General features: G+C 73.5%; 103 protein-coding genes and 1 tRNA gene (2 of these 104 cut by a window edge). 34 read left to right on the forward strand and 70 right to left on the reverse strand.

All coding sequences use genetic code 11. From position 1 onward, the window contains the following. On the forward strand, positions 1 to 803 hold the 3' portion of the coding sequence (ppk2, locus tag AVL62_RS14755) for a polyphosphate kinase 2 (RefSeq protein ID WP_058892413.1). 88 nt of this gene lie to the left of the window's left edge; the window shows 803 of its 891 coding nt (coding positions 89-891); its start codon lies beyond the left edge, outside the window; the stop codon is at positions 801 to 803. A gap of 6 nt (positions 804 to 809) precedes the next feature. Here ppk2 and trmB read toward each other — a convergent pair whose 3' ends face one another. The 5 genes from trmB to AVL62_RS14780 form a co-directional block, all read right to left on the reverse strand. Continuing rightward, positions 810 to 1,529, reverse strand: a complete 720-nt coding sequence (trmB, locus tag AVL62_RS14760; protein ID WP_058892414.1) for a tRNA (guanosine(46)-N7)-methyltransferase TrmB — start codon at positions 1,527 to 1,529, stop codon at positions 810 to 812. Beyond that, the gene (gene lepA / locus AVL62_RS14765) at positions 1,526 to 3,391 is read right to left on the reverse strand and encodes a translation elongation factor 4 (protein ID WP_058892560.1); all 1,866 of its coding nucleotides are present in this window, start codon (positions 3,389 to 3,391) and stop codon (positions 1,526 to 1,528) included. Before lepA ends, trmB begins: the two co-directional genes overlap by 4 nt. Before the next feature lie 189 nt (positions 3,392 to 3,580). Then, positions 3,581 to 4,288: a fasciclin domain-containing protein gene (locus tag AVL62_RS14770; protein WP_058892561.1), complete on the reverse strand. Its 708-nt coding sequence runs from the start codon at positions 4,286 to 4,288 to the stop codon at positions 3,581 to 3,583. A 31-nt stretch (positions 4,289 to 4,319) separates the two neighbouring features. Next, entirely contained in the window at positions 4,320 to 5,843 is a 1,524-nt protein-coding gene (locus tag AVL62_RS14775; RefSeq protein ID WP_058892415.1) for a molybdopterin-dependent oxidoreductase, read from the reverse strand. Between the two features lie 57 nt (positions 5,844 to 5,900). Beyond that, a complete protein-coding gene (locus tag AVL62_RS14780) occupies positions 5,901 to 6,329 on the reverse strand; it encodes a GNAT family N-acetyltransferase (protein WP_058892416.1) in 429 nt (142 codons plus the stop codon). A gap of 166 nt (positions 6,330 to 6,495) precedes the next feature. Here AVL62_RS14780 and aceB point away from each other — a divergent pair, with 166 nt between their 5' ends. From aceB to AVL62_RS14810, 6 genes are read left to right on the forward strand one after another with little or no spacing between them, the layout of a single operon-like run. Next, entirely contained in the window at positions 6,496 to 8,112 is a 1,617-nt protein-coding gene (gene aceB, locus AVL62_RS14785) for a malate synthase A (RefSeq protein WP_058892417.1), read from the forward strand. A 54-nt stretch (positions 8,113 to 8,166) separates the two neighbouring features. Beyond that, positions 8,167 to 9,642, forward strand: a complete 1,476-nt coding sequence (locus tag AVL62_RS14790) for an FAD-linked oxidase C-terminal domain-containing protein (RefSeq protein ID WP_058892418.1) — start codon at positions 8,167 to 8,169, stop codon at positions 9,640 to 9,642. Continuing rightward, positions 9,642 to 10,955 (forward strand): FAD-binding oxidoreductase, encoded by a 1,314-nt coding sequence (locus AVL62_RS14795; protein WP_058892419.1) that lies wholly within the window; start codon positions 9,642 to 9,644, stop codon positions 10,953 to 10,955. The genes AVL62_RS14790 and AVL62_RS14795 overlap by 1 nt, the downstream gene beginning before the upstream one ends. Beyond that, entirely contained in the window at positions 10,955 to 12,376 is a 1,422-nt protein-coding gene (locus AVL62_RS14800) for a (Fe-S)-binding protein (protein WP_201023289.1), read from the forward strand. The genes AVL62_RS14795 and AVL62_RS14800 overlap by 1 nt, the downstream gene beginning before the upstream one ends. Next, positions 12,373 to 13,122 (forward strand): IclR family transcriptional regulator, encoded by a 750-nt coding sequence (locus AVL62_RS14805; protein WP_058892420.1) that lies wholly within the window; start codon positions 12,373 to 12,375, stop codon positions 13,120 to 13,122. The genes AVL62_RS14800 and AVL62_RS14805 overlap by 4 nt, the downstream gene beginning before the upstream one ends. Beyond that, positions 13,119 to 13,631, forward strand: a complete 513-nt coding sequence (locus AVL62_RS14810; protein WP_058892421.1) for a type II toxin-antitoxin system PemK/MazF family toxin — start codon at positions 13,119 to 13,121, stop codon at positions 13,629 to 13,631. The genes AVL62_RS14805 and AVL62_RS14810 overlap by 4 nt, the downstream gene beginning before the upstream one ends. On the opposite strand, the gene AVL62_RS14815 is transcribed toward AVL62_RS14810, so the two are convergent. The 12 genes from AVL62_RS14815 to AVL62_RS14870 form a co-directional block, all read right to left on the reverse strand. Then, entirely contained in the window at positions 13,616 to 14,860 is a 1,245-nt protein-coding gene (locus AVL62_RS14815; protein ID WP_058892422.1) for an MFS transporter, read from the reverse strand. The two genes, AVL62_RS14810 and AVL62_RS14815, sit on opposite strands and share 16 nt — an antisense overlap. A gap of 60 nt (positions 14,861 to 14,920) precedes the next feature. Then, a tRNA-Ala gene (locus AVL62_RS14820) sits at positions 14,921 to 14,993 on the reverse strand. A gap of 62 nt (positions 14,994 to 15,055) precedes the next feature. Then, positions 15,056 to 15,703: a histidine phosphatase family protein gene (locus AVL62_RS14825; RefSeq protein ID WP_058892423.1), complete on the reverse strand. Its 648-nt coding sequence runs from the start codon at positions 15,701 to 15,703 to the stop codon at positions 15,056 to 15,058. An 8-nt stretch (positions 15,704 to 15,711) separates the two neighbouring features. Continuing rightward, positions 15,712 to 16,095, reverse strand: a complete 384-nt coding sequence (gene rsfS, locus AVL62_RS14830) for a ribosome silencing factor (RefSeq protein WP_058892424.1) — start codon at positions 16,093 to 16,095, stop codon at positions 15,712 to 15,714. Then, entirely contained in the window at positions 16,096 to 16,680 is a 585-nt protein-coding gene (nadD, locus tag AVL62_RS14835) for a nicotinate-nucleotide adenylyltransferase (RefSeq protein WP_268793654.1), read from the reverse strand. After that, positions 16,680 to 16,904, reverse strand: a complete 225-nt coding sequence (locus AVL62_RS17375) for a hypothetical protein (RefSeq protein WP_058892426.1) — start codon at positions 16,902 to 16,904, stop codon at positions 16,680 to 16,682. The genes nadD and AVL62_RS17375 overlap by 1 nt, the downstream gene beginning before the upstream one ends. A 41-nt stretch (positions 16,905 to 16,945) precedes the next feature. After that, positions 16,946 to 18,226 (reverse strand): glutamate-5-semialdehyde dehydrogenase, encoded by a 1,281-nt coding sequence (locus AVL62_RS14845; RefSeq protein ID WP_058892563.1) that lies wholly within the window; start codon positions 18,224 to 18,226, stop codon positions 16,946 to 16,948. 53 nt (positions 18,227 to 18,279) lie between these two features. Next, positions 18,280 to 19,404, reverse strand: a complete 1,125-nt coding sequence (gene proB, locus AVL62_RS14850) for a glutamate 5-kinase (RefSeq protein ID WP_058892427.1) — start codon at positions 19,402 to 19,404, stop codon at positions 18,280 to 18,282. 58 nt (positions 19,405 to 19,462) lie between these two features. Next, positions 19,463 to 20,968 carry a GTPase ObgE gene (gene obgE / locus AVL62_RS14855; RefSeq protein ID WP_058892428.1) on the reverse strand — a complete coding sequence of 502 codons (1,506 nt, stop codon included), beginning with the start codon at positions 20,966 to 20,968 and terminating at the stop codon, positions 19,463 to 19,465. Between the two features lie 122 nt (positions 20,969 to 21,090). Beyond that, positions 21,091 to 21,360 (reverse strand): 50S ribosomal protein L27, encoded by a 270-nt coding sequence (gene rpmA, locus AVL62_RS14860; protein WP_058892429.1) that lies wholly within the window; start codon positions 21,358 to 21,360, stop codon positions 21,091 to 21,093. A gap of 30 nt (positions 21,361 to 21,390) precedes the next feature. Next, positions 21,391 to 21,705, reverse strand: coding sequence for a 50S ribosomal protein L21 (gene rplU / locus AVL62_RS14865; RefSeq protein ID WP_058892430.1), 315 nt, complete (start codon positions 21,703 to 21,705; stop codon positions 21,391 to 21,393). Positions 21,706 to 21,866: 161 nt separating this feature from the next. Further along, positions 21,867 to 24,464 (reverse strand): Rne/Rng family ribonuclease, encoded by a 2,598-nt coding sequence (locus tag AVL62_RS14870; protein WP_083518994.1) that lies wholly within the window; start codon positions 24,462 to 24,464, stop codon positions 21,867 to 21,869. Between the two features lie 406 nt (positions 24,465 to 24,870). Here AVL62_RS14870 and serC point away from each other — a divergent pair, with 406 nt between their 5' ends. The 3 genes from serC (at position 24,871) to AVL62_RS14885 (ending at position 28,532) form a co-directional block, all read left to right on the forward strand. Continuing rightward, the gene (gene serC / locus AVL62_RS14875; protein ID WP_201023290.1) at positions 24,871 to 25,956 is read left to right on the forward strand and encodes a 3-phosphoserine/phosphohydroxythreonine transaminase; all 1,086 of its coding nucleotides are present in this window, start codon (positions 24,871 to 24,873) and stop codon (positions 25,954 to 25,956) included. Between the two features lie 12 nt (positions 25,957 to 25,968). Next, positions 25,969 to 27,159, forward strand: coding sequence for a phosphoglycerate dehydrogenase (locus tag AVL62_RS14880; protein ID WP_058892431.1), 1,191 nt, complete (start codon positions 25,969 to 25,971; stop codon positions 27,157 to 27,159). 173 nt (positions 27,160 to 27,332) lie between these two features. Then, positions 27,333 to 28,532 carry an MFS transporter gene (locus tag AVL62_RS14885; protein ID WP_268793656.1) on the forward strand — a complete coding sequence of 400 codons (1,200 nt, stop codon included), beginning with the start codon at positions 27,333 to 27,335 and terminating at the stop codon, positions 28,530 to 28,532. Between the two features lie 13 nt (positions 28,533 to 28,545). Here the strand turns inward: AVL62_RS14885 and AVL62_RS14890 are convergent, their stop codons facing one another. Further along, the gene (locus AVL62_RS14890) at positions 28,546 to 29,544 is read right to left on the reverse strand and encodes a sugar-binding transcriptional regulator (protein WP_083518996.1); all 999 of its coding nucleotides are present in this window, start codon (positions 29,542 to 29,544) and stop codon (positions 28,546 to 28,548) included. A 123-nt stretch (positions 29,545 to 29,667) separates the two neighbouring features. Between AVL62_RS14890 and AVL62_RS14895 the strand changes: the two genes are divergently transcribed. The 5 genes from AVL62_RS14895 (at position 29,668) to xylB (ending at position 35,827) form a co-directional block, all read left to right on the forward strand. Next, entirely contained in the window at positions 29,668 to 31,044 is a 1,377-nt protein-coding gene (locus AVL62_RS14895) for an ABC transporter substrate-binding protein (protein WP_058892434.1), read from the forward strand. After that, positions 31,041 to 32,015, forward strand: coding sequence for a carbohydrate ABC transporter permease (locus AVL62_RS14900; RefSeq protein ID WP_058892435.1), 975 nt, complete (start codon positions 31,041 to 31,043; stop codon positions 32,013 to 32,015). The genes AVL62_RS14895 and AVL62_RS14900 overlap by 4 nt, the downstream gene beginning before the upstream one ends. Before the next feature lie 101 nt (positions 32,016 to 32,116). Beyond that, positions 32,117 to 32,911, forward strand: a complete 795-nt coding sequence (locus AVL62_RS14905; RefSeq protein WP_058892565.1) for a carbohydrate ABC transporter permease — start codon at positions 32,117 to 32,119, stop codon at positions 32,909 to 32,911. A gap of 17 nt (positions 32,912 to 32,928) precedes the next feature. After that, positions 32,929 to 34,425: a mannitol dehydrogenase family protein gene (locus tag AVL62_RS14910; RefSeq protein ID WP_058892436.1), complete on the forward strand. Its 1,497-nt coding sequence runs from the start codon at positions 32,929 to 32,931 to the stop codon at positions 34,423 to 34,425. Continuing rightward, entirely contained in the window at positions 34,412 to 35,827 is a 1,416-nt protein-coding gene (gene xylB / locus AVL62_RS14915; protein WP_058892437.1) for a xylulokinase, read from the forward strand. Before AVL62_RS14910 ends, xylB begins: the two co-directional genes overlap by 14 nt. A 60-nt stretch (positions 35,828 to 35,887) precedes the next feature. Here the strand turns inward: xylB and AVL62_RS14920 are convergent, their stop codons facing one another. From AVL62_RS14920 to rimP, 9 genes are all read right to left on the reverse strand, one after another. After that, on the reverse strand, positions 35,888 to 37,726 hold the full coding sequence (locus AVL62_RS14920) for an AMP-dependent synthetase/ligase (RefSeq protein WP_058892438.1): 1,839 nt from the start codon (positions 37,724 to 37,726) through the stop codon (positions 35,888 to 35,890). Between the two features lie 33 nt (positions 37,727 to 37,759). Further along, positions 37,760 to 38,896: a rod shape-determining protein RodA gene (rodA, locus tag AVL62_RS14925; protein ID WP_058892439.1), complete on the reverse strand. Its 1,137-nt coding sequence runs from the start codon at positions 38,894 to 38,896 to the stop codon at positions 37,760 to 37,762. 7 nt (positions 38,897 to 38,903) lie between these two features. Beyond that, positions 38,904 to 39,869 carry a bifunctional riboflavin kinase/FAD synthetase gene (locus AVL62_RS14930; RefSeq protein WP_058892566.1) on the reverse strand — a complete coding sequence of 322 codons (966 nt, stop codon included), beginning with the start codon at positions 39,867 to 39,869 and terminating at the stop codon, positions 38,904 to 38,906. 10 nt (positions 39,870 to 39,879) lie between these two features. Further along, positions 39,880 to 40,803 (reverse strand): tRNA pseudouridine(55) synthase TruB, encoded by a 924-nt coding sequence (gene truB / locus AVL62_RS14935; RefSeq protein ID WP_058892440.1) that lies wholly within the window; start codon positions 40,801 to 40,803, stop codon positions 39,880 to 39,882. Beyond that, entirely contained in the window at positions 40,800 to 41,252 is a 453-nt protein-coding gene (gene rbfA, locus AVL62_RS14940; RefSeq protein ID WP_058892441.1) for a 30S ribosome-binding factor RbfA, read from the reverse strand. The genes truB and rbfA overlap by 4 nt, the downstream gene beginning before the upstream one ends. Positions 41,253 to 41,391: 139 nt before the next feature. After that, the gene (gene infB, locus AVL62_RS14945) at positions 41,392 to 44,199 is read right to left on the reverse strand and encodes a translation initiation factor IF-2 (protein ID WP_058892442.1); all 2,808 of its coding nucleotides are present in this window, start codon (positions 44,197 to 44,199) and stop codon (positions 41,392 to 41,394) included. A gap of 194 nt (positions 44,200 to 44,393) precedes the next feature. Then, entirely contained in the window at positions 44,394 to 44,708 is a 315-nt protein-coding gene (locus tag AVL62_RS16740) for a YlxR family protein (protein WP_083518998.1), read from the reverse strand. 1 nt (position 44,709) lies between these two features. After that, positions 44,710 to 45,741 (reverse strand): transcription termination factor NusA, encoded by a 1,032-nt coding sequence (nusA, locus tag AVL62_RS14950; protein WP_058892443.1) that lies wholly within the window; start codon positions 45,739 to 45,741, stop codon positions 44,710 to 44,712. Beyond that, complete coding sequence (gene rimP, locus AVL62_RS14955) at positions 45,741 to 46,256, reverse strand: ribosome maturation factor RimP (protein WP_083518999.1); 516 nt, start codon at positions 46,254 to 46,256, stop codon at positions 45,741 to 45,743. Before rimP ends, nusA begins: the two co-directional genes overlap by 1 nt. A 102-nt stretch (positions 46,257 to 46,358) precedes the next feature. On the opposite strand from rimP, the gene AVL62_RS14960 reads away from it, so the two are divergent. The 3 genes from AVL62_RS14960 (at position 46,359) to AVL62_RS14970 (ending at position 50,495) form a co-directional block, all read left to right on the forward strand. Further along, positions 46,359 to 47,327, forward strand: a complete 969-nt coding sequence (locus AVL62_RS14960; RefSeq protein WP_058892444.1) for a DUF4439 domain-containing protein — start codon at positions 46,359 to 46,361, stop codon at positions 47,325 to 47,327. Positions 47,328 to 47,358: 31 nt separating this feature from the next. Then, positions 47,359 to 49,314, forward strand: a complete 1,956-nt coding sequence (locus AVL62_RS14965) for a thioredoxin domain-containing protein (protein WP_058892445.1) — start codon at positions 47,359 to 47,361, stop codon at positions 49,312 to 49,314. A 62-nt stretch (positions 49,315 to 49,376) separates the two neighbouring features. Next, positions 49,377 to 50,495 (forward strand): LCP family protein, encoded by a 1,119-nt coding sequence (locus tag AVL62_RS14970; protein ID WP_058892446.1) that lies wholly within the window; start codon positions 49,377 to 49,379, stop codon positions 50,493 to 50,495. 18 nt (positions 50,496 to 50,513) lie between these two features. Here the strand turns inward: AVL62_RS14970 and AVL62_RS14975 are convergent, their stop codons facing one another. The 4 genes from AVL62_RS14975 to AVL62_RS14990 all read right to left on the reverse strand — a co-directional run bounded on the left by AVL62_RS14975 (position 50,514) and on the right by AVL62_RS14990 (position 56,390). Then, positions 50,514 to 51,269 (reverse strand): TSUP family transporter, encoded by a 756-nt coding sequence (locus AVL62_RS14975; RefSeq protein WP_058892567.1) that lies wholly within the window; start codon positions 51,267 to 51,269, stop codon positions 50,514 to 50,516. 59 nt (positions 51,270 to 51,328) lie between these two features. Beyond that, complete coding sequence (locus AVL62_RS14980; protein ID WP_058892568.1) at positions 51,329 to 53,116, reverse strand: proline--tRNA ligase; 1,788 nt, start codon at positions 53,114 to 53,116, stop codon at positions 51,329 to 51,331. A 152-nt stretch (positions 53,117 to 53,268) separates the two neighbouring features. Continuing rightward, positions 53,269 to 54,477: a cysteine desulfurase-like protein gene (locus AVL62_RS14985; RefSeq protein WP_058892447.1), complete on the reverse strand. Its 1,209-nt coding sequence runs from the start codon at positions 54,475 to 54,477 to the stop codon at positions 53,269 to 53,271. Between the two features lie 308 nt (positions 54,478 to 54,785). Then, positions 54,786 to 56,390 (reverse strand): M20/M25/M40 family metallo-hydrolase, encoded by a 1,605-nt coding sequence (locus AVL62_RS14990; RefSeq protein ID WP_058892448.1) that lies wholly within the window; start codon positions 56,388 to 56,390, stop codon positions 54,786 to 54,788. Positions 56,391 to 56,519: 129 nt separating this feature from the next. Here AVL62_RS14990 and AVL62_RS14995 point away from each other — a divergent pair, with 129 nt between their 5' ends. Beyond that, on the forward strand, positions 56,520 to 58,586 hold the full coding sequence (locus AVL62_RS14995) for a prolyl oligopeptidase family serine peptidase (RefSeq protein ID WP_058892449.1): 2,067 nt from the start codon (positions 56,520 to 56,522) through the stop codon (positions 58,584 to 58,586). 21 nt (positions 58,587 to 58,607) lie between these two features. Here AVL62_RS14995 and AVL62_RS15000 read toward each other — a convergent pair whose 3' ends face one another. Beyond that, positions 58,608 to 59,462 (reverse strand): DUF4081 domain-containing GNAT family N-acetyltransferase, encoded by an 855-nt coding sequence (locus tag AVL62_RS15000; protein WP_058892450.1) that lies wholly within the window; start codon positions 59,460 to 59,462, stop codon positions 58,608 to 58,610. A gap of 154 nt (positions 59,463 to 59,616) precedes the next feature. Between AVL62_RS15000 and AVL62_RS15005 the strand changes: the two genes are divergently transcribed. From AVL62_RS15005 to AVL62_RS15030, 6 genes are all read left to right on the forward strand, one after another. After that, complete coding sequence (locus AVL62_RS15005; RefSeq protein ID WP_058892451.1) at positions 59,617 to 61,374, forward strand: glycerol-3-phosphate dehydrogenase/oxidase; 1,758 nt, start codon at positions 59,617 to 59,619, stop codon at positions 61,372 to 61,374. Between the two features lie 57 nt (positions 61,375 to 61,431). Beyond that, complete coding sequence (locus AVL62_RS15010; protein WP_083519000.1) at positions 61,432 to 62,166, forward strand: MIP/aquaporin family protein; 735 nt, start codon at positions 61,432 to 61,434, stop codon at positions 62,164 to 62,166. Between the two features lie 37 nt (positions 62,167 to 62,203). After that, complete coding sequence (gene glpK, locus AVL62_RS15015) at positions 62,204 to 63,742, forward strand: glycerol kinase GlpK (RefSeq protein ID WP_058892452.1); 1,539 nt, start codon at positions 62,204 to 62,206, stop codon at positions 63,740 to 63,742. 70 nt (positions 63,743 to 63,812) lie between these two features. After that, positions 63,813 to 64,619, forward strand: coding sequence for a transporter substrate-binding domain-containing protein (locus AVL62_RS15020; protein ID WP_058892453.1), 807 nt, complete (start codon positions 63,813 to 63,815; stop codon positions 64,617 to 64,619). 13 nt (positions 64,620 to 64,632) lie between these two features. Further along, positions 64,633 to 65,439 (forward strand): amino acid ABC transporter permease, encoded by an 807-nt coding sequence (locus AVL62_RS15025; RefSeq protein WP_058892454.1) that lies wholly within the window; start codon positions 64,633 to 64,635, stop codon positions 65,437 to 65,439. Then, on the forward strand, positions 65,439 to 66,209 hold the full coding sequence (locus tag AVL62_RS15030; RefSeq protein ID WP_058892455.1) for an amino acid ABC transporter ATP-binding protein: 771 nt from the start codon (positions 65,439 to 65,441) through the stop codon (positions 66,207 to 66,209). The genes AVL62_RS15025 and AVL62_RS15030 overlap by 1 nt, the downstream gene beginning before the upstream one ends. A gap of 62 nt (positions 66,210 to 66,271) precedes the next feature. Here the strand turns inward: AVL62_RS15030 and AVL62_RS15035 are convergent, their stop codons facing one another. The 10 genes from AVL62_RS15035 to AVL62_RS15080 form a co-directional block, all read right to left on the reverse strand. After that, positions 66,272 to 66,748, reverse strand: coding sequence for an SRPBCC family protein (locus AVL62_RS15035; protein WP_058892456.1), 477 nt, complete (start codon positions 66,746 to 66,748; stop codon positions 66,272 to 66,274). Between the two features lie 14 nt (positions 66,749 to 66,762). Further along, positions 66,763 to 67,470, reverse strand: coding sequence for a hypothetical protein (locus AVL62_RS15040; protein ID WP_083519001.1), 708 nt, complete (start codon positions 67,468 to 67,470; stop codon positions 66,763 to 66,765). Beyond that, entirely contained in the window at positions 67,467 to 68,330 is an 864-nt protein-coding gene (locus AVL62_RS15045; RefSeq protein WP_058892457.1) for a GNAT family N-acetyltransferase, read from the reverse strand. Before AVL62_RS15045 ends, AVL62_RS15040 begins: the two co-directional genes overlap by 4 nt. Positions 68,331 to 68,365: 35 nt before the next feature. Next, positions 68,366 to 69,541 (reverse strand): flavodoxin-dependent (E)-4-hydroxy-3-methylbut-2-enyl-diphosphate synthase, encoded by a 1,176-nt coding sequence (ispG, locus tag AVL62_RS15050; protein ID WP_058892458.1) that lies wholly within the window; start codon positions 69,539 to 69,541, stop codon positions 68,366 to 68,368. Between the two features lie 53 nt (positions 69,542 to 69,594). Then, complete coding sequence (locus AVL62_RS15055) at positions 69,595 to 70,902, reverse strand: M50 family metallopeptidase (RefSeq protein ID WP_058892459.1); 1,308 nt, start codon at positions 70,900 to 70,902, stop codon at positions 69,595 to 69,597. Between the two features lie 12 nt (positions 70,903 to 70,914). Then, the gene (gene dxr / locus AVL62_RS15060; protein ID WP_201023292.1) at positions 70,915 to 72,129 is read right to left on the reverse strand and encodes a 1-deoxy-D-xylulose-5-phosphate reductoisomerase; all 1,215 of its coding nucleotides are present in this window, start codon (positions 72,127 to 72,129) and stop codon (positions 70,915 to 70,917) included. Between the two features lie 26 nt (positions 72,130 to 72,155). Beyond that, positions 72,156 to 73,088: a hypothetical protein gene (locus AVL62_RS17380; protein WP_058892461.1), complete on the reverse strand. Its 933-nt coding sequence runs from the start codon at positions 73,086 to 73,088 to the stop codon at positions 72,156 to 72,158. Next, a complete protein-coding gene (locus tag AVL62_RS15070; RefSeq protein WP_058892462.1) occupies positions 73,085 to 74,398 on the reverse strand; it encodes a hypothetical protein in 1,314 nt (437 codons plus the stop codon). The genes AVL62_RS17380 and AVL62_RS15070 overlap by 4 nt, the downstream gene beginning before the upstream one ends. Beyond that, a complete protein-coding gene (locus AVL62_RS15075; RefSeq protein ID WP_058892463.1) occupies positions 74,395 to 74,715 on the reverse strand; it encodes a hypothetical protein in 321 nt (106 codons plus the stop codon). The genes AVL62_RS15070 and AVL62_RS15075 overlap by 4 nt, the downstream gene beginning before the upstream one ends. Before the next feature lie 105 nt (positions 74,716 to 74,820). Then, positions 74,821 to 76,737 (reverse strand): acetate--CoA ligase, encoded by a 1,917-nt coding sequence (locus AVL62_RS15080; protein WP_058892464.1) that lies wholly within the window; start codon positions 76,735 to 76,737, stop codon positions 74,821 to 74,823. Positions 76,738 to 76,852: 115 nt separating this feature from the next. Between AVL62_RS15080 and AVL62_RS15085 the strand changes: the two genes are divergently transcribed. Beyond that, entirely contained in the window at positions 76,853 to 78,064 is a 1,212-nt protein-coding gene (locus AVL62_RS15085; RefSeq protein ID WP_058892465.1) for an LOG family protein, read from the forward strand. A gap of 9 nt (positions 78,065 to 78,073) precedes the next feature. Here the strand turns inward: AVL62_RS15085 and rlmN are convergent, their stop codons facing one another. From rlmN to rpsB, 7 genes are all read right to left on the reverse strand, one after another. Beyond that, positions 78,074 to 79,249, reverse strand: a complete 1,176-nt coding sequence (gene rlmN / locus AVL62_RS15090; RefSeq protein WP_058892466.1) for a 23S rRNA (adenine(2503)-C(2))-methyltransferase RlmN — start codon at positions 79,247 to 79,249, stop codon at positions 78,074 to 78,076. Positions 79,250 to 79,272: 23 nt separating this feature from the next. Continuing rightward, positions 79,273 to 80,157, reverse strand: a complete 885-nt coding sequence (locus tag AVL62_RS15095) for a phosphatidate cytidylyltransferase (protein ID WP_058892467.1) — start codon at positions 80,155 to 80,157, stop codon at positions 79,273 to 79,275. A 28-nt stretch (positions 80,158 to 80,185) separates the two neighbouring features. Continuing rightward, positions 80,186 to 80,752: a ribosome recycling factor gene (gene frr / locus AVL62_RS15100; protein WP_058892468.1), complete on the reverse strand. Its 567-nt coding sequence runs from the start codon at positions 80,750 to 80,752 to the stop codon at positions 80,186 to 80,188. Positions 80,753 to 80,808: 56 nt separating this feature from the next. Beyond that, entirely contained in the window at positions 80,809 to 81,582 is a 774-nt protein-coding gene (pyrH, locus tag AVL62_RS15105; RefSeq protein ID WP_058892469.1) for a UMP kinase, read from the reverse strand. A 93-nt stretch (positions 81,583 to 81,675) separates the two neighbouring features. Further along, entirely contained in the window at positions 81,676 to 82,638 is a 963-nt protein-coding gene (locus AVL62_RS15110; protein ID WP_235585723.1) for an NUDIX hydrolase, read from the reverse strand. A 96-nt stretch (positions 82,639 to 82,734) separates the two neighbouring features. Beyond that, positions 82,735 to 83,562 carry a translation elongation factor Ts gene (gene tsf / locus AVL62_RS15115; RefSeq protein ID WP_058892470.1) on the reverse strand — a complete coding sequence of 276 codons (828 nt, stop codon included), beginning with the start codon at positions 83,560 to 83,562 and terminating at the stop codon, positions 82,735 to 82,737. Positions 83,563 to 83,595: 33 nt separating this feature from the next. Beyond that, positions 83,596 to 84,564, reverse strand: a complete 969-nt coding sequence (gene rpsB / locus AVL62_RS15120; protein ID WP_058892471.1) for a 30S ribosomal protein S2 — start codon at positions 84,562 to 84,564, stop codon at positions 83,596 to 83,598. A gap of 258 nt (positions 84,565 to 84,822) precedes the next feature. Here rpsB and AVL62_RS15125 point away from each other — a divergent pair, with 258 nt between their 5' ends. From AVL62_RS15125 to AVL62_RS15135, 3 genes are all read left to right on the forward strand, one after another. Next, entirely contained in the window at positions 84,823 to 85,986 is a 1,164-nt protein-coding gene (locus AVL62_RS15125; protein WP_058892472.1) for a pyridoxal phosphate-dependent aminotransferase, read from the forward strand. A gap of 13 nt (positions 85,987 to 85,999) precedes the next feature. Continuing rightward, on the forward strand, positions 86,000 to 86,569 hold the full coding sequence (locus AVL62_RS15130) for an RDD family protein (RefSeq protein ID WP_083519002.1): 570 nt from the start codon (positions 86,000 to 86,002) through the stop codon (positions 86,567 to 86,569). 65 nt (positions 86,570 to 86,634) lie between these two features. Then, positions 86,635 to 87,525, forward strand: coding sequence for a tyrosine recombinase XerC (locus AVL62_RS15135; protein ID WP_058892572.1), 891 nt, complete (start codon positions 86,635 to 86,637; stop codon positions 87,523 to 87,525). A 43-nt stretch (positions 87,526 to 87,568) separates the two neighbouring features. On the opposite strand, the gene AVL62_RS15140 is transcribed toward AVL62_RS15135, so the two are convergent. The 8 genes from AVL62_RS15140 to rplS form a co-directional block, all read right to left on the reverse strand. Further along, on the reverse strand, positions 87,569 to 88,198 hold the full coding sequence (locus AVL62_RS15140; protein ID WP_235585724.1) for a murein hydrolase activator EnvC family protein: 630 nt from the start codon (positions 88,196 to 88,198) through the stop codon (positions 87,569 to 87,571). Positions 88,199 to 88,335: 137 nt separating this feature from the next. After that, positions 88,336 to 89,448 (reverse strand): DNA-processing protein DprA, encoded by a 1,113-nt coding sequence (gene dprA / locus AVL62_RS15145; RefSeq protein ID WP_058892475.1) that lies wholly within the window; start codon positions 89,446 to 89,448, stop codon positions 88,336 to 88,338. Next, complete coding sequence (locus tag AVL62_RS15150; protein WP_058892476.1) at positions 89,445 to 90,974, reverse strand: YifB family Mg chelatase-like AAA ATPase; 1,530 nt, start codon at positions 90,972 to 90,974, stop codon at positions 89,445 to 89,447. Before AVL62_RS15150 ends, dprA begins: the two co-directional genes overlap by 4 nt. Further along, entirely contained in the window at positions 90,974 to 91,372 is a 399-nt protein-coding gene (locus AVL62_RS15155; RefSeq protein ID WP_153011813.1) for a YraN family protein, read from the reverse strand. Before AVL62_RS15155 ends, AVL62_RS15150 begins: the two co-directional genes overlap by 1 nt. 107 nt (positions 91,373 to 91,479) lie before the next feature. Beyond that, positions 91,480 to 91,800, reverse strand: a complete 321-nt coding sequence (locus AVL62_RS15160) for a DUF2469 domain-containing protein (RefSeq protein ID WP_058892477.1) — start codon at positions 91,798 to 91,800, stop codon at positions 91,480 to 91,482. Further along, positions 91,797 to 92,522, reverse strand: coding sequence for a ribonuclease HII (locus AVL62_RS15165; RefSeq protein WP_235585725.1), 726 nt, complete (start codon positions 92,520 to 92,522; stop codon positions 91,797 to 91,799). Before AVL62_RS15165 ends, AVL62_RS15160 begins: the two co-directional genes overlap by 4 nt. Then, entirely contained in the window at positions 92,519 to 93,268 is a 750-nt protein-coding gene (gene lepB, locus AVL62_RS15170; protein WP_058892478.1) for a signal peptidase I, read from the reverse strand. The genes AVL62_RS15165 and lepB overlap by 4 nt, the downstream gene beginning before the upstream one ends. Before the next feature lie 119 nt (positions 93,269 to 93,387). Continuing rightward, positions 93,388 to 93,771: a 50S ribosomal protein L19 gene (gene rplS / locus AVL62_RS15175; RefSeq protein WP_058892575.1), complete on the reverse strand. Its 384-nt coding sequence runs from the start codon at positions 93,769 to 93,771 to the stop codon at positions 93,388 to 93,390. Positions 93,772 to 94,046: 275 nt separating this feature from the next. Here rplS and serB point away from each other — a divergent pair, with 275 nt between their 5' ends. Further along, positions 94,047 to 94,934, forward strand: coding sequence for a phosphoserine phosphatase SerB (gene serB, locus AVL62_RS15180; protein ID WP_058892479.1), 888 nt, complete (start codon positions 94,047 to 94,049; stop codon positions 94,932 to 94,934). A gap of 54 nt (positions 94,935 to 94,988) precedes the next feature. Here serB and trmD read toward each other — a convergent pair whose 3' ends face one another. The 5 genes from trmD to AVL62_RS15205 all read right to left on the reverse strand — a co-directional run bounded on the left by trmD (position 94,989) and on the right by AVL62_RS15205 (position 98,747). Continuing rightward, positions 94,989 to 95,717, reverse strand: coding sequence for a tRNA (guanosine(37)-N1)-methyltransferase TrmD (gene trmD / locus AVL62_RS15185; protein ID WP_058892480.1), 729 nt, complete (start codon positions 95,715 to 95,717; stop codon positions 94,989 to 94,991). 5 nt (positions 95,718 to 95,722) lie between these two features. Next, complete coding sequence (rimM, locus tag AVL62_RS15190) at positions 95,723 to 96,241, reverse strand: ribosome maturation factor RimM (protein WP_058892481.1); 519 nt, start codon at positions 96,239 to 96,241, stop codon at positions 95,723 to 95,725. An 82-nt stretch (positions 96,242 to 96,323) separates the two neighbouring features. Continuing rightward, on the reverse strand, positions 96,324 to 96,566 hold the full coding sequence (locus AVL62_RS15195) for an RNA-binding protein (RefSeq protein ID WP_058892482.1): 243 nt from the start codon (positions 96,564 to 96,566) through the stop codon (positions 96,324 to 96,326). A 2-nt stretch (positions 96,567 to 96,568) separates the two neighbouring features. Beyond that, a complete protein-coding gene (rpsP, locus tag AVL62_RS15200; protein WP_058892483.1) occupies positions 96,569 to 97,072 on the reverse strand; it encodes a 30S ribosomal protein S16 in 504 nt (167 codons plus the stop codon). Between the two features lie 127 nt (positions 97,073 to 97,199). Continuing rightward, entirely contained in the window at positions 97,200 to 98,747 is a 1,548-nt protein-coding gene (locus tag AVL62_RS15205) for a helix-turn-helix domain-containing protein (RefSeq protein WP_058892484.1), read from the reverse strand. 119 nt (positions 98,748 to 98,866) lie between these two features. Between AVL62_RS15205 and aceA the strand changes: the two genes are divergently transcribed. Together aceA and AVL62_RS15215 are read left to right on the forward strand one after the other, a co-directional pair. After that, positions 98,867 to 100,171 carry an isocitrate lyase gene (gene aceA, locus AVL62_RS15210; RefSeq protein WP_153011814.1) on the forward strand — a complete coding sequence of 435 codons (1,305 nt, stop codon included), beginning with the start codon at positions 98,867 to 98,869 and terminating at the stop codon, positions 100,169 to 100,171. Positions 100,172 to 100,248: 77 nt separating this feature from the next. Further along, positions 100,249 to 101,814: a hypothetical protein gene (locus tag AVL62_RS15215; RefSeq protein WP_058892485.1), complete on the forward strand. Its 1,566-nt coding sequence runs from the start codon at positions 100,249 to 100,251 to the stop codon at positions 101,812 to 101,814. 87 nt (positions 101,815 to 101,901) lie between these two features. Here AVL62_RS15215 and AVL62_RS15220 read toward each other — a convergent pair whose 3' ends face one another. Beyond that, positions 101,902 to 102,984 (reverse strand): amidohydrolase family protein, encoded by a 1,083-nt coding sequence (locus tag AVL62_RS15220; protein WP_058892486.1) that lies wholly within the window; start codon positions 102,982 to 102,984, stop codon positions 101,902 to 101,904. 71 nt (positions 102,985 to 103,055) lie between these two features. On the opposite strand from AVL62_RS15220, the gene AVL62_RS15225 reads away from it, so the two are divergent. Then, positions 103,056 to 103,760 carry an N-acetyltransferase gene (locus AVL62_RS15225; RefSeq protein WP_153011815.1) on the forward strand — a complete coding sequence of 235 codons (705 nt, stop codon included), beginning with the start codon at positions 103,056 to 103,058 and terminating at the stop codon, positions 103,758 to 103,760. A 10-nt stretch (positions 103,761 to 103,770) separates the two neighbouring features. Here AVL62_RS15225 and AVL62_RS15230 read toward each other — a convergent pair whose 3' ends face one another. The 3 genes from AVL62_RS15230 to ffh are packed head-to-tail and all read right to left on the reverse strand — an operon-like array spanning position 103,771 to position 107,187. Next, positions 103,771 to 104,352, reverse strand: a complete 582-nt coding sequence (locus AVL62_RS15230; protein ID WP_058892488.1) for a mismatch-specific DNA-glycosylase — start codon at positions 104,350 to 104,352, stop codon at positions 103,771 to 103,773. Continuing rightward, positions 104,352 to 105,497, reverse strand: coding sequence for a M4 family metallopeptidase (locus AVL62_RS15235; protein WP_058892489.1), 1,146 nt, complete (start codon positions 105,495 to 105,497; stop codon positions 104,352 to 104,354). The genes AVL62_RS15230 and AVL62_RS15235 overlap by 1 nt, the downstream gene beginning before the upstream one ends. 49 nt (positions 105,498 to 105,546) lie before the next feature. Continuing rightward, complete coding sequence (gene ffh / locus AVL62_RS15240; protein ID WP_058892490.1) at positions 105,547 to 107,187, reverse strand: signal recognition particle protein; 1,641 nt, start codon at positions 107,185 to 107,187, stop codon at positions 105,547 to 105,549. A 94-nt stretch (positions 107,188 to 107,281) separates the two neighbouring features. Between ffh and AVL62_RS15245 the strand changes: the two genes are divergently transcribed. Continuing rightward, positions 107,282 to 108,223 carry an oxygenase MpaB family protein gene (locus tag AVL62_RS15245; protein ID WP_058892491.1) on the forward strand — a complete coding sequence of 314 codons (942 nt, stop codon included), beginning with the start codon at positions 107,282 to 107,284 and terminating at the stop codon, positions 108,221 to 108,223. 93 nt (positions 108,224 to 108,316) lie between these two features. On the opposite strand, the gene ftsY is transcribed toward AVL62_RS15245, so the two are convergent. The 4 genes from ftsY to smc all read right to left on the reverse strand — a co-directional run. Then, the gene (gene ftsY / locus AVL62_RS15250; RefSeq protein WP_058892577.1) at positions 108,317 to 109,501 is read right to left on the reverse strand and encodes a signal recognition particle-docking protein FtsY; all 1,185 of its coding nucleotides are present in this window, start codon (positions 109,499 to 109,501) and stop codon (positions 108,317 to 108,319) included. A gap of 50 nt (positions 109,502 to 109,551) precedes the next feature. After that, the gene (locus AVL62_RS17580) at positions 109,552 to 109,935 is read right to left on the reverse strand and encodes a hypothetical protein (protein WP_058892492.1); all 384 of its coding nucleotides are present in this window, start codon (positions 109,933 to 109,935) and stop codon (positions 109,552 to 109,554) included. Positions 109,936 to 110,092: 157 nt separating this feature from the next. Then, positions 110,093 to 110,599, reverse strand: coding sequence for a hypothetical protein (locus tag AVL62_RS15260; protein WP_058892493.1), 507 nt, complete (start codon positions 110,597 to 110,599; stop codon positions 110,093 to 110,095). After that, positions 110,596 to 113,507: the 3' portion of a chromosome segregation protein SMC gene (smc, locus tag AVL62_RS15265; RefSeq protein WP_058892494.1), read on the reverse strand. It continues 751 nt past the right edge of the window; the window shows 2,912 of its 3,663 coding nt (coding positions 752-3,663); the start codon falls outside the window, past its right edge — the gene reads right to left on this strand; the stop codon is at positions 110,596 to 110,598. The genes AVL62_RS15260 and smc overlap by 4 nt, the downstream gene beginning before the upstream one ends.

A 113,507-nucleotide genomic window follows, 5' to 3' on the forward strand; every position in this document is an offset into this window, starting at 1 on the left:
TCACGCCCGACGGCAGTGCCGTCGACACCTGGCGCGAGGACTACCCCTACAGCGAGCGGATGACCCGGGACTACTACGAGGTCGAGAAGTGGCTGCTGCAGGTGGAGCTGCTGAAGTTCCAGTACTGGGCCAAGGACAACGGCAGCCGGCACGTCCTCGTCTTCGAGGGTCGCGACGCGGCCGGCAAGGGTGGAGCCATCAAGCGCTTCACCGAGCACCTCAACCCGCGCGGCGCGCGCGTCGTGGCCCTCAACAAGCCCACCGAGGTCGAGGCCGGGCAGTGGTACTTCCAGCGCTACATCCAGCACCTGCCGACCTCCGGGGAGCTGGTCCTCTTCGACCGCTCCTGGTACAACCGCGCCGGGGTGGAGCGGGTCATGGGCTTCTGCTCCCAGGCGGAGTACGACCGGTTCATGATCCAGGCGCCGCTGTTCGAGCAGATGCTCGTGGACGCCGGGGTGTCGATCACCAAGTTCTGGTTCTCGGTGACCCAGACCGAGCAGCGCACCCGCTTCGCCATCCGCCAGCTGGACCCGGTGCGGCAGTGGAAGCTCTCGCCCATGGACCTGGAGAGCCTGGACCGCTGGGAGGACTACACGGCTGCCAAGGAGGAGATGTTCCGACGGACCGACTCGGACTGGGCGCCCTGGGTGACGATCAAGAGCAACGACAAGAAGCGGGCCCGCATCAACGCGATGCGCCACTTCCTGTCCCAGTTCGAGTACGAGGGCAAAGACCACGACGTGGTGCTGCGCCCCGACCCCCGGCTGGTGAAGCGGGCCAAGGACAGCGCCGGCGACTGAGGTGGCTCAGGCGCGGCGGTAGGCCAGGTCCACGATCTCCCGCCCGGCCTCGGTCCCGCGGCGCTCGAACCGCGTCACGGGCCGCAGCGGCGCCCTCCCGGTGGAGGCGAGCTCCCAGGAGGGGTGCGCGTCCAGGACCTGCCGCATGGCGTGGGCGTAGCCGGCCCAGTCGGTGGCCAGCCGCCACAGCCCGCCGGTGGGCACGAGAGCGGCCACCGTGGCGGCGAAGTCCGGGGAGACCAGGCGGCGCTTGTGGTGCCGCTGCTTGGGCCACGGGTCGGGGAAGAAGGTCCACATCTCGTGCACGCCGCCCGGCGGCAGGAGGGTCTGCAGCGCCAGGGCCGCGTCGGCCTCGAGGAAGCGGACGTTGGGCAGCGGCCGGTCCATCTTGGCCATCGCGTGGCCGATCCCGGGTCGCCACACCTCGAGGGCCAGGAAGTCCCAGTCCGGGCGCTGCGTGGCGGCGTGCACCAGGGTGTCCCCCGACCCGGAGCCGATCTCGACCACCAGGGGTGCGCTCCGGCCGAAGACCTGCGAGGGGTCGAGCCGGTGTGCCGGGTCCACCCCGGTCGAGGCGTCAGCGCCACGAGGGCGCGGCACGTCGAGCACGAGCGTCCCGGCGTAGCGCTCCCAGGCGTCCTCGTGCGACTGCTTGAGCATGCGCCCGCCGCGCCGGGTGAACGAGCGCAGGCGGGCCGGGTGCCGGGGGGCGTCGGCCTGGCTCACTTCTTGGACTTCGCGGTCTCGGCGCCGCTCCCGTCCTGGGAGAGCGCGGCGATGAAGGCCTCCTGCGGCACCTCGACGGACCCGACCATCTTCATCCGCTTCTTGCCCTCCTTCTGCTTCTCGAGCAGCTTGCGCTTGCGGCTGATGTCGCCGCCGTAGCACTTGGCGAGCACGTCCTTGCGGATGGCGCGGATGGTCTCGCGGGCGATCACCCGGGAGCCGATCGCGGCCTGCACCGGCACCTCGAACTGCTGCCGCGGGATGAGCTCCTTGAGCTTGCCGGCCATCTGGACGCCGTAGGCGTAGGCCTTGTCCCGGTGCACGATCGCGCTGAACGCGTCGACGGTGTCGCCCTGCAGCAGGATGTCGACCTTGACGAGGTCGGCCTCCTGGTCGCCGGAGGGCTCGTAGTCCAGCGAGGCGTACCCGCGCGTGCGGGACTTGAGCGCGTCGAAGAAGTCGAAGACGATCTCGGCGAGGGGGAGGGTGTAGCGCAGCTCGACCCGCTCCGGGGAGAGGTAGTCCATGCCCAGCAGCGTGCCCCGCCGGCTCTGGCACAGCTCCATGATGGCGCCGATGAACTCGCTGGGGGCCAGGATCGTGCCGCGGACCACCGGCTCGGTGATCGAGGCGATCTTGCCGGCCGGGAACTCGCTGGGGTTGGTCACCTCCATCTCCGAGCCGTCGTCGAGGCGGACGTCGTAGGAGACGTTGGGGAGGGTGGAGATGAGGTCGAGGCCGAACTCCCGCTCCAGCCGCTCACGGACGATCTCCAGGTGGAGCATCCCCAGGAAGCCCACCCGGAAGCCGAACCCGAGCGCCCCCGACGTCTCCGGCTCGTAGACCAGGGCCGCGTCGTTGAGCTTGAGCTTGTCCAGCGCGTCGCGCAGGATCGGGTAGTCCGAGCCGTCGATGGGGTAGAGCCCGGAGAAGACCATCGGGCGGGGGTCGTGGTAGCCGCCCAGCGGCTGGGCGGCCTGCCGCCGCTCCCCCGTGACGGTGTCGCCGACCTTGGACTGGCGCACGTCCTTGACGCCCGTGATGAGGTACCCCACCTCGCCGACCCCGAGACCCTGGGTGGGCGCCGGCTCGGGGCTGATCGCCCCGATCTCCAGGAGCTCGTGGGTGGCCTTGGTGGACATCATGGCGATGCGCTCGCGCGGCGAGAGCGAGCCGTCGACGACCCGCACGTAGGTGATGACGCCGCGGTAGGTGTCGTAGACGGAGTCGAAGATCATCGCCCGGGCCGGGGCGTCCGCCTCCCCGACCGGCGGCGGGATCTCGGCCACGATCCGGTCCAGCAGCTCGGGGACGCCCTCCCCCGTCTTGCCCGAGACCCGCAGCACGTCCGCGGGATCGCAGCCGATGAGACCGGCGATCTCCTCGGCGTACTTCTGCGGCTGGGCCGAGGGCAGGTCGATCTTGTTGAGCACCGGGATGATGGTGAGGTCGTTCTCCATCGCCAGGTAGAGGTTGGCCAGGGTCTGCGCCTCGATGCCCTGCGCGGCGTCGACGAGCAGCACCGCCCCCTCGCAGGCGGCCAGGCTGCGGCTCACCTCGTAGGTGAAGTCCACGTGACCCGGCGTGTCGATCATGTTGAGGATGTACGTGGCGTCCACCGCCCACGGCATCCGCACGGCCTGGCTCTTGATGGTGATGCCGCGCTCGCGCTCGATGTCCATCCGGTCGAGGTACTGCGCGCGCATCTGGCGCTCCCCCACGACCCCCGTGACCTGGAGCATCCGGTCGGCCAGCGTCGACTTGCCGTGGTCGATGTGGGCGATGATGCAGAAGTTGCGGATGACCTCGGGCGGGGTCGAGGCAGGCTGGGGCACCGAGTCGGGTCGGGCGAGCGGAGACAGGGCAGGCACCTCGCAGAGGGGGCAGGGTGGTCGGACGGTGGTCTGAGGGCCAGTGTCCCACGTCGGCCGCGCCGTGACGGCACGCAGGCCACCTGGCACGGACCTGCCCGCGTCCCCCGGAAGGAGGGGCGCGAGCAGGTCCGTGATGGGTCACCCCCCGGTGTCTCGGGCCGGGGGGCGGTCCGCAGGTCAGCCCTGCGGCATCAGCACGCCGTCGATGAGGTAGACGGTGGCGTTGGCGGTCTGGACGCCACCGCAGATCACCGAGGCGTCGTTGACCATGAGCTCGTCACCGGAGCCGGTGACCTCGAGGGTCTCGCCCTGCACCGTGGTCTGCTCGCCCACGACCTCGTCCGGGGTCATCTGGCCCGGCACGACGTGGTAGGTGAGGATCGAGCTCAGCAGCTCGGAGTCCTCCTGCAGCGTGGCCATGGTCTCCTGGTCGATGGCCTCGAAGGCCTCGTCGACCGGCGCGAAGACGGTGAACTCGTCGCCGTTGAGGGTGTCCACGAGGTCGACGTCCGGGTTGACCCCGCCGGAGACCGCAGCGGTCAGCTGGGTGAGCAGCGGGTTGTTGCCCGCGGCCACGGCGACCGGGTCCTGGGCCATGCCCTCGACCGAGCCGTCACCGTCCGGCACCTGCTCGGCGTAGTCGTCGCAGCCCGGGCCCACGAGGTTGGCGGCGGGGTCCATCTCGCCGCCGGCCATGTCCTCCTCGGTCTCCATCTCGTCGTCGGCCATGTCGTCCTCGGACTCCATGTCCTCGGAGGCCATGTCCTCGCTGGACTGCTCGGTGGAGCCGCCCTCGGCGGCCATGTCGTCACCCTCGCCGCCGCAGGCGGACAGGGCGAGCGCGGAGGCCATCGAGACGGCCAGGATTCCCTTGGAGATACGCATCATGCATTCCTTTCTGATGGGGTCGGGCGGCTCAGGAGACGGAGACCGTCACGTTGTGCCACCCGGTGGACCCGTCAGGAGCGATGGGCTCCCGCCGGGAGGTCTGCGTCTGGCCGGCGCGATCGGTCGCGCGGACCTCGAGCCGGTGCGAGCCCGGCTCGGCCGACCAGGTCCAGCGCCAGGCGCGCCAGGTCTGGTCGGAGTCCTCGACGCCGAGCTCGGCGTCCTGCCACTCCCCCTCGTCGGCACGCACCTGCACGCGCTCGATGCCGACGGTCTGCGCCCACGCGACACCGGCCACGGTGACGTCGCCGGCCTCGAGCTGGGCGAAGGACCCGGGTACGTCGATGCGGGAGGAGAGCTTGATGGGGGCCTTCGCGGCATACCCGCGGTCGGTCCAGTAGGCGGTGAAGTCCGCGAACCGGGTGACCTCGAGCTCGGTCAGCCACTTGGTGGCCGACACGTAGCCGTACAGCCCCGGGGTGACCATGCGCAGGGGGTGGCCGTGCTCGGCCGGCAGCGGGCCGCCGTTCATCCCGACGGCGAGCAGCGCCTCGCGCTCGTCGGTGAGCACCTCCAGCGGCGTCCCGGCCGTGTAGCCGTCGACGGAGACCGAGCGCACGGCGTCGGCACCGTCCTGAACCCCTGCCTCCGCGAGCAGCTCGCGCACGGGGATGCCGAGCCAGGTGGCGGTGCCCAGCAGGTCGCCACCGACCTCGTTGCTCACGCAGGTCAGCGTGATCCGACGCTCCACGAGGTCCCGGGCCAGCAGGTCCGCGAGGGACAGCTCCAGCGGACGGTCGACCATGCCGGTGATCCGCAGCACGTGCGACCCGGCGTCCACCGTCGGCACCTGCAGGGCGGTGTCCACCCGGTAGAAGTCCGGGGTCGGCGTGACGTGGGGCGTGAGCCCGTCCACGTCGAAGGTCACCCCGTCGGGCACCGGATCGGCAGCCAGGGCAGGAGCCGGGAGGTCGACCCCGCCGGTCCCCGTCTCGCCGGCGAGCGTGCGGGTGGCGCCCCCTGCCGCCCCGAGGGCCGCGACGCTGGACGTGGCGACCAGGAAGCGGCGGCGATCCAGACCCGACCCCTGCCCAGCCCGCGCCGGCAGCGCGGAGAGCAGCCAGGCCAGTCCACCCACCCCGACCAGCAGCATCCCCGCAACGGACGCCGCGACGGCCAGGGCACCTCCACCCTGCGCCGGGTCGAGCACCATCGCCGCCCCGGCCAGGGAGACCAGGAGGGCGACGCCGACCAGAGCGACCAGGCGACGCCGCACCCCGACCCACCCCAGCGCGAGGAGCAGCACGACCAGCGTCACCAGCACGCCGCCCAGCAGGACGGCCTTGTCGGCCTGACCGAAGGTGCTGATCGCCCACTCCTTGAGCGGGCGGGGGGTAAGGTCGACCGCGCGGTTCCCCACCGCCACCACCGGTCCGGTGACGTCCAGGACCTGCGCCAGCCCCTCCCCGGCGAGCACCCCGGCGCCACCGGCGAGCAGCCCGGAGGCGGCTCCGGCCGCACGCCGGCCTCGCGAAGGGGATGTCGTCGTCATGCCCAGGGTTCGGCCCGGACCCTGCCGTCGGATGGTGTGATCTAGGTCACACCGTCATCACCGTAGCTGCACGAAGGCGCGCAGGCGCCCGTCCTCGTGGTCGCGGATCTCGGTCCAGCCGAGCGACTCGTAGAAGGCCCGCTGGCCGGGCTCGTCCTCAGTGAGCAGGACCTTCTGGCGGCACTGGGAGAAGGGCTCCAGGGCGGCGACCACCAGAGCTCGCCCCACCCCTTCCCGCTGCAGCTCGGGGCGCACCAGGACGTCCTGCAGGTAGGCGATGGTCGCCCCGTCGGAGATGACCCGCGCGAGGCCGAGGAGGTCCTCGCCGTAGCGCGCCGTGACGACCCGCGTCGATCCGGCGACGGCGGCCTCGAGGGTCTCGGGGTCGGTGGTGTAGGACGACCAGCCCACGGCGTCGTAGAGCCCGAGCAGCTCCTCGCGACCCGGGCGGTCATCAGCGCTGATGAGAATCTCGTGGCCGGCCACGCGGCCAGCCTAGCCAGCCCGGCGGGCCCCCGCCATCGCTCGTGCCACCGGCTGCCGCCCGAGGTCGGACCCGCGCCCGGGAGGTGGACGGCGTCGAGAGAGGCGGCTACGATCATTTCATCCAGCGAACTCGTCATTCCATCAAATGGAATACCCGGAGGTGCCCATGACCACCACATCCACCCCCGCCCTGGACCTGCCCGCCGGCGTCGAGGTCACCGGTGCCCTCCGCCCCGGCTACGAGCAGATCCTCAGCCGACCGGCGCTCGAGCTGGTCGCCTCCCTGCACCGGGAGCTGGAGCCGCGTCGGCAGGAGCGGCTGGCCGCCCGTGCAGAGGTCGTGGCGCGGGTCGCCGCCGGGGAGGACCTCGACCTCCTGCCCGAGACCGAGCACGTGCGCGCCGACCCCACCTGGCGGGTCGCGGAGCCTGCGCCGGGCCTGCAGGACCGGCGGGTCGAGATGACCGGGCCGACCGACCGCAAGATGACCATCAACGCGATGAACTCCGGTGCCCGGGTCTGGTTGGCCGACCAGGAGGACGCGAACACCCCGTTGTGGGAGAACGTCGTCGAGGGGCAGATCAACCTGCGCGACGCCGTCCTGGGCACCATCTCGTTCACCTCCCCGGAGGGCAAGGAGTACGCCCTGGCCACCACCGACCACGCCAGCCTGCCGACCATCGTCATGCGACCCCGCGGGTGGCACCTGGGCGAGAAGCACGTCACCGTCGACGGGCAGCGGGTCGCCGGCGGCCTGGTGGACTTCGCGCTGTTCATGTGCGCCAGCGCCCGGGCCCAGCTGGATGCCGGCAAGGGGCCCTACCTCTACCTGCCCAAGATGGAGCACCACCTCGAGGCCCGGCTGTGGAACGACGCCTTCCTCCTGGCGCAGGAGGCCCTGGGACTGCCCCGTGGCACCATCCGCGCCACCTGCCTCATCGAGACCTTCCCGGCGGCCTTCCAGATGGAGGAGATCCTCTGGGAGCTGCGCGAGCACTCCGCCGGGCTCAACGCCGGCCGCTGGGACTACCTCTTCAGCGTCATCAAGACCTACCGCACCCGCGGTGCGGACTTCGTGCTCCCCGACCGGGCCTCCGTGACGATGACGGCGCCGTTCATGCGCGCCTACACCGAGCTGCTGGTGAGCACCTGCCACCGGCGCGGCGCCCACGCCATCGGGGGGATGGCGGCGTTCATCCCGTCCGCGGACGAGGAGGTCAACGCCGCCGCCTTCCAGAAGGTGACCGCCGACAAGCAGCGCGAGGCCGAGGACGGGTTCGACGGGTCGTGGGTGGCGCACCCCGGCATGGTGCCCACCTGCCGCGAGGTCTTCGACCACGTCCTGGGCGAGCGCCCCCACCAACTGGACCGCACCCGGGAGGACGTCCAGGTCCGGCCCGCCGACCTGCTGGACGTCGCCGCGACCCCCGGCGAGGTGACCGAGCGGGGGTTGCGGGCCAACATCGAGGTCGGCATACGGTACCTGTCCGTCTGGCTGACGGGCCGTGGCGCCGTGGGCATCCACCACCTCATGGAGGACGCCGCGACGGCGGAGATCAGCCGCAGCCAGGTGTGGCAGTGGCTCCACCAGGGCGTGACGCTCGCCGACACCGGCGAGCAGGTGACCCGCGAGCTCATCCACCGGCTGACCGACGAGGTGCTCGCCGACCTGCCCGGCGGGGCGTCCGACCACCGCGCGGCCACCGACCTCTTCCTGCAGGTGGCCGTCGCCGACGAGTTCGTCGACTTCCTCACCGTCCCGGCCTACGAGACGATGCCCTGAGCCGGCCGGGTCCGTGACCTACGCTGGGCCGAGGGTGCACCGAGGAGGCAGGCGATGACGCAGACGGACCCACGGGCGGGGGTCGGCGCGGTCCTGCGCGACCTGCGTGAGCGGCTGCCCGAGCACGTGCTCGTCACCGACCCCGCCCAGCGGGAGACGTATGCCTGCGACGGGCTGGCGGCATACCGCGTCCGGCCGGCGCTCGTCGTCCTCGTCGAGAGCGCGGACCAGGTCGCCGAGGTCGTCCGGGCCTGCGCGTGCCACGACGTGCCCTTCGTCGCCCGCGGCTCGGGCACCGGGCTGTCCGGGGGTGCGCTCCCCCACGCCGACGGGGTCCTCGTCGTCACCAGCCGGCTGCGCACGCTGCACGAGGTGCGCCCGGAGGACCAGCGGGCGGTCGTCGACCCCGGCGTGGTCAACCTCGCGGTGAGCAGGGCGGCCGAGCCCGGGGGGTACTACTTCGCCCCCGATCCGAGCAGCCAGCAGATCTGCTCCATCGGCGGCAACGTCGCCGAGAACTCCGGCGGCGCGCACTGCCTCAAGTACGGCTTCACCGCCGGGCACGTGCTGTCCCTCGAGGTCGTCACCCCCGACGGCGCGCAGGTCACCCTCGGCACCGAGGCCCCGGACGCCCCGGGGTACGACCTGCTCGGCGCCTTCGTGGGCAGCGAGGGGACCCTGGGCGTCGCGACCCGGGCCACCCTCCGGCTCACCCGGCTGCCCGAGGACGTCCGCACCTGCCTCGCCGGCTTCGGCGGCACCGACGAGGCCGGCGCGGCGACCAGCGCGATCATCGCCGCCGGGATCGTGCCAGCAGCGATCGAGATCATGGACGCCCTGGCCGTCGAGGCCGCCGAGGCAGCGGTCTCCTGCGGCTACCCCGAAGGTGCGGGAGCGGTCCTCGTCGTGGAGCTGGACGGCCCCGCCGTCGAGGTGGAGCAGGAGCTGGACCGGGTGCGGCGGCTGTGCGCGGAGCACGGCGCGGTCGAGTTCCGGACCGCGGCGGACGCCGCGGAGCGCGCCGAGATCTGGAAGGGGCGCAAGTCGGCCTTCGCCGCGGTCGGGCGGATCTCGCCGGACTACATCGTCCAGGACGGCGTGGTGCCCCGGACCTCCCTCCCGGAGGTGCTGCGGGAGATGGGTCGCATCAGCGCCGAGCGCGGGGTCCGGGTCGCCAACGTCTTCCACGCCGGTGACGGCAACCTGCACCCGCTCGTGCTCTTCGACGCCGCCCAGGAGGGCGCGACCGAGCGCGCCGAGGAGGTGTCGGGGATGATCCTCGACCTGTGCGTCGCGCACGGCGGGTCCATCACCGGGGAGCACGGCGTGGGCGCGGACAAGGCGCGCTACATGCCGCGGATGTTCGAGCCCGCCGACCTCGACACCATGCAGCTGCTGCGCTGCGCCTTCGACCCCGCGGGGCTGGCCAACCCGGGCAAGATCTACCCGACACCGCGGATGTGCGGCGAGCGCCCGCGGGTGGTGCACGCGGCGGACGAGCCGTCCGTCGACGGGGCCGAGGTCTTCTGATGTCGCTCGAGCAGCTCCTGGGGGCGACGTGCGCGGTGCGGCCGGCCGCTGAGGAGGACGGGGTCGACGGCGTCCCCGCCCGGGTGGTGGCGCGACCGGCGTCCGCGCAGGAGACCTCGGAGCTGATGCGCGCCTGCTCGGCCCACGGTCTCGCGGTGGTGGTGCGCGGCCACGGCAGCAAGCTGGAGTGGGGTCGCCCGCCGGAACGCGTCGACGTCGTCCTCGAGACGGGCGGCATGGCCGGGCTGGTCGAGCACGCGCGCGGCGACCTGGTCGCGACGGCCGGAGCCGGTATGCCGCTCACCAGGTTGCGCCACCTGCTGGCCGACGCGGGGCACGAGCTGGTGGTCGACGACCTCGCGGTCGGTCGTGGGGCGGACGCGGCCGGGTCCACCCTGGGCGGTGCCGTGGCGACCAACCTGTCCGGTCCCCGGCGGCTGCGGGCCGGTCCCCTGCGCGACCTCGTGCTCGGGGTGCGCCTCGTGCTCGCCGACGGGACCGTCGCCCGGGCCGGCGGCAGGGTCGTCAAGAACGTCGCCGGCTACGACCTGGGCAAGCTCATGACCGGCTCCTTCGGCACCCTGGCCGTCGTCACCGAGGTCACCGTGCGGTTGCACCCCGAGCCGCAGGAGGTCCGGCAGGTGCACGCCCTCGTGCCCCGCGAGCACCTCGCGCCCGTGCTGGCGCACCTCGTCAGGACCCGGACCGCACCGCACGTCCTCGACGTGCACGCCGTTCCGGGGGCGGACGCCCAGGTGTCGGTCGGCCTGGGCGGGAGCCCCGGGAGCACGCGACGCCGGGCCGCGCAGCTCGCCGCCGAGCTCTCCTCGCCCGGTCTCGTGGGCTCTGCCGAGGCCGTCGTCGCCGTCGACCCGGAGCGCGTCACCGTGGAGGAGATCGCCCACGTCGTCCCGAGCGCCGCCGAGCCCTGGTCCACCGCGGAGGAGGTGGCCAGGCGGCCGACCCTGCTCCGGGTCACGACGCGGCTGAGCGGCACCGCCGAGCTGGTGCAGGTCGCGAACGACCACGGGCTGACGATCACGGGTTCCGCCGGGGTCGGGGTGCTGCGCGCCATCCTCCCCGAGGAGGCGCAGGTCGAGACGGCGCTCGGTGCCGTGATGGCGGTGCGGGCGGCGACGACGCGGCTGGGCGGGTCCACCGTGGTCCTCGACGCCCCGCCCGCCGTCAAGGCGTCGCTCGACGCAGAGGGCACCTGGGGGCCGGTGCCCGGGCTGGAGCTCATGCGCCGGGTGAAGGCGCAGTTCGACCCCGGGCGCACCCTGGCGCCGGGCCGCTTCGTGGGAGGACTGTGATGAGCACGCAGCAGGGACCGACACCGCGCCGCACGCTGCTCGGGATGCCCCGGGTCCGCGGGACCGCCTCGCCGGTCCTGGCCGACCCGGCCTTCGACGCGTCCCGGCCGCCCGACCCGGACCTGCTGGACGACTGCGTGCACTGCGGCTTCTGCCTCACCACCTGTCCGACCTACCAGCTGTGGGGCGAGGAGATGGACAGCCCCCGGGGCCGCATCGACCAGATCCGGTCCGCCTCCGAGGGCGCACCCCTCACCGCCGCGACGGTCGGGCACCTCGACGCCTGCCTCGGCTGCATGGCCTGCGTGACGAGCTGCCCCTCAGGCGTGCGCTACGACCTCCTCCTGGAGCAGACCCGGGCCCAGGTCGAGCGCCGGGTCACCCGGCCCCCTCGCGACCGCGCCCTGCGCGCGCTCGTCTTCGCCCTCTTCCCGCACCCCCGACGGCTGCGGCTGCTCCGGGGGCCGCTGCGCGCCGCGCAGCGCTCCGGCGCCCTCGGCCTGCTGCGCCGCACCGGGCTGGTGGGGCGGGTCAGCCCGGAGCTGGAGGTCATGCAGTCGCTGGCCCCGCCACTCGGCCCCCGGGTGACCGTGGCGCCTCGTACCCCGGCGCAGGGGCCCCGACGTGCGGTGGTGGGGATGCTCACCGGGTGCGTCCAGCGCGAGTTCTTCGGTGAGGTCAACGCCGCGACCGTCCGGGTGCTCGCCGCCGAGGGCTGCGAGGTGGTCGCCCCCGAGACGCAGGGCTGCTGCGGCGCGCTCTCGGTACACACCGGCCGGGAGGAGGAGGGCCGCACCTTCGCCCGCCGCCTCGTCGACACCTTCGAGGCGGCCGGCGTCGAGACGGTCGTGGTCAACTCCGCGGGGTGCGGCTCCACGATGAAGGAGTACGCCCACCTGCTCGCGGACGACCCGGACTACGCCGCGCGCGCCCGGGTGTTCGCCGACCGGGTCCGTGACCTGAGCGAGATCCTCGTCGAGCTGGGGCCGCAGGCTCCACGGCACCCGGTGGCCGCGACCACCGAGCCCCTCACCCTCGCCTACCACGACGCCTGCCACCTCCGGCACGCCCAGGGCGTGGTCAGCGCCCCGCGCCAGCTGCTCGGCGCCATCCCGGGGGTGGACCTGGTCGAGATCCCGGACGGGGAGATCTGCTGCGGGTCCGCCGGCGTCTACAACATCCTGCAGCCGGAGCCGGCGACCGAGCTCGGTGACCGCAAGGCCGCGAGCATCCTGCGCACCGGGGCCGGGCTCGTCGTCACCGCCAACCCGGGGTGCCTCATGCAGATCAGCCGGGCGCTGGAACGCGCCGGGCACCCCCTGCCCTTCGTCCACACCGCGGTCGTGCTGGACGCGTCCATCCGCGGGGTCCCGCTGCCCGGGCTGCCGTCGGAGCCGCGGAGGGAGGGCGCGGTCCGATGAGCCGCGACCAGGAACGCCCCCGCGGCGTGCAGTCCGTCGACCGCGCCCTCGACATCATCGAGCTGCTCGCGGGCACCTCGCCCCTGGGGGTCACCGAGATCGCCCGGGAGGTGGGCCTGGCGCCCGGCACGACGCACCGCCTCGTGGCCGGGCTGGCGGCGCGCGGGTGGGTCCGGCAGGACGCCGACCGGCGGTATGCCGTGGGCCCGGCGGCCCTACGGCTGGGTGACGCGTCCTACCGGGCCCTGGGCACGGCCGCCGCCCCGGCGCTGCGCGAGGCGGTCCTGGAGACCGGGGAGACGGCCAACCTCGCGGTGCTGGAGGGGGACGCCATGGTCTACGTCGCCCAGTCCCCCTCCCCGCACACCCTGAGGATCTTCGCCGAGGTGGGCCGCCGGGTGCCGCTGCACTCCACCGCGGTCGGCAAGGTGGCGCTCGCGGCGCGGCCCCGCGACACGTGGCCCGAGCTCCTGGCGGGCCGCCCTCTCGAGCCGAGGACACCGCATACCCTCACGACCGTGGCGGCGCTCACCAGCGAGCTGGCGGCCGTCCGTGAGCAGGGCTACGCGCTCGACGACGAGGAGCAGGAGCTCGGGGTGCGCTGCGTGGCCGTCCCGGTGCCCGTCGGCGCGCTCGAGGTCGCCCTGTCGGTCAGCGGGCCCACCGAGCGGCTCACCCGGGAGCAGGCCCACGAGGTGGTCCCCGTGCTGCGGCGGATCGCCGCCGGTCTGGGCGACGCGCCGTGAGGGCGCGGGACGTGGGCCGGGTGCTGCGGCGTGCCGCCCGGGTGGCACGCCGCGCGACGACGCAGCGGCAGCCGCCCGGGACGGCCGGACCCCGGCCCGGCGCGGCGGCCGGCCCGGGTCCTGGGGCCCGGCTGGGCTACGCCCCGGTGGCGGACGACCGCGCGGACCCGGGTGAGGTGGTGTGGGCGTGGGTGCCCTACGAGGAGGACGCGAGCCAGGGCAAGGACCGCCCCGTCCTCGTCGTCGGACGGGAGGGTCCCCTGCTGCTGGCTCTGCAGCTGACCAGCCAGGACCACGACCGCGACGCCGCGCAGGAGGCGCGGGCCGGACGGCACTGGGTCGACGTCGGCAGCGGGGGGTGGGACCACCGACGGCGCCCCAGCGAGGCCCGGGTCAACCGGCTGCTGAGGCTGGAACCCCAGGCGGTACGCCGCACCGGGGCCCAGCTGGACCGGCAGGTCTTCGACCGTGTCGTGGCGCAGGTGCGCCGGCACTACCCCGCGCTCTGAGCCACGCCGACGCGGCGTCGTCGGTCGATGCGGCCGACCCGGTGCGCCACCCACCCGGTGCCGAGCAGGCACAGGGACCCCACGACGACGCAGACGGCAGCCAGCGGCGCCACGAGCGAGAGCCCGGACACGAGCAGCGGGCCACCGAGTCCGCCGACGTCTCCCGCGAGCCGGTAGCCACCGAGGTACTGCGCCCGGCCCTGCTCCGGTGCCGTGTCGGCCCCCAGCGTCATGACGATGCCGGACCCGAGGCCGTTGCCGACCGCCATGAGCAGGGCCAGCAGGGTGAAGCCGGTGACGGCGCCCGCCAGCGGCAGCAGCACCACCCCGAGCCCGATGAGCGCGACGACGGGCACGGCCACGACGGTGCGACCGGCCCGGTCCATGGCCCATCCCGCGGGGTAGAAGAGGCAGATCTCCAGCAGGGCCGCGGCCCCGAAGACGAGGGAGGTCGTCGCGGCGGAGATCCCGACGTGGTCGGCCCACAGCGGGAGCAGCACCATCCGCAGGGACCGCGCCCCGGAGATGACCACCACCGCGCTGCCGACTGAGGCGAGGGTGCGCCAGTGGTGCCGGAGCACGGACAGCACGCGGGTGGGGCGGGCGCCGCCCGCCCGGTCGGCACGCTCGTGCCCGGCCGTGAGGTCCGGCGCCAGCTGGACGACGAGGGCGGAGAGCAGGGCCATCGCGGCCGCCAGCCAGAAGACCGAGCGCAGCTCCCCCGTCGCGGCCAGCAGGACGCCGCCCAGGACCGGGCCCAGGAACCCCCCGATGCGGTGCGAGCCGCCCAGCGTCGACATGGCGCGTGCCCGCTGGTGCACAGGTGCGACGACGATGAGGAAGCCCTGCCGGGCCAGCAGGAACACCGCCCAGGTCATGCCGCTGGCGACGACCCCCACGCCCAGCACCGCCAACGAGGGCGCCAGGGCGACGACGCCGAGGGCCAGCGCGTCGGCCACGCCGGCGAGCACCATGGCCCGCCGCTCACCGATCCGGGCGACGAGCGCTCCCGCGGGCAGGGCGCCCAGGAGGCTGCCCACCCCGAGCAGGGCCACGACGAAGGCCGCCTCGCCGACGCTGGCCCCCAGGTCACGTGCGAGCAGCGCCAGGACGGGGGTGATGGCACCCAGGCCGACCGCGTTGACGACCGTGGGCGCGAAGGCGGGCAGCGCGACGTCCCGCAGCCGGAAATCCTGGTCGGCCGCACGTGTGCCACCCCGCCTGGACACGGCATACCTCCCTGCGGCAACGAGAAGGGCCGGGCACCTGGGTGCCCGGCCCTGATTCGGTGGAGCTGAGGGGATTCGAACCCCTGACCCCCTCCATGCCATGGAGGTGCGCTACCAACTGCGCCACAGCCCCGGGTCGCCCCGTGAGGACTCCGCCACTTTACCCAGCGCGTTCGGCAATCGCCAAATCCCTGCTCACGGCACGGGGTGGGCGATCGTGCCGGTCGCGTCGGCGTCCGGGGCGCCGGTGTTCCACTTCTCCAGCCGCCACCCGGTGGGGTGCTCGACGAGGTCGGCCCAGTGGCAGTTGCGCAGTCCCACCAGGGCCTGGGAGGCCTGGGCCACGTCGAGGCCGACCACCGCGCAGACCAGCGCCCGGGTGGCCAGGCCGTGGGTGGCCAGCACCGCGGTCCCGTGCTCGTGCAGCCCGGCGACGACGTCCTCGAAGGCCGCGAGGGTGCGGGCCGCGACGTCGGCCAGCCGCTCCCCCGTCTCCCCCCGGACGACGTCCTCACCCCGCTCGAGGGCCAGCTGGGCCTGCGGGTAGCGGGAGGTCACCTCGGCGTGGGTCAGGCCCTGCCAGCGGCCGACGTGGATCTCGCGCAGCCGCTCGTCGGGCTCGACCTCGAGCCCGGACACCGCAGCGAGCTCGGAGGCGGTCTGGCGGGCGCGCCGGAGGTCGGAGGAGACGAGGCGCTGCGCGCCCCGCCCGGCCAGGACGCGGGCGGCCCGCCGCGCCTGCTCGTGGCCCCGCTCCGAGAGCTCGGTGTCCAGCTGCCCCTGGAACACGCCACCGGCGTTGTGCGCCGTCTCGCCGTGCCGCCAGACGATGACCCGCCGCATACCCCTGCTCAGACCTCGTCGGGGGTGGCCGGCGCCGCGGCGGCGTCCAGCACGTGCGGGCAGTCCTTCCAGAGCCGCTCCAGGTCGTAGAACTCGCGGTCCTCGGCGTGCATGACGTGCACGACGATGTCGCTGAAGTCCAGCAGCACCCACCGTCCCTCGTGCTGGCCCTCGCGGCGCAGCGGCTTGGCGCCCAGCTGCAGCAGCCGCTCCTCGACGGCGTCGACGACGGCACCGACCTGTCGCTCGTTGGGGGCCGAGGCGATGACGAAGACGTCGGTCAGGGCGAGCTGGCCGGACACGTCGAGACCGACGACGTCCTGGGCCAGCTTGTCCTGGGCCGCGGCCGCCGCGGCCTGGGCCAGCTCGACGGCGCGTGGGGTGGCTGCCACTCAGGGGTCCTTCCGGTAGAGGTCGTACTTGCCGATGTACTGGACGACGCCGTCGGGCACGAGGTACCACACCGGCTCGCCCTGCGCGGTGCGCTCACGGCACCCGGTGGAGCTGATGGCCATGGCCGGGACCTCCAGGAGGGTCACCTTGTCCTCCGGCAGACCGGCGTCCGTGAGGACGTGCCCCGGCCGGGTGACCCCGACGAAGTGCGCGAGGTCCCACAGCTGGGAGACGCCCTTCCAGGACAGGATCTGGGCCAGCGCGTCCGCGCCGGTGATGAAGAAGATCTCGTCGTCCGGACGCTCCTCCCGCAGGTCGCGCAGGGTGTCCAGGGTGTAGGTGGGGCCCTCGCGGTCCACGTCCACGCGGCTGACGGTGAAGCTGGGGTTGGACGCGGTCGCGATGACGGTCATGAGGTAGCGGTGCTCCGCGTCGGTCACCTCGCTCGCGTCCTTGCGGTAGGGCTGACCCGTGGGGACGAAGAGCACCTCGTCGAGCCCGAGGAGATGGGCGGCCTCGCTCGCGGCCACGAGGTGACCGTGGTGGATGGGGTCGAAGGTCCCACCCATCACTCCGAGCCGCATCAGTGCTGGTCTCGGCCCACGTCGGGGTTGTGGTGCGCGTCGGCCACCCCGTGCGGGTCGAGCGCCAGCGTGTTGCGGAAGGTCCAGAGGAAGCCCAGCAGCAGGAGGAAGGCGAGCATGGCGAAGACACCGAACATGATCGGCGGGAAGGGGAGCTCGTGGACGACGTGGTGTCCGCCTTCCTCGGCGGCGGCGAGGAGGTGCAGGCTCAGCGCGGGCGACATGGGGACCACTGTACCTGCAGACGCGTGCTCCCCGGGGTGGCTCAGCGGACCTGGCCGTCGCCCTCCACGACCCACTTGGTCGTCGTCAGCTCCGGCAGGGCCATGGGCCCGCGGGCGTGCAGCTTCTGGGTCGAGATCCCGATCTCGGCGCCGAAGCCGAACTCCCCGCCGTCGGTGAACCGGGTGGAGGCGTTGACCAGCACCGCGGCGGCGTCGACCTCGGCGGTGAACCGGCGGGCGGCCGCGCGGTCGGCCGTCACGATGGCCTCGGTGTGCCCGCTGGTGTGCTCCTGGACGTGGGCGATGGCGGCGTCGAGGTCCGCGACGACCCGGGCGGAGATGTCCAGGGAGAGGAACTCGGTGTCGTCGTCCTCGTCGGTGATCGGCTGGAAGGCCGCCCCGGCGGCCTCGGCGTACCGTCGCATCTCCTCGTCGCCGTGCACCGTCACCCCGGCGGCCGCCAGCTGCTCCATGACACCGGGCAGCACCCGCTCGGCGGCGTCGCGGTGGACCAGGAGCGACTCGGCCGCGTTGCACACCGAGGTGCGGTGCGTCTTGGAGTTGGTGACGATCGAGACCGCCATGTCGGGGTCGGCGCTGGCGTCGACGACGACGTGGCAGTTGCCGATGCCGGTCTCGATGACCGGCACCGTCGACTCGGTGACGACCGTCTGGATGAGGCCGGCGCCGCCGCGGGGGATGACGAGGTCGACGAGCCCCCGGGCGGTCATGAGGGCCCGTGCGGCGTCGTGACCGCCCTCCGAGAGCAGGGTGACGGCGTCGGGCGAGATCCCCCGCTCCTCCAGGCCGGCCCGGAGGATGGCGACGAGGGCGGCGTTGGTGGACCCGGCGGCGGACCCGCCGCGCAGGATGACCGCGTTGCCGCTCTTGAGGCCCAGCCCGGCCGCGTCGACCGTGACGTTGGGGCGGGCCTCGTAGATCATGCCGACCACCCCCATGGGGACACGCACCTGACGGATCTGCAGCCCGTTGGCCAGGGTGGAGCCGCGCACCACCTCGCCGACCGGGTCGGGCAGCGAGGCGACCTGGCGCAGGGCGTCCGCGACGGCGCGGGTGCGGTCCGCGTCGAGGGTGAGCCGGTCCAGCAGGTTCTCCGGCAGGCCGGCGGCGCGGCCGCGCTCGAGGTCCTCCTCGTTGGCCTGCACGACCCGGTCCGCGCCGGCGTCGACCGCGTCCGCGAGCGCCAGCAGGGCGGCGTCCTTCTCGGCACGGGTCAGCAGCGCGAGCTGGCGGGCGGCGGTGCGTGCGGCCCGGGCGACCTCGGCGACGTGCTCGACGACCTGGGGGGCGATGGTGCTCATGCTCATGGACCTCCTGATCCGGTGGACCGGTGACGGTATGACGTGCTGGTGGGCTAGAGGATGACGAGGTCGTCGCGGCGGACGACCGGCCGCGGTGCCGGCGCACCGGAGCGCAGCGCTGCGTCACGGACGAGCCGGCGGCCGACGAGCGGACCCAGCTCGGCCGCGTCGTAGCCGACGAGCCCGCGGGCCACGACGCGGCCCCGCTCGTCGCAGAGGTCGACGGTGTCGCCGGCGCTGAAACGACCCTCGACCCGGGTGATGCCCACCGGGAGCAGCGAGGTCCGCCGCCGCACGACCGCCTCCACGGCGCCGTCGTCGAGGACCACCCGGCCGGTCGCGCTGGTCGCGTGCGCCAGCCACCGACGCCGCGCCGGGCTCTTGGTGCCCACCGGGGTGAAGAGGGTGCCGACGTCCTCGCCCCGCAGCGCCTGGTGCACCTGGTCGGTGCTGGTGACGAGGGCGGGGATGCCCTCGGCGACGGCCATCTGCGCGGCGGTGACCTTGGTCTGCATCCCCCCGGTGCCCACGCTTGACCCGGCACTGCTGACGTCGACGGCGGCGAGCGCCTCGGCCCCGGCCACGAGGGGGATGCGGGAGGAGCCCGGACGGGACGGGTGGGCGGTGTAGAGGGCGTCCACGTCGGACAGCAGCACCAGGGCGTCGGCGTCGACGAGGTGGGCGACGAGGGCGGCGAGCCGGTCGTTGTCGCCGAAGCGGATCTCGTCGGTGGCCACCGTGTCGTTCTCGTTGATGATGGGCACCACCTCCAGCTCCAGCAGGCGCTCGAGGGTGCGGGAGGCGTTGACGTAGTGGCTGCGCCGGTGCATGTCGTCCGCCGTCAGCAGCACCTGACCCACCTGGACCCCGTGGAGGGTGAAGGCCTGGGTGTAGGCCGCCATGAGCGCCCCCTGACCGGTGCTCGCGGCGGCCTGCTGGGTCGCGAGGTCCTTGGGCCTGCGCTCCAGGCCCAGCGGCACCATGCCCGCGGCGATCGCGCCCGAGGACACCAGGACGACCTGCGTCCCGGCCAGCGAGACCTTCGCCAGGCTGCTGGCGAGCGCCTGCAGCCGGAAGCCGTCGAGGCCGCCCTGCGGCCCGGTCAGGGAGGAGGAGCCGACCTTGACGACCATGCGGTGCGCGTCGCGGATGACGCTGCGGTCGACGGTCGAGGCCATGGGACGAATACTATTCCACGACCGTGCATACTCATGCATCCGCGTCGGCGTGGACGCCTCAGTCGTCGTCGGTCCAGTGCCCGGCGCGACGCTCGGCCTGCAGCTCCTCGCGGGCCGCGCTGGCGGCGTCCTTGCGGTCGTGGAAGGCCTCGCGCCGCTCCGCCCGGGTCGGCCGGGAGCGGTCGTCCAGGCGCAGGTCCGTGCCCCGGCTGCCCAGCAGCTCGGCGCCGCCGGCCATGGTCGGCTCCCAGTCGAAGACGACGGCGTCGTCCTCGGGTCCGATGAGCACCGTCGAGCCGGACACCGCGCCCGCCTTGAGCAGCTCCTCCTCGACGCCGAGGCGGGCGAGCCGGTCGGCGAGGTAGCCGACGGCCTCGTCGTTGGCGAAGTCGGTCTGCCGCACCCAGCGCGTGGGCCGCTCGCCCAGCACCCGGAAGACCTCCTCCTCGCCCCCGCCCTCGCGACGCACGGTGAAGCCCTGGTCGTCCAGCGCCCGGGGCCGGATGACGACCCGCGCGGGCTCGGTGTCGACCTGCTCGGCCCTGGCCCGGGCCACGTGGCCGGCCAGCGCGAACGTCAGCTCCTTGAGGCCCTGGTGCGCGACCGCGGACACGACGTGCACCTCATACCCCTGCTCCTCCAGGTCCGGGCGCACCATCTCGGCGAGGTCCCGCGCCTCGGGGACGTCCGCCTTGTTGAGGACGACCACGCGCACGCGCTCGGCGAGGGGGATGCCGCCGAGCTCGCCGTGGGGCACGTAGGCCGCGAGCTCGGCCTCGATGACCTCCAGGTCGGTCAGCGGGTCCCGGCCCGGCTCCAGGGTCGCGCAGTCGATGACGTGCACGAGGACGTGACAGCGCTCGACGTGCCGCAGGAACTGCAGCCCCAGACCCCTGCCCTCGCTCGCCCCCGGGATGAGGCCGGGCACGTCGGCCATGGTGAAGCGCTCCCCGCCGGCGGTGACGACGCCGAGGTTGGGCACCAGCGTGGTGAAGGGGTAGTCGGCGATTTTGGGCTTGGCGGCGGACAGCACGCTGACCAGCGAGGACTTGCCGGCCGAGGGGAAGCCGATGAGCGCCACGTCGGCCAGCGTCTTGAGCTCGAGGACGACCTCGGTCTCCTCGCCCGGCTCCCCCAGCAGCGCGAAGCCGGGCGCCTTGCGCCGCGGCGAGGCCAGGGCCTTGTTGCCGAGGCCGCCCCGACCGCCGCGGGCGGCGACGAACTCGGTGCCGTCCCCGACCAGGTCCGCCAGGACCTCTCCCCCGCGGGTGGTGACGACGGTGCCCGAGGGCACGGGCAGCACGAGGTCCTCCCCCTGGGCCCCGTTGCGCTCGTCACCCTCGCCGGGGCGCCCGTTGGGGGCGCTGCGGTGGGGTCCGTGGTGGTAGTCGATGAGCGTCGTGACCTGCGCGTCCACCCGCAGCACGATGTCCCCCCCGCGGCCGCCGTTGCCGCCGTCCGGGCCACCCAGCGGCTTGAACTTCTCCCGGTGGACGGAGGCCACCCCGTGGCCACCCTTGCCGGCCCGCAGGTGCAGCACGACCCGGTCGACGAAGTTGGCCATGGGCAGATCCTCTCAGGTGGTGCAGACACCGCGACGCCGGCGGGTCGTGTCGGACCCACCGGCGTCACCGATGCCGTGCGCCGGGCGGACCCGGCGTCTCGTCAGGTATGTGGTGTCGCGCCTCAGGCGTCGACGGTCGCGCTCTGGCCGACGATGTTGACGGTCTTGCGACCGCGCTTGGCGCCGAACTCGACGACACCGGGGACGAGCGCGAACAGCGTGTCGTCACCGCCGCGGCCGACACCCTCGCCGGGGTGGAAGTGGGTCCCGCGCTGGCGGACGATGATCTCGCCGGCGCCGACGACCTGGCCGCCGAAGCGCTTCACGCCCAGGCGCTGCGCGTTCGAGTCACGACCGTTGCGGGTCGAGGACGCACCCTTCTTGTGTGCCATCTGCTGACTCCTCCTTGGCTCGGGTGACGCTCAGGCGTCGATCGCGGTGATCTTGACCTGGGTGAGCGGCTGGCGGTGGCCCTGCCGCTTCTTGTACCCGGTCTTGTTCTTGTACTTCTGGATGACGATCTTGGGGCCCTTGACGGCACCCACGACCTCGGCGGTCACGGTGGCCTTGCCGAGGGCGTCGGCGTCGGTGGTCACGGCGTCACCGTCGACGAGGAGCACGGGCGCGAGCTCGACGGTGTCGCCGGCCGCAGCGTTGCCGCCGACCTTGTCGATGGTCAGCACGTCGCCGACGGAGACCTTCTCCTGGCGGCCGCCAGCACGGACGATCGCGTACACGTTGAACTCGCTTTCTGCTTCTCTCGCGGTGGGCTCGGACGCGCCCTGCGTGGTGGGACCCGGCCGAGCCGACATACCAGGATGTCGTCTGCGAGACCGGCGCCGCACCGACGGGCGAACCGACGCACCAGACTACCGTGCGCGGCGCCCGGCCTCCAAACTCAGTCGGTCCCCGGACCGGCGGCGTCCTCGCCCGTGGGCGGTCCGGCCGGAGCGACGACCCGTCCGCGGCGGCGTCGCTTGGGGGCAGCCGGGGCCGAGGCGGTCTCGGTCACCGGCGCGGCGGCCGTGACGGCCTCCGAGGCGGACGGCGGGGCCGCGACCACGTCGTCGGCGCCGGGCTCCGGCCCGGTGGTCGCCTCGTCCTGCTGGGGGGACGTCTCCGGGCTCGGGGTGTCGGCCTGGGCCTCGGGCTGGTCCGCCACCTCGTGGGCGGCCGCTCCGGCGGCGGCGTCGGCCGCCTCCGAGCTCGCCCCCGCGCTCAGCGCGGCGGCGTGGGCCGCGGCGGCGATCTGCGCCGGGGTCGGGCCCGCGGGGTTGGGGGTGGGCAGGACGTTCTTGGGCTCGGGACCGCTGCCGCCACCGCTGCCGCCCCGGCCCTTGCCGCGGCGCTTGCCGCCGCCGCCGTTGCCGTTGCCGCCGTTGTCGTCGCCCCCGCTGCGCACGACCGGCTCGGTCTGCACGACCACACCCCGGCCCGAGCAGTGCGTGCAGCTCTCGGAGAAGACCTCGATGAGACCGGACCCGACCCGCTTGCGGGTCATCTGGACCAGGCCGAGCGAGGTCACCTCCGCCACCTGGTGCTTGGTGCGGTCGCGGCCCAGGCACTCCAGCAGCCGCCGGACGACCAGGTCCCGGTTGCTCTCCAGCACCATGTCGATGAAGTCGACGACGATGATGCCGCCGATGTCGCGCAGCCGCAGCTGGCGCACGATCTCCTCGGCCGCCTCGATGTTGTTCATGGTGACCGTCTCCTCGAGGTTGCCGCCGGAGCCGGTGAACTTGCCGGTGTTGACGTCCACGACGGTCATCGCCTCGGTGCGGTCGATGACCAGCGAGCCGCCCGAGGGCAGCCACACCTTGCGGTCCATCGCCTTCGCGATGGCCTCGTGGACGCGGTAGGTCGTGAAGACGTCGGTGGTGCCCGTGTCCTTCTCGACGCGGTCGGCGAGGTCGGGGGCGACCTCGTCGATGTAGCGCTTGACCTCGTTCCACGCCTTGTCGCCGGAGACGACGAGCTTGGCGAAGTCCTCGTTGAAGACGTCCCGGATGACCCGCACGGTCATGTCGGCCTCGCCGTGGAGCAGCGCGGGCGCGTTGGCGCTGCGCGACTTGGCCTCGATCCGCTCCCACATCGCGGTCAGCCGCTCGACGTCCGCGCGCAGCTCGGCCTCCGAGGCGCCCTCGGCGGCGGTGCGCACGATGACGCCGGCGTCACCGGGGACGACCTCCTTGAGGATCTTCTTCAGCCGGGTCCGCTCGGTGTCCGGCAGCTTGCGGGAGATGCCGGTCATCGAGTTGCCCGGCACGTAGACGAGGTAGCGGCCGGGCAGCGAGACCTGAGAGGTGAGCCGCGCCCCCTTGTGGCCGATCGGGTCCTTGGTGACCTGGACGAGGACCGACTCCCCCGACTTGAGGGCGTTCTCGATGCGCTTGGGCTGGTTGCCCTCGAGCCCGGCCGCGTCCCAGTTGACCTCCCCCGCGTAGAGCACCGCGTTGCGGCCCTTGCCGATGTCGACGAAGGCGGCCTCCATGCTGGGCAGGACGTTCTGCACCCGACCCAGGTAGACGTTGCCCACCATGGTGGACTGCGCGGAGCGTGAGACGTAGTGCTCGACCGGCACCCCGTCCTCCAGGACGGCGATCTGGGTGCGGTCCTCGAGTCCGCGGACCACCATGACCCGCTCGACGCTCTCGCGCCGGGCGAGGAACTCGGCCTCGGTGATGATCGTGCGGCGCCGGCCGGCCTCCCGGCCCTCGCGCCGGCGCTGGCGCTTGGCCTCCAGCCGGGTGGACCCCTTGACCGAGGAGACCTCGTCCTTGGCGGACCGCTCGCTGCCGCTGCGCGACCGGCGACGCCGCCGCTTGGTGCCCCCGGACGCGTCGCCCTCGGACTCCTTCGCGTCGGGCTGCTCCTCGCCCTGGCCACCCTGGGCGTCCTCGCCCTTCTGCTCGCCCTGGGTGCTCACGGAGCCCTTGGCCCCGGACCCTCCCCCTCCGCGGCGGCGCCGGGAGGAGCCGGAGGGCTTGTCCGGCGCCGTCGACCCGGCCGCCTCCTCCTCGGGCTGGTCGACGGACTGCTGCTCGGCCGCACCGTCGTCGCCGGTGCGGGAGCGCCGCCCCTTGCCGCCACGGCGGCGACGCCGACGTCCGCGCCCGCCGTTGTCGTCGTCGTCCTCGCCGTCCTGGGCCGCGGGCGCGTCGTCGGGAGTCGGGTCGGGCTCGCTCTCCGGCGCCGGCGCCGGTGCGGTCGAGGCCGAGGTGGCCCGGCGCGAGCGGCGTGGCGGGAGGTCCGTCAGGTCCGGGGCCTGGAAGACCAGGCCGAAGGAGGGCGTGGCGGCCGGAGCCGGCACGTCGTCGTCCTCGGCGCTCTGCGTCTCCTCCTCGCCGTCGGGGCGCGTCTCCTCCTCGCCGTCCGGGTCCTCGGTCACCGGCTGCTCGTGCTCGGTGACCTCGGCCCCGGTGCCCGGGTCCTCGGCGACCTGCTCGGGCGAGGGCTGCTCGTCGGCGGGGCCTGCGGGCGTGCGTTCGTCAGACACGTGGTGTCCTTCCAGGTCGCGCGGCTGCGGTCCACAACCAGGCCCGGGGGGCCTCCCTCCCGCGCGACGCGGGTGCGGTGTCGTCGTGACCGGCCGGCCGCGACGGAAGTCGTCCAGTGTCACCGGCTGCGGCTCGCGCGATCGCGCGGCACCGGTTCCGGCGCGGCACGGGCTCCGGGCGCGGTGCTCGTCATCGCGTCCACGACCTGCGTGCTGACCTGGCGAGGCGCACCACAGGGGCTCGTGCCGGGCCGCACGACGCTGTGGGGCGTCGTCCGACCGCTTGGCAGTATCGCACACCCACCTCCCCGCGCGGCACCGACGGACCGGCGTCCTGCGGATCGCCGGCACCCCGCCACCGGCGTCGCCCCGTGGGCGGGAGAGCCCGAGGTTGACGGTACGGTAGATGCCCGTGCGAGTCTTCAACTTCTCAGCCGGTCCAGCCACCATGCCGCTCGAGGTCCTCGAACGCGCCCAGTCCGAGCTCACCGACTGGCGCGGCTCCGGGATGTCCGTCATGGAGATGTCCCACCGCAGCGGCGAGTTCGTCTCCATCGCCGCGCAGGCCGAGCGCCGGATGCGCGACCTGCTGTCGGTGCCGGACGACTACGCGGTGCTCTTCCTCCAGGGAGGGGCGACCGGTCAGTTCTCCGCCGTGCCGCTCAACCTCGCCTCCCCCGGCGCCCCCGCGGCATACCTGAACACCGGGTCCTGGTCGGCCAAGGCCGTCGCCGAGGGCCGCAAGTACGTGGACGTGCGGGTGCTGGCGGACGAGAAGGAGTCGAACTACTCCACGGTGCCGGAGCAGGGCTCCCTCGAGGTGCCGGCGGACGCCGCCTACCTGCACTACACGATGAACGAGACGATCGGGGGGGTGGAGTTCCCCTACGTCCCGGACGCCGGGGAGGTCCCGGTGGTCACCGACGCCAGCTCGACGATCCTGTCGCGCCCGCTGGACGTCTCCCGCTTCGGGGTCATCTACGCGGGTGCCCAGAAGAACCTCGGACCCGCCGGCATCTGCGTCGTCGTCGTCCGCCGGGACCTGCTGGACCGGGCCCGCCCCGAGGTCCCCGCGGCCCTGGACTGGAAGGCCATGGCCGACGCCGACTCCATGCTGAACACCCCGCCCACCCTGGCGTGGTACCTCGTCGGGCTGGTCCTGGAGTGGGTCGAGCAGCAGGGGGGCGTGGCGGAGATGGCGCGCCGCAACCAGGCCAAGGCCGACCTGCTCTACGGCGCCATCGAGGCCTCGGACTTCTACTCCAACCCCGTCCAGCCGGCGGCCCGTTCCTGGATGAACGTGCCCTTCCTCGTGCCCGACAGCGCCCTCGAGAAGCCCTTCGTGGCGGCCGCCGCCGAGGCCGGGCTCTCCGGGCTCGCGGGGCACCGCAGCGTGGGCGGGATGCGGGCCAGCATCTACAACGCCATGCCGATCGAGGGCGTCCAGGCCCTCGTGGACTTCATGACCGACTTCGAGCAGCAGAACGGCTGAGACACCACACCCATGAGCCAGACCTACGCCATCCAGACCCTCAACGCGATCTCCCCCATCGGCCTGCAGCGGCTCGACCGGGACGTCTTCGACATCGGCACCGACATCGCGCAGCCCCGGGGGATCCTCCTGCGCTCGGCCGACCTGCACTCCGCCGAGATCCCCGAGTCGTTGTACGCCGTCGCCCGCGCCGGCGCCGGCACCAACAACATCCCGGTGGACGCCATGGCGGCGCGCGGCATCCCGGTCTTCAACACCCCGGGCGCCAACGCCAACGCGGTCAAGGAGCTCGTCATCGCGGGCATGCTGCTCGCGGCGCGCAACCTCTACCACGCCGCCGACTACACCCGGGGGCTGGTCGCCGAGCGGTCGCTCACCGGCGCCGACCTGGACCAGCAGGTGGAGGCCGGCAAGAAGCAGTTCGCGGGCTACGAGCTCCCCGGTCGGACGCTGGGCGTCATCGGCCTCGGCGCGATCGGCGTGCTCGTCGCCAACGCGGCGCAGTCACTGGGCCTCAGGGTGCTCGGCTACGACCCCGCCATCACGGTCGAGCGCGCGTGGCAGCTCTCCCCCAACATCGAGCAGGTGACCAGCGTCGAGGAGCTGTTCGCGCGGTCCGACATGATCACCCTGCACGTGCCGCTCATCGAGGCGACCAAGGGTCTGGTCGACGCCGAGCGCATCGCGACGATGCCGGCCGGTGGCGTGGTCCTCAACTTCGCCCGCGGCGGGGTCGTGGACGAGGCGGCCGTGCTCGAGGCCCTGGACTCGGGGCACCTGCACGCCTACGTCAACGACTTCCCGAGCGAGGCCGGGTCGGTGCACCCCAAGGTCATCGCGCTGCCCCACCTCGGCGCCTCCACCGGCGAGGCCGAGGACAACTGCGCGGTCATGGCCGCCGACCAGCTCTCGGACTACCTGCTGCACGGCAACATCCGGAACTCGGTGAACTTCCCCGAGGTCGTCATGGCGCGCACCCCCGGCACCACCCGGCTGGGCATCTTCAACGAGAACAAGCCCAACATGATCGGTCAGATCACCGCCACGCTCGCCGAGGCCGGGCTCAACGTCGCCGAGTTCACCAACAAGTCCAAGGGCGAGGTCGCCTACACCCTGGTCGACGTCGAGGGCGAGGTCCAGGACGACCTCAAGGACTCGATCCTGGCCATCGAGGGCATCATCCGGGCCCGCAAGATCGACTGACCGGCGGCGGCCGGTCCAGCGCTAGGCTGGCCGGCGGCGGCCGGTCCAGCGCTAGGCTGGCCGGTATGTCGCACACCCGGTTCCCGTCCGGCGAGGGTTGAGCCTCGATCTCCGGGCTGGCGGTCGCCTACCGTGCCACGCACGAGGCGATCCCGCTCTTCGGCGTCTACGCCCTGCTCTTCGCCGACCGCGGCCTCGGCACCGCCCAGATCTCGGTGCTGCTCGCCGTCTGGTCGCTGAGCGCCTTCCTGCTGGAGATCCCCTCCGGCGCCTGGGCGGACCTGCTCGACCGGCGTCGCGTGCTCGTGGCCTCGGGCGTCGTCTACGTCGCGGCGTTCGCCACCTGGATGCTGTGGCCGGGGTTCTGGGGCTTCCTCCTCGGGTTCGTCCTGTGGTCGTGCTCGGACGCGCTGCACTCGGGGACCTGGGAGGCCTACCTCTTCGAGCAGCTCTCGGCGCGCCGCCGGAGCGGCCACTACGCGCGGGTCAAGGCCAGGGCGGAGAGCGTCGCCCTGGTGCTCATGGCCGTCGCCGTCGCGGCGGCCGCCCCGCTGCACCAGGTGGGCGGCTACCCCCTGGTGGGCGCGGTCAGCGTCGGCGTCGCGGTCCTCCACGTCGGGGTGACCCTGCTGCTGCCGCCGCCGGTGTGCGGCGCACCCGGTCCCCCGGGGTCGCCCGCACCGGCCCACGAGACCTCCCCGCGGGCCGTCGACCCCGCGCCCGACGCCGACCCGGCGCACCGCACGCCGCACGGCTGGGTGTCCACGCTGCGCGAGGGGGTCGCGCAGGCGCGCAGCGCCGGACCCGTGCGTCGGGTCCTGCTCGGGTATGCCGCCGTCGTCACCCTCGTCGGGTTCGACGAGTACTTCCCCCTGCTGCTCGCCGACGACGGGTCCTCGGTGGGCCGCGTGGCCGTCGTCATGGCCGGCATCGTCCTGCTGGAGGCGGTGGGCACCGCGCTCAGCGACCGGGTCGCCCGGCTGACCGGCGGGCCCCACGCCGCGCTGGTCCTGCTCGCCGGGGCGCTCCTGGCGCTCGGCGCCGCGGGGTCCGGATGGCTGGGAGCAGGGTCGCTGGGCCTGGGGTACGCGCTGGCCAGCAGCCTCTACGTGGCGGGGGACGCGCGTCTGCAGCACGCGATCGGACAGACCAGCCGCGCCCGCTCCACCGTCACCTCGGTGGCGGGCGTCGCCGGCGAGCTCGGCTTCCTCGTGACGCTCGCGACGGTGGGGGTGCTCACCCTGCGTCTCGAGCTCACCCCGGTGGTGGCCGGGGCCGCCCTCGTCCTGGCGGTCCCGGCAGCCCTCGCGGCCCGGCGCATGCCGCCCGGCGCGACGGCGGACCCCGCCGCCGACGACGGCACCAGGGGGTGACCGCCCGCGGGGCTCAGGCCCGGCCCAGCAGGGCCTGAGCCGTGTCGTAGGTGGTGACCAGGCCGTTGATGAGGTCGCCGGTCATCGCGGCGCGCAGGGCCTCGACCTTGCCCTCCCCGTGGGCGACGGCGACCACCCGGTCGATGCCGCGCAGCTGGTCGGGCGACAGCGCGATGAGGCGCTCCGAGAGGCACGTCCGCACCAGCTCGCCCCGCGCGTCGAAGCAGGCGCCCACGGCCTCGCCGACGACGCCGGCCTCGGACACCCGCTGTCGGCAGTCCTCGTCGACGGCGTCGTAGATCGTGGACTGCCCCGGCGCCCACGCGCCCACCCCGACCACGGCGACGGTCACCTGGTCGGCGGCCGCCAGCGTCCCGCTCACCGCCGGGTCCCGCCGCACCGCCTCGGCGGCGGCCGCGTCCGGCATGACGAGCGGGGCGAAGAACATCCGGCGCCCTCCCCCGGACATGCGCCCGGCCCGGCGCACCAGGTCCACCGAGCTGGAGTCCTCGCTGATGCCCACCAGGGCACCGCTGAGCTGCACGATCTCGACGGGCGGCAGTGCCTCCAGCGCGTAGACCATGTCGTGCACCGCGCGGCTCCACGGCAGCCCCAGGACGTCGTCCGGGCGCAGGACCCGGCCGAGCAGGCCGGCCGCGGCCCGGCCCAGCTCGGCCCGGACGTCGGGCGCCGTGGAGGAGATGGGGGCCACCAGCACGTGCTCGAGCGAGAACCGTGCGCGCAGGTCCTCGCTGAGCCTTCCGTCGCGGGCGTCCGGCTCGACGATCTCGATGCGCACGACCCCGGCCTCGTGCGCGAGGTCGAGCAGGCGCGCCACCTTGAAGCGGCTGATGCCGAGCGCCTCGGCGATGTCGGTCTTGGCCTGGTGCTGCTCGTAGTGCCGCCGGGCGACGGCGACGGCCAGCGCCAGGTCACGCTCCTCCCGGACGGCCACGAGGAACCTCCTGCTGGTGTGCGACCCGGGGGTCGGCGGACGGGACGGGAGGACCATTCTCCCGGGTCGGACGCGGGTGGCGCACGTCCTTGACAAGCACGGTGACGAGGGCTTCACTGATTCTACTCATGTGTGCGCGTCCCTGCGCTCGGATGAGCATACTCGACGAGGAGGCGGCCCGTGCCCAGGAAGACCGGACCAGCGAGGACGCTGGTCGTCATCAGCTCGACGTGCGTGGCCCTCGTGGCGACGGGCTGCGCCGGATGGGGAGGGGGTGGCGTGGGCGGCGGCGGCCCGGACTCCATCGACGTCCTCATGGTCAACAACCCGCAGATGGTGGACCTGCAGAACCTCACGGCCGAGCACTTCACGCAGCAGACGGGGATCAGCGTCAACTTCACCGTGCTCCCGGAGAACGACGTGCGTGACAAGATCAGCCAGGAGTTCACCAGCCAGGCCGGCCAGTACGACGTCGCCTCCCTCTCCAACTTCGAGATCCCGATCTACGCCCGGGCCGGCTGGGTGGCTCCGCTGGACGGGTTCATCGCGCAGGACGAGGAGTTCGCCTACGACGACATCCTCGAGCCGATGCGCACCTCCCTGTCGGTGGACGACGTGCCCTACGGCATCCCCTTCTACGGCGAGTCCTCCTTCCTCATGTACCGCCAGGACGTCCTCGAGGCCGAGGGGGTGCAGATGCCCGAGCAGCCCACCTGGCCCGAGGTCGCCGACATCGCGGCGCAGGTCGACGGCGCCGAGCCCGGCATGAGCGGTATCTGCCTGCGGGGCCAGCCCGGCTGGGGCCAGGTCATGGCGCCGCTCACCACGGTCGTCAACACCTTCGGCGGCACCTGGTTCGAGGAGGACATGACCCCCCGGGTCGACGCGCCGGAGTTCACCGAGGCGGTCGACTTCTACGTCGACCTCGTCCGCGAGCACGGCCAGAACGGCGCCCCCGCGTCCGGCTTCGTGGAGTGTCTCAACAACCTGCAGCAGGGCAACTCCGCCATGTGGTACGACGCCACGTCGGCCGCCGGGTCCCTCGAGGCCCCCGGGTCCCCGGTCCAGGGCAAGATCGGCTACGCGCCGGCACCGGTCATGGAGACCGACAGCTCCGGCTGGCTGTATGCCTGGTCCTGGGCGATCCAGGACGCCAGCGAGAAGCAGGACAACGCCTGGGAGTTCGTCTCGTGGGCCTCCGGCACCGAGTACGAGGAGCTCGTCGGCGAGGAGCTCGGCTGGTCGAGGGTCCCGGCGGGCAAGCGCTCGTCGACCTACGACAACGAGGACTACCTCGCCGAGGCCGGGCCGTTCGCCGAGGCGACCCGGGCGGCCATCGAGTCGGCCGATCCGGAGAACCCGGGCGTGCAGCCCCGACCGGCGATCGGGGTGCAGTTCGTCGGCATACCCGAGTTCCCCGACCTGGGCACCCAGGTGAGCCAGGACATCAGCGCGGCCATCGCCGGTCGCATGAGCGTCGACGAGGCGCTCGCCCGCGGCCAGCGGGTCGCCGAGGACATCGCCGAGCGCTACGAGGAGAGGGCGGCCCAGCAATGAGCAGCAGCACCGACACGTCCGAGCGGGGCACCGCGGGTCCGAACCCCGAGCAGGGTCGGGCCGGCGCGACCCCACCGCCGCGACGACGGCAGACCAGGTCCGACTCCTGGCAGCGCCGGATCCCGCTGCTGCCGGCGCTCATCTTCGTCATCGTCATGACCCAGCTGCCGTTCCTGGGCACGATCATCATCTCGTTCATGAACTGGAACGCCTACTACCCCGACGAGCGCGGGTTCGCGGGGTTCTCCAACTTCGCCCGGGTGTTCACCGACGTCAACGCCCGCTCGGCGGTGTTCGTCACCATCCTCATCACCGTGTCGACGGTCCTCATCAGCCTCGTGCTCGGGCTCGCGATCGCGCTGCTCCTGGACCGCAAGTTCCGGGGCCAGGGCATCGTGCGCACGATGATGATCGCGCCCTTCCTCGTGGTCCCGGTCGCGGCCGCCCTGCTGTGGAAGCACGCGCTCTACAACCCCGAGTACGGCCTCTTCAACGGTCTGCTCACGCTCGTGCTCGGAGAGGACGCCCCCCAGCCGGACTGGGTGGGCTCGATGCCGCTGCCGGCGCTCGTCGCGGCGCTGGTCTGGCAGTGGACGCCGTTCATGATGCTCATCCTCCTGGCCGGGCTGCAGAGCCGGCCGCTGGACGTCGTGGAGGCGGCGCGGATCGACGGCGCGTCCGAGTTCCGGATCTTCACGAGCATGACGCTGCCGCACCTGCGGCAGTACATCGAGCTCAGCACGCTGCTGGGGACGATCTACGTCGTCCAGAACTTCGACCACGTCTTCACCATCACCGCGGGCGCGACCGGCACCGCCAACCTCCCCTACTTCATCTACCAGACCTTCTACACCGCCCAGGACTACGGCCGGGCGTCGGCGGCAGGCGTCGTGACGGTGGTCGGCACCCTCGTCGTCGCGATGTTCGCCCTGCGCACGGCGTTCGCGATCTTCAAGGAGGAGGGCCGATGAGCACCACCGCCCCGACCAGGGGGGACAGCACCACCCCCGCGACCACGACCCAGAAGGTGGGGGGACGCACCTTCGTCCAGGCCAGGCCCCCGCGCCGCGGGATGCTGCTCACCGTCCTCGCCTGGGTCGTGGGGATCCTCTTCTTCTTCCCCGTGCTCTGGATGGTTCTGGTGTCCTTCCGCGCCGAGACCGACGCCGCCAGCAATCCCCCGGTGCTGTTCGCGCCGGTCAGCCTGGAGGGCTACCGGACGTTCTTCGCCGCCGGCCCGTGGCCGCCGCTGCTCAACTCGATGACGGCGAGCGTGGTGTCCACGGTCCTGGTCATCCTGCTGGCCTTCCCCGCGGCATACGCGCTGTCGATCCGGCCGGTGAAGAAGTGGACCGACGTGCTCTTCTTCTTCCTCTCCACCAAGATGCTGCCGATCGTGGCCGGCATCCTGCCGATCTACCTGTTCGCGCAGGCCACCAACCTGCTGGACAACATCTGGCTGCTCATCATCCTCTACACCTCCATGAACATGCCGATCGCGGTGTGGATGCTGCAGTCCTTCCTCGCCGAGGTGCCCGTCGAGATGCTCGAGGCGGCCCAGGTCGACGGTGCCGGGCTGCTCACCACCCTGCGCCAGGTCGTGGCCCCGGTCGTCATGCCCGGCATCGCCTCGGCCGCCCTCATCTGCTTCATCTTCAGCTGGAACGAGCTGCTCCTGGCCCGCGTCCTGACGAGCACGGTGGCGAGCACCGCACCGGTCTTCCTCACCGGCTTCGTCACCAGCCAGGGACTCTTCCTCGCCAAGGTCTGCGCCGCGTCCTTCGTCGTCTCGCTGCCGGTCCTCGCGGCCGGTTTCGCGGCCCAGGACAAGCTGGTGCAGGGCCTGTCGATGGGCGCCGTCAAGTGACCGGGAGAATACCGACCATGAAGCTCAGCGAGGAGACCCTGCCGGGGCTGCCCGAGGACGTGGCACGCCCGACCTACGACCGGTCCGCCCTGAAGCCCGGCATCGTGCACTTCGGCGTCGGCGGCTTCCACCGCGCGCACGAGGCGATGTACCTCGACCGGCTGATGAACGAGTCGCCCGAGGAGCACCTGGGCTGGTCGGTCGTCGGGGTCGGCACCATGCCCGGGGACGCCCGGATGCGCGACGCGATGGCGGCCCAGGACTGCCTCTACACCCTCGTGGTCAAGCACCCCGACGGCGCCCTCGAGCCCCGCGTCCTCGGGGCGATGTCGGCCTACCTCTTCGCCCCGGACGACCCCGAGGCGGTCCTCGCCCGGATGACCGACCCGGACGTGCGGATCGTCAGCCTGACCATCACCGAGGGCGGCTACCACGTCAACCAGGTCACCGGCGAGTTCGACCCGGCCGACGAGTCCCTGCAGGCGGACATCGCCGAGCCCCGGCAGGCACCGCGCAGCGCCTTCGGCTTCATCACCGAGGCCCTGCGTCGCCGTAGGGAGGCCGGGGACGAGCCGTTCACCGTCATGTCCTGCGACAACCTGCCCGGCAACGGGGACGTGGCCGGGCAGATGATCACCTCCTTCGCGCGGATGCAGGACGAGCACCGCACCGGTGCGGGGCTCGCCGACTGGATCGACGAGCACGTGTCGTTCCCCAACTCGATGGTCGACCGGATCACCCCGGTCACCAGCCAGGGGGACATCGACGCCCTCGCCGAGCGCTTCGGGGTCGAGGACGCCTGGCCGGTGGTCTGCGAGCCATTCACCCAGTGGGTCCTCGAGGACCACTTCCCGACCGGCCGACCCGCCTTCGAGGAGGTCGGGGTCCAGGTCGTCGACGACGTCGTCCCCTACGAGCTCATGAAGCTGCGGCTGCTCAACGCCAGCCACCAGGCGCTGTGCTACCTCGGCTACCTCGCCGGCTACCGCTACGCCCACGAGGTCGCCCAGGACCCGCTCTTCGAGGAGTTCCTGCTCGGCTACATGGAGCACGAGGGGTCCCCCACCCTCCCGGAGGTGCCGGACGTCGACCTCGCCGACTACCGGCGCACGTTGGTCGAGCGCTTCGCCAACCCCGAGGTGCGCGACACCCTCGCCCGCCTCTGCGCCGAGAGCAGCGACCGCATACCGAAGTGGCTGGTGCCGGTCATCCGGCACAACCTGGAGCACGGCGGGTCCATCGACCGGTCGGCCCTCGTCGTCGCGTCCTGGGCGCGGTATGCCGAGGGCGTGGACGAGCAGGGCGAGCCCATCGAGGTCGTCGACCGGCACCGCGACCGGGTCATGGCCGCGGCCGCCCGGCAGGACGAGGAGCCGCTGGCGTTCCTCGAGGACGAGACCTTCTTCGGCGACCTGCGCCACGACGAGCGGTTCGCTTCGGCCTACCGCCACTTCCTCCAGCGGTTGCACGAGGTGGGTGCACGGACCACCCTGGAGGACCATGACTGGAGCTGACCGCACCCTCGTCGCCGGCGTCGACACCTCGACGCAGTCCTGCAAGGTCGTCGTCTGCGACGCCGACACCGGAGAGGTGGTCCGCGAGGGGCGCGGCTCGCACCCCTCGGGCACGGAGGTCGACCCGCAGCACTGGTGGGACGCCTTCGAGGAGGCCACCGCCGACGGTCTCCTCGACGACGTCGCCGCCCTGTCCGTGGGCGGGCAGCAGCACGGGATGGTCCTGCTCGACGAGGACGACGCCGTCGTGCGGCCGGCCCTGCTGTGGAACGACACCCGCTCGGCGCACGCCGCCCGGTCGCTCGTGGACGAGCTCGGGGGCGCCGAGGCGTGGGCCGACCGGGTGGGCGTCGTGCCCCTCGCGGCCATCACCGTCAGCAAGCTGCGCTGGAGCGCCGAGCAGGAGCCCGACGTGTTCGCCCGGGCCCGCACGTGCGTGCTCCCCCACGACTGGCTCACCGGACAGATCCTGCGCCGCCACGGCGGCCGGGACGAGGGCTGGGTGACCGACCGGGGGGACGCCTCGGGCACGGGGTACTTCGACGCCGCCTCGGGTGACTACGACCGGGACCTGCTGCGGCTGGCGGTCGACCGGGACCTGGAGCTGCCGGAGGTGCTGGGGGCGCACGAGGAGGCGGGGCGGACCGCCTCCGGCATGGTGCTGGGGCCGGGCACGGGCGACAACGCCGCGGCGGCCCTCGGTCTCGGGCTCCGGCCCGGTGACGTCGTCATGTCGCTCGGCACGAGCGGCACCGCCTTCGCCCGGCACGACTCCCCTAGCCACGACGCGACCGGTGAGGTGGCGTCCTACGCCGATGCGACCGGCACCTTCCTGCCCCTGGTGTGCACCCTGAACGCCGCCCGCGTGCTGAGCGCCGGGGCGCACGCCCTGGGCACCGACCTCGCCGGCCTGGAGGACCTCGCCCTCCAGGCGGAGCTGGGCGCCGGTGGGCTCACGCTGCTGCCCTACCTCGACGGTGAGCGGACACCGAACCTGCCCGATGCGACGGGCACCCTGTCCGGCCTCACCCGTGACAACCTCACGCCGGCCAACCTGGCCCGCGCCATGGTCGAGGGCATGGTGCTCGGCGTGGGGGCCGGGGTCGACTCGCTGGCCCGGGAGGGTGTCGCCGTGGAGCGGATCCACCTCATCGGCGGGGCGGTCGCCTCCCGGGCGGTCCGCGAGATCGCGGCAGACCTGCTGGGGGTGCCGGTCGTCGTCCCGGCGGCCGGGGAGTACGTCGCCCTCGGGGCCGCCCGGCAGGCGGCGTGGACCTTGCGGGGCGGGGAGCTGCCGGACTGGCCGGTACCCACGTCGGCACGGCTGGAGGCCAGGCCCTCGGAGCGCGCTACGGAGGTCGTCGGCCGCTACCGCGAGCTGGTCCGGACCGTCCACGGCTGACCGTCCGACCGCCCCCTCAGGGGTCGGCTGCGGCGCCCGGGCCGCGTCCGACGTCCCGGGTCAGCCGGTGTAGAAGGCGTCCAGCTCGTCCTTGTACTTCGCGGTGACCGCACGCCGCTTGAGCTTCATGCTCGGCGTGAGGTCCCCGTCCTCGATGGACAGGTCGTGGTCGAGGATGTGGAACTGCTTGACCTGCTCGTGCCGGGCGAGCTGCTGGTTGAGCTGGTCCACGTGCCGCTGCACCATCTCCCGTGCGGCCGAGGAGGTGACGATCTGCGCGTAGCTGTCCCCGGCCATACCGTTCTTGGCGGCCCAGGCGGTGATGGCGTCGTGGTCGAGCGTGATGAGCGCGGACACGAAGTTGCGGCCGTCGCCCTCGACGATGAGCTGGCTGGCGTAGGGGCAGATGCCCTTGAACAGGGACTCGATGCGTGAGGGGGCGACGTACTTGCCGCCGGAGGTCTTGAACAGGTCCTTCTTGCGGTCGGTGATGCGGACGTAGCCGTCCTCGTCGATCTCCGCGATGTCGCCCGTCGCGAGCCAGCCGTCCTGCAGCGCCTCCGCCGTCGCCTCGTCGTTCTGGTGGTAGCCGGTCATGACACCGGGGCCGCGCATGAGCAGTTCCCCGTCGTCGGCGATCCGCACCTCGGTCCCCGGCAGGGGCCAGCCCACGGTGCCGATCTTGTTGACCCCCGGGCGCGGCCGGTTGACGATCGAGGCGGCGCTGGACTCGGTGAGACCGTAGCCCTCGATGATCGTCAGCCCCATCGCGTCGAACCACCGGGCGATGTCGTGGTTGAGCGCGGCGGAGCCGGAGATGAAGAACCGGATCCGACCGCCGAAGCGCTCCCGGATCTTGGACAGCACGAGCTTGTCGGCGACCGCGTGCTTGGCCTTGAGCAGGCCGGCCGGCTCACCGCCGGAGGCACGGATCTCGGCGACCTCCTGGCCCACCCCGGAGGCCCAGGTGAAGAGCTTCTGCTTCACGCCACCCTCGTCGGCCATCATGGTGGTGATCCGGCCGTAGGCCTTCTCGAAGATGCGCGGGGCGGCGCCCATGAAGGTCGGCCGGACGACGGCGAGGTTCGCCACGATCTGGTCCACCCGGCCGTCCACGGCGGTCGGGAAGCCCATCTGGAGGGGCAGGACCAGCAGGCACTTGCCGAAGACGTGGGCGAGCGGCAACCAGAGGTACTGGAGGTCGTCCGGCCCGAGCAGGTGGACGGCGTCCACCCCGGCACCCTCGTAGGTCCACGCGGAGTGCGGCAGCCGGACTCCCTTCGGCCGCCCGGTGGTCCCGGAGGTGTAGATGATCGTCGCGAGGTGCTCCGGGGTGAGCGCGTCGATGCGCGCGTCGACCACCCCCGGCTCGGACTCCAGCCGGCGCCGACCGAGCTCCTCCAGCTCGGCCAGGGTGATGATGTCGCCGCCGTCACCCGACCCGTCGATGACGACGATCTTGAGCACGGCACCGAGCTCGGCCCGGTGCTCCAGCACCTTGGCCACCTGCTCGTCGTCCTCGGCCACGACCACCCGGCTGCCGGAGTCGGTGATGATGAAGGCGACGTCCTGGGACAGGGTGGTCGGGTAGATGGTCGTCGTGGCCGCCCCCGCGCACATCACCGCCAGGTCGACCAGGACCCACTCGATGCGGGTCGAGCACGACAGGGCCACCCGCTCCTCCGGCTGCACCCCGAGCTCGACGAGACCGGCGGCGAGGGCGTAGGCACGCTCGCCGGCCTGGGCCCAGCTGAGGGTCGGCCACGCATCCCCGTCCGGGTAGAGGAAGGCGTCGGCGTCCGGCGTCGCGGCGACCCGGTCCCGGAAGAGGTGCCCGACGCTCGGGACACGGTTCTCGATCAGGGCGAGATCTGGCTGCTCATCGATGAGACGGGCCACGGCAACTCCTCAGTCGTTTGGTCCTGCGGATGCTCATCTTGGCAGGTTCGACCGGGGCCGCCAAGACGGGCGCGCCGCCCGGTACCGCCCGCTGGCGCAGGCCAGGAGCCCCAGGGCCACCCAGCAGGCCAGCATCGAGGACCCGCCGTAGGACAGGAACGGCAGCGGCAGCCCGGTGACCGGCATGAGCCCGAGGTTCATCCCGACGTTCTCGAAGATCTGGAACCCGAACCACGACGAGACCCCGACCGCGAGCAGTCGTCCGAAGGGCTCCTCGCACCGCAGCGCCACCACCAGCCCTCGGACGACGAGGAAGCCGAGCAGCACCAGCAGGCCGACCGCACCGACGAAGCCCAGCTCCTCCCCGGCCACGGTGAAGATGAAGTCGGTGTACTGGAAGGGGATGAAGCCACCCTGCGTCTGGGGCCCCTCGCCCAGACCGGTGCCCGACCACCCTCCGGAGCCGATCGCGAGCCGGGCCTGCCGCGTCTGGTAGCCGATACCCTCGGGGTCCAGACCCGGGTCGCGGAAGGCCAGCAGACGGTCCACCTGGTAGGGGTCCAGCAGCGGGACGCGGATGGCCGCGACGACCGCGGCACACACCGCCGCGGCGGCGGCCGCGCTCCACCGCCACGAGGCGCCGGAGGTCGCGACCACGACGAGGGTGAGGACCCCCAGCACGAGACCGCTGCCGAGGTCGGGCTGCAGCATGATGAGACCGATCGGCACGGCCGCCAGCACCCAGGCCGGGATCACCTCACGCCACCCCGGTCGACGGTAGGGGTCCCGGCCCTCGGCCAGGATCATCGCCAGCCCGACCACCAGGCCGATCTTGGCGAGCTCGGCGGGCTGGAGGGAGAAGCCACCGGGCAGGAACAACCAGGACCGTGACCCGTTGACTGTCTGCCCCACCGGCGTGAGCACCAGCACGAGACCCGACAGCCCGGCGAGGTAGACCCAGGGCGCCGCGGCGCGCAGCCAGCGCACGTCCAGCGCGACGACCGCCAGGCCCACGACGACGCCGACGACCGTGTTGACCAGGTGACGCACCGCCAGGGCCGTGCCCGCCCACTCGTGGGTCGCCGACCAGATGAGGACGGCACCCACGAGGCTGAGCCCCAGCCCGGCCACGAAGGGGGCCCAGTCCGTGCGGAGGTAGCGCTCCCGCACGGAGGGGTCAGTCCTCCGCGAGCAGGGCGCGGCTCCGGTCCACGTCGTGCGCCATCTGCTCGGTGAGCTCCTCCACGGAGCCGAACCGGACGTTGCCCCGGAGGCGGGCCAGGAAGTCGACGCAGACGAGCTCGCCGTAGAGGTCGAGGTCGGTGCGGTCCAGCACGTAGGCCTCGACCGTGCGCTCCTCGACGTCGTCGAAGGTGGGGTTGGTCCCGACGGAGATCGCTGCCGGCAGGCGGCGGTCGGGGTCGTCGGCGGCGGCACCGGGCCGCTCCAGCCACCCCGCGTAGACGCCGTCCGCCGGCACCATGCCGACCCGGTCGGGGCCCAGGTTGGCCGTGGGGTAGCCGAGCTGACGGCCGCGGTGGTGGCCGTGCACCACCGTCCCGGAGACCCGGTGGAGACGGTCGGTGATCTGGGCGGCCAGGGTCATGTCCCCGTCGGCGATGGCCTGACGCAGCGCGGTCGAGGACCAGGTGCGTCGACCGTCCGCCAGGGCACCGGCGGTGTGCTGCACGACCACCTCGAATCCGTGCACCTCACCCAGCTGCCGCATGGTGGCGACGTCCCCGGAGTTGTGCAGCCCGAACCTCGTGTCCTGGCCCACCACGACCACCTCGGCCCGCAGGCCGTCGACGAAGGTCTCGACGACGAAGTCCTCCGGCAGCAGCCGGGCGTACTCCCGGGTGAACTCGATGACGACCACCCCGTCGAGGCCCGCCTCCTCCAGCAGCTGCAGACGGTGCTCCAGCCCGACGATCTCCCGGGGCGCCCGCTCCGGGTGCAGCACGGCGACCGGGTGCGGGTCGAAGGTCACGGCGACCGACGCCACGCCGCGCTCCCGCGCCAGGTCGGTGACGGTGCGCAGCACGGCCTGGTGGCCGAGGTGGACGCCGTCGAAGTTGCCGAGGGTCGCCACCGTCGGGCCGAGGTCGTCGGGGAGGTCCTCCACGCTGGTCCAGCGATGCACGGGCGTCACTCTAACCGGACCCGGCGGGGGCCAGGACCACGTGCGCCCGCGCCTCGTCCCGCGACTCGTCGAGCACCGCCACCAGGTGCCCGTCGGGCGCGAAGGCCGCCACCGGTTCGCTGCGTCCGGGCTGCTCGGAGGGTATGCGCCGACCGTGGCCGAGGGCTCGGGCCTCGGCGTCGTCGAGCGACCGGGTGGTGAGCGTGGCGCGGGCGGCCTCGGCCAGCGGGACGAGCTGGCGGGCCACCGCCCCGTCCTCGGCCAGGGCCTCCAGCGCACTGGCCGCCTCGACCCGTAGCCCACCCACCCGGGTGCGTCGCAGAGCGGTCAGGTGGCCGCCGACCCCGAGGGCGGCACCGAGGTCGCGGGCGAGGGCACGGACGTAGGTTCCCGAGGAGACCTCGACCTCGACGTCGAGGTCCACGGTCAGGCCCTCCGGGCGGACGTGCATCACCTCGAAGCGGGCGACCCGGACCGGCCGGGCGGCCAGCTGCACGTCCTCGCCGGCCCGCACCCGGGCGTAGGAGCGCTCGCCCCGGACCTTGATGGCGCTGACGGCGCTGGGGACCTGCTGCAGGTCGCCCGTGAGGTCGCGCACCGCGACGGCGATCTGCTCCTGGGACAGGTCCGACGCGTCCGCCGTGGAGACCACCTCGCCCTCGGCGTCGTCGGTGAGGGTGGCCTGCCCGAGCCGCACGGTGGCGGTGTAGGCCTTGTCGCTGCCCACGAGGAAGGTCAGCAGCTTGGTGCCCCGGCCCACCCCCAGGACGAGCACCCCGGTGGCCATCGGGTCCAGCGTGCCGGCGTGGCCGACCCTGCGGGTCCCGCACAGCCGACGGGCCCGGGCGACGACGTCGTGGCTGGTCCACCCGGCGGGCTTGTCCACGACGAGCAGGCCGTCACCCACGAAGGGCGCCCGCGGCGCAGCGCTCATGCTCCGGAGGACCCCTGGTCCTCCTCGACGGCCCGGGGCTTGCGGTAGGGGTCCGCCTCGCCCGCGTAGCCCGACGCCTGACGTCCGGCGGCGAGCTCGGCGTCGCGCCGCGCCACCTGCTGGAGCAGGTCGTCCATGTGCTGGGCGTCCTCGGGCAGCGCGTCGAGGATGAACTCCAGGGTCGGCGTGAGGCGGATGCCCAGCCCCTTGCCGACGAAGCTGCGCAGCCGGCCGCGGTAGGTCTGCAGGATCTCCCCCGCCACCTCCCGGTCCTCGTCGCTGCCCAGCACCGTGTAGAAGACGCTGGCGTGCTGGAGGTCGCCGGTGACCCGGACGTCCGTGATCGTCACGAAGCCGACCCTCTCGTCCTTGACCACCTGCGACAGTCCCTGGGTCACCAGCTGCTTGGTCCGCTCGGCGATCCGCCGCGCGCGTGCCTGGTCTGCCATCTCGTCCTCCTCTGGCTGTCGTGCCTCCCCCGGCCGGGGGGCGGGGGCCGGCCCATCCTACGGAGCCGGTGCGCCGGAGCGACGAGGCCGGTCCTGCGCCCAGGGGCGTGGGACCGGCCTCGTCGTCCGTCAGGTCACCTCAGCTGCGCGGGATCTCCCGCATCTCGTAGGTGGTGATGAGGTCGTCCGGCTGCAGGTCGTTGAACGACCCCAGGTTGACACCGCACTCGAAGCCCTCGCGGACCTCGGTGACGTCGTCCTTGAACCGCCGCAGGCCGGCGATCTGCAGACCCTCGGTGATGACGACCCCGTTGCGGGTGATGCGCGCCTTGGCACCACGGCGCATCTCGCCGCTGCGCACGAGGCAGCCCGCCACGTTGCCGAACTTGGAGCTGCGGAAGATCTCGCGGACCTCCGCGGTCCCGGTCTCGACCTCTTCGTACTCGGGCTTGAGCATGCCCTTGAGGGCGTTCTCGATGTCCTCGATGGCCTGGTAGATCACCGAGTAGTAGCGGATCTCGACGCCTTCCTTGTCGGCGTAGTCGGCGTTCTGACCCTCCGCCCGGACGTTGAAGCCGAGGATGACCGCGTCCGAGGCGACCGCCAGGTTGATGTTGTTCATCGTGATGGCGCCGACGCCTCGGTCGATGATGCGCAGGTCGACCTCGTCACCGACGTCGATCTGGAGCAGCGCGTCCTCCAGGGCCTCCACGGATCCCGACACGTCACCCTTGAGGATGAGGTTGAGGGTCTCGACCTTGCCCTGGGCGAGGGCCTGGTTGAGGTCCTCCAGGCTGATCCGCTTGCGGGACTTGGCCAGTGCGGCCTGCCGGTCGGCAGCCTCACGCTTCTCCGCGATCTGCCGGGCGGTCCGGTCGTCGGGGGCCACCACGAAGGTGGTGCCCGCACGGGCCACCGTGTCCATCCCGAGCACCTGCACCGGACGTGACGGGGTGGCCTCCTCGACGTTGTTGCCGTGCTCGTCGAGCATGGCCCGCACCCGTCCGTGGCTACCGCCGGAGACGATGGCGTCCCCGACCCGCAGCGTGCCCTGCTGGACCAGCACGGTCGCGACCGCTCCGCGGCCCTTGTCGAGGTTGGCCTCGATGGCCACACCGCGCGCGTCCTTGTCCGGGTTGGCCCGCAGGTCGAGCGCCGCGTCGGCCGTCAGCAGCACCGCGTCGAGCAGGTCGTCGATGTTGAGCTGGTTCTTGGCCGACACGTCGACGAACATCGTCTCCCCGCCGTACTCCTCGGCGATGAGGTTGTACTCGGTCAGCTGACCGCGCACCTTGGCCGCGTCCGCGCCGTCGACGTCGATCTTGTTGACGGCGACCACGATCGGCACGTCGGCCGCCTGCGCGTGGTTGAGCGCCTCGATCGTCTGCGGCATGACGCCGTCGTCCGCGGCGACCACGAGGATGGCGATGTCGGTCACCTTCGCACCACGTGCACGCATGGCGGTGAACGCCTCGTGCCCGGGGGTGTCGATGAAGGTGATCGCCCGCTCCTGGCCCTCGTGCTCGGTCCGGACCTGGTAGGCACCGATGTGCTGGGTGATCCCACCGGCCTCGTCGCCGCCCACGTCGGCCTGCCGGATGGCGTCCAGCAGGCGCGTCTTGCCGTGGTCGACGTGACCCATGACCGTGACGACCGGGGGGCGGGCCTCGAGGTCCTCGTCGGACTCGGCGTCCGCCTCGGCCTCGAGATCGATGTTGAAGGAGCTGAGCAGCTCGCGCTCCTCCTCCTCCGGCGAGACGACCCTGATGGTGTAGTCGAGCTCGGCACCGAGCACCCCGAAGGTGTCCTCGTCCAACGACTGGGTGGCCGTGGCCATCTCACCGAGGTGGAAGAGGACGGTCACCAGCGACGCGGGGTCGACGTTGATCTTGTCGGCGAAGTCGGTCAGCGACGCGCCGCGCCGCACCGTGATGGTCGCGCCGTTGCCACGGGGCACGTTGACGCCCCCGATGGCGGGCGCCTGCATCTGCTCGAACTCCTGGCGCTTGGCCCGCTTGGACTTGCGTCCGCGGACCTTCCCGCCGCCTCGACCGAACGCACCCGCCGTGCCACCGCGGCCGCGGGGACCGCCGCCACGACCTCCACCGGGGCCACGGAAACCTCCCGCAGCGCCGGGGCCACCGGGGCCGCCCCCGCCGGGGCGGCCACGGCCGCCACCGCGCGCAGGGCGCTCACCGGGACGGGGCACCGCGGCCTGGGCCGGCATCATGCCCGGGTTCGGACGGGGACCGCCGGGACGAGGACCGGCGGCACCGGTGCCCTGGCGTGCGGCCGGGCGCTCCGAACCTCGGCTGCCGCCGGGCCGGGGCATGCCCTGGCTGGTCGCGAACGGGTTGTTGCCCGGCCGCGGCGAGCCGCCGCGATCACCCTGACCACCGCGGCGGTCACGGGACTGGCCCATCCCCTGGTTGGAGCTGAAGGGGTTGTTGCCCGGTCGCGGTCCCGGCTTGGCACCGGGTCGCGGGGCCTTGGGCGCGGCCTTGGCGGCCGGCGCCTGCGGGGTGGGCGCCTGCGGCGTCGGCTCCGGGGCCGCGGGCTTCTCCCTCGTCGGCTCCTGGGCGGCCGGCTGCTGCTGCACCGGCTCGGCCGGACGCGGCGTCGGCGACGGGGTCGCCTCGGGGGCAGCCGGGGCCGGAGCCTCGGACGTGGTGGCGGCCGTCGGCGCCGGGGACGGCGTCGCGGGCCGAGCGGGACCCGGCTTGGGGGCAGAACCCTTCGAGGCCTTGGCGGTGGACGCCTGGGCCTGGTCGGACCCCTTCGGGCCGGAGCCGGCCGGGGGGTTCTCGCGGATCTTGCGTACGACGGGAGGTTCGATGGTCGACGACGCCGACCTCACGAACTCTCCCTGGTCCTTCAGGTGGGCGAGCAGCTCCTTGCTCTCGACCCCGAGCTCCTTGGCGAGCTCGTAAACCCTGAGCTTTGGCACGGTGTGGTGTCTCCTTGGTGTCTGGCGCCACGACCGAACCCGCTCGGGGAGGTCGCGACTACTGCTGGTGGGTGCTCATCGCTGAGTACTCATCGGGTGCTCATCAGCGTCAAACCCGCTTCCGGTGTCCTCGATGACAGGCCATGGCCCGCCCGTGATGCGTCTCACCGGACCGGTCGGTCCGGCGAGGTCCTTCATCCGTGCTGCTGCACCGAGTGCCGCAGCACCTCCGCGAGATCGACCGGCACCGGCGCCGGGAGGCGCAGGGCACGGACGACGGCGCGGCGAGCCACGGCCGACTCGACACACCCGGTGCGCGGGTGCACGTAGGCACCACGCCCCGGAAGACGTCGGCGTTCGTCCGGGACGACCGTCCACGATCCGGCCTCGTCCCGACGAGCCACCAGCCGCAGCAGCGCGGCTTGCTCGTCCCGTCGCCGACACCCCACGCAGGTGCGGACAGGTGATCCTGCCCGCACCGGGAGGTCAGCTCCGGTCCGACCCTTCACTCTACACGCTGGGGTCGGGCGAGGTGGCCGCTGCTCCGTGCTCGACCTGCTCCTCGGTGTCGGCGCGGATGTCGATCTTCCAGCCGGTCAGCCGGTTGGCGAGGCGGGCGTTCTGGCCCTCGCGCCCGATGGCCAGCGACAGCTGGTAGTCGGGGACCACCACCCGGACCTGCTTGGTGCGGGTGTCGACCACGGCCGCCGACGTCACCCGCGCCGGCGAGAGCGCCGCCGCCACGAAGGACGCCGGGTCGTCGTCGTAGTCGACGATGTCGATCTTCTCGCCCTGCAGCTCGGCCATCACCGCCCGGACCCGCTGACCCATGGGCCCGATGCAGGCGCCCTTGGCGTTGACCCCCGGCACCGGCGAGTGGACCGCGATCTTGGTGCGGTGACCGGCCTCGCGGGCGATGGCGTCGATCTGCACGGTGCCGTCGGCGATCTCGGGGACCTCGAGGGCGAAGAGCCGGCGCACGAGGTTCGGGTGGGTCCGCGACAGCATGACGTGCGGGCCGCGCATGCCTCGCTTGGCGCTCACGACGTAGCAGCGCAGGCGCTGCCCGTGCTCGTAGCTCTCCCCCGGCACCTGCTCGGAGACTGGCAGCTCGCCCTCGATCGTCCCGAAGTCCACGAGCACGCGGCGCGGGTCGTTCGACTGCTGGATGACGCCGGAGACGATGTCCCCCTCGCGTCCGCGGAAGTCCCCGAGGATGGCGTCGTCCTCGAGGTCCCGCATCCGCTGGGTGATGACCTGCCGGGCGGTGGAGGCGGCGACCCTCCCGAAACCTTCCGGGGTGTCGTCGTACTCCGGCCCGGGCTCGCCCCGCGTGCCGTCCTCGAGGACCGGCGGGTCCTCGCGGGCCCACACCGTGACGTGCCCGCTGCTCCGGTCGAGCTCGACGCGGGCGTGGCGGGCATGCCCCTCGATGCGCTGGTAGGCGGAGAGCAGAGCCTGCTCGATCGCCTCGGCGATGACGTCCATGGGGATCTCGCGCTCGCGCTCGAGCAAGCGGAGCGCGGCCATGTCGATGTCCATCATGCGTCCTTTCCGTCGGGGCGGGTGAACTCGATCTGGACCTGGGCCCGCGTCACCTCGGACAGCGGCACCAGGTGGTCCTCCCCCTCCAGCCGCAGCTCCGAGGGCCCGGCGGCGAGCAGCCGCGAGGTCGTCGAGCTGCCGTCGGTGCGCACCACGGAGAGCAGCCGCCCCACGTTGCGCCGGAAGTCGGCGGGCGTGGTGAGCGCCCGGTCGGTGCCCGCCGAGCTCACCTCGAGGGTGTAGGCACGCTCCCCCATGACCGCGCACCCGTCCAGGGCGGAGGACACCGTCGTGGTGGCCTCGGACACCTCGTCGAGGCTCAGCGGCTCCACCGGGGACGTGGTGTCCTCGGCGGGGATGGTGGACACGTCGCGGGCGAGCAGCACGCGGACCAGCCGTCGCCGTCCGGCCTCCTGCACCCTGACGTCGTCGACCACGACGCCCAGGCCGGCGTGCTGCAGGGCCTCGGAGGTGTGCTGCGTGATCGTCGCGGCGGCGGCGCGGGCGTCCATGCGGTTCTCCTCGTCTTCTGCTGTCGGCGGGCCGGGCACGCTCAGGTGCCCGCGGCGTACGGCCCCGGGGTGGACAGCCTACCGTCTGCGAGGATGGCGCCCATGCCCCGTGCCGCCACCTCCCGCCGCACCCTCCTGCGTGCGGGAGCGGGCGTCGCGACAGGGGCCCTGCTCACGGGATGCAGCGGCGAGCGACTGCGCACGCCGTGGTCCCCGGACCCCTCGACCGACCCGCAGGAGGCCCGCGCGACCCCTGACCTGCCCCTGCTCGAGGACGCCCGGTACCGGGTCGCGGGCTACCGAGACCTGCTGGCGGCCACCCGCCCGAGCGGCGACGCCCGCCAGCTGGCGCGCACCCTCGACGACGTGTGGGCGACCCAGGTGGAACGCCTCGACCTGGTCCTGCAGGCGCTCCGCGGCGGCGGGGTGCAGGACGCCGGGGCGGCGACCAGCGGCGCCGGTGACGACGCCGCGGCCACCTCGGTCGTCCCCACGGAGCTGACCGAGGTCGGGCGCAGGGTGCGGGAGGACCTGGCAGCCATGCTCGAGGGTGTCGCGACCTCCACCTCGGTGCACCGCCCCATGCTGCTGTCGCTCGCGGCCCAGCACCTGGCGAGCGCAGAGCGTCTCGGGGCCGCCACGGACTGGCCCCCGCTGGTCGGACCGACCGGCACGGCGGCGGTCCCCGTCCTGGCCCGCACCCGCCCCGCCGTCTTCGCGCTGGAGGTGGTCACGGCGCGCTCCGGAGGGGAGGAGCGGGAGCGCTACGAGGACGTCCTGGCCCCGCTGCGCTCGGTCACCCGCACCCTCGTCACCCTGGCGGGGGACGCGGCTCCGGTCCCACCGCTGGGCTACGACCTCCCCGAGCCGCTCGCCGACGCGGAGCAGCGCCTCACCCTCGCACGGGCCGTGGTGCAGGACGTCGCACCGGCGGTCCTGTCGGTCGCCGACCGGGCCGGGTCGGACGTGGCGCAGGTGGAGTCCTTGCTACGGCTCGTCCTCGAGGCCGACCTCTGGGCGGACCGGCTGGGTGTGCCCGAGCAGCCCTTCCCGGGCATGATCCAGCCCTGAGCCCGCTCGCTCGGCGAGGCAGACTGGGGGCATGCCGAACCGTCTCGCCAGCAGCACCTCGCCCTACCTCCTGCAGCACGCGGACAACCCGGTGGACTGGTGGGAGTGGGGTGAGGACGCCTTCGAGCAGGCCCGGCACCGCGGGGTGCCCGTCCTGCTGTCCGTGGGGTACGCCGCCTGCCACTGGTGCCACGTCATGGCGCACGAGTCCTTCGAGGACGAGGAGGTCGCCCGGGTCCTGCGCGAGGGCTACGTGGCGGTCAAGGTGGACCGGGAGGAGCGACCGGACGTCGACGCCGCCTACATGAGCGCCACCACCGCGCTCACCGGTCATGGCGGGTGGCCCATGACCTGCCTGCTCACGCCCACCGGGGAACCGTTCTGGGCGGGCACGTACCTGCCCAGGGACGACCTGCTCCGGCTGCTGCGGGCCGCCGCAGGGCAGTGGACCTCCGATCGGGACCGCCTCGAGCAGGGGGCCGCCGAGGTGGCCGCGCGGCTGCGGCAGGCCACGGCGCGGGCCGATGCCGCTGCCGCGGACCGGGGCACCCTCGACCTCCAGGGCGCGGTGGCGGCCCTGGCCGGCGAGTACGACCCCCGGTGGGGCGGGTTCGGCGGGGCGCCGAAGTTCCCGCCGGCCATGGTCCTGGCGTTCCTGCTGCGTCACCACGCCCGCACCGGCGACGAGGACGCCCTGTCGATGGTGCGGAGCACCTGCGAGCACCTCGCCCGGTCCGGCACCTACGACCAGGTCGGCGGCGGGTTCGCGAGGTATGCCGTGGACCGGGCCTGGGTCGTCCCGCACTTCGAGAAGATGCTCTACGACAACGCGCTGCTGCTGGGGGTCTACACGGACCTGGCCCGCACCGACGAGACCTCGCGACCCTGGGCAGAGCGCGTCGTGCGGGAGACCGTCGAGTGGCTGGTCCGGGAGCTGTGGACCGAGCAGGCGGCCTTCGCCAGCTCGCTCGACGCCGACACCGACGGGGTGGAGGGCGCGACGTACACGTGGACCCGGGCCGAGCTCGCGGCCGTCCTGGGGCCCGAGGACGGCGAGGCGGCCGCCGACCTGCTCGGGGTCACCGGGACCGGCACCTTCGAGCACGGCCGTTCGACGCTGCAGCTGCGTGCCGACCCCAAGGACCGCGCGTGGTTCGACGGGGTCCGGCAGCGGCTGGACGTCGCCCGGAGCCTGCGACCCCAGCCGGGCCGCGACGACAAGGTCGTGACCGCCTGGAACGGGCTGCTGGTGGGCGCGCTCGCGCACGCCGGCTGGGTGTTCGGGGAGGAGGACTGGGTCGACGTCGCCGCGCGCTGCGCCCGCTTCCTCCTGGACGTCCACGTCGTCGACGGCCGCCTGCGACGCAGCTCGCGGGACGGCGTCGTGGGACGCTCCCTCGGCGTGGCCGAGGACGCCGGCTCCCTCGCCGACGGCCTCCTGGCGCTGCACCGGGCGACCGGGGACCCGCGGTGGCTCGCGGAGGCCGACGATCTCCTCGACAGCGCCCTCGACCTCTTCGGCGAGCCGGACGGCGGTTTCGCCGCCACGGGGCGCGACGGCGAGCAGCTCTTCCTCGCCCCGTCGTCGATGGGTGACAACGCCGAGCCAGGCGGGCTGTCCGCCCTCGCCGTCGCGCTCGTGCGGGCCGGTGCCCAGGGCTCCCGCGCGGACCGGCTGGACCGTGCCCGTCAGGCCCTCGCCCGGGTGGCGGCCACGGCGCAGCAGGCCCCACGCTTCTCCGGGTGGTCCCTGGTGGCGGCCGAGGAGCTGGCCGCCGGGCCGGTCACGGTGCACCTGGGGGCGCGTCCGGGCGCCGAGCTGGCGCGGGCCGCCGGCCGCACCCCGGTGGGCACCCTCGTCGTCTGCCCCGCGACCGGTGGCGGCGACAACACGCCGCAGGTCGGCCCCGGGCTGGCGCTGGTCTGCCGGGGGACGGTGTGCGGCCTGCCCTCCCCCGACCCGGCCGACCTCCCCCGACGACCCTGAGGACGCTGCCACGCCAGGACGGCCCTCCCGCCCGGTGCGCCTCCGTCTGCGAGCATGGAGTCGTGCGATTCTCCCGGGCCCTGGCCACCCTCACCGCCGTGCTGGTGCTGACGTCCTGCAGCGACGGCGGCCCGGCCACCACCCAGGTGGCCCCGACCACCGAGGACCGCGACGCGGTGACGTCGTCGGCAGGCGCACCGGCGACGACCGACAGCACCGCCGGCACCGGGTCCCCCGGCGACGCGGGCGCCACGAGCACCGCACCGGCGGGTGACAGCGCGGCCCGCACCGGGTCCGCGACGGCGTCCTCGACGGCGACGGCGGCGCAGCGGACCTCGGCCGCACCCGAGAGCTCCCCCCTGGGCAGCGGGCCCGTGAACGTCCTGCTGGTCGGGACCGACTCGCGGGACCCCTCCTCGATGACGGGGCAGTCCGACACCATCATGCTGCTGCACCTTCCGGCCGACCGCGAGGACGTCGCGCTCGTCTCGTTCACCCGCGACATGTGGGTGGACATCCCGGGGCTCGGCCAGGGGAAGATCAACTCGGCGTTCGCCCGGGGCGGCACCGACACGCTGCGCGCCACGGTCTCCGACCTGCTCGGTGGCGTGGAGATCGACTACGTCCTGCAGTCCAACTTCCAGGGGTTCATCAACCTCACCCGGTGGCTGGAGGGTTTCGAGGTGGACAACCAGCACGCCTCCTCGGTGGTGGTCGGCTCCACCGGTCGGGAGGTCGTCTTCCCGGAGGGCGAGATCCGGCTGGAGAACACCGACGGGCTCATCTACGCCCGACAGCGCCAGACGCTGCCCCTGGGGGACCTCGACCGCACCGAGCGTCAGCGGGCGGTGATGATCGGGATGATGGAGCGGCTTCAGGAGCGCCTCGAGGACGACCCGCAGGACTTCCCGGAGCTGGTGGCCAACCTGCGGGACAACGTCAAGGTGACCGGGGACCTCGACGTCGCGGACTTCGTCGCGCTCGCCCCGCTGCTCACCGAGCTCGACCCCGAGGACACCATCTCGCTCATGGTGCCCCTCACCGGCTTCGACACGATCCAGGGCCAGTCGGTCAACGTCGTGGACCGGGAGCAGACCGCGGCGCTCGGCGAGGCGATCCGGGAGGACTCGGTCGAGTCCTACGTCGAGCGCTGGGGGACGGGCTACGCCCCCGGAGGGTGACGCGCAGGCCGGGCGACGTCAGCCCGCCAGCTGCACCCAGGTGTCGTAGCCGAGCTTGGCGATGAAGGCGACGAGCACCACCACGAAGAAGACCCGCACGAACCTGCTGCCGCGGGAGACCGCCACCCTGGCTCCGAGATAGCCGCCGACGACGTTCGAGGCGCCCATGAGCAGCCCGACCGACCAGATGACCGCCCCCTGCGGGACGAACACGGCCAGCGCCGCGAGGTTGGTCGCGAGGTTGGCGATCTTGGCCTTCGCGCTCGCCTCGAGGAACCCGTACCCGAGGATGCTCACGAGCGCGAAGACGAAGAACGAGCCCGTCCCCGGACCCAGCGCCCCGTCGTAGGCGCCCACGCCCAGCCCGATGAGGACGGCCCACGCCAGGTGCCGCCGCCGGGAGTGGGAGAAGCGCAGCGCCTGCATCTGCCCCATCGAGGGCTTCACGAGCGTGTAGGCCCCCACCGCCACCAGGACGACGAGGATGAGCGGGGTGAAGGCCGCCTTGGGGATGTGGAAGGCGAGCGCCGCCCCGGCCGCGCTGCCGCAGAGGGCGGCGCCCGCCAGCGGCAGCGCGGTGCGCAGGTCGGGCCGGATACGGCGCAGGTAGGTGAGGGAGCTGGTGGTGGTGCCGCAGATCGAGCCCAGCTTGTTGGTCGCCAGCAGCTGCACCGGGCTCACGCCCGGCAGCGCCAGGAGCAGGGCGGGGAGCTGGACCAGCCCGCCACCGCCGACCACGGCGTCGATGAATCCGGCCGCGAGCCCGGCGAGCATGAGGAGGACCAGGACCCGTGGCTCCAGGTCCAGCGCGGCCAGCACCGACGGGTCGGGGCTCAGCCCGGGGTCGGGGTCGCGCCCCGCACCTCGGCCAGGACCTCGGCGACGCAGGTCTCGACCCGGACCTCGCGTCGGGCACCGGAGCGGCGGTCCTTGACCTCGACGACGCCGTCGGCCAGGCCCTTGCCCACGACGACGATCGTCGGCACGCCGAGCAGCTCGGCGTCCTTGAACTTCACGCCGGGGCTGACCTTGGGCCGGTCGTCGAAGACGACCTCGAGCCCCTGGTCGCAGAGCTCGGCCACGAGTCCCTCGGCGTGCTCGAAGACCGCCTGGTCCTTGCCGGTGGCGACGACGTGCACGTCGGCCGGCGCCAGCTCGCGGGGCCACACCAGCCCGAGGTCGTCGTGCGTCGCCTCGGCCACGGCCGCGACGGCGCGCGAGACCCCGACCCCGTAGGAGCCCATGGTCACCGTCACGAGCTTGCCGTTCTCGTCCAGCACCTTGAGGTCCAGCGCCTCGGCGTACTTGCGGCCGAGCTGGAAGATGTGCCCCATCTCGATCCCGCGGGCGAGCGTGAGCGGGCCGGCACCGTCGGGGCTCGGGTCGCCCTCACGGATCTCCGCGGCCTGGATGGTCCCGTCGGCGGTGAAGTCCCGCCCCAGCACGAGGTCGAAGACGTGCCTGCCGTCCTCGTCGGCACCGGTCACCCAGGCCGACCCCTCGGCGACCGAGGGGTCGAGGAGGTACCGGATCCCCGAGGACCGCTCCTCACCGAGCACGCCGGGGCCGATGTAGCCCTTGGCCAGCATCGGGTAGGCCGCGAAGTCGGCCTCCTCGAACGGACGCCAGGTGGCGGGGGCGACCTGGGCGTCCAGCCGCTTGGCGTCGACCTCCCGGTCGCCCGGCAGGCCGATGGCGAGCGGCTCGGTGCGGCCGTCGGGGTGGGTCAGCAGGACGACGACGTTCTTGAGGGTGTCGGCCGCCGTCCAGGGCCGGCCGTCGGCCCGCGGGTGCAGGGCGTTGCCCTGGTCCACGAGGGTGGCGATGGTGGGGCTGTCGGGGGTGTCCTCGACGTGCGCCGCAGGGGTCGCCGCCACCGTGGCCTCGTCGACGGGCGGCGCCTGGGGCACCACGACCGCCTCGACGTTCGCGGCATACCCGGACTCCGCGCAGCGGACGAAGGTGTCCTCCCCCACCGGGCTGACCGCGAGGAACTCCTCGCTGGCCGAGCCGCCCATGGCCCCGGAGTCGGCGTGCACGACGACGTAGTCGAAGCCGAGCCGGTCGAACATGCGCACGTAGGCCTCACGGTGCCGCGCGTACGCCTGCTCCAGCCCCTCGTCGGTCACGTCGAAGGAGTAGGAGTCCTTCATGACGAACTCGCGGCCGCGCAGCAGCCCGGCACGGGGCCGCGCCTCGTCGCGGTACTTCGTCTGGATCTGGTAGAGGGTGAGCGGCAGCTCCTTGTAGGAGCTGAACATGTCCTTGACCGCGAGGGTGAACATCTCCTCGTGGGTCGGTCCGAGGAGCATGTCGTTGCCCTTGCGGTCCTGCAGCCGGAAGATGAGCGGGCCGTACTCGGTCCACCGGTTGGTCGCCTCGTAGGGCTCGCGCGGCAGCAGCGCGGGAAAGCTCAGCTCCTGGCCGCCGATCGCGTCCATCTCCTCACGGACGATCGCCTCGACCTTGCGCAGCACCTTCAGACCCAGCGGCAGCCAGGAGTAGATGCCCGGGGCCGCCCGCCGGATGTAGCCGGCCCGCACGAGCAGCTTGTGCCCGGGCAGCTCGGCGTCGGCCGGGTCCTCGCGCAGGGTCCGCAGGAACAGGGTCGACAGGCGCATGACCACGTGGGGGCACTCCTCGGGGTGGCAGGGGGATTCGTCGCGGTATGCCGGTGGTGCCGGCGGTACGAGGGTACCTGCCGGCCGAGGAGCACCTCGACGGGATTCCGGCCGGGCCTACGGCGGGCAGCGACGGCGCCGGCCGGCCGGGCTCAGCGCCGGGCGGCCACCTCGGCGACGCCCGCGAGGAGCCGGTCCACGTCCTCGGTGCTGGTGTAGGGCGCCAGGCCCACCCGCACGCCGCCGGTCGACCCCAGACCCAGCCGGTGGGACAGCTCCCAGGCGTAGAAGTGGCTGGCGGGCGCGTTGACGTCGAGCCCCGCCAGGTGCCGGTGCACCTCGCTCGGCGGCACCCCGTCCAGGGTGAACAGGAGCGTCGGGGTGCGGCGGGCCGCCCGCGACCAGAGGGTCAGGCCGTCGATGGCCCGCAGGCCGTCCTCGATGCGCTCCCGCAGCGCCCCCTCGTGCGCCTCCACCGCGGCGAAGGCGCTGGTGAGGCGCTGCGCCCTGGAGGAGCCCTCTCCCCAGCCGGCGATGAGGTCGACGGCGGCGGTGGCACCGGCCAGCAGCTCGTAGGGCAGGGTGCCCAGCTCGAAGCGCTCGGGCACGGCGTCGCTCGAGGGCACCAGCTTGTCCGGGTGGAGCTCCTCCAGCAGACCCGGCCGGGCCACGAGCACCCCCAGGTGCGGCCCGAAGAACTTGTAGGGCGAGCAGGTCAGCAGGTCGGCGCCGAGCGCCTCCCGGTCGATGCGGTCGTGCGCGGCCAGGTGCACGGCGTCCACGTGGACCAGAGCGCCGGCCTCGTGGGCCGCGTCGGCGATGCCCCGGACGTCAGGCCTCGTCCCCAGCAGGTTCGAGGCCCCCGTCACCGCGACCATCCGGGTGCGCCCGGACAGCACCGAGGTGACCGCCTCGACCGGCAGCTCCCCCGTGGCCGGGTCCACCTCGGCCCACCGCACGGTGGCGCCGACCGCCTCGGCGGCCAGGACCCACGGGCGGATGTTGGCGTCGTGGTCCAGCGAGCTCACCACGACCTCGTCGCCGGGGCCCCAGCCCTGGCCGCGCGCGAGAGTGCGCGCGAGGTCCAGGGTCAGCGCCGTCATGCTCCGGCCGAAGACCACGTCCCCGGGGTCGACACCCAGCAGGTCGCCCAGCGCGGACCGCGCCTGGACGACGACCTCGTCGGCGCGCCGCTCGCTGGCGGTCACGACCCCCCTGTTGGAGATGGGGCTGGTGAGCGTGGTGGCCACGGCGCCGGCCACCACCTCGGGCGTCTGCGAACCGCCTGGGCCGTCGAAGAAGGCGACCCCGGAGCGCAGGGAGGGGAACTGGGCACGGACGGCGGCGACGTCGAGCGGCATACCGCCCACCCTAGGCGGGCCCCGGTGCAGCGTCCGGCGCGGCCCGCCCGCCGGTTGAGCCGGCACGCCTGGGCAGAGAAGGGCTCCCGATGCACGGCTGTCTGGCCGCGCATGAACCTGAGCAGAGAAGGGCCGCCCGAGCAGGTGCTGGGACTCCCGCCTCGGCCACCTTTCTCTGCTCAGGCGGCGACCGCTCCCCCGCGCACGCCGCCTGGGGAGAGAGACGTACGCACGACGAGGGTGGGTGAGCGCTCGGCCCACCCACCCTCGGGTGACGTCAGCCCGGGCCGGCAGGCCCGGGCCGCGCGTCACTCGTGCTCGCCCGCCACGTCGTGGTCGTGGCCGTGGTCGTCACCACCCAGCGGGCCGGCGAAGGTGTGCTCCGGTCCGGCCGGCTCGGGAACGGTGAAGCGACCCGGGATCTTCGCGCCCGCGACACCGTTGACCGTCTCGGTGGAGGCGGCGTAGGTGAAGACCGCGAAGGCCACGGCGTCGGAGTTGACCTCCAGCGCGTGCGCGTCGTAGTTGTCGATCGTGTCGCAGGCCTCGTGATAGCAGGGGTCGAACTGGTCGCCCGCGGTGCCACCCCAGATCTCCTCCTGCTCCTCGGTCTTGACCACCTCGGCGCCGGTGAAGAGGCCACCGGAGGGGATGCCGTTGTTGATGAAGGCCTGGTAGTCGCTGCGACCGCTGAAGGCCGAGTCGTCGTAGGGCTCGTCGCGCAGCGTGTAGAACGACTCGAACGTCTTCTCGATGTCCTCCGAGCCCTCCGGCACGACGACGGGCGCCTCGAAGCTCGACTCGTCCGCGTCGTAGACCCCGAAGTAGTAGTTGGGCGAGCCGATCATGTCGAAGTTGAGGTAGAGCGCGATCTCGTCGAGCTCCTCCTCGGTCCGCTGCCCGACCCACTCGGTGGAGCCGATGAGGCCCAGCTCCTCCGCACCCCACCAGGCGAACCGCACGGTGTTCTGGGGCTTGGACTTGCTCATCTGCTGGGCGACCTCGAGCAGCGCGGCCGAGCCGGTGCCGTTGTCGTTGATGCCCGGTCCGGCCTCGACCGAGTCCAGGTGTGCCCCGGCCATGACGACGTTGCCGTCGGTCTTGCCGGCCAGCTCGCCGATGACGTTGTAGGAGGTCGCCTCGAAGAAGTCGACCGTGACCTGGGCGGTGGAGCCCTCCTGCGCCAGCGCCTCACCGGCGGCGAAGTCGGTACCGACGACCGGGATGCTCGCCTCGAACGGCAGCAGCGTCGGGTTGACCGGACCGAACCGGTCGCCCGTGGTCGTGCTGGGGTCACCCTGGTTGAAGATGACGACGGCCTCCGCACCGGCGGCCTGGGCGTTCTGTGCCTTCAGCCCGAAGGCGCACGAGCCGCGCTGCACGAGCACGACGTCGTCCGGTCCGGAGAGGTCGAGCCCGGCGAAGTCCTCCGCCTCGCACCCGCTGCTGTTCGCGCGGTCGCCCGCGAGGTTGATGTCCACGGGGACGACCGCGCCGGTCACGTCGCCCTCGCCGGTGCCCGCGGCGTCGAAGGCGGTGTAGGTGCCGTCGACCGGGGTGAGCTGGCGGAGCACGACATCCGCGGCGTCGTAGGTGAACTCCTCCACCTCGGCGGACCAGCCGGCCGCCTCGAGGACCTCGACGACGTAGTCGACGCTCGCCTCGTAGCCCGGGGTCTGGTCGGCACGGTTCCCGTCGTTGGCGTCGGCGATGGCCTGGAAGGCCTCGAGGTGCTCGACGACCCCGCCGAGACGCACGCACTCGAGCAGCTTGGCGTAGGTGTTGTTGGTGCGGTTCTCGCACCCGCTCTCGGCCGGGGCAGCGCCGGAGGGCGCGGCCACCAGGGCGGATGCGATGAGGGCGCCGGCAGCGGCCGTGCCCAGCGTGCGCCGGTGGCGCAGGCGATGGTTCATGAGGACTCCTTCGTCGCTCGGGTGGACGGGCTCCTGGGACGGGGCCCGCAGGTCAACCTAGCGACGTGGGGGACGCCGCGCGAGCACCGGCGCCACGCCGCGTCGCGCCGCCTGTGATGACATGGGCGTATGACACAGACCTCGTCCGGCACCGACCCGCACCGCTGGCTCGAGGAGGTCGAGTCGCCGCAGGCCCTCGCCTGGGTGCGCGAGCGCTCGGCGGCCAGCGAGGACACGCTGCGCCGCACCGACGTCTTCCCCGCGCTGCACGCCGGCATCCAGGACGCCCTGGAGGCCAGCGACCGCATCCCGCTCGTCCGCCAGGCCGGCGACCACCTCTACGGCTTCTGGACCGACGCCGACCACCCCCGAGGGGTATGGCGCCGCACCACCTGGGCGTCGTACCGCACCGAGGAGCCGGCCTGGGAGGTGCTGGTCGACGTCGACGCGCTCGCGGCCGCGGAGGACGTGCCGTGGGTGTGGCAGGGGGCCGCCCTCCTGCGCCCCGGACACGACCGTGCCCTGGTGCACCTGTCCCGCGGCGGCTCCGACGCGGGCACCACCCGCGAGCTGGACCTGACCACGGGGTTCTTCGTCCCCGCGCCGGAGGGCTTCGCCAAACCCGAGGCCAAGGGCAGCCTGACGTGGCGGGACCGCGACCACGTGTTCCTCACCACCGCCGACGACCCCACCGGCGCGACCCGCTCGGGGTACCCGCGCACGGTCCGGCTGTGGCGCCGCGGCACGCCCGCCTCCGAGGCGGAGGTCGTCCACACGGTTCCCGAGGAGGACCTCGGGGTGTTCGTGCACCACGACCAGGAACGCGACCAGACCGTGCTCACCCGGGTCCCGGCGTTCTACCGCGAGCAGGCGCTCGTCCTCACCACCGACGGGGTGCAGGCGCTGGACCTGCCCGAGACGGCCTCGATCTCGGTGCACGGGGACCAGGTCGCCGTCGAGCTGCGCCACGCCTGGCGTCCGCGACCCGGGCTGGAGTACGCACCCGGCGCCCTGGTGGTGGCCCCGCTGCCGGCCGTCCTGACGGACCCGGCCACGGCACCGTGGACCTGCCTGGTCGCCCCGGACGAGCGCTCCGCCCTCGTCGGCCTCAGCTGGACCGCCCACCAGCTCGTCACGACCACCCTGCAGGAGGTGCGGCACACCGTCCAGGCGCACCGCAGGACCGCGCAGGGATGGGTCACCACCGACCTCACCGACGCACTGGAGGTCGGCCTGCGGACCGTGAGCCTGTCGGCGGTCGACGACCACGAGAGCGACGACCTGTGGGTCGTCACGACCGGCTTCCTCGACCCGATGACCCTCTCGCTGGCCCACCTCGAGGAGGGCCAGGGACAGGACCTGCGGCTCGAGACCCTGCGGCAGGCGCCGCAGCGCTTCGACGCCAGCGGCCTGGAGGTGACCCAGCAGTGGGCCACGTCCGCGGACGGCACCCGCGTGCCCTACTGGCAGGTGGGTCCTGCCGACCTGCCCGGGGACGGCTCGACACCGACGGTGCTGCACGGGTACGGCGGCTTCGAGCACGCCCTCACCCCTGCCTACGACCCCATCGTCGGCCGGGCCTGGCTGGCGCACGGCCACGTGCACGTCGTCGCCGGCATCCGCGGGGGCGGGGAGTTCGGCCCGCGCTGGCACCAGGCGGCCCTCCAGGAACAGCGTCCGCGGGCCTACGAGGACTTCGTCGCGGTCGCCCGCGACCTCGTCGCCCGCGGCGTGACCTCCGTGCCCCGGCTGGGGACGACCGGGCGCAGCAACGGCGGCCTGCTCGTGGGCAACATGCTCACCGGCTACCCGGAGGACTTCGGGGCCGTCGTCTGCCAGGTGCCGCTGCTCGACATGGGGCGCTACCACCACCTGCTGGCCGGGGCCTCGTGGATGGCGGAGTACGGCGACCCGGACGACCCCGAGCAGTGGGAGTGGCTGCAGACCTTCTCCCCCTACCAGCGCTTCGACCCCGAGCGGCCGACCCCGCCGGTCTACCTCGCGACCTCGACCCGCGACGACCGGGTGCACCCCGGCCACGCCCGCAAGATGGCGGCGCTGCTGGAGGAGCACGGGCGCGACGTGACCTACTGGGAGAACACCGAGGGTGGGCACGGGGGCGCCAGCACCGCCGCGCAGTGGGCGACGTGGCACGCCCTCGCGTGGGCCTTCCTGCACGAGCGGCTCACCGGCTGAGGCGGTCCGCCGCGGGACCGCTCAGAGCAGGACCGTGGCGAAGGTGCCCGTCTGCACCATGCCGACCCGGCGGTAGGTCGCCAGGGCCGGGGCGTTGAAGTCGTTGACGTAGAGGGTGACGACCGGGGCGACGTGCCGGATGGTGTGCTCGACCACGGCGGCCATCGCCGGCGCCGCCACCCCCTGGCCGCGCCAGCGCGGGTTCACCCAGACCCCCTGCACCTGGGCCACCCCCAGCGCCACCGAGCCGAGGTCGGCCTTGAAGACGACCTCCCCGTCCTCCACCCGCACCAGCGTGTGCCCCTCGTCGACGAGGCCCGCCACGGCGCGACGGTATGCCGTGGCGTTGCCGCGGTAGGGCGGGTAGCCGATCTCCTCGGTGAACATCGCCGCGGCGGCGGGGAGCACCAGGTCGACCTCCTCCGGCCGGGCCGGCCGCACCTGCGGGTCCAGCGGCACGCCGACCTCGCTCGGCAGGGCCTGCATCGTCATCACCGGCTGGTTGCGGCGCACCTCGCGCGGCTCGCCCCAGTGACGGCGCAGGCGGCCCCACAGGTCCAGCACCTGGTCGGCGGGGCCGAAGACCGAGCTCGCGGTCGCCCGGCGCTTGACCACGGTGCCCGCCAGCGCCCCCAGCGCGCGCGGGCTGGCGCCGACAGGGACCACGTTGGCCGCGCACCAGCACAGGGCGTGCTCACCGCCGGTCTCGTAGCCGTAGAGGGGTCCGCGGGTGCCGACCAGACCGCTCTCCCGGATGCGCGCGGCGACGAAGACATTGCTGACCGGGTCCTCGGCGCACACGTCGAGGGCACGCCGGACGTCCTGCAGACCGTAGGCGCGCACGCTCGACGTCCCGGAGCCGAGGGTGCGCAGCATGCCCCCAGCCTGCCCCACCCTCGGCGCTCGTGCGACACGGGCCCGCGCGAGGCCCTCCACCTGCCCCGACGCCCGGGGCCGTGCCCTTGCGGGACAGGTCAGGTCAGGGCAGGATCGGAGGGCACCACGGGACGTCCACGACCGGAAGGCCACCATGCAGCCTCGCCCACTCGACCCCGCCAGCCGCGAGCAGGCGATCCAGGCCCTCAAGGAGTCGGGTGCCGGCGGCCGGCCGCTCGACGTGCTGGTCATCGGCGGTGGGGTCACCGGGGCGGGGGTGGCGCTCGACGCGGCCACGCGGGGGCTGTCGACGGTCGTCGTCGAGGCGCAGGACTGGGCGTCCGGCACCTCGCAGTGGTCCACCAAGCTCGTGCACGGTGGCCTGCGCTACCTGCAGATGCTCGACTTCAAGCTGGTGCACGAGGCGCTCACCGAGCGCGGTCTGCTGCTCAAGACCCTGGCCCCGCACCTCGTCAAGCCGATGCCCTTCCTCATCCCCCTGGAGCACCGGGTGTGGCAGCGGGCCTACTACGGCGCCGGGGTCACCCTCTACGACGTGCTGGCCAACCTCATGCCCGGGCGGCGCGCCCTGCCCATCCACCAGCACACCACGCGTGGCGGGCTGAGCAAGCAGTTCCCCGACCTGCGCCACGAGACGGCCATCGGCGCGGTCAAGTACTACGACGCCACCGTCGACGACGCCCGGCTCGTCTCCACCCTGGTCCGCACCGCCCACACCTACGGCGCGCGCGCCGCGAGCCGCACCGAGGTCGTCAGCATCGTCAAGGACGAGCACGGCAAGGCCGTCGGCGCCGAGCTGGTCGACCTCGAGACCGGGGAGCGCTTCGAGGCCCGGGCCGAGCACGTCATCAGCTGCACCGGCGTCTGGACCGACGACGTCTCCGGGCTGGCCGACACCGACGGCGGGCTGAACGTGCTGGCCTCCAAGGGCATCCACCTGGTCATCCCCCGCGAGCGCATCCAGGGCACCTCGGGGCTGTTCCTGCAGACCGAGAAGTCGGTGCTGTTCTTCATCCCCTGGTCGCGCTACTGGATCCTGGGCACCACCGACACCCCCTGGGAGCTGGACCGGCAGAACCCGGTGGCCACGGCGGCGGACATCGACTACGTGCTCGAGCACGCCAACGCCGTGCTCAAGACGACCCTCACCCGGGACGACGTCGTCGGCTGGTATGCCGGTCTGCGCCCGCTGCTGCAGCCGGGCACCAAGGAGGGCACGGACTCGGCGAAGGTCAGCCGGGAGCACACCGTCGCCAGCCCCGTGCCCGGGCTCACCGTCATCGGCGGCGGCAAGCTCACGACCTACCGGGTCATGGCCAAGGACGCCGTGGACTTCGCGCTCGGCGGCAAGGCCGACGACCTGCCCTGCGTGACCGACCAGATCCCGCTGCTGGGCGCGGTCGGCGAGGCCGCCATGCGGCACCGGATGCCGGCCCTGCGCGAGCAGCACGGCTGGAGCGAGCAGATGACCGACCACCTGCTCCACCGCTACGGGTCGCTGGTGGAGGAGCTGCTCGAGCTCATCGAGGCCGACCCCTCCCTGGCCCGCACCCTCGAGCACTCCAGCGCCTACCTGCGCGCCGAGGTCGCCCACGCCTGCCGCACCGAGGGGGTCCTGCACCTGGAGGACCTCATGATGCGCCGCACCCGGCTCATCTACGAGGCACCCCGCAAGGGCCTGGACACGGTCCCCGAGATCGCCGACATCGCGGCGGCCGAGCTGGGCTGGGACGAGGAGAAGAAGCAGGCCGAGATCGAGGCCTACACCGCCCGCGCGGAGGCGGAGATCGCGGCCGCCGCCGAGCCGGACGACGAGAGCGCCGCCCGGGTCCGGGACCACCTCGGTGAGGTCGCCCCGCTCCAGGCGATGGGGGCGGGCAAGGACGCCTGACCCCCGGGGGTCCCGGACGCCCGTCCGGGCCCGTGAGCACAGAAAGGATCCTGCGACGTGGGAGAGATCTTCATCTCAGAGGTGCTCGGCACGATGATGCTGCTGCTCTTCGGCTGTGGTGTGGTGGCCAACGCCATCCTCCCCAAGACCAAGGGCACCGGAGGCGGCGCGAGCGCCGCCTGGCTGCTCATCAACTTCGGCTGGGGCCTCGGCGTCTTCGCCGGCGTCTTCACCGCCTACAAGTCCGGGGCGCACATCAACCCGGCCGTCACGGTCGGGCTGCTGGCCAACGGTGCCGAGGAGTTCGCCCCGGGCGTGGCCGCCAGCATCGGCAACGCCGCCATCTACATCCTGGCGCAGCTGCTCGGGGCCTTCCTCGGCGCCGTGCTCTGCTGGGTGGCCTACAAGCAGCACTTCGACGCCGACGGCGACCCCGCCGCCAAGCTCGGGGTCTTCTCGACCGGCCCGGAGATCCGCAACTACGGCTGGAACTTCGCCACCGAGGTCATCGGCACCTTCGTCCTGGTCTTCGTCGTCATCATGTTCGGCAACACCCCCAACGAGCTCGGTCCCCTGGCCGTGGCCCTGCTCGTCGTCGGTATCGGTGCCAGCCTCGGTGGCCCGACCGGGTACGCGATCAACCCGGCCCGTGACCTCGGTCCGCGCATCGCCCACGCCGTCCTGCCCATCCCGGGCAAGGGCACCAGCGACTGGGGCTACTCCTGGGTGCCGATCGCCGGACCGGTCGTCGGCGGCATCCTGGCCGGCCTCGTAGCCGCGCTGTACGGCTGAGACCACCCCATCCACAACGACGTGAAGGAGCGCATCCATGGCTGACTACGTCCTGGCGATCGACCAGGGAACCACCAGCACCCGTGCCATCGTGTTCACCAAGAGCGGTGAAATCCACTCGGTCGGGCAGAAGGAGCACGAGCAGATCTTCCCCAGGGCGGGTTGGGTCGAGCACGACCCGGCCGAGATCTGGCAGAACACCAAGGAGGTCATCGGCATCGCCCTGGGCAAGGGTGGGGTCGGCAACGACGAGCTGGCGGCCATCGGCATCACCAACCAGCGGGAGACCGCGGTCGTGTGGGACAAGAACACCGGTGAGGCCGTCTACAACGCCATCGTCTGGCAGGACACCCGGACCGACAAGGTCGTCGCCGACCTGGCGGGCGAGGAGGGTGCGGACAGGTACAAGCACATCTGCGGGCTCCCGCTCGCGACGTACTTCTCCGGACCCAAGGTCAAGTGGATCCTCGACAACGTCGAGGGCGCCCGGGAGAAGGCCGAGGCCGGTGACCTCCTCTTCGGCAACACCGACAGCTGGACGGTCTGGAACCTCACCGGCGGCACCGAGGGCGGCGTGCACGTCACCGATGTCACCAACGCCTCCCGCACGATGCTCATGGACCTGCAGTCCCTCAGCTGGTCCGAGCAGGTGGCCTCCGACATGGGCATCCCGCTGTCGATGCTGCCGGAGATCAGGTCCTCGGCGGAGGTCTACGGCGAGAGCACGAAGCTGCACGTGCCGATCGCCGGAATCCTCGGCGACCAGCAGGCCGCGACCTTCGGGCAGGCCTGCTTCGAGAAGGGCATGAGCAAGAACACCTACGGCACGGGCAACTTCATGCTGCTCAACACCGGGACCGAGATCGTGCCGAGCGAGAACGGCCTGCTCACGACGGTGTGCTACAAGATCGGCGACCAGGACGCCGTGTATGCCCTGGAGGGCTCGATCGCGGTGACCGGGTCCCTGGTGCAGTGGCTGCGGGACAACATCGGGCTCATCTCGGACGCGCCGGAGATCGAGCGGCTGGCGACCCAGGTCGACGACAACGGCGGCTGCTACATCGTGCCGGCCTTCTCGGGGCTCTTCGCGCCCTACTGGAAGGACGACGCCCGCGGCGCCATCGTGGGTCTGACCCGTTACGTCAACAAGAACCACATCGCCCGGGCGGCGCTGGAGTCCACGGCGTTCCAGACCCGCGAGGTCTCCGACGCGATGAACGCCGACTCCGGTGTCGAGCTGACCGAGCTGCGGGTGGACGGCGGCATGGTGGCCAACGAGACCCTCATGCAGTTCCAGGCCGACATCCTCGGGGTCGACGTGGTCCGCCCCAAGGTGGCGGAGACGACCGCGCTCGGGGCCGCCTACGCGGCCGGCATCGCCGTCGGGTTCTTCAGCGGTGAGCAGGACGTCATCGACAACTGGGAGGAGGGCCAGCGCTGGAGCCCCACGATGAAGGACGCCGAGCGCGACCGGCTCTACCGCCAGTGGAAGAAGGCGGTGACCAAGACCTTCGACTGGGTCGACGAGGACGCCGAGGCCGCGGAAGAGGCTGCCGAGGAGGCCGAGAGCGCCTGACCGGCATCGATTCGGTCACGATCCGGCCCGGGTGAGCGCGTCTCGCCCGGGCCGGACGTAGGGTGCGCCCATGAAGAACTCCTTCCTTCCCGTGATCGGCGCCGCCACCCTGGCGCTCACCCTGGCCGCCTGCGGCTCCGACGACTCCGGCAGCGACTCCGGCGGAGAGGCCGCCGGCGCCGACCTCGACCTCGTGACCGAGGGCACCCTGACCGTCTGCTCCGACGTCCCCTACCCCCCGTTCGAGGACTTCGACGAGTCTTCCGAGACCGGGTTCACCGGATTCGACGTGGACATCGTGAGCGCGGTGGCCGAGGGTCTGGGCCTCGAGCTCGAGATCAAGGACTCCTCCTTCGACGGTCTCCAGTCGGGGCTTGCCCTGAACTCGGGTGACTGCGACCTGGCGGCCTCCGCCATGACGATCACCGAGGACCGCCAGGAGAACCTCGCCTTCTCCGACGGCTACTACGACTCCCAGCAGTCGCTGCTGGTCCCCGCGGACTCCGACATCGCCGGGATCGAGGACCTCGCCGGACGGACCGTCGGGGTGCAGCAGGGCACCACCGGCGAGGCCTACACCAACGAGAACGCACCCGAGGCGACCATCACCGCCTTCCCCAGCGACGCCGAGATGTACCAGGCGCTCCAGGCGGGCCAGGTCGAGGCGCTCCTGCAGGACCTGCCGGTCAACGTGGAGCACGCCAGGGACGGTGACTACGAGATCGTCGAGGAGTACTCCACCGACGAGACCTACGGTCTGGCCATGCAGCTGGACAACACGGCGCTCGTGGAGGCCGTCAACGAGCAGCTGACCGAGCTGCGGGACAGCGGGGAGTACGACGAGATCTACGACACCTACTTCAGCGCCGAGGACTGATCGGCCCCGCCTCATGGGTTCTCTGACCCGTACGCAGCGGCAGCGCGCCGTCCGGCTCGCTCTCTACGCCCTGTTCGTCCTCCTGGTCGTCGTCTTCGCGCTGATCGCGGACTGGGAGGCGATCTCGAGCAACTTCTTCCTGCGCGAAGGGTTCACCGAGACCTGGCAGGACTTCGTCTTCGTCGGTGCCAAGAACACCATCCTCTACACGCTCATCGCCTTCGTCGGCGGATTCGTGCTGGCGATGGTCCTGGTGCTCATGAAGCTCGCCCCGATCGCACCCTTCCGGTGGGTGGCCACCGCCTACATCGAGCTCTTCCGCGGGCTGCCCGCCCTCGTCGTCATCCTCTTCATGGCCTTCGGCGTGCCGATCGCCTTCGGAGGATGGCGCCCACCGGGCGGGACGATCGGCGCCGGGCTCGTCGCCCTCATGCTCGTGGCCGGTGCCTACATGGCCGAGACGCTCCGGGCCGGCATCGAGGCGGTCCCCAAGGGCCAGACCGAGGCGGCCCGGAGCCTGGGGATGAGCGGACCGTGGACCATGGCCACGGTCGTCATGCCCCAGGCGCTGCGCATCGTCATCCCCCCGCTGACCAACGAGCTGGTGATCCTCATCAAGGACACGTCGCTGCTCTTCGTCGTCGGGATGGCCGCCAACCAGAAGGAGCTCACCACGATGGCGCGCGACTTCATGACCAGCGGGCCGTCGGCCGGCACCGCGACGAGTCTCATCTTCGCCTGCCTCATGTACCTCGCCATCACCCTGCCGCTCACCCGCGTGGTGGCGTGGCTCGAGCGCCGACAGAAGAGGTCCCGCTGATGCCGCAGCAGCTGCACCCCACCCAGGAGATCGACCACGGCGCCCCGGCGATCGAGGTCCGTGACCTGCACAAGTCGTTCGGCGACAACCACGTCCTCACCGGCATCGACTTCCACGTCGACAAGGGCCAGGTGGTCTGCGTCATCGGCCCGTCCGGCTCCGGCAAGTCGACGCTGCTGCGTTGCGTCAACCGGCTGGAGGAGCCGACCTCGGGGCAGGTGCTCATCGAGGGCATCGACATCACGGACCCCGAGACCGAGCTCGACGCCGTCCGGTCCCGGATCGGCATGGTGTTCCAGCAGTTCAACCTCTTCAGCCACATGACCGTCCTGCGCAACCTCACCATCGCCCAGCAGCGGGCCAAGAAGCGCAGCCGCAGGGAGGCCGAGGAGATCGCCCGTGCCAACCTCGACCGGGTCGGGCTGTCGGACAAGGTCGACGCCTACCCGGCCCACCTGTCCGGCGGCCAGCAGCAGCGCGTGGCCATCGCCCGGGCGCTGTCGATGGACCCGGACATGATGCTCTTCGACGAGCCCACCTCGGCGCTGGACCCCGAGCTGGTCGGGGACGTGCTGGACGTCATGAAGACGTTGGCGGCCGAGGGCATGACGATGATGGTCGTCACCCACGAGATGGGCTTCGCCCGGGAGGTCGGTGACGAGCTGGTCTTCATGGCCGACGGGGTCATCTGCGAGGAGGGTGACCCCCGAGAGGTGCTCGCGCACCCGCGGGAGACGCGCACCCAGGAGTTCCTCTCCAAGGTCCTCTAGCGACCGGGCGTCGCCTGTGGTGGCCCGTGCGACGACCACGGGCGACACCGGTGCTGAGGGGCTCAGCGCTCGACGAGGTCCTTGAGCCTGGCCAGGCCCCGCTCGAAGTCCTTGCCGACGAGCCGGTCCATCGACAGGACCCGGCCGAGCAGCCGCATCACGCCGGTGTGCTGCCCGGCCATGGTCCAGGTCACCAGGGTCCGGTCCCCGTCGGGCTGCGGGAGCAGGTCGAACCGGATGTCGTTGTCGGTCGGGAACGGCTTCTCGAAGTGCAGGTCGATCTGCACCGAGCGCGGCGCCTGGGCCCCGCTGATCCGCATCGTCCCGGCACCGGCCTTGGTGCTGCCGTCCCAGGCGTACTCCGACCCGACCCCCGACTTGGGCCCGGTGTAGCTGCGGTGCATGCGCGGGTCCAGCGCCTCCCACGGCGACCAGTCCCGCCAGCGCCGGAAGTCGACGAGCTCGGTGAAGATCCGCTCGGGATCCGCCTGCACGAGGATGCTGCGTGAGGCGGCGTAGGGCAGCGGGGCCAGGGCCATGCGGGTCCCTCCTGTCACTGGTCGAACCACTGGGGCTCGTCGGGGTCCGGCCAGACCAGCTCCGGACGCTGCAGGTCGGTGTTGTCGACGATCCACTCCGGCGCCCAGGTGCGGGCCTGGAGCCGGTAGAGGCGCTGGGCCTCAACGTAGCGCGCGTTCGCCGGATGACCCGGCACGGTGTCCCCGGACACGCGGGACCCGGGGAAACGGGCCTTGCCCCGCGGCACCGTCACCGACTCCGGTGCCGTGACCAAGCAGGTGGCGTCCCACTCGCCGCGCAGCTCGGGACGGCGCAGGAAGACCCCCTCCACCAGCAGGACGGCGTCGGGGGTGAGGGCGACCGGGTCGGCGGAGACGGGCTCGTCTCGCTGGACGTCGAAGACAGCGGGCACGATGTCCTCGCCCGCCCGGAACGGCCAGAGCACGGCCCGGCGCAGGGCGTCGTAGTCGTAGGAGTCCTGGTAGCAGGTCGCCCCCGTGCGGCCGTGCGCGTAGCGCTCCTGGCGGGGGTGGTGGAAGCCGTCGACCGAGACCGCGTGCAGCTCCCGTCCGGCCACGTGCGGGGCGAGGGCCACCAGCTCGGCCGCCATCCGCGTCTTCCCCACCCCGTCCGGGCCGTCCAGGGCGATGACCGCGCGCTCCCCCGGGCGGACGGCGAGCATGAGACCCAGCAGGTCGACGAGGACGAGCTGGCGCAGCGGCAGGAATCCGGGAGCGGTCACCTGCTCGAGGGTATGCGGTGGGTGTCGCCCCACTCCATGTAGACGCCGTTCTCGAGCAGCGTGGCGTCCGGTGGCGGCGGCTTCTCGACGAACCCGAAGGTGCGGTAGAGCGAGCGGGCGCGGGTGTTGTCCGCGCTCACGTCGAGCCAGACCCGGCGGACCCGGGGGCCGGCCAGCGCGTGCTCGAGCAGGTGGCGCAGGAGCAGCCGCCCCAGCCCCTGGCCCCGGCCCTCCGGGGCCACGACCATGCGGCGGATCTCCACGACGTCACCACCGCCGACGCCGACGAGGATGCCGAAGGCGATGACCCGGTCGAGCCGGTCGACCAGCACCCAGTGCTCGAGGTCGGGGTCCTGCAGCGCCTGTTCGTGCCAGTCGTGGCCGCCCTGGCCGAGGAAGGGGCTGGTGTCCATCGCCTCCTCGAAGCTCACCACGGCCGCGAGGTCGCTCGGGCGGGTCTGCCGCAGGTGGGACCCGACCACCAGGCCACCACGGTCCCGACCCAGCGGACGGTCCCGCACGTGCGGCGTCCCGCTGGCCCGGGGGGTCGTGACGACGATCATCTCCAGGTCGTCGTCCCCGTCGTTGCGCATGAAGTGCCGGGTGCGTGGCGGCACCTCGATGCCGGACTCGGGAGGCACCTGCACCTCGCGGCGCCCGAGCGTCATCGTGCCGGTGCCGGCGAGGACGTAGAAGAACTGGCGACCCCGGTCGTGGGTGTGCGGCTGGGCCGCGGTGCCGGACGGCATGTGCTCGTGCACGACGGTCAGGTCGGTGCGGTCCACGAGGTGGAACGCACGGCACACCTCGTGCCACGTCGACTGGCGGGCGGTCTGCCGGCTGATGGGGTCCGGTGCCATGACCAGACGTTACCCGGTGCCCTGGTGCCGGCGGGTCACCCGACGGTCACGGTGGCCCCGGCCGACGAGCCGGCGCCGTCCTCCGGCTCGCCCATCTCCTCCGCGATGCGCATGGCCTCGTCCAGCAGGGTCTCGACGATCTGGCTCTCGGGGACGGTCTTGATGACCTCCCCCTTGACGAAGATCTGGCCCTTGCCGTTGCCCGAGGCGACCCCGAGGTCGGCCTCGCGGGCCTCGCCCGGTCCGTTGACGACGCAGCCCATGACGGCCACCCGCAGCGGCACCTCGAGCCCCTCCAGGCCGGCGGTGACCTCCTCGGCGAGCGTGTAGACGTCGACCTGCGCCCGACCGCAGGAGGGGCAGGAGACGATCTCGAGCTTGCGCGGCTTGAGGTTGAGGCTCTGGAGGATCTGGTTGCCCACCTTGACCTCCTCGACCGGCGGCGCGGACAGCGAGACCCGGATGGTGTCGCCGATGCCCTGGGAGAGGAGCGCCCCGAAGGCGACCGAGGACTTGATGGTGCCCTGGAAGGCCGGGCCCGCCTCGGTGACCCCGAGGTGCAGGGGCCAGTCACCCCGCTCCGAGAGCATCTCGTAGGCGCGCACCATGACGACCGGGTCGTTGTGCTTGACCGAGATCTTGAAGTCGTGGAAGTCGTGCTCCTCGAAGAGGCTCGCCTCCCACACCGCGGACTCCACGAGCGCCTCGGCGGTCGGCTTGCCGTACTTGTCCAGCAGCCGCTTGTCCAGCGACCCGGCGTTGACCCCGATGCGGATCGAGACTCCGGCGTCCTTGGCGGCCCGCGCGATCTGCTTCACCTGGTCGTCGAACTTGCGGATGTTGCCCGGGTTGACCCGGACCGCCGCGCACCCGGCGTCGATCGCCGCGTAGACGTACTTGGGCTGGAAGTGGATGTCGGCGATCACCGGGATCTGCGACTTCTTCGCGATCGCCGGGAGGGCGTCGGCGTCGTCCTGGCTGGGGCAGGCCACCCGCACGATGTCGCACCCGGTCGCGGTGAGCTCGGCGATCTGCTGCAGGGTCGCGTTGATGTCGGTCGTCGGCGTGGTCGTCATCGACTGGACCGAGATCGGGGCGTCACCACCCACCTCCACCTTGCCGACCTTGATCTTGCGGGTCGGGCGCCGGGGCGCGAGGACGGGGGGCGGGGCGGAGGGCATACCGAGCGAGATGGGGACACCAGCAGTCATGGGGTCATTGTCGCACCCCGGGCTGGTGTCTCCCTGGGGGACCGCTGGGCGCGTCAGCCGATCTGCACGGGGCGGACGATGTCGGCGTAGATGAGCAGCACGGTCATGCCCAGGAGGCCGAGGGCCACCGCGTAGGCGATCGGCAGGGCGGCAGCCGTGTCCACCGGGCCGGGCGCGGGCCGGCGGAACACCCGCGCCCAGGTCTTCTTCACGCCCTCCCACGACGCCCCGGCGATGTGGCCGCCGTCGAGCGGCAGCAGCGGGATGAGGTTGAAGACGAAGAGGGCCATGTTGAGGGAGGCCAGCAGCGACACCAGCAGCCAGAAGCGGTCCTGGGCGGTCTCCACCAGTCCGTCCAGGCCGTCGTGGGTGACCTCGCCGGCCACGCGTCCGACCCCGACCACCGACATGGGTCCGTTGGGGTCACGGGCCTCGGTGCCGAAGGCGGCCTGGGCCACGTCCACCATCCGCTGCGGGAGGGTGAGCACGATGCCGGCGGTGCCGGTGAACATGTCCGCGGTGGCCGCGACAGGACCGAGCTCGACGACCTCCGGCGAGGCGCCGAGGAACCAGACCTCCCCGGTGACGGGCTCACCGTCCGCGTCCCGGACCGGGGTCCCGTCAGCCTCGACCAGCGTGCGCTCCCGTTGCACCAGGTCGGCCGTGAGCGTCTGCTCGGCGCCGTCACGCTCGATGACGAACTCCGTCGTCCCCCCCGCGTTCTGGATGGCGAACATGGTGTCGGACCAGTCCTGCACCCGCTCCCCACCCACGGACACGATCGTGTCGCCGGCCTGCAGACCGGCGGCGACCGCCGGGGACGGGGGCTGCCCGGCGCAGTCCTCGCTGGTGACGTCCTCGTTGACGCAGGTCGAGACCTGCCCGATGGTCGAGGTCGCCGCGGGGATCCCCGGTCCGAGCACCAGCATCGTCACGAGGCCGAAGCTCAGCGCGAGGTTCATCAGCGGACCGCCGGACATGACGACGATCCGCTTCCAGACCGGCAGGCGGTAGAAGACGCGGTCCTCGTCGCCGGGCCCGACCTCCTCCAGGGACTCCTCCCGGGCCTGCTCGACCATGAGGTGCAGCGGGTTGGAGCTGCTGGCCCGCAGCCGGCCGCCGTCACCGGCGCGGGGCGGGAACATCCCGATCATCCGGATGTAGCCGCCCAACGGGATCGCCTTGACGCCGTACTCGGTCTCCCCCCGGGTGCGTGACCAGAGCGTGGGGCCGAAACCCACCATGTACTGAGTCACCCGGACCTTGAAGAGCTTGGCGGGGACGAGGTGGCCGATCTCGTGCAGGGCGATCGAGACGGCGATGCCCACGAACACCACGAGCACGCCGAGCAGGTAGAGCATGCGACCTCCTCCTCAGCCCCGGCCGAGGGACTGGATCCGGTGGGCGGCGGCGGCCCGCGCCCAGGCGTCGGCGGCCAGCACGTGGTCCACCGAGAGGTCAACACCTGCGGCGGCGGTGGAGTTCCCGGCGTGCTCGCCCACGACCTGTCCGACGACCTCGACGATGCCGGTGAAGGGCAGCGTGCCGGCGTGGAACGCCGCGACGCACACCTCGTTGGCGGCGTTGTAGACCGCCGGGAAGGTGCCGCCCTCCTGGCCGACCTGACGGGCCAGTCGGACCGCGGGGAAGGCCTCGTCGTCCAGCGGCAGGAACTCCCAGCTCGTGGCCCGGCTCCAGTCGCAGGCCGGGGCGACGTCGGCCAACCGGTCCGGCCAGGCCAGACCGAGCGCGATGGGGATGTGCATGGTCGGGGGCGAGGCCTGCGCGATCGTCGAGCCGTCGACGAACTCGACCATGGAGTGGACGACCGACTGCGGGTGGACCACCACGTCGATGGCCTCGAAGGGGACGTCGAAGAGCAGGTGGGCCTCGATGACCTCCAGGCCCTTGTTGACCAGGGTCGCCGAGTTGGTGGTGACCACCTGTCCCATGTCCCAGGTGGGGTGGGCCAGCGCCTGCTGCGGGGTGACCCGCGCCAGCTGGTCCCGGGTCATGCCGCGGAAGGGTCCCCCGCTGGCGGTGAGCACCAGCCGGCGCACCTCCTCGGCCCTGCCCGAGCGCAGCGCCTGCGCGATGGCGCTGTGCTCGGAGTCGACCGGCACGATCTGCCCGGGCGCGGCGGCACCGGTGACGAGGCGGCCGCCGACGATGAGCGACTCCTTGTTGGCCAGGGCGAGGGTGCTGCCCGCGCCCAGCGCGGCGAGGGTCGGGCGCAGGCCGATGCTGCCGGTGACCCCGTTGAGCACGACGTCGGCCCCTGCACCCGAGACCTGCACCACCCCCTCGGCCCCCGTGAGGACCTCGGGCCGGTATGCCGGCCGCCCCGCCGCGCGGGCGGCCTCCGAGAGGGCCTCCTCGAGGTCGGCGCCGGCCGTGCCGTCCTCCCGGGCGACGGCCACCTGCGGGACCTCGAGCTCGACGGCCTGGGCCGCGAGCAGCCGCAGGTCGCTCCCCCCCGCCGCCAGGGCCTGCACCCGGAACCGGTCGGGGTGCGCGCGGACGACGTCGATGGCCTGGGTGCCGATCGAGCCGGTCGAGCCGAGGATGGTCAGGGTGCGTGCGCTCACACCGGTCATTGTGCCTTCCGGCGCCGTCAGCCCGGCGCGTGGCGGGGCAGCGGCACCGGCTCGACCACCCGCGACACCCACTCGCGCACCAGCGCGCGCAGCGCGTCCGGTGACGTCGGGGCGAAGGTCAGCCTCGGCGGTGCGGCGGGGCGGTCGTCCAGGACGCCGGCCGTGGACGGGCCCTCTCGCGGCGTGGCGGGGGCCCAGGCGACGTGGCAGCCCGACTCCCCGACGGCGAGCAGGACGGACTCCTCGGTCCCCGAGCCGGGGCGCGCGAGGGTGAGCTCGGCCAGCAGGCCCGCCCCGAGCGCGGCCGCCGCGGCGTCCGGGTCGTCCGGGTCGAGCACCACCGGCTCACCCCGACCCGCTCGCGCGTCCGGGGGCAGCACCGGGGTGAGGGCCTCCTCGGCCAGCTGTCCCGGGTCTACGAGCAGGTCGAGCCCGTGCCACCCACCCGCGTGCAGGTCCTCGACGACGCCGCCGGCCGCGACGAGGTGCAGCAGGCGCAGGTCGGGCCGCTCCTCGGCGCCGGCGAGCCGTCGCTCCACGACGAGCAGGGCCTCGGCGGCCAGCCGCACGTCGAGCATGACGAGCACGAGGTCGGTGAACGCGGTCCCGGCGGCGAGCGCGCCGTCGGCGTCGAGCAGACCGCGACCCTGCAGCGACAGCAGCGCCTCGGCCCGGTCCGGCCGGGGCCGCTCCTGGGCCGCAGGGGGGCCGGCGCGCGGTGTCGGGCCGGTGACGCGGCCGAGCCGGGCAGCACCCTCGCCGAGGGTGGCGGCGTCGAGGGTGGCGGGGTCGAGGGTGTCGGCGCCGGGGGTGGCGGCGTCGAGCGACCGGTCGTGCGCGTCCTCGAGCAGCTCGAGCTCGACGGCTGTCACCACCAGGACCGGCCCACCCGGGAGGCCGGGACCGGGCGGGGTGGTCCCGGTCTCGGGCCGGCCGTCCAGGTCGCTCACGGGAGCCACCGCCCGAGGCGCACCGGGCCGGGCAGCACGGGCGCGCGGACGACCGGCATGAGCAGCGGGTCGCCCGCCCTGCGCCACCACTCGCGGACCGGCTCGGTCCCGGGCAGGCGACCGACGAGGCGGTCGACCAGCTCGCGGGAGGGCAGCCGCACCCTCCCCCCGGGCAGCCCCACGACCCGGTGGCGGACGCCGGCGGGTCCGAGGAGGCTCTCGCGGACCCCCCGCAGCCGACTCAGGGCCCGCTGCGACGCGACGGCCACCCGTCGACCGGTCCGCTGCAGGAAGGGAGGGCCGTGCCTCCGGGCATACCGGACGAGGGCCGAGCCACCGTCCCACGCCGCGTTGCCCGACGACCAGGCCGCCCACACCGTGAGGAGGCCGACGCCGACGCCACCGACCGCCGGGTGGAGGGCCGTGCCCGGCACGACCATGAACCCCCCGACGATCCCGGCGGCCGCCAGACCCCTCGTCACCTCGCCCCGCCAGCCGGCGTAACCGCCCCCGTCCCGCACGTCGCCCCAGGCCCCGAGCCAGGCCGTGACGAGGCGGTGCGGCCCGGGGACGAGCGCCACCCGGCCGAGGGCCGCCCCTCCGCGGACCCGCACCAGGGCCCGCAGCCGGGACAGCGCCCGCGCGGCCCGACGCAGCGCCTGCCGCCGGAGGTCGGCGGCCCGGGACCAACGGGCCCTCGCCAGCTGGACCGCGAGCTGGGTGGTGCGGACGACCCGCTCACCGGTCCCCCAGGCATACCCGAACGCCTCCACGGCCTTCCGGGGCGCGGTGGCCAGGTCGCGCACCTCCTGGAGGAGGTCCCAGGCCTGCGCCACCCGGCGTGCGGCGGCGCGCTCCTGCTCCCGGAACTCGTCCTCGACGGCCGCGACCCGCCGCCGCGCGAGCGCCTCCTCGTGCTGCAGCTGCTCGATGCGACGCCGCCGGAGCAGCTCGAGCCCCGGCTCGGGCGGCGGTCCCGGCAGCTGCAGCGCCAGGACCTCGGCCCGGGCCCGCTCGGCCCGCCGGGTCCACGTGCTCACCTCCTGGCTCGCCACCCGTGCCGCGGCCGCGCAGTCCAGCACCGCCGTCGCCGCCTCCCGGGGCGCCCCCGCCGCCGCGCGGGTGACCCGGTGCACGGCACGGGTCCGCGCGGACGCCTCCCAGGCGGCGAGCCCCGACCACCCCGGCTGCTGCGGGGCCCCGCCCAGCAGCCGGTCGGCCGCGGCCTCGATCTGCTCCCCGGCCGCGCGCAGCGACCACGCCGCCCGCTCCATCTCCTCCGGCGACGTCCGCAGGACCGACGTGCTCACGGCACCATCCCTGCCCTCGGGCCGCGGGCCCACCCCCCGGCCAGGGACCTCTCCAGCTCGAGGTAGTCCGCCCGCGCCTGGCGCACCGCCCGCGCCAGCGACTCCCCCTGCCCGGCGACCTCGCGCAGCCCTGAGCGCCACCGGCCGGCGGCGTCGGTCGCCGCCCGGCTGAGCGGTCCGCCGCCGGCCGCCGCGGCCACGGTCACCAGGGCGCGGGCGAGCCCGTCGGCGACCTCCTCCAGCGCTCCTCCTGCCGCCTCCAGCTCCCCGGCCGCGGCCTGCAGGTGCTCGGCGTCCACGCGCACGGCATACCCCATCGGTGCTCCCCCTCGATCGTCGACCCGGGCCCGGCAGGCCCGACTGACACCGAGGCTAGGGCAGTCGCCGCCGCCCGGGGAGAGTTGTCCACAGGGGACCGGGGCTCACCCCCGGAGCACGGGCCGCAACCCGTCCAGGACCGCGACGTCCTCGATCGTCGAAGGCACCATCGGGGTGTCGCCGTCCGCGATCTGACGCATCGTCCGGCGCAGGATCTTGCCCGACCGCGTCTTGGGCAGCGCGTCCACGACGTCCACCTGGCGTAGGGAGGCCACCGGGCCGACCTCGGCCCGCACCCGGTCCACGAGCTCCTGCCGCAGACGGGCCTCGCCGGCCTCGTCCGGGTCGATCCCGGACTTGAGCACGACCAGGGCGCGGGGCACCTGCCCCTTGAGGTCGTCGGCGACCCCGATGACGGCGCACTCCGCGACCGCCGGGTGCCCGGCCAGCGCCTCCTCCAGGGCGCCGGTGGACAGCCGGTGCCCCGCGACGTTGAGCACGTCGTCGGTGCGACCCATGACGTAGACGTAGCCGTCCTCGTCGACGTAGCCGCCGTCGCCGGACAGGTAGTAGCCGTCGTAGGCGGAGAGGTAGGAGGAGACGTAGCGCTCGTCGTCCTGCCACAGCGTGGGCAGGGTGCCGGGCGGCAGGGGCAGCCGCAGGCAGATCGCCCCCTCCGTCCCGGCAGGCACCTCCTCGCCCCGCTCGTCGAGGACCCGCACGTCGTAGCCGACGGTCGCCGGACCAGGGCTGCCGGGGCGGATGTCCAGCAGCGCGCCGTCGGGGCCGACCGGGTTGATGGCGATCGGCCAGCCGGTCTCGGTCTGCCACCAGTTGTCGACGACCGGGACGCCGAGGTGGTCGGACGCCCACCGCCAGGTGTCCGGGTCGAGGCGCTCCCCGGCGAGGAACAGCGCACGCAGCGAGGAGAGGTCGTGGGCGGGGACGAGCTCGGCGTGCGGGTCCTGCTTCTTGATGGCCCGGATCGCGGTCGGGGCGGTGAACGCCGCGACCGCGCGGTGCTGGGCGATCATCCGCCAGTAGGCACCGGCGTCCGGGGTGCCGACCGGCTTGCCCTCGAAGAGGATGGTCGTGGCCCCGGTGAGCAGCGGGGCGTAGACGATGTAGGAGTGCCCGACCACCCAGCCGACGTCGGAGCCGCACAGCCACGTCTCCCCCGGCCGGACGCCGTAGAGGTGCGTCATCGACCAGCGCAGGGCCACGGCATACCCCCCGCTGTCGCGGACGATGCCCTTGGGCCGCCCGGTCGTGCCGGAGGTGTAGAGCACGTAGAGCGGGTCCGTCGCCCGCACCGGCACGCAGGCCGCCGGGGCGACGGCGTCGGGGTGCATGAGGCTCGCCCAGTCGAGGTCGCGCTCCCCGAGCTCGCAGGTCAGCTGCTCGCGCTGGAGGATGACGCAGTGCTCCGGCTGGTGCGACGAGCGGGCGATCGCCTCGTCGAGCATCGGCTTGTAGGGCACCACCCGGGTCGGCTCGATGCCGCAGCTCGCGGAGACGACGACCGTGGGTCGCGCGTCCTCGATGCGCGCGGCGAGCTCGGCGGGGGCGAAGCCCCCGAAGACCACGGAGTGCACCGCACCGATGCGGGCGCAGGCCAGCATGGTGATGACCGCCTCCGGGACCATCGGGAGGTAGACGACGACGCGGTCGCCCCGGCCCACCCCGAGGTCGCGCAGCACGCCGGCGAAGCGTGCCACGAGGTCCAGCAGCTCGGCGTAGGTCCAGCTGCGGACGGTGCCCGTCACCGGGCTGTCGTGGACGAGGGCCGTCTGGTCGGCGCGCCCGTGCACCACGTGCCGGTCCAGGGCGTTGTAGCAGACGTTGAGGGTGCCGTCCGGGAACCAGCGGTAGAAGGGCGCGTCCGCGTCGTCCAGGACCTCGCGCGGCCGGTGGATCCAGTCGATGTCGCGCGCCGCCTGCTCCCAGAAGGCCCGGGGGTCGGCGAGGCTGGAGGCGACCTGCGCGCGGTAGGCCTGCTGCGGGGTGGCGTCGCTGCTCATGGGGCCATCACACACCCCCGGGACGGGAGCGCGCCAGCGCCGAGCGCCCGGCGGTCGCCCGCGCGCGACGGGCGGTGCCGGGGGCCGCGGACGTCGGCCGTTAGGGTCCCACGGTATGCAGCAGCGCCAGGGTCCGGTGAGCGATCAGGTCTGCGACCGGCCGGTCGGTGCGGGAGAGACGTCCGAGGTGCGCTACGGGCGCGTCGAGCCGCGCCCGTGCCCGGACGAGCGTGAGGTCGAGGACCCCGGCACCTGGCGGCGCTGGCTCCGGACGGAGGGTCCGCTGCCGCCGCTGCGGGTCCAGGGCCTGGACCTCACCCGCGACCGCGACCTGCTGCTGGCCCGCGACGACCTGGGCGACCTCGTGGTGCTCGGCGGTCGCCTGGACGCCGAGGTCGAGGCGCACCTGCGCCGGGCCGGGGCCCTCGTCTTCCCGGCCGCACCGCACGCGCCGGTCGACCCCTACCGGGCCCACCTCTACACCCCGCAGGAGCTCTACGCCGGGGTGGAGGAGCACGGGTACGACCGCACCCCGGACGCGCGCGCCTACCGCTGGTTCGCGGACGCGACGCTGCGCCACGACGCCTACGTCACCGCGCTGCGCGCGATCCACGACGACGCGATGACCGACGCCCTCGTCGCCGCGCTGGAGGGCCGCCAGGTCGTCGGCGTCATGGGCGGGCACGCCCTGCGGCGAGGGACCGAGGACTTCGCCGCCGCGGCCCTGCTCGGTCACCGTCTGGCAGACTCCGGCGCGGTGGTCCTGACCGGCGGCGGTCCGGGCGCCATGGAGGCCGCCAACCTCGGCGCGTGGGCCGGCGACGAGGAGCTCCTCGACCGGGCCCTGCAGGGTCTGGGGCAGGTGCCCGACTTCGCGCCGGACATCGGGGCCTGGGCGCGGCCGGCGCTCGCGCTGCGCGCCGAGGCCGGCCCGGGTGAGGCAGCGGGCCCCCGCGGGCTGCGCAGCGTCGGCATCCCCACGTGGTACTACGGCCACGAGCCTCCCAACGCGTTCGGCCAGCTCATCGCCAAGTTCTTCTCCAACGCGCTGCGCGAGGACCTGCTCCTCGCGCGGTCCCGGCACGGCCTCGTCGTCCTGCCCGGGGCGGCCGGGACCGTGCAGGAGGTCTTTCAGATGGCGACGCGGCTCTACTACGAGGTGGACGCCGAGGACGGGCTCACGCCGCTGGTCCTGGTCGGCCGGGAGCACTGGACGACCCGGCTGCCGGTGTGGCCGCTGCTGGGCGCCCTCGCCGCCGGGCGACCGATGGCGCGGGCCCTGCACCTGGTCGACACCGTCGAGGAGGCCGCGGACCTGCTCGGCTGAGGCCTGCCGTCAGGAGGGCTGGGCGGTCGCCGCGAGCTGGCCGCAGGCGCCGTCGATGTCCGACCCGCGGGTGTCGCGCACGGTGGTGGGGATGCCGTTGGCCAACAGCCGCTCGACGAACTGCTGCTCGACCCCGCGTCGGGAGGCGGTCCACTTGCTCCCCGGCGTGGGGTTGAGCGGGATGGGGTTGACGTGCACCCACCCGCGCCCGCGGGCGTTGAGCTTCTCGCCGAGCAGGTCGGCCCGCCAGGCCTGGTCGTTGATGTCCCGGATGAGGGCGTACTCGATGGACACCCGCCGCCCCGTCGTCTCGAAGTAGCGGCGGGCGGCGTCCAGGGCCTCGTCGACCTTCCAGCGGGTGTTGATCGGCACCAGCTCGTCGCGCAGCTCGTCGTCCGGGGCGTGCAGGGAGAGGGCCAGCGTCACGGGGATGCCCTCACCGGCCAGCCGGTCGATGGCCGGGGCCAGCCCGACGGTGGACATCGTCACCCCCCGCGCGGACATCCCCAGCCCGTGCGGCGGGGGCTCGACGAGACGGTGGATGGCGCCCAGGGACGCCTTGTAGTTGGCCAGCGCCTCACCCATCCCCATGAAGACGACATTGCTGACCCGCACCTGCTCGGCGGCGTCCCCCTCGCCCTCTCCCCCGGCGAGCTGGCCGTGCCGCAGCGCCCGGGCCGCCGCGACGACCTGCTCGACGATCTCCGCGGTCGACAGGTTGCGGGTGAGACCCGCCTGGCCGGTCGCGCAGAAGGGGCAGTTCATCCCGCACCCGGCCTGGCTGGAGATGCACATGGTCACCCGGCCGGGGTAGCGCATGAGCACCGACTCGACCATGGCGCCGTCGTGCAGCCGGTGCACCTGCTTCAGGGTCGCCCCGTCGTCGGCGGACAGTGCGCGGACCGGGGTGAGCAGCGGGGGCAGCAGTCCCTCGACGAGCTCGCGCCGGCCCGCTTTCGGCAGGTCGGTCATCTGGTCGGGGTCGGTGACCAGCCGCTCGAAGTAGTGGCGGCTCACCTGGTCGGCGCGGAAGCCGGGGATGCCCAGCTCCGTGGCCCACTCCTTGCGCCCGGCGAGGTCGAGGTCGGCGAGGTGCGTCGGGGCCTTGCCGCGGCGGGGAGCCGTGAAGGTGAGCTGGCCGGGGACGGGTCGGTCGGCGGTCGGGGCGGGGAGATCGGTCGTCATGGCCCTCCCAGTGTCTCAGGGACTCAGACCAGCAGGTGCAGCAGCGCCCAGCAGACGGGTGCGGTCACCACGAGGGAGTCCAGACGGTCCATCACGCCGCCGTGCCCGGGCAGGATGCTGCCCATGTCCTTGATGCCGAGGTCACGCTTGATCGCGGACTCGGCCAGGTCGCCGACGGTGGCGAAGGCGGCCGCGCACGCCCCCACCACGAGGCCGGCCCACCAGGCGCCGTCCAGGAGGAGGAGGACGCACACGGACCCCACCACGGCGCTGGTGGCCACCGACCCCGCGAAGCCCTCCCACGACTTCTTGGGCGACAGCGAGGGGGACATGGGGGTGCGTCCGCGCAGGACGCCCACGGCATACCCCCCGGTGTCGGAGGCCACGGTGACGAGGATGAAGGTGATGATCCGGCCGACGCCGTCCGGCTGCGCCAGCATGAGCGAGGCGATGGCGGCGAGCAGGGGGACGTAGGCGACGATGTAGACGCCGCCGGCGACGTCCCGGGCGGCGTCCCGGGGCGAGCCGACGCTGCGCCAGAGCAGGATGAGCGCGGTGGCCGCCGCGAAGCCGACGGCGAGCGCGTCCGCCCCCTGGTAGTAGGCGAGCGGCACCAGGGCGACCGAGGCGAAGACCGGCACCCGGGGCGGGTCGACCCGCCCCGTGCGCAGCGCCTGGTCGAGCTCCCAGACCCCGACCACCGCCGCGGCCGTGACGAGGTAGACGAAGGCGGCCTTCCAGAAGACCAGGCTGGCCAGGATGACGAGCACGAGGCCGACCCCGACCCCGATGGCGGCGGGCAGGTTGCGGCCGGCCCGGGAGGGACGCCCCGAGCGGCGGGCCGACCCGGCGGCCGCCCGCGTGCCGGGGTCCGGCGTCGCGGGGGCCGTGGCGCTCGGGTCGGTCATCGGGTCGTTCCCCCTCGGGCTGAGCTGCTCACACCTCGAGCAGCTCGGCCTCCTTGTGCTTGAGGATGTCGTCGACGACCTCGACGTGCCGCCGGGTGAGGGCCTCGAGCTCCTTCTCGCCCCGGGTGCCGTCGTCCTCACCGATCTCGCCGTCCTTGACGGCCCGGTCGATGACGTCCTTGGCGTGCCGGCGCACGTGGCGCACGGTGACCTTGGCGTCCTCGCCCTTGGCGTGCGCCAGCTTGATGTACTCGCGCCGGCGCTCCTCGGTGAGCTGCGGCATGACGATCCGGATGGCGTTGCCGTCGTTGCTCGGGTTCGCCCCGAGGTCGGCCTCCCGCAGCGCCTTCTCGATGTCCTTCATCGCCGACCTGTCGTAGGGCGTGATGAGCACCGTGCGGGCGTCCTGGATGCTGAAGCTCGCCAGCTGCTGGAGCGGGGTCGGCGCACCGTAGTAGTCGACCTGGAGCTTGGTGAACATGCCGGGGTGGGCGCGGCCGGTGCGGATGGACGCCATGTCCTCGCGGGCCACCTCCAGCGCCTTGTCCATCTTCTCCTCGGCCTCCATGAGGGCCATCTCGACGACCTCGGACATCGTGGGTGCTCCTTGCGTGGTATGTCGTGGTGCGGCTGGTGCGGGCGGCGCGGCGGTCAGCCCGCCGTCACGAGTGTCCCGATCCTCTCACCCTTGATCGCCCGGGTGATGGAGTCCTCGCCGTCCATGCCGAAGACGAGCATGGGCAGCTCGTTGTCCATGCACAGGCTGAACGCCGCGGCGTCGACGACGCGCAGGTTGCCGACGAGGGCGTCGGAGAAGGTCAGCTCCTCCAGCTTGCGGGCCTGGTCGTCGGTGCGCGGGTCCGCGGTGTAGACGCCGTCCACCCCGTGCTTGCTCATGAGCACCTGGTCGCACTTGATCTCCAGGGCCCGCTGGGCCGAGACGGTGTCGGTCGAGAAGTACGGCATACCGGCGCCCGCGCCGAAGATCACGACCCGCCCCTTCTCGAGGTGGCGCATCGCGCGACGGGGGATGTAGGGCTCGGCGACCTGGCCCATGGTGATGGCGGTCTGCACGCGGGTGTCCACCCCCTCCTTCTCCAGGAAGTCCTGGAGGGCGAGGCAGTTCATCACCGTCCCCAGCATGCCCATGTAGTCCGCCCGGGCCCGCTCCATGCCCCGCTGCTGCAGCTCGGCGCCGCGGAAGAAGTTGCCCCCGCCGATGACCACGGCGATCTGCACCCCGGCGCGATGGGCGTCGGCGATCTGGTGGGCGATCCCCTTGACCACGTCCGGGTCGACGCCGACGTGCCCTCCGCCGAAGGCCTCGCCGGAGAGCTTGAGCAGGACCCGGCGCGCCCGACCCGGGTGCCGGGCGGACAGGTCGTGGCTCGATGCGGTCCGGTGCGCGGGCGCGGTCGTGGTCATGGTGGGTCCTCCGGTGATCGAGGCTGGGCGGTCGCTCGATCCTGCCACACGCACCGGGGTGCGGCGATCGCGCCGGGTCAGCGCACCCGCGCCTCAGCGGGGCGTCGGGAGCTTGGTGCCGGCCACCTGCCGCTCGTCCAGGACGGCGCGCCGGAAGCGGTAGAGGCGGGCCGGTCGCCCCCCGGTGTCCGCGGAGATCTCCCCCGTCTCCTCGACGAGCTCCTGCCCGGTCACCAGACGCCGGAAGTTCTGCTTGTGCAGCGCTCGCCCGGCGAGCGCCTCGACGGTGCGCTGGAGCCGGCCCAGGGTGAAGGTCTGGGGCACGAGCTCGAAGACCACGGGCCGGTACTGGATCGTCGCGCGCAACCGGGACAGCGCCGTGGCGAGGATGCGGCGGTGGTCGGACTCCAGGGGCTCCCCCGGCACCAGGGACGCCCCGGCCTCGGGGATGAGGCCCGCCTCCCAGAGCAGCTCGTAGCGCTGCAGGGCCAGCTCGGGAGCCCAGGCGCGCCCGCCCAGCCCGAAGCAGATGTCGGCCCGGTGGCGGCGGGCGCTGCGGGCGCCCACGGGCGCACCCGCCACCCACCCGGTCAGCAGCGGGGCCACGGTCTGCTCGACGAGCCCGGCCCCCGACGTCCGCGGGTCCTCGGTGCCGCGGTGGTCCTCCCAGGGGAAGAAGGCGTACCAGTCGCGCCACTGCGGTCCGGGGACGGCTCTGGTCAGCCCGAGGTAGGAGACCGAGACGGCCCGGCGCGCCCCCGGGTCGCCGTCGGCGAAGGTGTACAGCTGCTCGACGTAGCCCAGCCGGTGCCCCGTCTGCTCCTCGACCCAGGCGCTCAGACCGGCCTGCATCGAGCGGTGCTCCGAGCGCAGCGGTCCGGCCGGCAGCCGGGGGCGCTCCCCCGACGTCAGGACCAGGGGCCGGTCGTCGTCGACCGCGGTCACCACGGCGACCAGCTCGGCACTCAGGTCGGCGGACACCGCCTCATCCTGCCTCCCCCCGGCCTGACGGACCACCTCGACCCCGGTCGGGCGCGCCTCCTGGGGCTGCGGCATACCCTCCGGTCCACCAGCGGCACCGACGCCGGGAGGCCGGACCCGACGATGCGGGCCCGGCCTCCCGGTCGGTGCTGAGCGGCGCTCAGACCGGCGTCAGACGCCGACCTTGAAGCGCGCGAAGCCGGTCACCTCGGCACCGGCTTCCTCGGCGACCTTGGCGATCGTCTTCTTGGTGTCCTTGGCGAACGGCTGGTCCAGGAGGACGTTCTCCTTGAAGAAGCCGTTGACCCGGCCCTCGATGATCTTGGGCAGCGCCTGCTCGGGCTTGCCCTCCTCGCGGGCGGTCTCCTCGGCGATCCGGCGCTCGTTGGCCACCGTGTCGGCGTCGATCTCGTCCCGGGTCAGGACCGAGGGCGAGAACGCCGCGACGTGCATCGCGATGTCGCGGGCCACCTGCTCGTCGCCACCGGAGGTGGCGACCAGGACACCGATCTGCGGGGGCAGGTCGGGCATCGTCTTGTGCAGGTAGGACACGACCTGGTCACCCGCGACGCGGGCCACCCGGCGGACCTCGATCTTCTCGCCGATGGTGGCGTTGGCGTCGTCCAGGACGTCCTTGACGGTCTTGCCGTCCATGTCCGAGGCCAGGAGGGAGTCGACGTCCGCGGCCTGCACGGCCACGGCCTGGGCGAGGACGCGGTCGGCCAGCTCGCCGAACACCGGGCCCTTGGCCACGAAGTCGGTCTCGCAGTTGACCTCGACGAGGGTGCCGACGCCACCGTCGACCTGGGCCCGGACGAGCCCGTTGGTCGCGGAGCGGCCCTCGCGCTTGGTCACGCCCTTGAGGCCCTTGACGCGCAGGATGTCCGTGGCCTTGGCGGTGTCGCCCTCGGCCTCGTCGAGCGCCTTCTTGACGTCCATCATCCCGGCGCCGGTGGACTCGCGCAGCGCCTTGATGTCAGCGGCGGTGTAGTTCGCCATGAGTGCTTGCTAGCTCCTTCGTGAGAAGTGGGATCAGGACTGGGTGGTCTCGGCGGTCGCCTCGGTGGGCTCGCCCGCCTCGGCGGTCTCCGCCGCGGCCTCGGTGGCCTCGGCGGTCTCGGTCGCGGTGTCGGCCGCCTGGGCCTCCTCGGCCTCGGCAGCCGCCGCGGCCGCGTTGGCGTCCTCGGAGGTGGCCTGCTCGGCCCCGACGGTGGGCTCGGACTCCTCGGAGCCGGCGAGCAGCTCGCGCTCCCACTCGGCCATCGGCTCGTTCGCGGCCGCCTCCTCGCCGGAGGCGGCGCTGCTGCCGCCGGAGCGGGAGATGAGACCGTCGGCGACGGCGTCGGCGACCACACGGGTCAGCAGGGTGACGGAGCGGATCGCGTCGTCGTTGCCCGGGATCTTGTAGTCGACCTCGTCCGGGTCGCAGTTGGTGTCGAGGATGGCGATGACCGGAAGGCCGAGCTTGCGGGCCTCGGTGACCGCCAGGTGCTCCTTCTTGGTGTCGACGACCCAGACGGCCGAGGGCACCTTCTGCATGTCCCGGATGCCGCCCAGCGTCTTGGCGAGCTTCTCGTACTCGCGACGCATCATGAGGAGCTCCTTCTTCGTGCGGCCGCTGCCGGCCACGTCGTCGAAGTCGATCTCCTCGAGCTCCTTCATGCGGGTGAGGCGCTTGGAGACGGTCTGGAAGTTGGTGAGCATGCCGCCCAGCCAGCGGTGGTTGACGTAGGGCATCCCGACGCGCGTGGCCTGCTCGGCGATGGACTCCTGGGCCTGCTTCTTGGTGCCGACGAACATGATCGACCCGCCGTGCGCGACGGTCTGCTTGACGAAGTCGTAGGCCTCGTTGAGGTACGTCAGCGACTGCTGCAGGTCGATGATGTAGATGCCGTTGCGCTCGGTCATGATGAAGCGCTTCATCTTGGGGTTCCAGCGACGGGTCTGATGCCCGAAGTGGACGCCGCTCTCCAGGAGCTGGCGCATGGTGACGACGGCCATGCCGTGTCTCGCTTTCTTCTCGATGGCAGTTGTGTCCTGGCCCGGGGACGCTCCCCACCCGCGTCCGTGCTGGCACGGAGGCGGGACCGCGGGGTGCGCCACCGGTGACGAGCCGCCTACCGAGGAGGTATGCGGTGTGCACCGGTCGCGCCCGGGCGCGAATTCGCGCGTCGCACCGGCCCGAGGGCAGGACGAGACGCACGTAGGTCCTAAGGTACGGCAGCGGCCGGTCTGCGGACGAATCGTTACCGTGGCCCGATGAGCGATCCTCTCGTCCAGCGACTCCAGCCGTTCGGCACCAGCGTCTTCGCCGAAATGACCCAGCGTGCCCTGCAGTTCGACGCGGTCAACCTCGGTCAGGGTTTCCCGGACACCGACGGCCCGCAGGAGATGCTCGACCTCGCGGCGCGCGGCCTGCAGGAGGGGCTCAACCAGTACGCCCCGGCCCGCGGCCTGCCCGTGCTGCGCGAGGCGGTGGCCGAGCACCAGGAGCGGTGGTACGGCATACCTCTCGACCCGCAGACGCAGGTCCTCGTCACGGTCGGCGCCACCGAGGCCATCGCCGCCTCCCTCATCGCCCTGGTCGAGCCCGGGGAGGAGGTCCTGGTCATCGAGCCGTCCTACGACTCCTACGGTGCCGCGGTCGCGATGGCGGGCGGGGTGCGCCGCAGCGTGCAGCTGCGCTTCCCGGACCTGTCCCTCGACCTGCAGGAGCTGCGCGCGGCCGTGACGGACCGCACCCGCGTCCTCGTCCTCAACACCCCGCACAACCCCACCGGCAAGGTCTTCACCGCCACCGAGCTGGAGGGGATCGCCGCCGTCGCGCGGGAGCACGACCTCGTGGTCGTCTCCGACGAGGTCTACGAGCACCTGGTGTTCGACGGGCGACGCCACCTCCCCGTCGCCGGGCTGCCGGGCATGTTCGAGCGGACGTTGACCATCTCCTCGGTGGGCAAGACCTTCTCCCTCACCGGGTGGAAGACCGGGTGGGTGAGCGGCCCGCGGGAGCTGGTGGACGCCGTCGCGGCGGTGAAGCAGTTCCTCACCTTCGTCGGGGTGACGCACCTGCAGCCGGCGGTCGCCCACGGTCTGGCCATGCCCGACGCGTTCTTCCACGGGTTCGCCCGCCGGCTGCAGGACAAGCGGGACCTGCTGGTCGAGGCGCTCGGGGAGGTCGGGGTGCCGGTCAGCCCCTGCCAGGGCAGCTACTTCGTCATCGCCGACCTCGCGCCCCACGGCGTCGAGGACGCCGTCGACTTCTGCCGCCGCATGCCCGAGGAGCTGGGGCTGGTCGGCGTGCCGGTCTCGGTGTTCTGCGACGACCCGGCGCCGGTGCGCAGCCTGGTGCGCTTCGCCTTCTGCAAGCAGGACGAGGTTCTGCGGGAGGCGGCGCGCCGCCTGCACCGGCTCGGCAGCGCCTGACAGGCTCGCTGGTATGCCGTCCGCGCCCCCGACGAGAGCGCCCGCGTCCTGGCGTCCCTCGCCGCGGGCCCGGGTGGGGTCCTGGCTCGGGGACTGGGCGGTCGTCGGTGGGTGGCTCGGGGTGCTGACCCTGGCCGGCCTCGTGCTGCGACCGACGCTCGGGGTCTCTGCCACCGTCACCGTCACGCCGGGTTCCCTGCTGGCCTCCGACGTCGCCGTCACGCTGGCCACCGTGGTCCCCTACGTGTGCTACCTCGCGCTCACCGAGTCCTCTGCCCGTCAGGCCACGCTCGGCAAGCGGTGGGCAGGCCTGGTGGTGACGGCGCTCGACGGCACCGCGCCGAGCCGCTCCGCGGTCTGGCTCCGCAACGTCGTCAAGGCCCTCCCGTGGCAGCTGGCACACCTCGGCGCGAGCAGGGGGATCCTGGAGGTGCAGGAGGGCTGGGGCCTGGGTCTGGTGGTGCTCTCGCTCGTGCTGGCGGTGCTGTGCGCCGCACCGGCTCTCGTCGGGGGCCGCGGCATCCACGACCGCGCGGCGGGTACCCGGGTGGCGCGGGTCGCGAGCCGGGGAACGGCCCCGTGAGCGAGCCACGCCGGTCCGGCGGCGGCGGTGAGGGGCGGCCCGGCCGGGCCGTTCTCGGCGAGTCCCTGCTGGCAGAGTTCGCGCAGCACCTGGAGATCGAGAAGGGGCGCTCGTCGCACACCGTCCGCGCCTATCTCGCCGACCTGCGCGCCCTGGACACCTTCCTGGCCCGCCGGGAGGTGTCCGACCCCGCCGCCGTCAGGTTGGGGGACCTGCGCGCGTGGTTGGCCGGGCTGGGCACCGCCGGCGCGGCCCGGTCCAGCGTCTCCCGTCGGGCGGCCAGCGCGAAGACCTTCTTCCGGTGGGCCCAGCGCACCGGACGACTGCCCGCGGATCCCTCGCTGCGGCTGCTCGCCCCGGGCAAGGACGCTCACCTGCCCGGGGTGCTCCGGGCCCCGCAGGCCGCAGCGCTCATGGACCTGGCGGCCGTCGCTGCCGACGACGAGGACCCGCTGCACCTGCGCAACCGCGCCATGCTGGAGCTGCTCTACGCCTCCGGGATGCGCGTGGGTGAGCTGACCGGTCTCGACATGGACGACCTGGACCTGGGGACCGGGACCGCCCGGGTGCTGGGCAAGGGCGACAAGGAGCGCGTGGTGCCCTTCGGTGCCCCGGCGGCGGAGGCGACCACGGCGTGGCTCGACGCGGGACGTCCTCGTCTGGTGACGGCCGAGTCGGGGCCCGCGCTCTTCCTCGGCCGCCGTGGGCGCCGGGTGGACCAGCGGCAGGTCAGGTCCAGCCTGCAGGGTCTCCTCGCCCACCTGCCGGACACCCCGCCCCTGGGGCCGCACGGGCTGCGGCACAGCGCGGCCACCCACCTGCTCGAGGGCGGTGCGGACCTGCGCACCGTCCAGGAGCTCCTGGGGCACGCCAGCCTGGCGACCACCCAGATCTACACGCACGTGTCGGTCGAGCGCCTCCGCTCCGCCTACCAGCAGGCACACCCGCGTGCCTGACCGGACTCCACCTCCTCCGTCCCTGCCGGGCCCACCCACGCGATCACCGGACCTCCTCTCGGGCGTCCTCACCGGCCCCACCGGGTCCGTCCGCCGGTCCGGCACCCGCCCTCCCGGTGGCCCGACCCTCGTGCGGGAGCAGGGTCAGCTCCACGCCGAGCAGCAGCGGCGTCGGGTCGACGTAGCCGTCGCGACCCCGCACGGCCCCGAGGTGCAGGCAGTCGTGGACGGCGCAGTGGCCCCCGGACGTCAACCGCCCGAGGGGGTCCCCGCGAGCCACTCGTGTCCCCTGGGCCACCCGGGCCCCGACCGGCTGGTAGGTGCTGCGCAGACCGCTCGGATGGGTCACGCTCACCACGCCCATCCCGGCGACCTCCCCGCTGAAGCTCACGACACCCCCGTCCACCGCCAGCACCCTCTCGCCGGGCAGACCGGCGAGGTCGACGCCTCGGTGGCCACGCCCCCAACGGTGCTCGGGCGGGTCGAAGCCCTGCAGGATCTCGGGGACGCCGGCGAGGGGCCAGCCCCACAGCGCGGTGCTCTGCCGGTCCCCCGTAGCGGTGTCCACGGTGGGCACGCGCAGACCCAGCAGGACCGAGACCAGCGCGCCCGAGGAGGAGACCACCGGCGCGGCCGCCACCACCGGGGTGGAGGACCCGGCGAGCACCGCCACGGCTGCCAGGGCCGCCCAGGCGGCCTGCCTCGAGCGGCCGACGCGCCCGGCTCGACCGAGGCGGCGCGCGTGGCCGGCGCGGCGCGCGGGGCGGGGGGCGCCAGCGCCGTCCGCCGTCCCGGGTCCCCCGGCCCGGTTCATCGGGCCCCCACAGGTCGCCGTTGCCACCCGTCGAGGAGCTCCTCGGCCAGACCCGCACGCTCCAGCTCGCGCAGCGCCCCGAGCGTCTCCCGCAGCGTCAGGCCCGACCGCGCCATGACGTCGTCGACGGCGCTCGAGGAGCGCGGCCGAAGCCACTGCCACACCCGCCGCAGGTCCTCCGTGAGCCCGTCCGCGGCGCGGCTCTCCCCCTGCTTGACCGGCGCGAGGTCGTCACCGATGCGCCCGACCAGCTCGGCCACCTCGGCGCCGTCCGTGACGAGCTCGGCGCCGAGCCGGATCTCGGCGTGCGTGCCCTGCGACATGAGGCTCTCCACCGAACCCGGGACGGCCATCACCGGCCGCCCCAGCTCTCGGGCGTGCTTGAGCGTCGACCGCGCGCCGGAGCGCAGGCCCGCCTCGACGACCACCGTCCCCCGGGCGACGCCGGCGATGATCCGGTTGCGGGCGAGGAAGCGCATCCGGGCCGGAGCTCCGCCCGGCGGGGTCTCGCTGACGAGGACACCGGTCCGGCGGATGCGGTCGATGAGCCCGGTGTTGGCGCGGGGGTAGGGCACGTCGACGCCTCCGGCCAGCACCGCGACGGTGGACCCCTCCGCCGCGAGCGTGGCGCGGTGGGCCGTGGCGTCGATGCCGAAGGCCGCCCCGGAGACGACCGTGAAGCCTCGGGCCACGAGATCGACGCACAGGCCGGCGGTGACGTGGTCGCCGTAGGCCGTGCTGGCCCGGGCACCGACCACCGCGACGCTGCGGTCGGCCAGCGCGGCGAGGTCACCCGGGCCGGTCGCCCAGAGGCACCACGGCGGGTGCTCGAGCTGGTCGAGGCCGTCGGGCCACTCGGGGTCGCCGGGCACGAGGATGCGGGCCCCCAGCCGGCCGGCGATCCGCTCGTCGTCGACGGCCTCGGCCCGCGCCAGCCGCGCCACGAGCCGCCCGAGGTCCGCCCCACCGGGGGCGCGCCCGTCGCGCACGGCGCAGCCGACGGTCTCCACGACCCCGTGCTCGGCCACCACCTGCTGCACCCGCTCGTCGTAGGGCTCGGCGAGCCGGGACAGCAGGATGCGCGCCCGCCGCTCGTCCTCCCGCCTCATGCCACCTTCACCCCGCTCGGCGTCCGTAGGTCCAGCGCCAGGGTGACGTCGTCGAGCTCGGGGCGCTCGGCACCGCGGAGGTCGGCCAGCGTCCAGGCCACGCGGAGGGCTCGGTCCAGGCCGCGCAGCGTCAGGGCGCCCCGGTCCATGGCCCGCTCGAGCGGTCGTCGCTGGGCCGGGCCCAGGCGCCAGGGCCGCTGCCGCAGCACGGCACCCGGGACCTCGCTGTTGAGCAGCCAGGGAAGGGCGCGCCACCGGTCCCGCTGATGCTCGCGGGCCCGCAGCACCCGGTCCGCCACCACCACGGAGGGTTCGCCCGGCGGGAGGGCGAGATCGCCGCGGGTCACCGCGCTCACGCCGAGCTTGAGGTCGATCCGGTCGAGCAACGGCCCGGAGAGCCGGCCCAGATAGCCGGTCCGGCGGAAGGGTGGGCACGAGCAGGCACCGCCGGCGCCGCCGCAGGGGCACGGGTTGGCCGCGAGCACGAGCTGGAACCGCGCGGGCAGCCGCACGTGCCGGTCGGCCCGGGCGATGAGCACCTCCCCCGACTCCAGGGGCTGTCGGAGACCGTCGAGGACGTCCCGCCGGAACTCCGGCGCCTCGTCGAGGAAGAGGACGCCGCGGTGGGCTCGCGACACGGCACCCGGATGGATGAGGCGGGATCCGCCGCCGATGACCGCGGCCGTGGACGCCGTGTGGTGCGGCGCGACGAAGGGCGGGCGCGTCACCAGCCGGTCGTCCGCCGGCAGGGCGCCGAGGACGGAGTGGATCCCGGTCACCGCCAGCGCGTCGTCGGCGCCCAGCTCGGGCAGGATCCCGGGCAGCCGCTCGGCCAGCATGGTCTTGCCTGCGCCCGGCGGGCCCACGAGGAGCAGGTGGTGGCCCCCGGCCGCGGCGATCTCCAGCGCCTGCCGGGCCACCGCCTGCCCCACGACGTCGCCGAGGTCGGGCACCCGGGCCGGGGGTGAGGGCGAGGCGGGGGGCAGCTCGAGGTGCAGCTCCTCGCCGCCGGACCGGGCGAGGTAGAAGGCACGGACGTCGTCGAGCGTGCGCACCGGGTGCACCCGCACCCCGGCCACCAGGGCCGCCTCACGCCCCGCGTCGGCGGCCACCAGCACCTCCTCGACCCCGTCGGCCGCCGCCGCCAGCGTCATGGGCAGCACCCCGGGCACCGGCCGGACGTCACCCGCCAGACCCACCTCCCCCACGTGGGCGATGCCGCGGACCGCCGCCGCGGGCACGTGACCCTCCGCGGCCATCATCGCCACCGCGATGGCGAGGTCCAACCCGCTGCCGGCCTTGGGGACGCCCGCCGGTGAGAGGTTGATGGTCCACCTCCTCGGGGGGACCGGCATCCCGCAGTTGCGCAGGGCGGGCCGCACCCGGTCCGGCGCCTGCCGGCAGGCACTGTCGGCCAGGCCGGTCATCACCGTCGCGGGCAGCCCGTCGGCCCCCTGGGCCTCCACGGTGACCAGACGACCCTCGACGCCGCTCAGCGTGACGGCGTGCGTCCGGGCGAGCGCCATCAGGCCACTCCCCGCAGGTGGGTGAGCCGGGTCGGCGCGTCCGACGGGCTCAGCAGGCCGAAGACGTCGATCCGGAAGTCGGCCCCCCGGCGCCCGTGGGCGTCCAGCCAGGCCCAGGCCAACCGCCGCAGCCGGTGCGCCTTCTCCCGGCCCACCGCCTCCACCGGCTCACCGAAGCGGGCCGAGCGCCGCGTCTTGACCTCGCAGAAGACCAGCTGGTGCCCGTCGTGGGCCACGACGTCGAGCTCACCCTCCGGGCAACGCCAGTTGCGCTCCAGCACCATCCAGCCCATCGCCCGCACGTGCGCACAGACCAGCTCCTCGCCCCGGTCGCCGATCTCCCGGGCCCTCGCCCACGGCATACCCCCGTCGTCCATCTCCCCCTCCTCACCGACCACCGTCGGCGGTGGTCACCCCCAGCCAACGCACCGCTCGACCCCGTCGCAAGGGTCGGGCGGTCGGCTGTGGACGGGCAGGAGGTCGGCCCGGGGGTGTGGACGGCCGGTCAGCGACCGTCGGTGAGGCCCTTGACGTCGAGGTCGGACTTGGCGAGCTCCTCGACGTTGACGTCCTTGAAGGTGATGACCCGGGCCTTGCGCACGAAGCGGGCCGGTCGGTAGACGTCCCAGACCCAGGCGTCGGTGAGCGTCACCTCGAACCAGGTCTCCCCGTCCCCGGTCCGGACCTGCACGTCGACCTCGTTGGCGAGGTAGAACCGGCGCTCGGTCTCCACCACGTGGGTGAACAGCCCGACGACGTCGCGGTACTCGCGGTAGAGCGCCAGCTCGGCGTCGGTCTCGTACTTCTCCAGGTCCTCCGCGCTCATGGCGCCACTCCTTCCTCGCGCGCCACGGCGGTCGCCGCCGCGGCGATGTTCCAGCTGCGCCGGTGCCAGTCGCTGGGCCCGAGCCGGCGCAGGGCGTCCTGGTGCTCGGGCGCGGCATACCCCTTGTTCTGGTCCCACAGGTACGGGGCGTGCCGCGGCTCGGTCGAGGCCTGGACCATGAGGCCGTCCCGCTCCACCTTCGCCAGGACCGAGGCCGCGGCGACCGAGGAGCAGCGCAGGTCGGCCTTGACCATGGTGCGGACCGGCGGGCGGGGCGGGCCGTCGAGCAGCCCCAGCAGACCGGCGCGGGCCGGGTCGGTCAGCCAGTCGTGGTTCCCGTCGAGCAGCACGAGGTCGGGCCTCGTGGCGTCCAGCCCGGCCAGGGCCCGCTCCCCGGCGAGCCGCAGGGCCGCCATGATGCCGAGGTCGTCGATCTCCTGGGGCCAGGCGTGACCGACCGCGTGCGCGAGCGCCCAGCGTCGGATCCGGGGCACGAGGCGCTCGCGCGCCGCGGCGGTGAGCAGCTTGGAGTCCTTGACACCCTGGGGTGCCGTCCGGCAGGACGCGTCGATGGCGACGACGCCCACGCTCACCGGTCCGGCCAGGGCACCCCGGCCGACCTCGTCCATGCCGACGAGCACGGCATACCCCTCCCGCTGCAGGGTGCGCTCCACCCGCAGGCTGGGTCGCCGCGTGGGGCGTCGGGACGTGGCCGTGCTCACGGCGTGTCCGGCACGTCGGCGAAGGTGTCCGGGACGGTGAACCAGTCGAAGTGGTCGAAGGGGTAGAGCAGCACGACGGCCTGGCCGACGACCGCGTCCAGCGGCACCGAACCCTCCTGGCCGGTGCCGTCGTCGTTGGCCCGCGAGTCGCGCGAGTTCGACCGGTGGTCGCCCATGAGCCAGATGTGGTCCTCGGGCACGGTGACGGAGAAGTCGGTGGTGCTGGGCTCGTCGCCGGGGAAGACGTAGTCCTCGTCGAGCGGCTCGCCGTTGACGACCAGCCGACCCTCGTCGTCGCAGCACTCCACGGTGTCACCGGGCAGCCCGATGACCCGCTTGATGAGGTGGTTGCCCTGGGACGACGGCGCCACCCCCACGAACTCCAGGGTGCGCAGGGCGGCGTTGACCACCGGCCCCCGGTCCACGCGTTGCACCGGCGGGAGCCAGCCGCCCGGGTCCTCGAAGACCACGACGTCCCCCCGGTCGACGGCCAGCGGACCGGCCTGCACCTTGCTCACCATGACCCGGTCCCCGTAGACCAGCGTCTCCTCCATGCTGCCGGAGGGGATCCAGAACGCCTGCGCCACGAAGGTCTTGATGAGGAAGGAGATGACCAGGGCGGTCGCGGCGATCATGACGATCTCCCGCAGGCCGGCCCAGAAGCCACCGGTGGGGGCGGGCCGCTCGACCGGCTGCGGGGTGCCCTCGTGGGAGGAGCTGCCCCTCTCCCGGGTGGGTTCGCTCACCGGATGTCGTCCTGTCCTGTGGTGACTGTGGCCACGCCGACCCTAACCCGGATGGCTGGGAACAGACCGATCCCCCGCCGGGCCGGGCCGGGCGGGGGATCGTCGTCAGCGGGCGAGGCTCAGGCCTGGTCGGCCGGCTTCGCCTTGGCGGCCGGGACGCTGTCGCGGCGCTCGCGGATCTTGGCCGCCTTGCCGCGCAGGTCGCGCAGGTAGTAGAGCTTGGCGCGGCGCACCACGCCACGGCTCGCGACCTCGATCTTCTCGATGTTCGGGGAGTGCAGCGGGAAGGTACGCTCCACGCCGACGCCAAAGGACACCTTGCGGACGGTGTAGGTCTCCCCGAGGCCACCGCCGTGCCGGCGGATGACGACACCCTTGAAGACCTGGACACGGGACCGGTTGCCCTCGATGACCTTGACGTGGACGTTGACGGTGTCGCCGGCCCGGAAGTCGGGGATGTCGCTGCGAAGGCTCGCGGCGTCGAGATCGGCAAGCTTGTGCATGATGCTCTCCTGCTCGTGGGTGCCACAGGTCACCCGCGGCGTGTCGGTCCCGCGCCGGCGCACAGGCTGGCGGGGCACGGTCGTCGTGGTGTGGTCCCCGGTCGGCACCACCCGCACACTTCCCCCTGTGGCAGGGGCACGGGCTGTTCGGCGCGGACGCCGGGACACAAAGGCCTAGTCTGCCAGAGGTCGCGGGAACCCTCCAAGTCCGCCACCGCCCGGCCACCGCCCGGGGTCGGGGCGCCGATCAGGGTCGCGGCCGTCCGCCGCCTAGCATGGTCGCCGTGCCCCTCCTGACGCTCCTCAGCGACCCGAGCGCCCGCGACCTCGCCGTGACGACGCCATACGAGGTGGGCGGGGCGGCCGTGTCCGGCGAGCCGCGCTGGCTGCGCCCCGGCTCCGCCGTGCAGGTGACGGTCGGGCCGCAGCTGCGCCTCGACGAGGACCTGTGGTCGACCTGGCAGGGGCGTGGGGTCGACGTCGTGCTGCAGCCCGACGGCCCGCGCCGGCGGCGGGTGCTGCTCGCCGACATGGACTCGACGATGATCGAGCAGGAGTGCATCGACGAGCTGGCGGCGCACGCCGGGGTCGGGGAGCAGGTCGCCGGCATCACGGCCCGCGCCATGAACGGCGAGCTCGACTTCGCCGGCGCCCTGCACGAGCGGGTGGGCCTGCTGGGCGGGCTCCCGGTCGGCGTGGTCGACAGGGTTCTCGCGGAGCGGATCACCCTGATGCCGGGAGGCCCCGAGCTGCTCGCCACCATGGCGGCGGCGGGAGGGTATGCCGCGCTCGTCTCCGGGGGGTTCACCCTCTTCACCCGGGTGGTCGCCGAGCGGCTCGGCTTCGACGAGCACCGGGCCAACACGCTCGAGGTCGAGGACGGCCGGCTGACCGGTCAGGTCGTGCTGCCGGTCGTCGGCCAGGAGGCCAAGCTGCGGGCGTTGCAGGAGATCAGCGCCCGGCTCGGGCTGGGCCACGAGGACGTCGTGGCGGTCGGGGACGGCGCCAACGACCTGCCCATGCTGCAGGCCGCCGGCCTGGGCGTCGCGCTGCACGCCAAGCCCGCCGTGGCCCGGCAGGTGCCGGTCCGGGTCAACCACGGGGACCTCACCGCCGTGCTCTACCTGCAGGGGTATGCCGAGGACGAGTTCGTGCGCCCCTGAGCTTCTGGACATAGCTTTCTGGGGAACGGGCCCCAGAAAGCTATGTCCAGAAGCTCAGGGGCGGGCCTCGGAGCCGGCCTCGTAGCGGGCCATGAGGTCGGGGCGGCGCTGGGCGGTGCGGGCCAGACGCTGCTCCTGGCGCCAGGCGGCGATCCGGCCGTGGTGGCCCGACAGCAGCACCTCGGGCACCTCGTGGCCGCGCCAGCTGGCGGGCTTGGTGTAGACGGGGTACTCCAGCAGTCCCCCCGTGTGCGACTCCTCCACGAGGGAGGCCTCGTTGCCGACCATCCCGGGCAGCAGGCGCGCCACCGCCTCGGTCATCGCCAGCACCGCGACCTCGCCCCCGTTGAGCACATAGTCGCCCAGGCTCAGGACGCTGAGCGGGTAGCGCGCCGCGAACTCGTCGTAGACCCGCTCGTCGATCCCCTCGTAGCGCCCGCAGACGAAGACCAGCCAGTCCTCCTCCAGGGCCAGGCGGGAGGCGACCTCCTGGCTGAAGACCTCGCCCCCGGGACCGGGCACCACGAGGCGCGGGGTGCGGCCGGGGACCGAGGAGCAGATCTCGTCCAGGGCCTCTCCCCAGGGCTCGGGGCGCATCACCATCCCGGCCCCACCGCCGTAGGGGCTGTCGTCCACGGTGCGGTGCCGGTCGTGGGTCCAGTCCCGCAGGTCGTGGACGTGCACGTCCAGCAGTCCCTCGCGGCGGGCGCGCCCCAGCAGCGACAGGTCCAGCGGTGCGAGGTACTCCGGAAAGATCGTGACGACGTCCAGGCGCAGCGGCATACCGCTCACTCCCCCAGCTCGAGCAGCCCGGGCGGCGGGTCCACGACCACGGTGCGCGTCTCCTCGTCGACCTCCGGCACCAGCTCCTCCACGAAGGGCACGAGGACGAGGGCTCCGGACGGTGCCCGCACCTCGAGCAGGTCCTGGACCGGCCGCAGGTGCAGCGCCGTGACCTCCCCCACCGGGCTCCCGTCGACCCGGACGACCGCGAAGCCCAGCAGATCCTCCTCGCGCCACCCCGCGTCGTCGACCTCCTCGGCGTCGGCGTCGTCGACGAGCAGCCGGGTGCCCCGCAGCGCCTCGGCGGCGGTCCGGTCGGGGTGCCCCTCGAACCCGAGGAGGTAGGTCCCCTGGTGCTGCCGGACCGAGACCAGGGTGAGCGGGCCGCGCTGCTGCGGGTCCGTGGCGAAGCGGGCGCCGGGGGTGAGCCGGCCCTCCGGGTCGTCGGTGTGCACCTGCACGGTGACCTCTCCGCGCAGGCCGTGCGGCTTGCCGACGCGGGCGACGACGAACGTCTGGCTCATGGTCTCCTCCGGTCCGGACGGCACGACCCGCCCGGGCGCTGGTGCGCCGGGGCGGGTCGAGGGGGTGCTGCGGGGTACGGGGTCAGCGCGCCCGGTCGGTGTCGACGATGTCCACGCGGACCTTCTCGCCACCGGCGAGGGCGCCGACCACGGTGCGCAGGGCGCTCGCGGTCCGTCCGCGACGCCCGATGACGCGACCCAGGTCCTCCGGGTGGACCCGGACCTCCAGGATGTCGCCGTGCCGGGCGCTCTTGGTGCGGACGACCACGTCACCGTCGTGGTCGACGATGCCCTTGACCAGGTGCTCCAGCGCTTCCTCGAGCATGCTCAGGCCTCGTCGGTCGGTGCGCCGCTCTCCGCCGCCTCGTCACCGCTGCTGGACGCCGCCGAGCCCTCGCTGTCGGCCGCGGGAGCGGTCTCCTCCGCGCCGGCCGAGGCCTTGGCGGGCTTCTTGCGTCGCTGGGTCGTGGCGCCCGAGGCGTCCTCGCCGTCGGAGGCCGCGAGGGCCGCCTCGTAGAGGGCCTTCTTGTCCGCCTTGGGCTCGCGGACCTTCAGGGTGCCCTCGGCACCGGGCTCACCCTTGAACTTCTGCCAGTCGCCGGTGACCCGGAGCAGCGCCGCGACCTGCTCGGTCGGCTGCGCGCCGACGCCGAGCCAGTACTGCGCACGCTCGGAGTCGATGTCGATGAGCGAAGGCTCCTCGGTGGGGTTGTACTTGCCGATCTCCTCGATCGCCCGGCCGTCGCGCTTGGCGCGCGAGTCCATCACGACGACGCGGTAGAACGGTGCACGGATCTTGCCCATGCGCTTCAGGCGAATCTTGACAGCCACGTGTGCGGTGTCTCCTCATGAGTTGTCTGTGGTGTGCGACCCGGCGCCGCGTGGGGATGAACACGCACGGCACCGCGGCTGCGATGGACACATCAGGGCACGGTGAGAGGGCCGACCACCGATGGGTTCACCGTGATTGTGCCACATCTCCTGCGGGTCCTTGCTCCTCGACCTCCGGGGACGGCGGTGCGTGCTGCGCCACGAAGCGCAGCACCTCGGTGTCGTCGACGCCGGGGAAGACCCCCGGCGGCATGACCGCGAGGAGGTGGGAGTGCGCCCGCGCGCTGGGCCACACCCTCCCCTCCCACGCGCGGGCGAGGTCGGCCGGCGGGCGGGTGCAGCAGCGCGGGTCCGGGCAGCGGGAGAGCCTGCGCTCCCGCGTGTCCCGTCCCCGCATCCACCGCACCTGGTCGAAGGGCACGCCGACGCTGACCGAGAACACGCCGGCCGGCGTGGGCTCGGCGACGGCGGTGCACCAGTAGGTGCCGCGGCCGGTGTCGGTGTACTGGTGGTAGACCTCCCCGAGCGGACGGTCGAAGACGACCCGCGCGGTCCAGGAGCGGCAGACCCGCGCCCCCTCGATCGCCCCCGAGGCGTCCATGGGGAAGCGCACGCCGTCGTTCTCGTAGGCCTTGTAGATCACCCCGTCGGCACTCGTCCGCATGAAGTGGACCTGCAGGTCGAGGTGCTCGGTGGCGAGGTTGCAGAAGCGGTGGGCCGCGGTCTCGTAGGACACCTCGTAGGCGTCCCGCAGGTCCTCCACCGCGATGTCCCGGTCGGCGCGGGCCCGCCGCAGGAGCGGGACCGCGGTGCTCTCCGGCACCAGCGCGGCGGCGGCGAAGTAGTTGATCTCCACCCGCTGGGCGAGGAACTCGGCGTAGTCGCGGGGTGGCTCGTGCTCGAGGACGACGTGCCCGAGCGCCTGCAGCGCGGCAGCCCGGGGGTCGTGCCCACCGCGCGCGGGGAGGTAGATCCGGTGGTGCGCGAGGTCGGTCACGGTCCGGGTCGACGCGGGGACGTCGGGGACGGTGACGATCTCGAACCCCACCCGCCGGGCCACCTGCTCGACGACCGCCCGCGAGACCGGACCCCCGGTATGCCCCGCCTGCGTCACGAGGCCCGCGGCGGCTGCCTCGATGTCCGCGAAGTAGTTGCCGGCCGCGCGCATGCGGGCCCGCAGCTCGGCGTTGGCCAGGCGCGCGAACTCGGGGGTGGCGGCCCGCTGCTGCTGCAGTCCCACGACGCTCTCGTAGAGCCCCACAAGCGCCTCCAGCGCGTCGTCGGGCAGGCCCGGACCCACCCGCACGGCCGGGATGCCGAGGGTCTGGAAGCCCTCGGTCCGCTGGGCCCGCTCCCACCGGACCTCCAGCGCGGCGCGCCGGCTGGGCGGGGCGCCGGAGAGCAGGCTGGTCAGGTCGGTGCCGAGGGCCGTGGCCACCTGTCCCAGGGTGGACGGACGGGCCTCGCGTCGGCCGTTCTCGATGAGGGACAGCGCCGAGGGGGACAGCCCGGTGCGCTCGGCCACCGCGGCCAGGGTGAGGCCGGCCGCCCGGCGGGCGTGCCGCACCCGGCGCCCGACGGAGACCGGGTCCACGGCGGGCCCGGTGCCCGGCTCGGTGCCCTCCAGACGGTCGGACGGACGGAACGGCAGGACGCGACCGGTGGAGGACGGCATACCACCACGATAACGAAAGATCCGCCATTCTTGACAGTGGTGTTCCGGTCCGAGCCCGGCCGGGCGCCGGGACAGTGGTGACACACCCGCAGTCGCCACACCGAGGAGAGGGGTCGACGATGACCATCACCACCCAGCCCACCGGCACCACCCCCGCCGCCGCCCAGGCGCTGGAGATCGAGCAGGACTGGCGGAGCAACCCACGCTGGGCCGGTGTCGAGCGCCGCTACACCGCCCAGGACGTCGTGCGGCTGCGCGGCTCCGTCGTCGAGGAGCACACCCTGGCCCGCCGCGGGGCCGAGCGGCTCTGGGAGGCGCTGGAGACCAGGCCCTTCACCCGCGCACTGGGTGCCCTCACCGGCAACCAGGCCGTCCAGATGGTCAAGGGCGGGCTCGAGGCGATCTACCTCTCCGGGTGGCAGGTCGCCGCGGACGCCAACCTCGCCGGCCAGACCTACCCCGACCAGAGCCTCTACCCGGCCAACTCCGTGCCCGCGGTCGTGCGCCGCATCAACAACGCCCTGCAGCGCGCGGACCAGATCGCCTGGATGGACGGCGACACCAGCACCGACTACCTCGTGCCGATCGTGGCCGACGCGGAGGCGGGCTTCGGCGGCCCGCTCAACGTCTTCGAGCTGATGAAGTCGATGATCGCGGCCGGTGCCGCCGGCGTGCACTGGGAGGACCAGCTCGCCTCGGAGAAGAAGTGCGGCCACCTGGGCGGCAAGGTGCTCGTCCCGACCGGCCAGCACGTGCGCACCCTGAGCTCGGCCCGCCTCGCCGCGGACGTGCTCGGCGTCCCGTCGGTCGTCATCGCGCGCACCGACGCGCTGGCCGCGGACCTGCTGACCAGCGACGTCGACGAGATCGACCAGGAGTTCACCACCGGGGAGCGCACGTCGGAGGGCTTCTTCCGGGTCCGCAACGGGATCGAGCCGGTCCTGGCCCGCGCCAAGGCCTACGCCCCCTACGCCGACCTCATCTGGGTCGAGACCGGCACCCCTGACCTGGGTCTCGCCCGCGAGTTCGCCCAGGAGCTGCACCGGGACTTCCCCGACCAGAAGCTGGCCTACAACTGCAGCCCGTCGTTCAACTGGCGGGCCGCCCTCTCGGACACCGAGATCGCCGCCTTCCAGGACGAGCTGGGCGACCTGGGCTACGCCTTCCAGTTCATCACCCTGGCCGGCTTCCACGCCCTCAACCACTCGATGTTCACCCTGGCCCAGGGGTATGCCCGCAGCGGCATGAGCGCCTACGTCGAGCTGCAGGAGGCGGAGTTCGCGTCCGCGGCGTCCGGCTACACCGCGGTGCGGCACCAGGCCGAGGTCGGCACCGGGTACTTTGACGCGGTGAGCACCGCGGTCAACCCCGAGTCGTCGACGACGGCCCTCTCGGGCTCCACCGAGTCCGAGCAGTTCCACTGATCGACGCGGATGCGTGGCCCGACCACCCGGCCCCCGGGGGCCGGGCCACGCGCCCCTCCCGACGAGACGAGGACGAGATGGACTACCCCGCCGCCCTGCTGGACGAGCCCACTGCCGACCTGCTGCGCCGGCTGGTGACCGAGACCGCGCCGGCCCGCTCCGAGCTGCTGCGGGCCCGCAAGGAGCAGTCGCGCGCGGTCCGGGCCGGCGCCGATCTGGCGCCCTCGCCGCGGACCGCCCACCTGCGGGCGGACGACTCGTGGCGGGTGGCCCCTCCCCCGGACGACCTGACCTACCGCCTCGTCGAGCTCGCGACCCCGGCCACCACCGAGCACGCGACCGCGGCGCTGGCCTCCCGGGCCGACGTGTGGGTGGCCGACCTCGAGGACATGCTGGTGCCGACCTCGGCCCGGCTCGTCGCGGCGCACCGGGCCATCGAGGACGTCGCGGCCACCCGCACCGGGGACGCCGAGCCCGGGGTGCCCACCCTCATGGTGCGCCCGCGGGGCCTGCACCTGCCGGAGGCGCACCTGCAGGTGGACGGCGAGGCCGCCAGCGCCTCGACGGTCGACACCTTCACCTTCCTGGCCCGGTGCGCCCGCACGCTGCTCTCCGGCGGCACCGCGCCCTACCTCTACCTGCCCAAGCTGGAGACCGCGGCGGAGGCGGCGTGGTGGGACGACCTGCTCGGGCGGGCCGAGTCCCTGCTCGGGCTGCCGCACGGCTGCACGAGGGTCAGCGTCCTGGTGGAGACCGTGCAGGCGACCTACGAGCTGGAGGAGATCGCCCACGCGCTGCGCCGGCGGCTCACGGGCCTGGCCGCGGGCCGGTGGGACTACATCTTCTCCTACCTGCGGACCTACGGGACCCGCCCGGACCACCTCCTGCCCGACCGGGACGCGTTCACCATGAACACCCGCTTCCTGCGCAGCTACACCTCGCTCATCGTCGGGGTGTGCCACCGGCGGGGGGTGCAGGCCATCGGCGGGCCGATCGCCCTCGCGCCCAGCGGCCCCTTCGACGAGTCGGTCGCGATGACCCACGCCCGGGTGCACCGGGACAAGGCGCGGGAGGCCAAGCAGGGTTTCGACGGGGCCTGGGTCGTGCACCCCGGCATGGTCCCGGTGGCCCGGGCGCCCTTCGAGGAGCGGGACCGCCTGCGTGAGGAGGGTGCCTGGGAGGAGGCCGACCCGGCAGCGGCCGCCACCCTCGACCCGGTCGCCCTGCGCGACGTGAGCTCCATCCCGGGGGCCTCGACGCTCACCGGGGTGCGGACCGCGCTGCGCTCCTCGCTCAGCTACCTCACCGGGTGGCTCGCCGGGGAGGGCACGGCGGTCATCGCCGGGCACATCGAGGACTTCGGCACCGTCGAGCTCAACCGCATGCAGCTGTGGCAGTGGCTCAGCCACGGCCAGCGCCTCGCGGAGGGCCCCACCATGTCCGAGCTGCTCCTGGACCGGATGCTCGAGGACGAGGTGGCGCTCCTGCGACGCCGGGGCGCCCGCGAGGACCTGCTCGGGCACGCGGTCACGCTGCTGCGCGACGCCGTCGTGGCGGCCGAGCCGCCGGCCTTCCTCTCCCAGCAGGCCTACGAGGTCCTGCTGTCGGTGGACGAGACCGCCCCGGAGACCGAGGTGGCCTGACCCACCGAGCGTCGCGAATGGTTGGCCTCACCCCCACCGAGCGTCGCGAATGGTTGCGCTCACCCCACCGAGCGTCGCGAATGGCTGTCAGTACGCCCGCCCCCGCAGGATGACGTGGGCGGGGTGGGCGAGCACCCGCACGTCCTCGCGCGGGTCGTCGGTGTAGACCACGAGGTCAGCCGACTCCCCCTCGGCGATGCCCGGTCGCCCCAGCCAGTCGCGCGCCGCCCAGGTGGCGGCCCCGAGCGCCTCCAGCGACGTCATACCGGCGCTGGTGAGGGCCTCCACCTCCCGGGCCACCAGCCCGTGCGGCAGCTGCCCGCCGGCGTCGGTCCCGACATAGACGGATATGCCGGCCTCGTGCGCCTTCGCGACCGTCTCGTGCCGACGGGCGTAGAGGTCCATCATGTGGTCGGCGTAGGTGGGGAACTTTCCGCGGCCGGCCTCGGCGAAGCCGGGGAAGTTCTCGATGTTGACCAGCGTCGGGACGATGGCGATGCCCTGGGCGGCGAAGGAGTCGATGGTCTCGTCGACCAGCCCGGTCGCGTGCTCGATGCAGTCCGTGCCGGCGGTCGCGAAGTCCACGAGGGACTGCTCGGCGAAGCAGTGAGCCGTCACCCGCGCACCCTCCTCGTGGGCGGCGGCGACGGCCTCGGTGAGCACGTCCACCGGCCAGCAGGTGTTGAGGTCGCCGGTCTCCCGGTCGATCCAGTCCCCCACGAGCTTGACCCAGCCGTCCCCGGCCCGGGCCTCCTGACGGACGTAGGCGACGAGGTCCTCGGGCTCGACCTCCCAGGCGAAGTTGCGGATGTAGCGCCGCGTCCGCGCGATGTGCCGCCCGGCGCGGATGAGGCGCGGGAGGTCCTCCCGGTCCTGCACCCAGCGGGTGTCCGCCGGGCTGCCGGCGTCGCGCAGCAGCAGGGCACCCGCCTCCCGCTCGGCCAGCGCGTGCTCCTCCGCGCGCGCGTCGTCGACGGCGCCCTGGGCCTCGAGCCCCACGTGGCAGTGGGCGTCCACCAGGCCGGGCAGGGCATACCCGCGGATCGTCTCGACCTCCCGACCGGCCGGCGCGGTCAGGCTGACGCGCCCGTCGACCACCCAGACCTCCCCCAGCACCTCCTCGGGTCCCACGAGGACCTGTCCCTCGATGTGCAGCACCGGTGCGCTCACGTCGCGTCTCCTTCGTCGCAGGTATGCCGCGACCACCGTATCCGCCGCCCCGGTCCGTAGACTCCACCCTCGTGCCCACCGACCCCTCCCCCACCGCCGGGCCCGCCCGTGAGCCAATGCGGGTGCCCCGGGTCGACCTGGGCGGCATGCTCCGGGACGCCGCGGCCGGTCGGTTCCCGCCCTCGGACGGAGGCTTCTCCCGGGCGGCGCCCTGGAAGGACGGGGTGGAGGGGGCTGTCGCGTTCACCGGTCACGCCGTGATGGTCGTCGCGGACGACGTCAGCGACGGGCAGCTGGCCGGCCTGGGGGTGCACGGCTTCGGTGGCGCCCACGACCCCCGCACCACCCTGGCCCTGGCCGGCGGTGGCCCCGTCGGGGTGCTGGACGCGCTGCTGGTCGGCCGCGGGACGGGGTCGGGCGGTCCGCTCGTGCCCCGCGCCGACCTCGCCCAGACCGACCGGGCCGCCCACGCCGGCGAGTGGCGCACCGAGGTCGACGTCTACGGCCTGCCCGACCCCCGGGTCACCTCGCTGGCCACCCTCTCGCGCGGCATCGGTGGCCTGCCCGAGGTCGGCATCCAGGCCGAGGACGGGTATGCCGCCACGCTGCTGGAGGGCGTCCTCGGCCGGCTGCCCCGGAGGGAGGTCGTGCTCGCGTCGGTGACCCCGGGCAACGCCCGCTCGCTGCGGTTCTTCCTGCGCCGCGGCTTCGTGCCCGTGGCCAGCGAGCAGCTGTGGAAGCCGCGGCGCCGGCACGCGGCCGAGCCTGGGCGCTGAGCGGGGGACGTCACAGCACCCCGGCGGCCCGGGCCGGCTCGGCGTAGGCACGGGCCAGGGAGTCGACGGTCTCGTGGGCGTTGAGGCCGCTGGGGTTGGGCACCACCCAGAGCCGGGCGCCCGCGAGGTCCTCGGGCTGGGGTCCTGGCGTCGCCCGTCGCGCGCCGAACGCACTGCGGTATGCCGTGATGCCGGCCACGGCGACCACTGCCGGCCGCGTCTCGCGCACGGTCCGCTCCAGTCGCCGTCCGCCCTCGCGCAGCTCCTCGACGCTGAGCTCGTCGGCCCGCGCGGTGGCGCGCCGCGCGAGGTTGGTGATGCCGATCCCCCGCTGCAGCAGGTGGTCACGGTCCCGCTGGCTCATGCCCGCCGCCGGGTCGACCGCACGCTCGATGATCCGGGCCCGCGCCAGGGCGGGGTAGAACCGGTTGCCCGGGTGGGCGAAGTGGGTCTGCGTCGCCGCCGTCCACAGGCCGGGGTTGATGCCGACGAAGAGCAGCCGCAGCGGCTCGCCCCCGGCACCGGGCAGCAGGTCCGGCACCTCGGTGTCCCGGAACGACTCGAGCTCGGCGCGGGTGAAGCGGGCCGCCATCAGCCCACCTCGAGACCGGCCCCGGCCCACGCCTCCCGGAGCGTGTCGAGGACCTCCGGCTCGTCGGCATACCGCTCCTGCGCCGACTCCAGGGTCGCCGCCGCGAACCCGGCGAAGCCGACGTCGCGCGGGATGCGGCCGCGGGTGGCGAGGGTGTCGTACCAGACCTGTCCGGCCCGCTCCCAGGCCCGTCCGCCGAGTCCGGTGGCGAAGAGGTGGAAGGCCTTGTTGGGGATGCCCGAGTTGATGTGCACCCCGCCGTTGTCGTTGTCGGCGTCGTGCGGGAGGTCGACGAAGTCGTCGAGGTGGGCCGGCTGCGGGTCCCGCCCCAGCACCGGGTCGTCGTAGGCCGTGCCCGGGTCGGCCATCGAGCGCAGCGCACGGCCCTGCACCCGGTCGGTGAGCAGGTCGGCCCCGATGAGCCAGTCCGCCTCCTGCGCGTCCTGTCCGCGCACCCGCTGGCTCACCAGCGCGCCGAAGACGTCGCAGACGGACTCGTTGAGGGCACCGGACTGCCCGACGTAGGTCAGGCCGGCGGTGTACTGCACCAGGCCGTGGCACAGCTCGTGCGCGATGACGTCCAGGCTGCGGGTGAAGCCGGTGAAGTAGAGGCCGTCCCCGTCGCCGAAGACCATCTGCCGCCCGTCCCAGAAGGCGTTGGCGTAGCTCTGGCCGTAGTGGACGGTGGCCGGCAGGAGCAGACCCCGGTCGTCCAGGGAGTCACGGCCGTAGACCCGGGCCAGGAGCTCCCAGGTGGACCCGAGCCCGTCGTAGGCCTCGCCGACGGCGGGGTCACCGGTCTCCGGGTCGCCCTCGGCACGGACCAGCCGCCCGGGCAGGGCGGTCCCGCCCTCGGCGTCGTGGACGCGCCGCCGGGGGGTCGCCTCCTCCGGCACCGCCGTGGCGCTGCCCATGCCCTCGCGACGGGTGTCGGGCGGAGCCTGCCCGGGCATGGTCGCGGGCAGGATGCCACCCTGCAGCGGCGCGTGCCCGCCCGGCCACCGGGTGGCCTCGATCTCGCGCCTCCCCCGGGTGTCCGCGCTGTCGCGCAGGGTGAACTCCATGGCCGGCGCGAGCTCGGGCTCGGCCTGGGCGATCCGGGTGAGCAGGTAGCCCGGGATGATCGTGCAGCGTGTCCCCGTCATGGACTCACTGTGCCACGCGCCGCCGACAGGCCTGCCTCGTCGGGAGCGGTCAGTCCTTGCCGTCCTGCAGGTACTTCTCGAAGCCCGGGGGCAGCTTGAGCCCGGACAGGTCCTGCCCGGAGGGGCCGTCGTCCGCGCCGGCCGCGCCCGCCGCACCGCCGCCGAAGGCGCTCTCGAAGGACTTCTCCCGGGCCGCCTGCTCCTTGGCCACCGCCTCGCGCTCCTGCTGCGCCCGCTTGGCCGGGTTGCCCGACTTGCCCTTCTTGCGCTGCGGCGCCTTGCCCTTGCGCGCCCCACCGGCACCACCGACGCCGGGCATCCCCGGCATACCGGGCATGCCGCCGCCCTTCTTGAGCTGGCGCATCATCTTCTGGGCCTCGCCGAAGCGCTCGATGAGCTGGTTGACCTCGCCGACGCTCACGCCCGAGCCGCGGGCGATCCGGGCCCGCCGGGAGCCGTTGATGATCTTGGGGTGGCCGCGCTCCAGCGGCGTCATGGACCGGACCATGGCCTCGACCCGGTCGAACTCCCGCTCGTCCAGGGAGTCCAGCTGCGCCTTCATGCCCTGCATCCCCGGCATCATGCCCAGCATCTGCTTCAGCGAGCCCATGCGCTTGATCGCCGACATCTGCTCGAGGAAGTCGTCGAAGGTGAAGTCCTCGTCGGAGAGGAACTTGCGGGTCATCTCCTTCGCCTGCGCCTGGTCGAAGGCCTGCTCGGCCTGCTCGATGAGGGTCAGGACGTCACCCATGTCGAGGATGCGCGAGGCCATCCGGTCGGGATGGAACAGCTCGATGTCCTTGATGCCCTCCCCGGTCGAGGCGAAGAGGATCGGCTGCCCGGTGACCGTCGCCACGGACAGCGCCGCACCACCGCGCGCGTCGCCGTCCAGCTTGGAGAGCACCGAGCCGGTGATCCCCACGCCGTCGGCGAAGGCCTTGGCCGTCTCGACGGCCGCCTGGCCGATCATCGCGTCGATGACGAAGAGCACCTCGTCGGCCTGGGTCTCCAGCCGGATGTCGTGCGCCTGCCGCATGAGGTCGACGTCGACCGCGAGCCGGCCCGCGGTGTCGATGATGACCACGTCGTGGCTCCGGCGCCGGGCCTCCTCGACGCCGTCGACGGCGACGTCGACGGGGTCACCGAAGGACCGCGTCCCCTCCCCGGAGTCCATCGCGGCGTCGTGCCCGAAGATGTTGCCGCGCTCGGGGGCGAAGACCGGGACACCGGCACGCTGACCGACCACCTCGAGCTGGGTGACCGCGTTGGGCCGCTGCAGGTCGGCGGCGACGAGCAGCGGGGTGTGCCCCTGGTCGGCCAACCACTTGCCCAGCTTGCCCGCGAAGGTCGTCTTGCCCGACCCCTGCAGACCGGCCAGCATGATGACGGTGGGCGGGTTCTTGGCCAGGTTGAGCCGGCGCGTCTGACCCCCCAGGATCGCGACGAGCTCCTCGTTGACGATCTTGACGATCTGCTGGGCCGGGTTGAGCGCCTGGTGCACCTCCGCGCCGAGGCCGCGCTCCCGGATCCGACCGGTGAACTCCTTGACCACCGGCAGCGCGACGTCCGCGTCCAGCAGCGCCATCCGGATGTCACGGATGGTCGAGTTGAGGTCGGACTCGGTGACGGTCCCCTTGCGCTTGAGGTTGCGGAAGGTCTGCGTCAGGCGGTCGGAGAGGCTGGTGAACACCCGCCCAAGGATACGTGCCGGTGCACCACGGCCGCGTCGCCCGTCCACCGGCGGTCACCGCGCTCCCGGCCCGGGACGTCCGCATACTGGACCGGTGGGCCCCTCCGACCTCACCGCCGCCGCGCGCCGCCGCCTGTCGCTGGCGCTGCGGGACCGCGTCGCCGGGGCCGACGCCCCCCGCCGGGCCCAGGCCGTCTGGCTCGCCCCCGGGCCACGCCGGTTCGCCCCGCACGACCCGATCTGCCGGGTGCACGGGCATGCGGGGATGTATGCCGGCGGCATCCGCGCGCTGCTGCTGCAGTCGTTGCACCCGCTGGCCATGGCGGGCGTCGCCGCGCACTCCGGCTACCGCGGCGATCCCTGGGGCCGGCTGCAGCGCACCAGCGAGTTCATCGCGATGACGACCTACGGCCCGGTGGACTCGGCGCAGCGGGTCCTCGACCGGATCAACCGGGTGCACCGGACCGTCGTCGGCACCTCCGCCGACGGCCGTCCCTACTCCGCCACCGACAGCCACCTGCTGCGCTGGGTGCACGTCGCGGAGATCGACAGCTTCCTGCGCGCCCACCAGCGCTACGCCCGCACGCCGCTGACGGCGACCGAGGCCGACGCCTACGTGGCGCAGACCTCGTGGGCCGCCGGGCAGCTCGGGGTCCTCGACCCTCCCCGGTCGGTCACCGAGCTCGGGCAGGCGCTCACGGCATACCGCCCCGAGCTGGAGGCGAGCGACGGGGCGCGGGACGTGGCCCGCTTCCTGCTCGCCGAGCCGCCGCTGCCGCCGGCGGCGCGACCGGGCTTCTGGATGCTCGCGGCGGGGGCGGTCACCCTGCTGCCGGGGTATGCCCGTGACCTGCTCGGCCTGCACCCGCCCGGCCCCCTGCGCCCGCTCGAGCCGGCCGCCCTGGCCCTGCTGGACCGGCTGGGCCGGCTCGGCACCGCCGCCGTCGGGTGGGCGCTGGCCGACCCCGCGGATCCCCGGAACGCGCCGACCAGCTCGGCGGTGGTGGACCGGACCGGCCCGGTCCACGACTCGTAGCGCGAACCTGCCCTGGCGCCGTGATGTAGCACGGCACCGGAACAGGTGCTGGCCACGAGTGGTCGGCGGTCGGCCGGTCAGCCGGTCTGTCGGTCAGCCGACGATCGCCGAGACGAAGGCCTCCGCGTCGAAGGGCGCCAGGTCGTCCGGACCCTCCCCGAGGCCGATGAGCTTGACGGGGACGCCGAGCTTGCGCTGCACGTTGACGACGATGCCGCCCTTGGCGGTGCCGTCCAGCTTGGTCAGGACGATGCCCGTAATCGCCACCTCCCGGGCGAACTCCTCCGCCTGCCGCATGCCGTTCTGCCCGGTGGTCGCGTCCAGGACGAGCAGCACCTCGCCCACCGGGGCGACCTTCTCCACGACCCGCTTGATCTTGCCGAGCTCGTCCATGAGCCCCCGCTTGGTGTGCAGGCGGCCCGCGGTGTCGACGAGCACGACGTCGACCTCGGCCTCGACCCCGCTCCTGACCGCGTCGAAGGCCACGGAGGCGGGATCGGCGCCCTCGGTGTGCGAGCGCACGGTGGGTACGCCCACCCGCTCCCCCCAGGTCTGCAGCTGGTCGGCGGCCGCGGCACGGAAGGTGTCCGCCGCACCGAAGAGCACGTCCTTGTCCTCGGCGACGAGCACCCGGCCGAGCTTGCCCACCGTCGTCGTCTTGCCGGTGCCGTTGACGCCCACCACGAGGATGACCGCGGGGTGCTCGCCGGTGCGGCTGGCCGCGATGCGCCGGTCCAGCGACGGGTCCACCAGCCGCAGCAGGTCGTCGTGGAGCCACTGCCGCACCTGCTGGGGGTCGCTCGTGCCCTCCACCTTCACCCGGGTCCGCAAGGAGTCGACGAGCTCCTGGGTCGCCTCCACCCCGAGGTCCGAGGCCAGCAGGGTGTCCTCGACGTCCTCCCACGCCTGCTCGTCCAGCCCGCCGCGGGAGAGCAACGAGAGCAGCGCCTGACCGATGGCGCTGTTGGACCGGGCCAGCCGGGCCCGCAGCCGCTGGAGCCGGCCGCGCGCCGAGTCGGGGCGCTCCAGCGTGGGCGTCGGTGCCTCGGGCTCCTCGACGGCGACCCCGCCCCCGCGGTCGTCGACCTCGCCCGGGCCGGGTCGCTCCTCGACGAGCACGTCCCCCTCGGGGGTCCCCCCCTCCGGACGCGCCTCGTCGTCCAGGGTCGCGGTGTCACCGCCCCGCCCGCGCACCAGCGCGACCAGCAGCGCGAGACCCCCGAGCACCACGACGGTGACGAGGGTCAGGATCTCCCAGAGCTCATTGATCGGTCCCACCGGCACAGTCTCTCAGAGGCTGCGGCCGGCCCCGAACGAGATCGGCGGGCTCAGCTGGCGGCGCGGTACTCCTCCGCGCGGGTGTCCTCGCCCGGGGCGTCCTCGGCGCCCTGCTGCGCAGGCGGCGCCGCAGGGGGCGTGACCGGGGGCGTGACCGGGGCCGCCTCGGGGGCCGGGGCGTCGGCCCGGGCTGCGGGGGCGGGCTGGCGGCGCGGCTGGCGGATGGACTGGGTGCGCTCGGCCGCGGACCTCCCGAGCTGCTCCCCCCGGCTGCGGACCTGCTCCCCGCGTCGGCGGGCACCCGCGATGAGCTCCTCCCCCTCGGGGGTCCAGAACTGGCCCCGCCCCTCGCGTCGGGCCTCGATCATGACGTACCCCACGACCCCCGCGCCCAGGGCGACACACATCAGCATGGCCAGGACAAGTGCAAGCATGGAGCCAGTGTGCCGCCCGCGGGCACCCGCGGCCCAGCACGCGCCCGGCGTGTCCCGCGCGTGTCGCGCCGATCGTGAGCCGGCTCACGCCGCGGACGCACGGCAGGCGCGCACCGGGCGTGCGGTCGGCCCCGCCACCCGCACGCGGTCGGACCGCTCAGCCCGGCAGCTCCCGGGCGATGCGCTCCAGCGTCTGCCGCGTCGAGGCGACCAGCCCGGGGTCTCCCGCCCGCTCCCGCAGCCGCAGGGCACGGAGGGCGGCCGCGTGCGCCTCGGCATACCTGCCCTCGTCGAAGAGCGCCTTGGCCCGGTGCTGGTGGACCAGCGCCGTCCTGGCCTCGTCGCCGGCGAGCACCTCCTCGGCCGCGTCCAGCAGCTCGTGCGCCTCGGCCAGCTCGCCGCGCCAGTGGTGGACGTGGGCCAGCCGCACGGCTGCCGTGGCCCACGCCGAGGTCCCCGGCTCCCGCTCGTGCAGACGGTCCAGCCCCGCCCGGAGCGCGGCGTCCAGCTCGCCGAGCATCCGCAGCAGCGCGACGGCGTGCGGGTCCTGCGGGGTCTCCTCGACCCACTCGCGCGTCTCCTCCTCGTCGAGCAGCTCCTCGCGCAGGGTCTCGTCGTCGATGACGTAGGCGGGGAACTCGGCACCGCCGAAGACGACGGTCACGCCGGGGCCGGCTCGGGCGAGCGCGCGGGGGGCTCGACCCCGTCGGCGGCGACGTCCTTGATCCGCTGGCTGACGACGGTGGTCACGCCGTCCCCGCGCATCGAGACGCCGTAGAGCGCGTCGGCGATCTCCATCGTCCGCTTCTGGTGGGTGATGACGATGAGCTGGCTGGAGTCGCGCAGCTCCTCGAAGAGCGTGATGAGGCGACCGAGGTTGGTGTCGTCGAGCGCGGCCTCGACCTCGTCCATGATGTAGAACGGGCTGGGTCGGGCCTTGAAGATGGCCACGAGCAGCGCGACCGCGGTCAGCGACCGCTCCCCGCCGGACAGCAGCGAGAGCCGCTTGATCTTCTTGCCCGGGGGCCGGGCCTCCACCTCGATGCCGGTGGTGAGCATGTGCTCGGGGTCGGTGAGGGTGATGCGTCCCTCGCCGCCGGGGAAGAGCCGGGAGAAGACGCGCTCGAACTGCGCAGCCGTGTCGTGGAAGGCCTCGGTGAACACCCGCTCGACCCGTTCGTCCACCGAGCGGACGATCTCCAGCAGGTCCTCCTTGGAGCGCCGCAGGTCCTCCACCTGCTCGGTGAGGAAGGTATGCCGTTCCTCCAGGGCCGCGAACTCCTCCAACGCGAGCGGGTTGACCCGGCCGAGCTGGGCGAGCTGGCGCTCGGCGCGACGCAGCCGCTTGTCCTGCACCTCACGGACGAAGGGCTGAGGCTCGGGTGCCTCGGCGTCCGGGTCCTCGGGCGCGGGGTCGTCCGGTCCGGGGATGTGCGGCACGGGCAGGTGCGGGCCGTACTCCTCCACCAGCGTCTCCGGCGCCACCCCCAGCTCCTCCACGGAGCGCGCCTGGAGCGCCTCGATGCGCAGCCGCTGCTCGGCCCTGGCGATCTCGTCGGCGTGCACGGAGTCGGTGAGGTCGCGCAGGTCGTCGGCCAGCTCTCGGGCGCGCTGCCGGGCCGCGGCGAGCGCCTGGTCGCGCTCGGCCTGCTCGGCCCGCACCCGCTCCCGCTCCTGGGTGGCTGCCCCGAGCACGGCCTCGGTGCGCTCCAGCAGGTATGCCGCCCCCACACCCACGGCCTGCGCCGTCGCCCGCTCCCGGGCGCGGCGCTCGCGACGCTCGGCGGCGCGGCGGCGCGCGGCGAGCTCGCCGGCCGCCGCGGACTCGAGGCTGTCGGCCCGGCCGGCCAGCGCGGTGACGCGCTCCTCCTGGGTGCGCAGCGCGAGGCGGGCCTCGGTCTCGGCGCTGCGGGCGCGGGCGGCCGCCTCGGCCAGGTGCTCCCGCTGCGTGGTGTCCGGGTCCTCGGTGCCCTCCTGGGTGGCGAGCTCCTCGGCGTCGGCCAGCCGCTGCTCGAGCTCGGCGAGCTCCTGGCGGGTGGTCGCGAGGGACTCCTCTGCGGTGGCGATGGCCGTGGTGGCCCGCTCGTGCTCCGCCCGCGCGGTACGCATGGTCTGGCCGAGCTGGGAGAGCTGCTCGGCGACCGCCGTCATCCGGGCGTCGGAGTCGTGCAGCGCGTCGAGCGCCTGGTCCGCGGCCACCCGCGCCGACTCGAGGTCCTCGCGGGCCGAGCCCAGCGCGAAGGTCGCCCGCTCCGCGCGGGCCACCGCCTCGCTCACCCCGGCCCGGGCCTCCTCGAGCGCCGAGGTGAGCTCGAGGAGGCTGGGCGCGGCGGAGGAGCCGCCCCGCAGCCACCCGGGGCCGTAGACGTCACCCTCCGCGGTGACGACCGTGACCCCGGGCAGGGCCCGCACGAGCAGGGCGGCGTCGTCGGCGTCCTGCACCAGCGCCACCCGGGCGAGCAGCCCGGTGACGGCGCGCAGGAGGGCCCCGTCGCCGTCCCGGGCGCGGACGGTGTCGGCGGCCCAGACGGCGTAGCCGGGCAGGTCGGGCCAGTCGGAGCGGTCCTCGTCCGCGCCCGCGACGAGCTCGGGCACGAGCAGGCCGGCCTGTCCCTGGTCCTCCTCGCGCAGCCACGCCAGCGCCTCCCGGGCCGGCTCGAGACCGTCGGCGACCAGCGCCTCCCCGGCCCACCCGAGGGCGGCCGCCACGGCGCCCTCACGACCCGGCTCCACCTGGAGCTGGTCGGTCACGGTGCCCCGCACCCCCTGCACGTCGTCGGCGGCCAGCAGCGCGCTGGCGCCGTCCGTGCGTCGCAGGCTCATGGAGAGCGCCTCGACGCGCGCCTGCCAGCGGGCCTGCTCGGCCTGCGCCTCGCGCACCTCCTCGGTGAGCTGCTCGACCTCCGCCTCGGCCTCGCCGCGACGCTCCTCCGCCTGCTCGTAGTGCTCGTCCAGGCCCTCCTCACCGTGCTCGACGTCGAGCACGGTGCCCTCCAGCGCCGCGAAGTCGCGCTCGGCCTTCTCCGCCCGCTCGACGACGGCCACCGCCACCTGCTGCAGGCGGGCGATCTCCCCCTCCCCGGCCTCCACCCGCGAGCGCCTGGCCGCGACCTGCCCGGTGAGCCGCGCCAGGCCCTCGCGCCGGTCGGCGGCGGCGCGGGCCAGCCGCTGCAACCGCGCCTGCTCCTCGGCGTGCGCCTGCTCGGCACCGGTGCGTGCGGCCTCCGCGTCGGCCAGCGCCTGGGCGAGCTCGGCGACCCGGGCCTGCAGGTCGGCCTCCTCCTGCCGCACCCGCGCGGCCTGCGCGCGCAGCTCCTCGGGGTCACGACCCCGGCGCGACCGCCCGCTCTCCTCGGCGGCCAGGTCCTCCTCCTCGGCCCCCAGCAGGCGGGCCCGCTCGGCGGCGAGGTCGCCCAGGGCGCGCACCCGTTCCAGCAGCGAGGACAGGGCGTACCACCGGTCCTGGACCTCCGTCAGCGCAGGGGCCGCGGCCGCGCGCTCCTGCTCGAGCCCGGCGACCTGGGCGTCGGCGGCCCGCGCCGCCTCCTGCACCGCCGTGCGCCGCTCGACGA

This window comes from Serinicoccus chungangensis (assembly GCF_001483745.1).
Taxonomy (GTDB): Bacteria; Actinomycetota; Actinomycetes; order Actinomycetales; family Dermatophilaceae; genus Ornithinicoccus; species Ornithinicoccus chungangensis_A.

Excerpts from the sequence above, each read along its gene's own strand:
- AVL62_RS15125 (WP_058892472.1), top strand. The coding sequence starts at position 84,823 with ATGAGCGATCCTCTCGTCCAGCGACTCCAGCCGTTCGGCACCAGCGTC.
- AVL62_RS15055 (WP_058892459.1), bottom strand. The coding sequence starts at position 70,902 with ATGCTCTACCTGCTCGGCGTGCTCGTGGTGTTCGTGGGCATCGCCGTC.
- rlmN (WP_058892466.1), bottom strand. The coding sequence starts at position 79,249 with ATGACGACCGATCTCCCCGCCCCGACCGCCGACCGACCCGTCCCCGGC.
- AVL62_RS14975 (WP_058892567.1), bottom strand. The coding sequence starts at position 51,269 with ATGCTCGCCGGGCTCGCGGCCGGATTCATCGACGCCGTGGTCGGCGGT.
- AVL62_RS14985 (WP_058892447.1), bottom strand. The coding sequence starts at position 54,477 with ATGCCGCTCGACGTCGCCGCCGTCCGTGCCCAGTTCCCCTCCCTGCGC.
- AVL62_RS15000 (WP_058892450.1), bottom strand. The coding sequence starts at position 59,462 with ATGCTGCGCACCCTCGGCTCCGGGACGTCGAGCGTGCGCGCCTACGGT.
- rpsB (WP_058892471.1), bottom strand. The coding sequence starts at position 84,564 with ATGGCCGTCGTCACCATGCGCCAGCTCCTGGAGAGCGGCGTCCACTTC.
- AVL62_RS15095 (WP_058892467.1), bottom strand. The coding sequence starts at position 80,157 with ATGACCGACCCGAGCGCCACGGCCCCCGCGACGCCGGACCCCGGCACG.
- xylB (WP_058892437.1), top strand. The coding sequence starts at position 34,412 with ATGACTGGAGCTGACCGCACCCTCGTCGCCGGCGTCGACACCTCGACG.
- nusA (WP_058892443.1), bottom strand. The coding sequence starts at position 45,741 with ATGGACATCGACATGGCCGCGCTCCGCTTGCTCGAGCGCGAGCGCGAG.
- AVL62_RS14800 (WP_201023289.1), top strand. The coding sequence starts at position 10,955 with ATGAGCACGCAGCAGGGACCGACACCGCGCCGCACGCTGCTCGGGATG.
- rpmA (WP_058892429.1), bottom strand. The coding sequence starts at position 21,360 with ATGGCACACAAGAAGGGTGCGTCCTCGACCCGCAACGGTCGTGACTCG.
- proB (WP_058892427.1), bottom strand. The coding sequence starts at position 19,404 with ATGGCCTCGACCGTCGACCGCAGCGTCATCCGCGACGCGCACCGCATG.
- AVL62_RS14775 (WP_058892415.1), bottom strand. The coding sequence starts at position 5,843 with ATGACGACGACATCCCCTTCGCGAGGCCGGCGTGCGGCCGGAGCCGCC.
- AVL62_RS15110 (WP_235585723.1), bottom strand. The coding sequence starts at position 82,638 with ATGCCGCAGCCCCAGGAGGCGCGCCCGACCGGGGTCGAGGTGGTCCGT.
- AVL62_RS14770 (WP_058892561.1), bottom strand. The coding sequence starts at position 4,288 with ATGCGTATCTCCAAGGGAATCCTGGCCGTCTCGATGGCCTCCGCGCTC.
- AVL62_RS14795 (WP_058892419.1), top strand. The coding sequence starts at position 9,642 with ATGTCGCTCGAGCAGCTCCTGGGGGCGACGTGCGCGGTGCGGCCGGCC.
- AVL62_RS15075 (WP_058892463.1), bottom strand. The coding sequence starts at position 74,715 with ATGGGGTATGCCGTGCGCGTGGACGCCGAGCACCTGCAGGCCGCGGCC.
- AVL62_RS14990 (WP_058892448.1), bottom strand. The coding sequence starts at position 56,390 with ATGAACCATCGCCTGCGCCACCGGCGCACGCTGGGCACGGCCGCTGCC.
- AVL62_RS15150 (WP_058892476.1), bottom strand. The coding sequence starts at position 90,974 with ATGGCGCTCGCCCGGACGCACGCCGTCACGCTGAGCGGCGTCGAGGGT.
- AVL62_RS14965 (WP_058892445.1), top strand. The coding sequence starts at position 47,359 with ATGCCGAACCGTCTCGCCAGCAGCACCTCGCCCTACCTCCTGCAGCAC.
- AVL62_RS15005 (WP_058892451.1), top strand. The coding sequence starts at position 59,617 with ATGCAGCCTCGCCCACTCGACCCCGCCAGCCGCGAGCAGGCGATCCAG.
- AVL62_RS14890 (WP_083518996.1), bottom strand. The coding sequence starts at position 29,544 with ATGGTCCTCCCGTCCCGTCCGCCGACCCCCGGGTCGCACACCAGCAGG.
- AVL62_RS14910 (WP_058892436.1), top strand. The coding sequence starts at position 32,929 with ATGAAGCTCAGCGAGGAGACCCTGCCGGGGCTGCCCGAGGACGTGGCA.
- AVL62_RS14900 (WP_058892435.1), top strand. The coding sequence starts at position 31,041 with ATGAGCAGCAGCACCGACACGTCCGAGCGGGGCACCGCGGGTCCGAAC.
- AVL62_RS15085 (WP_058892465.1), top strand. The coding sequence starts at position 76,853 with ATGCAGCAGCGCCAGGGTCCGGTGAGCGATCAGGTCTGCGACCGGCCG.
- AVL62_RS15020 (WP_058892453.1), top strand. The coding sequence starts at position 63,813 with ATGAAGAACTCCTTCCTTCCCGTGATCGGCGCCGCCACCCTGGCGCTC.
- truB (WP_058892440.1), bottom strand. The coding sequence starts at position 40,803 with ATGAGCGCTGCGCCGCGGGCGCCCTTCGTGGGTGACGGCCTGCTCGTC.
- AVL62_RS15215 (WP_058892485.1), top strand. The coding sequence starts at position 100,249 with ATGGACTACCCCGCCGCCCTGCTGGACGAGCCCACTGCCGACCTGCTG.
- AVL62_RS15230 (WP_058892488.1), bottom strand. The coding sequence starts at position 104,352 with ATGGCGGCCCGCTTCACCCGCGCCGAGCTCGAGTCGTTCCGGGACACC.
- AVL62_RS14980 (WP_058892568.1), bottom strand. The coding sequence starts at position 53,116 with ATGCGCCTGTCGACCCTGTTCCTGCGGACCCTGCGCGAGGACCCGGCC.
- AVL62_RS14805 (WP_058892420.1), top strand. The coding sequence starts at position 12,373 with ATGAGCCGCGACCAGGAACGCCCCCGCGGCGTGCAGTCCGTCGACCGC.
- AVL62_RS15160 (WP_058892477.1), bottom strand. The coding sequence starts at position 91,800 with ATGAGCGCGGAGGACCTGGAGAAGTACGAGACCGACGCCGAGCTGGCG.
- rimM (WP_058892481.1), bottom strand. The coding sequence starts at position 96,241 with ATGAGCCAGACGTTCGTCGTCGCCCGCGTCGGCAAGCCGCACGGCCTG.
- AVL62_RS15035 (WP_058892456.1), bottom strand. The coding sequence starts at position 66,748 with ATGGCCCTGGCCCCGCTGCCCTACGCCGCCTCACGCAGCATCCTCGTG.
- AVL62_RS14905 (WP_058892565.1), top strand. The coding sequence starts at position 32,117 with ATGCTGCTCACCGTCCTCGCCTGGGTCGTGGGGATCCTCTTCTTCTTC.
- AVL62_RS14880 (WP_058892431.1), top strand. The coding sequence starts at position 25,969 with ATGAGCCAGACCTACGCCATCCAGACCCTCAACGCGATCTCCCCCATC.
- rbfA (WP_058892441.1), bottom strand. The coding sequence starts at position 41,252 with ATGGCAGACCAGGCACGCGCGCGGCGGATCGCCGAGCGGACCAAGCAG.
- AVL62_RS15080 (WP_058892464.1), bottom strand. The coding sequence starts at position 76,737 with ATGAGCAGCGACGCCACCCCGCAGCAGGCCTACCGCGCGCAGGTCGCC.
- aceB (WP_058892417.1), top strand. The coding sequence starts at position 6,496 with ATGACCACCACATCCACCCCCGCCCTGGACCTGCCCGCCGGCGTCGAG.
- pyrH (WP_058892469.1), bottom strand. The coding sequence starts at position 81,582 with ATGACCACGACCGCGCCCGCGCACCGGACCGCATCGAGCCACGACCTG.
- AVL62_RS14825 (WP_058892423.1), bottom strand. The coding sequence starts at position 15,703 with ATGCGGCGGGTCATCGTCTGGCGGCACGGCGAGACGGCGCACAACGCC.
- AVL62_RS17375 (WP_058892426.1), bottom strand. The coding sequence starts at position 16,904 with ATGTCGCCCGCGCTGAGCCTGCACCTCCTCGCCGCCGCCGAGGAAGGC.
- rplS (WP_058892575.1), bottom strand. The coding sequence starts at position 93,771 with ATGCACAAGCTTGCCGATCTCGACGCCGCGAGCCTTCGCAGCGACATC.
- obgE (WP_058892428.1), bottom strand. The coding sequence starts at position 20,968 with ATGGCCAACTTCGTCGACCGGGTCGTGCTGCACCTGCGGGCCGGCAAG.
- AVL62_RS15235 (WP_058892489.1), bottom strand. The coding sequence starts at position 105,497 with ATGACGGGGACACGCTGCACGATCATCCCGGGCTACCTGCTCACCCGG.
- frr (WP_058892468.1), bottom strand. The coding sequence starts at position 80,752 with ATGTCCGAGGTCGTCGAGATGGCCCTCATGGAGGCCGAGGAGAAGATG.
- serB (WP_058892479.1), top strand. The coding sequence starts at position 94,047 with ATGGTCGCCGTGCCCCTCCTGACGCTCCTCAGCGACCCGAGCGCCCGC.
- AVL62_RS17580 (WP_058892492.1), bottom strand. The coding sequence starts at position 109,935 with ATGCTTGCACTTGTCCTGGCCATGCTGATGTGTGTCGCCCTGGGCGCG.
- aceA (WP_153011814.1), top strand. The coding sequence starts at position 98,867 with ATGACCATCACCACCCAGCCCACCGGCACCACCCCCGCCGCCGCCCAG.
- serC (WP_201023290.1), top strand. The coding sequence starts at position 24,871 with ATGCCCGTGCGAGTCTTCAACTTCTCAGCCGGTCCAGCCACCATGCCG.
- AVL62_RS15025 (WP_058892454.1), top strand. The coding sequence starts at position 64,633 with ATGGGTTCTCTGACCCGTACGCAGCGGCAGCGCGCCGTCCGGCTCGCT.
- AVL62_RS14995 (WP_058892449.1), top strand. The coding sequence starts at position 56,520 with ATGACACAGACCTCGTCCGGCACCGACCCGCACCGCTGGCTCGAGGAG.
- glpK (WP_058892452.1), top strand. The coding sequence starts at position 62,204 with ATGGCTGACTACGTCCTGGCGATCGACCAGGGAACCACCAGCACCCGT.
- AVL62_RS15045 (WP_058892457.1), bottom strand. The coding sequence starts at position 68,330 with ATGGCACCGGACCCCATCAGCCGGCAGACCGCCCGCCAGTCGACGTGG.
- AVL62_RS14960 (WP_058892444.1), top strand. The coding sequence starts at position 46,359 with ATGCCCCGTGCCGCCACCTCCCGCCGCACCCTCCTGCGTGCGGGAGCG.
- dprA (WP_058892475.1), bottom strand. The coding sequence starts at position 89,448 with ATGAGGCGGGAGGACGAGCGGCGGGCGCGCATCCTGCTGTCCCGGCTC.
- AVL62_RS14845 (WP_058892563.1), bottom strand. The coding sequence starts at position 18,226 with ATGAGCACCATCGCCCCCCAGGTCGTCGAGCACGTCGCCGAGGTCGCC.
- AVL62_RS15030 (WP_058892455.1), top strand. The coding sequence starts at position 65,439 with ATGCCGCAGCAGCTGCACCCCACCCAGGAGATCGACCACGGCGCCCCG.
- AVL62_RS15130 (WP_083519002.1), top strand. The coding sequence starts at position 86,000 with ATGCCGTCCGCGCCCCCGACGAGAGCGCCCGCGTCCTGGCGTCCCTCG.
- rimP (WP_083518999.1), bottom strand. The coding sequence starts at position 46,256 with ATGGACGCCCGCGCCGCCGCCGCGACGATCACGCAGCACACCTCCGAG.
- AVL62_RS15195 (WP_058892482.1), bottom strand. The coding sequence starts at position 96,566 with ATGCTCGAGGAAGCGCTGGAGCACCTGGTCAAGGGCATCGTCGACCAC.
- ispG (WP_058892458.1), bottom strand. The coding sequence starts at position 69,541 with ATGACTGCTGGTGTCCCCATCTCGCTCGGTATGCCCTCCGCCCCGCCC.
- nadD (WP_268793654.1), bottom strand. The coding sequence starts at position 16,680 with ATGCGGCTCGGAGTGATGGGTGGGACCTTCGACCCCATCCACCACGGT.
- tsf (WP_058892470.1), bottom strand. The coding sequence starts at position 83,562 with ATGGCGAACTACACCGCCGCTGACATCAAGGCGCTGCGCGAGTCCACC.
- AVL62_RS15205 (WP_058892484.1), bottom strand. The coding sequence starts at position 98,747 with ATGCCGTCCTCCACCGGTCGCGTCCTGCCGTTCCGTCCGTCCGACCGT.
- AVL62_RS14790 (WP_058892418.1), top strand. The coding sequence starts at position 8,167 with ATGACGCAGACGGACCCACGGGCGGGGGTCGGCGCGGTCCTGCGCGAC.
- trmD (WP_058892480.1), bottom strand. The coding sequence starts at position 95,717 with ATGCCGCTGCGCCTGGACGTCGTCACGATCTTTCCGGAGTACCTCGCA.